Source organism: Streptomyces sp. NPDC001220, assembly GCF_053597895.1.
Genome location: NZ_JBSFJE010000020.1, coordinates 57,672 through 173,014, shown reverse-complemented (window position 1 = coordinate 173,014; position 115,343 = coordinate 57,672). Strand labels below are relative to the sequence as shown.

Annotated in this window: 90 protein-coding genes and 6 pseudogenes (2 of these 96 cut by a window edge); 67 read left to right on the top strand and 29 right to left on the bottom strand. The window is 67.9% G+C overall.

Annotated features, from left to right (window positions below; all coding sequences use genetic code 11):
* Positions 1–485: the start of a KamA family radical SAM protein gene (locus ACWDGI_RS37425; protein WP_450766926.1), read on the bottom strand. 958 nt of this gene lie to the left of the window's left edge; only the first 485 of its 1,443 coding nucleotides appear in the window; the start codon lies at positions 483–485; its stop codon lies off the left edge, out of view.
* Positions 486–904: 419 nt separating this feature from the next.
* On the opposite strand from ACWDGI_RS37425, the gene ACWDGI_RS37420 reads away from it, so the two are divergent.
* From ACWDGI_RS37420 to ACWDGI_RS37405, 4 genes and pseudogenes are all read left to right on the top strand, one after another.
* Positions 905–2,350 (top strand): aldehyde dehydrogenase family protein, encoded by a 1,446-nt coding sequence (locus ACWDGI_RS37420; protein ID WP_450766924.1) that lies wholly within the window; start codon positions 905–907, stop codon positions 2,348–2,350.
* Positions 2,347–3,732 (top strand): acetyl ornithine aminotransferase family protein, encoded by a 1,386-nt coding sequence (locus ACWDGI_RS37415; RefSeq protein ID WP_450766922.1) that lies wholly within the window; start codon positions 2,347–2,349, stop codon positions 3,730–3,732. Before ACWDGI_RS37420 ends, ACWDGI_RS37415 begins: the two co-directional genes overlap by 4 nt.
* A gap of 52 nt (positions 3,733–3,784) precedes the next feature.
* Positions 3,785–4,165 (top strand): annotated as a pseudogene (locus tag ACWDGI_RS37410) (transposase); the annotation flags it as partial.
* Between the two features lie 109 nt (positions 4,166–4,274).
* Positions 4,275–4,997 carry an SMI1/KNR4 family protein gene (locus tag ACWDGI_RS37405; protein ID WP_450766920.1) on the top strand — a complete coding sequence of 241 codons (723 nt, stop codon included), beginning with the start codon at positions 4,275–4,277 and terminating at the stop codon, positions 4,995–4,997.
* A gap of 53 nt (positions 4,998–5,050) precedes the next feature.
* Here the strand turns inward: ACWDGI_RS37405 and ACWDGI_RS37400 are convergent, their stop codons facing one another.
* A complete protein-coding gene (locus ACWDGI_RS37400; RefSeq protein WP_450766918.1) occupies positions 5,051–6,286 on the bottom strand; it encodes an IS110 family transposase in 1,236 nt (411 codons plus the stop codon).
* 406 nt (positions 6,287–6,692) lie between these two features.
* On the opposite strand from ACWDGI_RS37400, the pseudogene ACWDGI_RS37395 reads away from it, so the two are divergent.
* Positions 6,693–7,598, top strand: a pseudogene (locus ACWDGI_RS37395) (IS256 family transposase); the annotation flags it as partial.
* A 322-nt stretch (positions 7,599–7,920) separates the two neighbouring features.
* On the opposite strand, the gene ACWDGI_RS37390 reads toward ACWDGI_RS37395, so the two are convergent.
* The gene (locus ACWDGI_RS37390) at positions 7,921–9,192 is read right to left on the bottom strand and encodes an MFS transporter (RefSeq protein ID WP_450766916.1); all 1,272 of its coding nucleotides are present in this window, start codon (positions 9,190–9,192) and stop codon (positions 7,921–7,923) included.
* 951 nt (positions 9,193–10,143) lie between these two features.
* Between ACWDGI_RS37390 and ACWDGI_RS37385 the strand changes: the two genes are divergently transcribed.
* The 12 genes from ACWDGI_RS37385 (at position 10,144) to ACWDGI_RS37330 (ending at position 27,101) form a co-directional block, all read left to right on the top strand.
* A complete protein-coding gene (locus ACWDGI_RS37385) occupies positions 10,144–10,959 on the top strand; it encodes an aspartate 1-decarboxylase (RefSeq protein WP_450766914.1) in 816 nt (271 codons plus the stop codon).
* Between the two features lie 41 nt (positions 10,960–11,000).
* Positions 11,001–11,693, top strand: coding sequence for a methyltransferase (locus tag ACWDGI_RS37380; RefSeq protein ID WP_450766912.1), 693 nt, complete (start codon positions 11,001–11,003; stop codon positions 11,691–11,693).
* Between the two features lie 120 nt (positions 11,694–11,813).
* Entirely contained in the window at positions 11,814–13,091 is a 1,278-nt protein-coding gene (locus tag ACWDGI_RS37375) for an ATP-grasp domain-containing protein (protein ID WP_450766910.1), read from the top strand.
* Positions 13,091–14,434: a preATP grasp domain-containing protein gene (locus tag ACWDGI_RS37370; protein ID WP_450766908.1), complete on the top strand. Its 1,344-nt coding sequence runs from the start codon at positions 13,091–13,093 to the stop codon at positions 14,432–14,434. Before ACWDGI_RS37375 ends, ACWDGI_RS37370 begins: the two co-directional genes overlap by 1 nt.
* A 474-nt stretch (positions 14,435–14,908) precedes the next feature.
* Positions 14,909–16,219: an ATP-grasp domain-containing protein gene (locus ACWDGI_RS37365; RefSeq protein ID WP_450766906.1), complete on the top strand. Its 1,311-nt coding sequence runs from the start codon at positions 14,909–14,911 to the stop codon at positions 16,217–16,219.
* Positions 16,220–16,439: 220 nt separating this feature from the next.
* A complete protein-coding gene (locus ACWDGI_RS37360; protein WP_450766904.1) occupies positions 16,440–18,377 on the top strand; it encodes a condensation domain-containing protein in 1,938 nt (645 codons plus the stop codon).
* The gene (locus ACWDGI_RS37355) at positions 18,374–20,092 is read left to right on the top strand and encodes an amino acid adenylation domain-containing protein (RefSeq protein WP_450766902.1); all 1,719 of its coding nucleotides are present in this window, start codon (positions 18,374–18,376) and stop codon (positions 20,090–20,092) included. The genes ACWDGI_RS37360 and ACWDGI_RS37355 overlap by 4 nt, the downstream gene beginning before the upstream one ends.
* Before the next feature lie 67 nt (positions 20,093–20,159).
* Entirely contained in the window at positions 20,160–21,743 is a 1,584-nt protein-coding gene (gene cmdF, locus ACWDGI_RS37350; protein ID WP_450766900.1) for a tyrosine 2,3-aminomutase, read from the top strand.
* A gap of 93 nt (positions 21,744–21,836) precedes the next feature.
* Positions 21,837–23,189: a serine hydrolase domain-containing protein gene (locus ACWDGI_RS37345; RefSeq protein ID WP_450766898.1), complete on the top strand. Its 1,353-nt coding sequence runs from the start codon at positions 21,837–21,839 to the stop codon at positions 23,187–23,189.
* A 177-nt stretch (positions 23,190–23,366) separates the two neighbouring features.
* The gene (locus tag ACWDGI_RS37340) at positions 23,367–24,671 is read left to right on the top strand and encodes a trans-sulfuration enzyme family protein (RefSeq protein WP_450766896.1); all 1,305 of its coding nucleotides are present in this window, start codon (positions 23,367–23,369) and stop codon (positions 24,669–24,671) included.
* Entirely contained in the window at positions 24,668–25,756 is a 1,089-nt protein-coding gene (locus tag ACWDGI_RS37335; protein ID WP_450766894.1) for an OsmC family protein, read from the top strand. Before ACWDGI_RS37340 ends, ACWDGI_RS37335 begins: the two co-directional genes overlap by 4 nt.
* Entirely contained in the window at positions 25,713–27,101 is a 1,389-nt protein-coding gene (locus tag ACWDGI_RS37330; RefSeq protein WP_450766893.1) for a lysine N(6)-hydroxylase/L-ornithine N(5)-oxygenase family protein, read from the top strand. The genes ACWDGI_RS37335 and ACWDGI_RS37330 overlap by 44 nt, the downstream gene beginning before the upstream one ends.
* A gap of 44 nt (positions 27,102–27,145) precedes the next feature.
* Here ACWDGI_RS37330 and ACWDGI_RS37325 read toward each other — a convergent pair whose 3' ends face one another.
* The 5 genes from ACWDGI_RS37325 to ACWDGI_RS37305 all read right to left on the bottom strand — a co-directional run bounded on the left by ACWDGI_RS37325 (position 27,146) and on the right by ACWDGI_RS37305 (position 33,972).
* Positions 27,146–27,991, bottom strand: coding sequence for an IS5 family transposase (locus ACWDGI_RS37325; protein ID WP_450766891.1), 846 nt, complete (start codon positions 27,989–27,991; stop codon positions 27,146–27,148).
* 170 nt (positions 27,992–28,161) lie between these two features.
* On the bottom strand, positions 28,162–28,581 hold the full coding sequence (locus ACWDGI_RS37320; RefSeq protein WP_450766889.1) for a hypothetical protein: 420 nt from the start codon (positions 28,579–28,581) through the stop codon (positions 28,162–28,164).
* On the bottom strand, positions 28,578–30,716 hold the full coding sequence (locus ACWDGI_RS37315) for an integrase (RefSeq protein WP_450766888.1): 2,139 nt from the start codon (positions 30,714–30,716) through the stop codon (positions 28,578–28,580). The genes ACWDGI_RS37320 and ACWDGI_RS37315 overlap by 4 nt, the downstream gene beginning before the upstream one ends.
* Positions 30,713–32,365, bottom strand: a complete 1,653-nt coding sequence (locus ACWDGI_RS37310; RefSeq protein WP_450766886.1) for a hypothetical protein — start codon at positions 32,363–32,365, stop codon at positions 30,713–30,715. Before ACWDGI_RS37310 ends, ACWDGI_RS37315 begins: the two co-directional genes overlap by 4 nt.
* 77 nt (positions 32,366–32,442) lie before the next feature.
* The gene (locus tag ACWDGI_RS37305) at positions 32,443–33,972 is read right to left on the bottom strand and encodes an integrase (RefSeq protein WP_450766884.1); all 1,530 of its coding nucleotides are present in this window, start codon (positions 33,970–33,972) and stop codon (positions 32,443–32,445) included.
* A 28-nt stretch (positions 33,973–34,000) separates the two neighbouring features.
* On the opposite strand from ACWDGI_RS37305, the pseudogene ACWDGI_RS37300 reads away from it, so the two are divergent.
* From ACWDGI_RS37300 to ACWDGI_RS37250, 11 genes and pseudogenes are all read left to right on the top strand, one after another.
* A pseudogene (locus tag ACWDGI_RS37300) lies at positions 34,001–35,014 on the top strand (ATP-binding protein); the annotation flags it as partial.
* Positions 35,015–35,213: 199 nt separating this feature from the next.
* On the top strand, positions 35,214–36,554 hold the full coding sequence (locus tag ACWDGI_RS37295; protein WP_450766882.1) for a tyrosine-type recombinase/integrase: 1,341 nt from the start codon (positions 35,214–35,216) through the stop codon (positions 36,552–36,554).
* Positions 36,555–36,658: 104 nt separating this feature from the next.
* Positions 36,659–38,479, top strand: coding sequence for a hypothetical protein (locus ACWDGI_RS37290; RefSeq protein ID WP_450766880.1), 1,821 nt, complete (start codon positions 36,659–36,661; stop codon positions 38,477–38,479).
* Positions 38,476–40,560, top strand: coding sequence for a hypothetical protein (locus tag ACWDGI_RS37285; RefSeq protein ID WP_450766878.1), 2,085 nt, complete (start codon positions 38,476–38,478; stop codon positions 40,558–40,560). The genes ACWDGI_RS37290 and ACWDGI_RS37285 overlap by 4 nt, the downstream gene beginning before the upstream one ends.
* A complete protein-coding gene (locus ACWDGI_RS37280; protein WP_450766876.1) occupies positions 40,557–40,958 on the top strand; it encodes a hypothetical protein in 402 nt (133 codons plus the stop codon). The genes ACWDGI_RS37285 and ACWDGI_RS37280 overlap by 4 nt, the downstream gene beginning before the upstream one ends.
* A gap of 110 nt (positions 40,959–41,068) precedes the next feature.
* Positions 41,069–42,397, top strand: coding sequence for a HEPN/Toprim-associated domain-containing protein (locus ACWDGI_RS37275; RefSeq protein WP_450766874.1), 1,329 nt, complete (start codon positions 41,069–41,071; stop codon positions 42,395–42,397).
* 190 nt (positions 42,398–42,587) lie between these two features.
* Positions 42,588–43,409, top strand: a complete 822-nt coding sequence (locus ACWDGI_RS37270; protein WP_450766872.1) for a hypothetical protein — start codon at positions 42,588–42,590, stop codon at positions 43,407–43,409.
* A gap of 131 nt (positions 43,410–43,540) precedes the next feature.
* Positions 43,541–44,056: pseudogene (locus tag ACWDGI_RS37265) on the top strand (magnesium chelatase subunit ChlI family protein); the annotation flags it as partial.
* On the top strand, positions 44,053–45,201 hold the full coding sequence (dprA, locus tag ACWDGI_RS37260; RefSeq protein ID WP_450766870.1) for a DNA-processing protein DprA: 1,149 nt from the start codon (positions 44,053–44,055) through the stop codon (positions 45,199–45,201). The pseudogene ACWDGI_RS37265 and the gene dprA, both read left to right, overlap by 4 nt.
* A gap of 321 nt (positions 45,202–45,522) precedes the next feature.
* Positions 45,523–46,365, top strand: coding sequence for an RNA polymerase sigma factor WhiG (gene whiG / locus ACWDGI_RS37255; protein WP_089098491.1), 843 nt, complete (start codon positions 45,523–45,525; stop codon positions 46,363–46,365).
* A gap of 137 nt (positions 46,366–46,502) precedes the next feature.
* Positions 46,503–47,060, top strand: a complete 558-nt coding sequence (locus ACWDGI_RS37250) for a TetR/AcrR family transcriptional regulator (protein ID WP_450766938.1) — start codon at positions 46,503–46,505, stop codon at positions 47,058–47,060.
* A 162-nt stretch (positions 47,061–47,222) separates the two neighbouring features.
* On the opposite strand, the gene ACWDGI_RS37245 is transcribed toward ACWDGI_RS37250, so the two are convergent.
* Positions 47,223–47,825 (bottom strand): murein hydrolase activator EnvC family protein, encoded by a 603-nt coding sequence (locus ACWDGI_RS37245; RefSeq protein ID WP_450766868.1) that lies wholly within the window; start codon positions 47,823–47,825, stop codon positions 47,223–47,225.
* Between the two features lie 281 nt (positions 47,826–48,106).
* On the opposite strand from ACWDGI_RS37245, the gene rpsB reads away from it, so the two are divergent.
* From rpsB to frr, 4 genes are all read left to right on the top strand, one after another.
* On the top strand, positions 48,107–49,024 hold the full coding sequence (gene rpsB / locus ACWDGI_RS37240; protein ID WP_450766866.1) for a 30S ribosomal protein S2: 918 nt from the start codon (positions 48,107–48,109) through the stop codon (positions 49,022–49,024).
* A gap of 133 nt (positions 49,025–49,157) precedes the next feature.
* Positions 49,158–49,994 carry a translation elongation factor Ts gene (gene tsf / locus ACWDGI_RS37235; protein WP_450766864.1) on the top strand — a complete coding sequence of 279 codons (837 nt, stop codon included), beginning with the start codon at positions 49,158–49,160 and terminating at the stop codon, positions 49,992–49,994.
* A 208-nt stretch (positions 49,995–50,202) separates the two neighbouring features.
* A complete protein-coding gene (pyrH, locus tag ACWDGI_RS37230; protein WP_450766862.1) occupies positions 50,203–50,961 on the top strand; it encodes a UMP kinase in 759 nt (252 codons plus the stop codon).
* Positions 50,962–51,106: 145 nt separating this feature from the next.
* Positions 51,107–51,664, top strand: a complete 558-nt coding sequence (frr, locus tag ACWDGI_RS37225; protein ID WP_450766860.1) for a ribosome recycling factor — start codon at positions 51,107–51,109, stop codon at positions 51,662–51,664.
* 50 nt (positions 51,665–51,714) lie between these two features.
* Here the strand turns inward: frr and ACWDGI_RS37220 are convergent, their stop codons facing one another.
* A complete protein-coding gene (locus ACWDGI_RS37220; protein ID WP_450766858.1) occupies positions 51,715–51,990 on the bottom strand; it encodes a hypothetical protein in 276 nt (91 codons plus the stop codon).
* A gap of 21 nt (positions 51,991–52,011) precedes the next feature.
* On the opposite strand from ACWDGI_RS37220, the gene ACWDGI_RS37215 reads away from it, so the two are divergent.
* The 6 genes from ACWDGI_RS37215 (at position 52,012) to ACWDGI_RS37190 (ending at position 59,850) form a co-directional block, all read left to right on the top strand.
* Entirely contained in the window at positions 52,012–53,061 is a 1,050-nt protein-coding gene (locus ACWDGI_RS37215) for a phosphatidate cytidylyltransferase (protein WP_450766856.1), read from the top strand.
* 154 nt (positions 53,062–53,215) lie between these two features.
* Positions 53,216–54,457, top strand: coding sequence for a cytochrome P450 (locus ACWDGI_RS37210; protein WP_450766854.1), 1,242 nt, complete (start codon positions 53,216–53,218; stop codon positions 54,455–54,457).
* Between the two features lie 163 nt (positions 54,458–54,620).
* Positions 54,621–55,727 carry a 23S rRNA (adenine(2503)-C(2))-methyltransferase RlmN gene (gene rlmN / locus ACWDGI_RS37205; RefSeq protein ID WP_450766852.1) on the top strand — a complete coding sequence of 369 codons (1,107 nt, stop codon included), beginning with the start codon at positions 54,621–54,623 and terminating at the stop codon, positions 55,725–55,727.
* A 384-nt stretch (positions 55,728–56,111) separates the two neighbouring features.
* Positions 56,112–57,179 carry a thiamine ABC transporter substrate-binding protein gene (locus ACWDGI_RS37200; protein ID WP_450766850.1) on the top strand — a complete coding sequence of 356 codons (1,068 nt, stop codon included), beginning with the start codon at positions 56,112–56,114 and terminating at the stop codon, positions 57,177–57,179.
* A 50-nt stretch (positions 57,180–57,229) separates the two neighbouring features.
* Positions 57,230–58,828, top strand: coding sequence for an ABC transporter permease (locus tag ACWDGI_RS37195; protein ID WP_450766936.1), 1,599 nt, complete (start codon positions 57,230–57,232; stop codon positions 58,826–58,828).
* A complete protein-coding gene (locus tag ACWDGI_RS37190) occupies positions 58,828–59,850 on the top strand; it encodes an ABC transporter ATP-binding protein (RefSeq protein WP_450766848.1) in 1,023 nt (340 codons plus the stop codon). Before ACWDGI_RS37195 ends, ACWDGI_RS37190 begins: the two co-directional genes overlap by 1 nt.
* A 179-nt stretch (positions 59,851–60,029) precedes the next feature.
* Here the strand turns inward: ACWDGI_RS37190 and ACWDGI_RS37185 are convergent, their stop codons facing one another.
* The 7 genes from ACWDGI_RS37185 to ACWDGI_RS37155 all read right to left on the bottom strand — a co-directional run bounded on the left by ACWDGI_RS37185 (position 60,030) and on the right by ACWDGI_RS37155 (position 66,894).
* Positions 60,030–60,761, bottom strand: coding sequence for an LAETG motif-containing sortase-dependent surface protein (locus ACWDGI_RS37185; RefSeq protein ID WP_450766846.1), 732 nt, complete (start codon positions 60,759–60,761; stop codon positions 60,030–60,032).
* Positions 60,762–60,899: 138 nt separating this feature from the next.
* Positions 60,900–62,030, bottom strand: a complete 1,131-nt coding sequence (locus tag ACWDGI_RS37180) for an LOG family protein (RefSeq protein ID WP_450766844.1) — start codon at positions 62,028–62,030, stop codon at positions 60,900–60,902.
* A gap of 105 nt (positions 62,031–62,135) precedes the next feature.
* The gene (locus ACWDGI_RS37175) at positions 62,136–62,543 is read right to left on the bottom strand and encodes a VOC family protein (RefSeq protein ID WP_450766842.1); all 408 of its coding nucleotides are present in this window, start codon (positions 62,541–62,543) and stop codon (positions 62,136–62,138) included.
* A gap of 107 nt (positions 62,544–62,650) precedes the next feature.
* Positions 62,651–64,096, bottom strand: a complete 1,446-nt coding sequence (locus ACWDGI_RS37170; RefSeq protein ID WP_450766840.1) for a hypothetical protein — start codon at positions 64,094–64,096, stop codon at positions 62,651–62,653.
* Positions 64,078–64,818 carry an ABC transporter ATP-binding protein gene (locus ACWDGI_RS37165; protein WP_450766838.1) on the bottom strand — a complete coding sequence of 247 codons (741 nt, stop codon included), beginning with the start codon at positions 64,816–64,818 and terminating at the stop codon, positions 64,078–64,080. Before ACWDGI_RS37165 ends, ACWDGI_RS37170 begins: the two co-directional genes overlap by 19 nt.
* 190 nt (positions 64,819–65,008) lie before the next feature.
* Complete coding sequence (locus tag ACWDGI_RS37160; protein WP_360484969.1) at positions 65,009–66,391, bottom strand: aspartate aminotransferase family protein; 1,383 nt, start codon at positions 66,389–66,391, stop codon at positions 65,009–65,011.
* Positions 66,376–66,894, bottom strand: coding sequence for an Lrp/AsnC family transcriptional regulator (locus tag ACWDGI_RS37155; protein WP_351712472.1), 519 nt, complete (start codon positions 66,892–66,894; stop codon positions 66,376–66,378). Before ACWDGI_RS37155 ends, ACWDGI_RS37160 begins: the two co-directional genes overlap by 16 nt.
* 165 nt (positions 66,895–67,059) lie before the next feature.
* Here ACWDGI_RS37155 and ACWDGI_RS37150 point away from each other — a divergent pair, with 165 nt between their 5' ends.
* From ACWDGI_RS37150 to ACWDGI_RS37120, 7 genes are all read left to right on the top strand, one after another.
* Positions 67,060–68,499 (top strand): gamma-aminobutyraldehyde dehydrogenase, encoded by a 1,440-nt coding sequence (locus ACWDGI_RS37150; RefSeq protein WP_450766835.1) that lies wholly within the window; start codon positions 67,060–67,062, stop codon positions 68,497–68,499.
* A gap of 312 nt (positions 68,500–68,811) precedes the next feature.
* Positions 68,812–70,005, top strand: coding sequence for an ABC transporter substrate-binding protein (locus ACWDGI_RS37145; RefSeq protein ID WP_450766833.1), 1,194 nt, complete (start codon positions 68,812–68,814; stop codon positions 70,003–70,005).
* A gap of 426 nt (positions 70,006–70,431) precedes the next feature.
* Entirely contained in the window at positions 70,432–71,349 is a 918-nt protein-coding gene (locus ACWDGI_RS37140; RefSeq protein ID WP_450766831.1) for an endo-beta-N-acetylglucosaminidase H, read from the top strand.
* 420 nt (positions 71,350–71,769) lie between these two features.
* Entirely contained in the window at positions 71,770–72,492 is a 723-nt protein-coding gene (locus ACWDGI_RS37135; RefSeq protein ID WP_450766829.1) for a dienelactone hydrolase family protein, read from the top strand.
* A 302-nt stretch (positions 72,493–72,794) separates the two neighbouring features.
* Positions 72,795–72,974, top strand: a complete 180-nt coding sequence (locus ACWDGI_RS37130) for a hypothetical protein (RefSeq protein WP_450766827.1) — start codon at positions 72,795–72,797, stop codon at positions 72,972–72,974.
* A complete protein-coding gene (locus ACWDGI_RS37125) occupies positions 72,971–73,858 on the top strand; it encodes a sugar phosphate isomerase/epimerase family protein (RefSeq protein ID WP_450766825.1) in 888 nt (295 codons plus the stop codon). Before ACWDGI_RS37130 ends, ACWDGI_RS37125 begins: the two co-directional genes overlap by 4 nt.
* A 156-nt stretch (positions 73,859–74,014) precedes the next feature.
* A complete protein-coding gene (locus ACWDGI_RS37120; protein WP_450766823.1) occupies positions 74,015–74,863 on the top strand; it encodes a sugar phosphate isomerase/epimerase family protein in 849 nt (282 codons plus the stop codon).
* Between the two features lie 123 nt (positions 74,864–74,986).
* Here ACWDGI_RS37120 and ACWDGI_RS37115 read toward each other — a convergent pair.
* Positions 74,987–75,256 (bottom strand): annotated as a pseudogene (locus tag ACWDGI_RS37115) (Gfo/Idh/MocA family protein); the annotation flags it as partial.
* A 39-nt stretch (positions 75,257–75,295) separates the two neighbouring features.
* A complete protein-coding gene (locus tag ACWDGI_RS37110; RefSeq protein WP_450766821.1) occupies positions 75,296–76,471 on the bottom strand; it encodes a phytanoyl-CoA dioxygenase family protein in 1,176 nt (391 codons plus the stop codon).
* Positions 76,472–76,579: 108 nt separating this feature from the next.
* Between ACWDGI_RS37110 and ACWDGI_RS37105 the strand changes: the two genes are divergently transcribed.
* Positions 76,580–77,626: a LacI family DNA-binding transcriptional regulator gene (locus ACWDGI_RS37105; RefSeq protein WP_450766819.1), complete on the top strand. Its 1,047-nt coding sequence runs from the start codon at positions 76,580–76,582 to the stop codon at positions 77,624–77,626.
* 152 nt (positions 77,627–77,778) lie between these two features.
* Here ACWDGI_RS37105 and ACWDGI_RS37100 read toward each other — a convergent pair whose 3' ends face one another.
* The 4 genes from ACWDGI_RS37100 to ACWDGI_RS37085 all read right to left on the bottom strand — a co-directional run bounded on the left by ACWDGI_RS37100 (position 77,779) and on the right by ACWDGI_RS37085 (position 82,220).
* Positions 77,779–78,654, bottom strand: a complete 876-nt coding sequence (locus tag ACWDGI_RS37100; protein WP_450766817.1) for an SDR family NAD(P)-dependent oxidoreductase — start codon at positions 78,652–78,654, stop codon at positions 77,779–77,781.
* A gap of 110 nt (positions 78,655–78,764) precedes the next feature.
* Positions 78,765–79,688 carry a LysR family transcriptional regulator gene (locus ACWDGI_RS37095; protein WP_450766815.1) on the bottom strand — a complete coding sequence of 308 codons (924 nt, stop codon included), beginning with the start codon at positions 79,686–79,688 and terminating at the stop codon, positions 78,765–78,767.
* Between the two features lie 92 nt (positions 79,689–79,780).
* Positions 79,781–81,484 carry an NAD-dependent malic enzyme gene (locus tag ACWDGI_RS37090; protein WP_450766814.1) on the bottom strand — a complete coding sequence of 568 codons (1,704 nt, stop codon included), beginning with the start codon at positions 81,482–81,484 and terminating at the stop codon, positions 79,781–79,783.
* 259 nt (positions 81,485–81,743) lie between these two features.
* Entirely contained in the window at positions 81,744–82,220 is a 477-nt protein-coding gene (locus ACWDGI_RS37085) for a MarR family winged helix-turn-helix transcriptional regulator (RefSeq protein ID WP_450766812.1), read from the bottom strand.
* A gap of 269 nt (positions 82,221–82,489) precedes the next feature.
* Here ACWDGI_RS37085 and ACWDGI_RS37080 point away from each other — a divergent pair, with 269 nt between their 5' ends.
* The 3 genes from ACWDGI_RS37080 to ACWDGI_RS37070 all read left to right on the top strand — a co-directional run bounded on the left by ACWDGI_RS37080 (position 82,490) and on the right by ACWDGI_RS37070 (position 84,940).
* Positions 82,490–83,590 carry an MBL fold metallo-hydrolase gene (locus tag ACWDGI_RS37080; protein ID WP_450766810.1) on the top strand — a complete coding sequence of 367 codons (1,101 nt, stop codon included), beginning with the start codon at positions 82,490–82,492 and terminating at the stop codon, positions 83,588–83,590.
* A 119-nt stretch (positions 83,591–83,709) separates the two neighbouring features.
* On the top strand, positions 83,710–84,411 hold the full coding sequence (locus ACWDGI_RS37075; RefSeq protein WP_450766808.1) for an SDR family NAD(P)-dependent oxidoreductase: 702 nt from the start codon (positions 83,710–83,712) through the stop codon (positions 84,409–84,411).
* Positions 84,412–84,523: 112 nt separating this feature from the next.
* Positions 84,524–84,940: a nuclear transport factor 2 family protein gene (locus ACWDGI_RS37070; protein WP_450766806.1), complete on the top strand. Its 417-nt coding sequence runs from the start codon at positions 84,524–84,526 to the stop codon at positions 84,938–84,940.
* Here ACWDGI_RS37070 and ACWDGI_RS37065 read toward each other — a convergent pair.
* Positions 84,937–85,644, bottom strand: coding sequence for a LuxR C-terminal-related transcriptional regulator (locus tag ACWDGI_RS37065; protein ID WP_450766934.1), 708 nt, complete (start codon positions 85,642–85,644; stop codon positions 84,937–84,939). The genes ACWDGI_RS37070 and ACWDGI_RS37065 overlap by 4 nt on opposite strands.
* A 237-nt stretch (positions 85,645–85,881) precedes the next feature.
* Between ACWDGI_RS37065 and ACWDGI_RS37060 the strand changes: the two genes are divergently transcribed.
* Positions 85,882–87,570: an RNA polymerase sigma factor gene (locus tag ACWDGI_RS37060; protein WP_450766804.1), complete on the top strand. Its 1,689-nt coding sequence runs from the start codon at positions 85,882–85,884 to the stop codon at positions 87,568–87,570.
* Here ACWDGI_RS37060 and ACWDGI_RS37055 read toward each other — a convergent pair.
* On the bottom strand, positions 87,552–88,247 hold the full coding sequence (locus tag ACWDGI_RS37055) for a glycerophosphodiester phosphodiesterase (protein ID WP_450766802.1): 696 nt from the start codon (positions 88,245–88,247) through the stop codon (positions 87,552–87,554). The genes ACWDGI_RS37060 and ACWDGI_RS37055 overlap by 19 nt on opposite strands.
* 33 nt (positions 88,248–88,280) lie before the next feature.
* Positions 88,281–89,454: pseudogene (locus ACWDGI_RS37050) on the bottom strand (adenosine deaminase); the annotation flags it as partial.
* Positions 89,455–89,516: 62 nt separating this feature from the next.
* Here ACWDGI_RS37050 and ACWDGI_RS37045 point away from each other — a divergent pair.
* A complete protein-coding gene (locus ACWDGI_RS37045; RefSeq protein WP_450766800.1) occupies positions 89,517–90,266 on the top strand; it encodes a DUF4190 domain-containing protein in 750 nt (249 codons plus the stop codon).
* A gap of 176 nt (positions 90,267–90,442) precedes the next feature.
* On the opposite strand, the gene ACWDGI_RS37040 is transcribed toward ACWDGI_RS37045, so the two are convergent.
* Positions 90,443–91,006, bottom strand: a complete 564-nt coding sequence (locus ACWDGI_RS37040) for an NADAR family protein (RefSeq protein ID WP_450766799.1) — start codon at positions 91,004–91,006, stop codon at positions 90,443–90,445.
* Positions 91,007–91,215: 209 nt separating this feature from the next.
* Between ACWDGI_RS37040 and ACWDGI_RS37035 the strand changes: the two genes are divergently transcribed.
* From ACWDGI_RS37035 to ACWDGI_RS37000, 8 genes are all read left to right on the top strand, one after another.
* A complete protein-coding gene (locus ACWDGI_RS37035) occupies positions 91,216–92,751 on the top strand; it encodes a gamma-aminobutyraldehyde dehydrogenase (protein WP_450766797.1) in 1,536 nt (511 codons plus the stop codon).
* Positions 92,752–92,803: 52 nt separating this feature from the next.
* On the top strand, positions 92,804–94,039 hold the full coding sequence (locus ACWDGI_RS37030; protein ID WP_450766795.1) for an ABC transporter substrate-binding protein: 1,236 nt from the start codon (positions 92,804–92,806) through the stop codon (positions 94,037–94,039).
* 7 nt (positions 94,040–94,046) lie between these two features.
* Positions 94,047–95,192 (top strand): ABC transporter ATP-binding protein, encoded by a 1,146-nt coding sequence (locus ACWDGI_RS37025; protein WP_450766793.1) that lies wholly within the window; start codon positions 94,047–94,049, stop codon positions 95,190–95,192.
* On the top strand, positions 95,192–96,121 hold the full coding sequence (locus ACWDGI_RS37020; RefSeq protein ID WP_450766791.1) for an ABC transporter permease: 930 nt from the start codon (positions 95,192–95,194) through the stop codon (positions 96,119–96,121). The genes ACWDGI_RS37025 and ACWDGI_RS37020 overlap by 1 nt, the downstream gene beginning before the upstream one ends.
* Positions 96,122–96,922, top strand: a complete 801-nt coding sequence (locus ACWDGI_RS37015) for an ABC transporter permease (protein WP_450766789.1) — start codon at positions 96,122–96,124, stop codon at positions 96,920–96,922.
* Positions 96,923–96,954: 32 nt separating this feature from the next.
* Positions 96,955–98,382 carry an NAD(P)/FAD-dependent oxidoreductase gene (locus tag ACWDGI_RS37010; protein WP_450766787.1) on the top strand — a complete coding sequence of 476 codons (1,428 nt, stop codon included), beginning with the start codon at positions 96,955–96,957 and terminating at the stop codon, positions 98,380–98,382.
* Between the two features lie 127 nt (positions 98,383–98,509).
* Positions 98,510–98,953 carry a hypothetical protein gene (locus tag ACWDGI_RS37005; RefSeq protein ID WP_450766785.1) on the top strand — a complete coding sequence of 148 codons (444 nt, stop codon included), beginning with the start codon at positions 98,510–98,512 and terminating at the stop codon, positions 98,951–98,953.
* A gap of 195 nt (positions 98,954–99,148) precedes the next feature.
* On the top strand, positions 99,149–100,924 hold the full coding sequence (locus ACWDGI_RS37000) for a chitinase (protein ID WP_450766783.1): 1,776 nt from the start codon (positions 99,149–99,151) through the stop codon (positions 100,922–100,924).
* Here the strand turns inward: ACWDGI_RS37000 and ACWDGI_RS36995 are convergent.
* Complete coding sequence (locus ACWDGI_RS36995; protein WP_450766781.1) at positions 100,863–101,750, bottom strand: phosphatase PAP2 family protein; 888 nt, start codon at positions 101,748–101,750, stop codon at positions 100,863–100,865. The two genes, ACWDGI_RS37000 and ACWDGI_RS36995, sit on opposite strands and share 62 nt — an antisense overlap.
* Positions 101,751–101,942: 192 nt before the next feature.
* Positions 101,943–103,277, bottom strand: coding sequence for a 4-aminobutyrate--2-oxoglutarate transaminase (gabT, locus tag ACWDGI_RS36990; RefSeq protein ID WP_450766779.1), 1,335 nt, complete (start codon positions 103,275–103,277; stop codon positions 101,943–101,945).
* A 307-nt stretch (positions 103,278–103,584) separates the two neighbouring features.
* On the opposite strand from gabT, the gene ACWDGI_RS36985 reads away from it, so the two are divergent.
* From ACWDGI_RS36985 to ACWDGI_RS36950, 8 genes are all read left to right on the top strand, one after another.
* Complete coding sequence (locus tag ACWDGI_RS36985; protein WP_450766777.1) at positions 103,585–105,774, top strand: ATP-binding protein; 2,190 nt, start codon at positions 103,585–103,587, stop codon at positions 105,772–105,774.
* Positions 105,775–105,905: 131 nt separating this feature from the next.
* Positions 105,906–107,465, top strand: a complete 1,560-nt coding sequence (locus tag ACWDGI_RS36980) for a PucR family transcriptional regulator (RefSeq protein ID WP_450766775.1) — start codon at positions 105,906–105,908, stop codon at positions 107,463–107,465.
* Positions 107,466–107,671: 206 nt separating this feature from the next.
* Positions 107,672–109,120, top strand: a complete 1,449-nt coding sequence (locus tag ACWDGI_RS36975) for an aldehyde dehydrogenase family protein (RefSeq protein ID WP_450766773.1) — start codon at positions 107,672–107,674, stop codon at positions 109,118–109,120.
* 158 nt (positions 109,121–109,278) lie between these two features.
* Positions 109,279–110,529, top strand: coding sequence for a tyrosine-type recombinase/integrase (locus ACWDGI_RS36970; protein WP_450766771.1), 1,251 nt, complete (start codon positions 109,279–109,281; stop codon positions 110,527–110,529).
* Positions 110,483–110,773 (top strand): hypothetical protein, encoded by a 291-nt coding sequence (locus ACWDGI_RS36965; RefSeq protein WP_450766769.1) that lies wholly within the window; start codon positions 110,483–110,485, stop codon positions 110,771–110,773. The genes ACWDGI_RS36970 and ACWDGI_RS36965 overlap by 47 nt, the downstream gene beginning before the upstream one ends.
* A complete protein-coding gene (locus tag ACWDGI_RS36960; RefSeq protein ID WP_450766767.1) occupies positions 110,770–111,147 on the top strand; it encodes a hypothetical protein in 378 nt (125 codons plus the stop codon). Before ACWDGI_RS36965 ends, ACWDGI_RS36960 begins: the two co-directional genes overlap by 4 nt.
* A 415-nt stretch (positions 111,148–111,562) precedes the next feature.
* Positions 111,563–115,189, top strand: coding sequence for a LamG-like jellyroll fold domain-containing protein (locus tag ACWDGI_RS36955; RefSeq protein WP_450766765.1), 3,627 nt, complete (start codon positions 111,563–111,565; stop codon positions 115,187–115,189).
* Positions 115,190–115,258: 69 nt separating this feature from the next.
* Positions 115,259–115,343: the start of a polymorphic toxin-type HINT domain-containing protein gene (locus ACWDGI_RS36950; protein WP_450766763.1), read on the top strand. 6,797 nt of this gene lie beyond the right edge of the window; 85 of the gene's 6,882 nt are visible here — the first part of the coding sequence; the start codon lies at positions 115,259–115,261; its stop codon lies beyond the right edge, outside the window.

The following is a 115,343-nucleotide window of genomic DNA, read 5'->3' as shown; positions in this document are numbered from 1 at the left end:
TGCAGTGAGTCTCGACTCGCCAGGGGGTGAGAAGGCCAGCGCGGATGCCGGTCAGAGGCCACGGGCAACATGTACCGGCGTATGGGGTCGGCGTAGAACGTGTCCGTGTCCGGGGCCTTGTCGGGCACCATCGTGTTGAGCATTTGAGGCGTCACCAGCAGTGACATGGTTGCATTTTGTGTTTGATCGCGCTCAAGGTCTGCGTAGAAACGATCGTCTACCAAGTCGCCCAGGACATCCATCAGTTGACGGGCGTTCTTGACGCAGTGGGCGCGTTGCCACTGTGCCGACTCCCACTCGGCACGCGTGATGTGCCGCCAGCCCGGAAGGCGGGTCCAGTCGGGTTCGCTGAGTTCTTGACGGCGGTATACGTAGGGTTGCGGGCTAGTGCGGTACATCAGTCCCTCCCTCGCGTAGACCTGAAGCTCTTGCTGCCAGGTGATCCTACTCTCGGCTCGCAGCGCGCTTTCGATCAAGGGCTGCAAGTCGTGACCATGCACGGGAAACTTGTCGCGAGTCGGTACGGGTTGCACCGAATCACCCATCAGTCGAGACGCGTTCGTGCGGTGAGATTCGTCATACGTCCCCCACCCCCTCCGTCTGGGCGATCCGGTCATATGTGGCGTTGTCGCGTAACTAACGCTACGCGGTAGCAAATGGCTGGGTTATTGACGGGAGGTCGCGCGGGGGTGTCCCCTTGGTGGGTCGAGATGCGGCATGAGTAGCCGACAGTCAACAAGCCGTCGCAGTAGCTGAGTTGCTGAACGCTGACGATTGATGAGGAGTGAGGTCGGTGGCGGAGAGATTTCGCGTTACATACGCGACGCTATCTGCGGACAATGAACAGCTGCACACAGAATACGAGGCAGGGCTAGAGGTCGCTCGGGCGTGGTGCGGCGCGACCGTGCCTGCTTATGTGAATGGCGAAGCCCGGACGACGGGCGCGACGTTCGACGTGACGAGCCCTGTGGACTCAACCCTGAAGGTGTGTGTCGTGCATTCGGCGACCCCTGCGGACATTGGAGACGCCCTCGCGCATGCAAGAGCCGCCGCTGCGCCGTGGCGGAGCACACCGTGGCAAGAGCGAATCGCCCTTCTTCGGCTGGCGGCGGACCTGATCAGCGAACGCGCCTCCCAACTGGCTGCGTTGGTCACGCTGGAAGTCGGAAAGAATCGCCTGGAAGCGCTCGGCGATGTGGAGGAAGCCGCAGATCTGATCCGCTACTACTGCACGCAGATGGAGAACAACGATGGGTTCGTGAGGGCCATGGACTCGTTCTCTGACAAAGAATGCACCACCAGCGTCCTGCGACCGTACGGAATCTGGGGAGTTGTCAGCCCCTTCAACTTTCCCATGGCGCTGGCCGCCGGCCCCGTGGGTGCCGCGCTGGCGGCAGGAAACACAGTCGTGCTCAAGCCCAGCCCGCAGGCCTCGTACAGCGCCGTCAAGCTCCATGAGTGTCTGCGCGACGCCGGGATACCCTCGGGCGCCTTTCACGTGCTTCCCGGTGGCGACGAGGTGGGTGCCGCAATCGTGAACCACCCTGACGTCGATGGCTTGACCTTCACCGGTTCGCACGCGGTCGGGATGGAGATTCATCGCGCGTTCTCTCCGGCGTATCCAAAGCCAGTGATATGCGAAATGGGAGGCAAGAATCCGGCGATCGTGTCGGAGCGAGCTGACCTGGACACTGCTGCCGACGGCATCGCCCGCTCCGCATTCGGCTTCACCGGACAGAAATGCTCGTCCTGTTCGCGGGTCTACGTCCAGCGCCAAGTCTACGACATCTTCCTGGAGAAGCTGGCTGAGCGGGCCCGCAATGTAGTTGTCGGCGATCCCACCGATCGCTCCGTCTTCATGGGCCCAGTGATCGACGCCCAGGCCCTCGAGCGTTTCACGGAATCCGCCTCCGCTGCCCGCGACAGGGGCAGGATTGTGGCAGGCGGCGGACTGCACCGTACCGCAACACCTGGTCACTATGTGCAACCGACAGTGGTTGCGGACCTGCCCGTAGGTGACCCATTGCTGCGTGACGAACTGTTTCTTCCGTTCGTCGCTATCACGCCGGTGGATACCCTCGACGAGGCCCTCGCTCTGGCCAACAAAAGCGACTTCGGGCTCAGCGCGGGCTTCTTCTCCACCGATGAAGCGGAGGTGAGCCACTTCCTGGAGAACATCGAGGCCGGGGTGGTCTATGTAAACCGTGCCGCAGGAGCAACCACCGGTGCCTGGCCGGGCGTACAGCCATTTGGGGGCTGGAAGGGGTCGGGTAGTTCTGGTAAGGCCGGTGGCGGTCTCGAGTACGTACAGCTCTTCATGCGGGAACAATCTAGAACGGTGGTTTCATGACTACGACGGCGCAGAGCCCGACTCCCGATTGGCTGGCAGACCGAACGGTTCCGGACATCCGCACCCAGCTGCCCGGCCCGGTGGCCAGCAAGATCTGTGAGGAAGACCTGGCAGTAACCAGCAAATCGCTGCCCCGTGCTTACCCTTTCGTACCGCAGCGCGGGTACGGATCGGTACTCGAGGACGCGGACGGCAACTTGTTTCTCGACTTCAACGCAGGCATCGCCGTCAACTCCACCGGCCACGCACACCCCACTGTGGTGGCTGCGGTCCAGCGCCAGGCTGAGAAGCTTCTGCACTATTCCGCCAGTGATTTCTACCTGCCTATTTACTCCGAGATGTGCAAAGCGCTGGCCGAGAGCGCACCGATCGATGGTCCAGTCCGAGTATTCCTTGCCAACTCAGGCACGGAAGCGGTAGAGGGCGCTCTGAAGGTGGCGCGCAATGCCACAGGACGCCCCTACGTGATCAGCTTCTTCGGCTCGTTCCACGGACGCAGCTATGGCGCGGTGAGCCTGACCGCGTCTAAGGCGAAGTATCACGCCGGGTTCGGTCCGCTACTTCCTGGTGTTCTGCACGCGCCCTACGCGCAACGAGAACGTCACCCGGTTACCAGAGAACTGGACTACGACGCCGACCACACATTCGATTACCTGGAACACACCCTGTTCCGATACGTAACCCCTCCGTCCGAGGTCGCCGCCGTCTTCGTCGAACCCATCCAGGGGGAGGGGGGGTACATCGTCCCCCCTAAAGATTGGATGGTACGGCTGCGGGAACTGTGCGACCGGCACGGCATCCTGTTGGTCGCCGACGAGGTGCAATCCGGCGCGGGGCGGACGGGAAAGCTGTGGGCGATAGAGCACACCGGCGTGCGTCCCGACATTCTAATCAGTGCCAAGGGCCTTGCTTCCGGGCTTCCTCTCGGCGCGATTGTGGCACGCGCAGAGCTTATGGAGCGCTGGCCCGCCGGTGCTCACGGGTCGACCTATGGAGGCAGTCCGGTGCCATGCGCGGCAGGGCTGGCCACGCTTGAGGTCATCCGCAGTGAAGGGCTTCTCGACAACGCCACCAAACAGGGCAAGTTGATCCTCGCCGGTCTGCGAGACCTGCAACGGCAGTTCAGCTCGCTGTTGGTCGATGTGCGAGGCGTCGGCCTCATGATCGGCACGGAATACGCAACTCCCGCAATCGCAGCCGCAGTACAGCGTGAGACATTTGAACGAGGCCTGCTCGTGCTGGACTGCGGAGACCAGTCAATTCGCATCTCGCCACCACTCGTCATCACCGAGGAGCATGTGAAGATCGGACTCAGGCTGCTCGGCCAAGCGCTGGAGGCGGTCGCAAGCGACCCGGCACTCAATGAGACCCGTGCATCGTGAAACCGGGTCTGTACGGTGAGTGGTGTAACTCCCGAGCTGGAAGCGACAGTTGATGACTGACGTGACGAGTGATACCGAGGCCGGGAAGGCCGCTGCGAGCGGGACAGGCGCCGTGGATGACGGGCTGGTCGCCGAGTTGGTTGCCCGGGCTCAGGCCGGTGGCGTGAAGCTCACCGGGGAGGGCGGCCTCCTGCAGCAGCTGACCAAGCGGGTGCTGGAGTCCGCGCTGGAGGGTGAGCTCACTGATTATCTGGGGCACGAGCCCGGTGAGCGGGCCGAGGGCGGTCGGGAGAACTACCGTAACGGGCACCGGTCCAAGACGGTGATCACCGAGTCGGGGCCGGTCGAGATCGCGGTGCCGCGGGACAGGGCCGGATCGTTCGAACCGCAGCTGGTCAGGAAGCGGCAGCGGCGTCTGGGCGGCGTGGACGAGACATCTCATGTCGTTGGCGGGTCAAGTCGATCCGTGAACGAGCACGAGGCTGGGCGGCTCGTACCTCCCGCGCGGTCGGGAGGTCGAGAGAGGCGGTAACGTCCCCGGCATGCTGGATGGCCTTGACGTGTCGGTGGTGCTGCGAGGCGGGGTGCAAACTCGCTCGCAAGCGTGGGACTTCGTGCGCTGGTACGCCGATGCATGGATGGGTTGCCCCCTGCGGTTGGAAGACGGGTGCGCCGAGCAGGAGTTGGCGGCTGCGGAGGCTGATCTGGGCTTCGAGCTTCCTGCTGCCCTGCGTGAGGGGTTTGAGCTCTTCGGCCGACGGGACGACCTGACCCGACAGCAGGACCCTCTGGTCCGGCCGACTGAGCTCTACGTCGATGACGCCTTGAACGGTGTTCTGATCTTCCGGCGCGAGAACCAGGACTGCGCGTACTGGGGGATTCCGCTGGACGCGATCGAGCAGGAGGATCCGCCGGTGGTGGTGGAAGCACGCGAGGGCTGGATTCCCTTCCTCGATCGGATGTCCTTGGCCTGGGTGGAACTCGTGCTGAGCGAGTCGCTCTTCGGGGCGGACAGCCACTCCGACGCCTGCGAGCTCCCGGACGCGCTGGTGCCGAGCCTCCACGCTCGCTATGCGCGGGTGGACCTGCCTGACCATCCCATGTGGGCGAGCAAGGACGACTCGCCGGTGCGCTGGTACGCGGCTCCGGGTCGGCTGATGCGCCGGGACGGCATCGAGGACCAGTCGTGGATTCACGTGCGTGGTCGCACGCCTGCCGATCTCGAAACCATTCGTGCTGAGCTTCCTGGGCCGTGGGTCTGCTGACCGCGCGCTCGTCAACGACGCGGGCAGGTGCGTCGTGCAGGTCGAACGGGTCGCTATGCGGCCAGCGCGAGGGAGCGTCCGAAAGCGCGCTCGGGGTCGTAGAGCGTGCGCGCCTGCAAGCAGTGGTAGAGGCAGCCCAGGAGCTTGTTGAACAGGTTCCGGAGGGCTGCGGTGTGTCGCTCACCGGTGTCCCGGCGGCGGTCGTAGTGGGTACGTGGCTCTGCCGATCGCAGGGCAGCGAAGGCCCACATGTAGCCGACGGCGGCCAGACGCCGGTTCTTGACGGTGCGAGCGACCACGACGCGGCTACGACCTGAAGCACGCGTCACCGGTGCGGCGCCGGCGTAGGCCTTGAGGGCCTTGGCATCGGTGAAGCGCGTGCGGTCGTCGCCGATCTCGGCCAGCACCCGCGCACCGGACATGACCGACAGGCCAGGCAGGCTAGTGATGATCTGAGCGTCCGGGTGGGACAGGAAGGCTGCCTCGGTGGCGTCGGCGAGGTCGTCGCCGCTCCTGCAGGCGGCATTGAGCTGCTGCAGGAGGGCCGTGGTTTGGTGGCCCATGGCCTGCTCTACCAGCGGCAGCTGCCGCATCTGCTCCGAACGGAAGACCTCCCGCAGGCGTTCGACCTCCTCGTCGAGCGAGCGGCGTAGGCGGCCGGCCCGGTTCAGCAGCGCGCGGAACTGGCTTCGGGTGAGCTTGGCAGCGTCGGCCGGGGTTGGTGCCGCGGCCAGCACAGCGCGGGCATGAGCGGAGTCCAGGCCAAGCTTGCCGCTGCCGTGGAAGGCCATGAGCGCGGCCGGGTAGTACTCGCGCAGGTGGGAGCGGAGCCGGTTGACCAGCTGTCCCTTGTCCCAGATCGCGTCCTGGTGGGCGCGGGCGAGCACGGCGATGGCCTGGCCGAGCTCGCTGTCGGCGGGCAGCGGGCGGTGAGTCCTGATGTCGGTACGCAGGATGTTGGCCAGGACGCGGGCGTCGGCGGCGTCAGACTTCGCGCGGGAGACGCTGCCGCGGTCCCGGTAGCGGGCCGCGGCCAGCGGGTTGATCGCATAGACCTTGCGGCCGGTGGCGCGCAGGCAGGCGACCAGCAGGCCCCGGGGCGTCTCGATTGCCACGGGGATTGGATCCTCGGGGCAGTCGCCGTGGCGAGCCAGCAGTTCCAGCAGGGCGTGGAAGCCTGCACTGTCGTCGCTGATCCGCAGTTTGGCCACCTGGTCGCCGGCCTCGTCGACCAGCGCTATGTCGTGGTGGCTCTCCGCCCAGTCGATGCCGCAGAACATCCTGGTCATCGTTCCCTCTCTCCTCGCTCGTCGGCGCATGTGCGCGAGTCCGTGCGGAGCACGCGGCGCTCTAATAGAAGTGCTCGTGGCACGCCATCTCATGAGCCGTTCGTGTCTCCAGCGACCGGCAGGGACCTCGGTCTACTGGAGAGCTCTCGGCTCGCGAACGTCTGAGAGGTCGGCCCCTGTCGGCGGGCTGAGGACATGAAACCGCCGCAGCAAGCGGCGCCGGGCAGGGTCTGTCTCGTCTCGGGGATCACGTCCCGAATGGTCCTCAGGCCTCCGCCAGGCGACGCCGCCGTGGATGTGGCCGGTCTAGCCCTGGGGATCTTCGTCCCGGAACGGCGGTAGGCCTGCATCGCACGGGTCGGGAGCCCTTGCACTCTCACGCACGGGCCCACCGACGAGCTATTAGATGGTCCTGTCTCTGTCGGCGAAAGGGCTCACGCACGGGGAGATCTCCGCGCATCTCGCGGAGGTGTACGGCGCGGAAGTTTCCAAGTCCATGATCTCCACGATCACCGACAGCGTGATGGCCGGCATGACGGAATGGCAGAACCGTCCGCTGGACAGCGTCTATCCGGTCGTCTTCATCGACTGTGTGAACGTGAAGGTCAGGGACGGGCAGGTCGCCAACCGGCCCGTCTACATGGCGGTCGCGGTCACCGCCGAGGGACACCGGGACACCCTGGGCCTGTGGATCGGTGACGGCGGGGAGGGCGCGAAGTACTGGTAGCAGGTCCTGACCGAGATCAAGAACCGCGGCGCGGCCGATGTCCTGATGCTGGTCTGCGACGGCCTGACCGGCCTCCCGGACGCCGTGAATACCGTCTGGCCTGCGACGATCGTCCAGACCTGTGTCGTTCACCTGCTGAGGAACAGCTTCCGTTACGCGGCCCGGCAGGACTGGGAGAAGATCGCGAAGGCGCTCAGGCCCGTCTACACCGCGCCGACCGAGGAGGCCGCGCTGGAGCGGTTCGTGGAGTTCACCGATGCCTGGGGCGGGAAGTATCCGGCGATCGTCCGGCTCTGGGAGGCGGCCTGGGCGGAGTTCGTGCCCTTCCTCCGGTTCGACGTGGAGATCCGCAAGATCGTCTGCACTACCAACGCGATTGAGAGCATCAACGCACGGATCCGCAAGGCCGTCCGGGCCCGGGGGCACTTCCCCACTGACCAGGCCGCCCTCAAGTGCGTCTACCTGGCCGTCGTGAGCCTGGACCCGACCGGCACCGGACGCAAACGCTGGACCATGCGCTGGAAGGCCGCACTCCAAGCCTTCGACATCACCTTCGACGGCCGGCTCACCGCCGGACGCCGCTGAACAAAACCGACCGAGTTCCACCGTTCGCTACACAGACCCGACTCCCGGCACCAGTCCCTCAGTGCATCAACAATGGCGCACTCTCATCCGTACGAGGTGGTGCACGTCCACCCCAGCCCATCGAGCCGGTCACGCACCCATATCGCCGTCGTGCCGCCCGAGTTGCTCGCCCGGGCAATCTGCCAGTCAGAGACGGGACCTGCTCACCCGAACGGTGGCGAAGGGACAACGGGCCTCGCAAGCTGCATAGATCGGCGGAACTACCCGAGCATGCCCGTTGATCTTGCTGCCGCACTGGCAAACTCTCCCTGGCGGAGCCAAGCTAAGACTCAGCCTGCGTTGAGCCTGCCTTCGGCTCTGCCGGCAATCGGGACGCGAAGACGCACGCAAACCGCACAACCACGACGGTGATCGCGATCAGGGTGAACGTCTCTCTTCCACCCAGCCCTTCGAGGAGCGCAACTGCAAACAAGTAGCCGAAGGGGCGCAACGCGATGGAGCCCAACCAGTCGTAGGACGAGACTCGCGCCACGACCGTCGGCTTGAGATGAGTTTGCAATGTAGTGTGCCAGAGCGAATCGGGGAACGAAACGGCGATACCAAAGGGGATAGCCGCGACCACAATTACAGGCGTCGGTGCGCTGATTGCCATGGCGATGGGCAGGCCGGCCTGCAACATCTCGACAAACTTTGAGACGACGAGCGGCTTGTGGACCGTGGTGCGTACCGCCAGAAGGTCACCGATGATCATGCCGATGCTGATGGCCGAGACGACCGCCCCCCATGCTGCTGGGCCTCGTCCCTCCGCCAACGTCGTGACCGGGCCCAACACGAGGAGGAGTGCAACCGTCAGGTTACCGATCATGAACGAAGTGATCCCCGACCAAATCCATGAGCGGCCGACAACCTCGCCGAATCCCTCACGCAGTTCGCGGACGAAGCCCTTCCGGCCTTTGCCGACGGCAACAGGTGGAAGATCACGCAGCCTCGTCAGCAGGACAGCGCTGACGATGAATGTCAGTGCATCGAAGACAAGCGCGACCCCCGCCAGGCCGCCGATCACGAGCAGACTGGCCAGCATCGGCCCGATGCTGAGCGAGACGCTCCTACTCAACGACAGCAGAGCGTTGGCTTGTTGCCGCTGCTCGGCCGGCACGGTCTGCGCAGTCAGCCCGTTGACGCTTGGAAAGTAGAAGGCCAGCGCCGTACCCGTGGCGAACTGGGAGCAGGCAGCGATCGCCAGGTTGAAGAAACCCGTGATCAACATGGTTCCGACGACGAGCTGCGCCACTGCACATACGAGGTTGCTCAGCAGCATGACGCGGTGACGAGGAAGGCGGTCAGCGACAACGCCTCCGACAAGAAGGAAGAGCACGGTTGGGATGCTTCGGGCCGCTAGCAGGGTGCCCACGTCGCCACTGGAACCGGTGAGTTCAAGCACGCCAACCGACAGGGCGACCGGGCTCAGCGCGCTACCGAACTCAGAGCTTGCTTGCGCAGTGAGCTGGGAGCGAAATTGGCTGATTCGCAGCACCGCCAGATTCTTGCGTAGCCCGGCTGAACGCCGTCGCCCCTGATGCTCTGCGGTGGTCACCGAGTCCCCTCCCAGATCGCTCTACTAGTTACCCTGCTCCGCGCCCCGTTCCGCAACACGCCCGGCGATGATCACAGCAGGACGCCGCTCCAGATCGTTTCCGACCGAGCCGATGCGTTAGGGACTGCGCACAGCACTCGGCCGCGACGACTCGGCCGTTAGGAGGAGCGATTTCGACGTGCTGAACCCCAACGCGGTTGGCTCGCTGAGCCAGGTCGGCAACCCAACGCGAGAGCAGGCGCAATGCCCGCTGCCAGACACGGTGCAGCAGCGAGAGTCGATCATGCGGACTCGCGCACGCTACCCATGGCTCCGAATTGACGTCAAGGAACGCGAAGCCGGATTTGACTAGTTAAGAACCTTGCGATGAAGGGCGGTTGACACCAACTCGAATGTCCCGATTGCGCGCTATAAACCGTATGGAATCAGGCGAAGTAGGCATACTGCCTCAACTGCTGGGGGCTTTTCGGATGGGAAAGTTGCAGGTACCTTGAGGGCGGCTCGGTGCTTGTCGCCCATCGCCAACTACGGCTCTCAACAGGGGAGTTGCACGCTCATGCTGTCGGGGCACCTCTTTGTTTCGGATGGTTTAGACGCCCAGCCCTGCAGAAATAATGAGATGGACGACTCCTGCCTCGGTTGGTCAGTGTGAAGAACAACGGAAGGACTGCCGATCGCCCCCTAGGCCCAACCGGCAGGAGTGTGCTTTGCTCACGCCTTTTGGGTTTTCGCGCGGTGACCTGGCCATGTTGGATGAGCGCTCACCGAGCGACGCGCGATGCCGCGATCAGCGGGTTCATTGTCGACCTACCACCCATCACGTCGATTGGTTCGGCATGGGCCACCCGCTGGAGCCTCAACGGACATAACGCCCTGAATCATGTGAGATCGAGCATGTGAATTCCCCGCCATGTTTACATTTCCCGGCGACTCAAATGGAGGAGTCCTATCATGGAAACCATCACGCCTTGCAAGCGCAGCGCTATTCACAACCTTCGGATCGACATCGGCGGCTCCAACCCCGACCGTAAGGCGGAGAACGGCATAAACGAGGGTTTGGCGCTTCCGGAGGCGCTTCGGATCGCCAGTGATATCGCAATCGGCGAGGCCGTCATCGTCGCTCGCATCCAGGGCGATAACCTGCAGAACCGGGTTCGCACTTTTGTCGTACCCGCCACGAGTGAAGCGGTCGAGGCCCGTGGAAGCCTTGGGCATTTCCTCGCCGAAGGTGATCTTGTATGCGTTATCTCCGAGACACGACTCGATGAAGCCGGTCAGCGGCTGCACCAGTCCGGCGACCTGCACATTGTCGACTACGGCATCGTTCCGGGCGACGACTTCCATGGCGGAACTCTCAAACACGAGCGCCTGGGCCGGCCGGATGAAGAGGAGAAAATCTCCAACGAGGACTCCGCGCTGCGTGAATCTCTGATGCCCCGGATCATGCTGCGCAACCTGATCACCAATCTAGTCGTCAATGACACGAATGAGAACTGTCTCCTGGGAAGCGCCGAAATTCCCGGAGGCCTCATGGACCAGGTTGGCATGTCTCGCCACACCATGGTGACCGTGTTCAACGCATCGTCCGGAGGTTGTACGGAGACGTACGCCGTGCCCATGCCACCCGGTGTTGTCATGACGACCGGCGCGATGGCCGGCTTCGCGCCTATCGGCACCCGTGTTCACGTCGCGTCGTACGCGCTGGGCGACCGCACGTTGAGCTCATCGGTCCTGGACACAGACGGCAACGAAGCCGTCTCTTCCTGACCGCCCTCACTCGGCCTGCCACCCACGCGGAAGAGGTAGCTATGCCAACTGACACTCCCAAAGGCCCGGATGACCGACTCGGCGTCAACTCATGGGAGGTGCGGGAGGAGCAGGAAGTTCCTTTCCTTGGCAGAACATGGAAACTGCTCCCAAGCGTCTACCCGATGCAGCGGGTCAGGTCGAGTGAGTTCTTCTGGGAACAGCTCGCTGCGATGGGACCTGTGAACCGATTCCTCGACATGGGATGCGGATCTGGCGCCTTCTCGGTCCTTGCGCTTCAAACAAAGGTCTGCCGTGCAGCAACGGCTGTCGACATCAATCCGGCAGCAGTCGAGAATACCCAGATCAATGCACGGCGTCATGGCGTCCAGGATGGACTGACGGCCCTTCGAGGGGATCTTTACGATCCACTCGAAAAAGACGACCGCTTTGATCTTATTTTCTGGAACTCTCCGGGAGTGTACATCGAAGAGGACGCTTCACTGTCTGCGCATGAGCGTTCGATTTTCGATCCTGGGTATGCGACCCATATTCGCTACATCGCGGAGGGGTCGAACCGATTGACTGACTCTGGCCGCTTGACGCTGGGCTTCTGCGGGAAGGGGAATCTTCCCCTGCTCGAGGGAAAGGCGTCTGCGGCCGGTTTTGCAAGCGTGATCGTCGCGAAGGACAATCAGGGCAACCATCCTCACTGGTTGCTGGAGTTCAAGGCGCAGGAGCACCGCCCCGGCTAGTCGCAAGGTGTGAGACGCCGAGGGCCCGTCGTATTCCTGAATCATCTCGGCGTCTCACACTCGCAACGAATCAGAAGTTCCACCGCTCGCGCTTGATCGACAAGAATGGAGACTTATCAGTTGAAGAACCTTCTGCTCGTTCATTTCAAGAACGAGAACAGGCGGCGGCATCTACAAGCCCTTGCCGGTTTTTGCATTGCAAAAGACTGGAATCTCATAATTCTGATGCGTGGCGCAACTTGGGAGCATGAACTTGCACATCAAGTAATCGATGCCGACACCTCCAGTGAGGACTTGACCGTAGCTGCGCTGCATTCTTGGTGTTCCACCTCGAGTGAAATTATCGACGGAGTGTTCACCTTTGTCGAGTACGCGGTTCCGCTTGCATCGCGCATTGCTTCCGAGTGGAAGTTACCTCACATCTCGCATGCGGCATCTCGTCGATGCCGTGACAAGTTCGCGATGCGCAAGGCCCTTGCGGCCGGCGGGGTTCGACAGCCGCGTTTTGCTCTGGCCGCAGACTGCGATGAGGCCATCACCATTGCAGATGACATCGGTTTTCCGGTGGTTGTGAAGCCTGTTATCGGCGCCGCCAGCATGTGGGTGCGCCGTTTTGACTCAGCCGAGGAGCTTCGCAAAGACTTCGCGTCGCTCCAGCGGTATGGCTGGGAAGACCTGAAGAACGATCCACTGTGTCATAGGTTGCGAGAAGAGTACGGCGATGCAGTGCTCGTCGAGGAGTACATCGACGGCTACGAGCTGAGTTATGAAGCACTCGTCGTGGATGGCGAGGTCCATCCAGTGGCAATACATCGCAAGCCTCTTCCGATGACTGGGCCCTATTTCCTCGAGTACTACTACCGCACTCCTGCTGGGCTCTCCCCCGAGCTGGAACGACAGGTCCATGATCAGGTGGGGCGTGCCATTGGCTCCCTTGGGGTATCGCTTGGGGCCACACACACTGAAGTACGCATTAGCGGCCACACGGTCTTCTTGGTCGAAGTGGGCGCTCGCGTGGGCGGCATGGGCGTTTATCAATCCGTGTACGAGGCGACGGGAATCGACATGATCACTTCCGCCGCCTCGCTCGCAATGGGTGAAAAACCTGATGTTGAACTCAGGCATGCAGGCAAGCACGTCGGCTTTTGCTATTTCTTTCCGAAGCGATCGGGATACGTGAAAGAAGTCAAGGGGGAAGACCTTGCACGCGAGCTGAACGGCGTGGTCATGATGGATATGTACTGCAACAAAGGTGACTTCGTCACAGCGCCACCGCTAGCGAAGCAAGGAGTGGGTCTGGCTCTCTTCACTGCAGCGTCAACAGATGAGCTGGACAGAACATACCATGCGCTCCAAGCAGCCATAGACATCACAGTCGAGTTGGAGGTAAATGACTGATGGGCATCAAACTTCTTCTTCTCAACATTCGCGTTGACTTGCCCAAGGACTTGTCTCTGGGAGATTCCTTTCCCATCGCGAAATCCACAGCGCGGTCACTTTGGCACATGACGGAGGACTGCATAATTGTCTGCCCGTACCAGGTTGAAGTCGATTACATCAACCAGGTCACGGGCACATTGGGCATTGATCCAGAGTCGATCCGAATCATATTCGCCGAGTCGCTCCTGTGGGACGATGTGCTGATGAGTGAGCGAATATGGACCGATATCGAGGCCGCCCGCAAGGAGCTGGGCGGAGAAATCGTCAACGTCGAGTCATGTTTTCACACTCGCGGCGTAATCGAGCTCAAGAGAAAAATATTCGGCGGTGACCTGAGCGCGTCGGATGCCTTCCTCGCCGAGGGCGGCAATGAGCTTTTCAATCGAAAAGTGGTCTTCCGGAAGCTCGCTGCAGGACAAGGCATTCCTCTTCCGGAAGGCAGGGTCGTGCAGGGGGCAGCGGCGCTGCATGAGGCGGTTCTCGAGTTGATGCCCATCACAGGCACGGTGATCATCAAGCGAGACAACGCTTATGCAGGCCTGGGGAATGTGGCCATCTCCAGTGAGGCTCCACGTCCGCTTCAGGGAGTCAACAAGGGGTACACCGAGAAGAACCCCACTCGTGAATTCATTGAGTCTATCTACTCGGACATGCTGATGCTCGGGTCCGAGGTCCTCATCGTGGAGGCCTACTACGACTTCACGAGCGCGTTCTTCTTCGAGTACTTTATCGAGGAGGATGGGAAGGCTCGACTTCTACAGTCATATGACATGAAGCACCGACCCGCCGGCGGGCCGGATGAATGGTGGCGCATGGACTGGATGGGTCTTCAGATGCCGGCCAACCTGCCCCTCGACAAGCAGGAGATCGTGCGCAAGCATTCCGAGAAGATGTTCCGCCTGGCAGCAGACATGGGGTATCGCGGCTACATCCACCTCGACGGCATCCAGCTCCACGATGGGCGCATTCTGTTCAATGAAACGAATGCGCGCTGGAGCGGTGGGACGGTGCTGCATAAGATCGGTTCTCGCCTTCTCGGCGCAAACTACGAGAACAGCCACCTCGCGTCTTATCGGCTTTTGCCGACGGCATCGGCGTCGGTTTTGTACCCCTGCTTTACGGAGAGTGAACTGCAGTTCTCACACGAAACGGAGTCCGGCAACGTGCTTGTTGTGTGCGACCCCGAGGTATCCAGCGAGACCGAGGCGCTGGTGATTGGTCAGTCCCGAAAGACTGTGCTCAGTGGCGAGCGACGGCTCGTGGACTACATCCTGGAAGCCAACGCGAGCGCCACCAACTGAGCCTTCTCAGCCGCGGAGCGGGTGGTACCGGTGGTGTACGCAACGCAAGACTCGCGTCCCGGTGGTGGAGATCTTCGGAGTCTCAACCCACGGGCAGAAAAGCCGCGTTGGTTTCGCATTCTGCCGTATTGATCTGCTCCGGGTGGGAATCCCCCGTCATGGGCTCAGGGCCCGGAGAGGATCCTGGATCTGGTCGGCGATAGGGGAACTGCGGCCTGCAAGAAGCGCCCGCTGACTGGGTGTCAGCACTGGGTGGCTTAGACGAACCGATGCAATGCCCCCTTTCGGGAGCAGTGGCCTCATGGCTAAGCTGCCAGTGATCTTCAGGGGTGGGATTCGCGCCTGTGCGTAAGTGCGAACTGTCCATGAGACCGGTCAAGTACTGGCAAAGCAGGCGTGATTGCCAAGTGGGGGCCCCTGGCGGCACGCGCACTGGTCCCCATACTCATGAGTCAGCGACGCCACACACCATAAGTGCAGATTCCGGGCGATGAGGAATGGGGCAGAATGGGCTTTTCGGGTGCTGAGAGGTCTGGCAAACCCTTACTGGCACTGATTTACGATCTTGGAGCCGCAGACCCGGTCCGCATCTATGCCTCGGCCAAGCCTCTCTGCGACCTACTCTTCGTTTGTGACCGCAGCAGACCGCACGTGGCGGAGGCAATCAGCAGGATCGAGTCACTAGCACGTATTGTCGACATCACAGGCATGAACTCGGCAGAAGCTTGCGACGCAGTCGCCGCTCACGCCCCCTCCGGTGTACTCACGCTGAGCGAGCATCAGATCGTTCTCGCCGCAGCCATCGCAGAACACTGCGGCCTTACCTTCCACGATCCTGAGACCAGCCGGATCCTCACGGACAAGCTGCTGCAGCGTGAGGCGATGGCTGCGGCCGGAGTCCAAGCCACGCGCTGCGTTGGTGTGCGCACACCGCAAGAGGCCGCCGCGGCCGCGCTTCAGGTAGGTCTGCCTGCGGTGGTCAAACCGAGGAGCGGCGCGGGTAGTGTCAACACTTGCCGAGTTGATACGGCAGACCAATGCGCAAAGATCGTGACGGAGTTCCTCGCCTCGTCGCGCAACTCCGATGACTGCGAGTTCGTGGTCGAGGAGCTTCTGCTCGGCGACCCCTCTGCCGCTGGCGAGGGCTGGGGCGACTACGTCTCGGTTGAGTCCGTGACACAAAACGGGCATACGCAACTTGTCTGCATCACAGGGAAACTTCCCTTGGTGGAGCCCTTCCGGGAGGCGGGCTGCGTTCTGCCGGCCACCGTGTCCGGCGCTTTGGCTGAACAGATAGAAGAGATTGAGAGGGCCGCACTGCGCGCGATCGGCGTCCGGGACGGGGTGACTCACACGGAGATCAAACTAACCCCCCAAGGTCCGCGGGTCATCGAGGTCAACGGCCGACACGGTGGATACGTCGGCGACCTGCTGCAGCGCGGTGCAGGGTATGACCTGGTCCGAGCAGCCATCATGCTCGCGTTGAACAGAACTGTGCGCGTGCCCCGGATTCGCTGCCGGCAGGTGGTGTACCAGTACTTCATCGAGCCGCCGGTTGACGCTCAACGGCTTGTTTCGATCCAGGGCATGGACGAACTGGAGCAAGTCCCCGGCGTTGCCTACATGGAAGTGCTCGCAGAACCCGGCAGGAACGTGCACTGGAGCGAGGGCACAAGGGCTTATGTCGGGATCGTCTACGGCAGCGCCAGCGATCACGACGGAGTGAAGGACGCCGTCAAGGCAATCGATGACCGCTTGAAGATCAAGTACACGTACGCAGAATGATCGACAGAGTTGGTTCCCACACCGGGGACGGGCCACCGCCGCAACCACATACTCGGCCCGGCCGTTGGAGAGTCGCCGGCTACACGTCATGAACGCCTTGCGTACTGGGCTCCGGTCGTCGGGAGCCGCGTTCAACGGGGATGAGGCACACCCTTGAGCCTCATCGCTGGAAGAAGCCCGCTCCCCTGCCACAGGGGAGCGAAACCTAGGTGGAGGGGCCGTGGCAGAAGCGCGAGAAGCGGGTGATCCGGAGACAGCCGGTCTCCTGGCGGTTGAGCAGTTCGTGGAGCAACAGCCGGGCATCGACAAAGCTGTGGCAGTCCTCCATCTCGACAGTGACGACGAAGAGCGGCTTTGGATCTACGTAACCCTGAACGATCAGGAGGCGGCGCATACCACCGCGGAAGACCTCCAGGGGTCACTGGCGATTGGACTCTCCGAGTTCGCCGTGCCCGATTCGGTCGTTTTCCTTGAGGAGTTTCCGCGAGCCGACAACGGAGACATCGACAAAGCCCTGTTACCGATACCGCGCAGGAGCACGTTTGATCCCTCGGGTTCGGCGCGCGCCGAGTTGATCTTTCAGCTCGCCGCGTCAGTGTTCGGCGTCCCGTCGATCGAATCGGCCGACAACTTCTTCGATCTCGGGGGTACATCCCTCCTTGCCAGCAGGCTGGCGACATTGTTGCGTTCCCTACTCGACATCGAAGTGAGCGTCCGGGACATCATTGACGCCGAGAGCCTCGGATCGTTAGTCGAGGGCATCGAAACGAGGGGTGCAAAACCAAACAAAGCCGAGGCTCACACGCCCACTGCCCATAGCCTCGAGAACAAATCGCTACCCGGTCAGCAAAGCAGTGCCCGACGTCTGCTCGGACCGCTGGCGACGCACGCCCTATCCCAAGCGGTGACAGATCTGTTTCGCCGGCACGCGGCACTGCGCATGCTCCACCACGACGACGGCACCCTGCGTCAGGTGACAGTCGAAGGTCTCGGGCACCATGCAACGCTGACAACGATTCCTACCAGTACAGCGGAGTTCGCGAACCTACTGAAGAACGAGGTATCACGCCCTTTCGACCGACGCCTCGAACCGCCATTGCGTGCAGTGCTGTTCCAATTCGGCCCTGCGAATCACGTCCTCCTGCTCACGAACGATAAAACGGCATGCGACAAGGACTCCGCCCTCATCCTGTGGCGCGATCTGGGTCAGGCATACACGGCCCGTGCGGCAGGTCGTGCACCCGCCTGGGAACGGCTGCCGCTGCAGTACACCGACTACCTCAGTTGGCAGTCGCAGCACTCGGCATCGCTCCCACCCGCCCTTCAGAGACCGCAGCGCCCGATGGACTACTGGCGAACTGTCCTCAAGGACATGCCGCGCGAATTGGCCCTTCCCTATCGGAGTAAGAGTTCGACCCAGGCGCGACGCACCGCGCGTTCGATCGCACTGACGCTGCCTGATGACCTGCACGTAGGGCTGCGAACCATGGCGAGACGGAGCCAAGCAACGCCTCGCATGGTGCTCCAGACCGCACTGGCCGCGTTCCTTACGGGTCTGGGAGCCGGCTGCGATCTGCCTCTGGGAGCACGCAGCAACGGAAGGACACAATCTGCCTGGAACGGGATCGTGGGATCCCTCAGCAACGACCTGGTCCTCCGCGTCGACACATCAGGTGATCCGACCTTCACGGACCTGGTATCAAGGGTGAGAGATGTCGCACTGGCCGCAGACGCACATCGAGACGTGCCCTTCGCTCGGCTTGCCGCGGAGGTTCACCAAAGCGTGGGAGAGACGGGGCATGCGCTCTTCCAGGTAGCGCTCGACTTCAACCGAGATCACGGGGAAGAGATTGTGTTCCCCGGCATCGCGGTGACGGACCTTCAAGTCGACACGGACTTCGATCTCGACCTCCAATTCGACTTCATAGAGCACTATGCGCCGAACGGAGAGCCGAGTGGACTATCCGGAACACTCCGCTACGCGGCACAACTGTTCAGTGCCGAAACCGCCAGGCTCCTCGCGCAAGGGCTCATCCGCGCGCTGCAGTCAGCCATAGCCGGCCCGGAGCACCGAATAAGCGAACTGTCGATCGACGTTTCCGCAACCGGCGGTGACGCCCAGGGGAAAGCCAATGCCGACACTGAAGGGCAGCGATGACCGGACGACAGAACCTCATCGGCCCCTCACGCAGCACTGAAACACCGGCTGGGACAGAGACGTTGCCGCTATTGCACGAGCTTTTCCAGCAACGAGCCTGCGCTCAACCGGATGCACCCGCGCTAGACGGACTTTCGTATCGAGAACTCGATGCCTGGGCCGCACGCATTGCGCACGCTCTGAAAGAGACCGGAATCGAATACGGAAAGCCAATAGCGGTATGCCTTCCACCTGGCGGACCGCACGTCGCGGCGTTGTTGGGAATCCTCAAAGCCGGATGCTACTTCGTGCCAGTCAGCACAAGCGACTCTTTGGAACGGTGCGTGGAAATCCTGCGAGAAGTCCAGCCAGCCGGACTCTTGGGCGCAGCTGACTTACCCCGGGATGACTTAAATTCTTGGTTCCGTGGTACCGGATCCGGTGCCGTGGTAGCGGTATCACCTTGGGGTGAGGTCACGGTCAGTCCAGCTGAACCCGAAACCACCGATCACCACAAAGTCCCAGTTGATCCGGATGCGCCGGCTTACGTGGTCTACACCTCCGGAAGCACTGGCAAGCCGAAAGGGGTTGTGCAGTCACACAGCGCTCTGGCCCAACTGGTCTGCTGGATGGGCGCGGAATTCCGCATGGGTCCCGGACGTAGGATCGCTCAATGGGCGGCCACCAACTACGACGCCAGTATTTGTGAGGTCTTCGCCACACTCATCGCGGGCGGAACGCTGTGTCCGGTGCCCGATCACATACGTTTCGATGCCGGGCAGACGGCCGCGTGGCTCGCTGAACAACGGGTCAACCTGTTCCAGTCGGTGCCGAGCTTTGGTCGCGAGATTCTGCACGCTCTCAACTCCACGACTGCAGCTCCAGATTTGAGCGCAGTGGACCACATGCTGTTCGCGGGGGAGACCTTTCCCGGTGTCCTCGGTCAGGAGATGTCGAAGGCCGTTTCCGGTGTACGACTGATTAATCTGTACGGCCCGACCGAGACCATTCTGGCGACGTGGGCGGATGTCACGGATCACCTGGGCGATAATCCCGTGCCGGTAGGGAAAGCCATCCCCGGACGGGAGGTTCTGGTCCTAGATTCCACGGACACGCTGTGCCCACCCGGCACCACCGGCGAGATCGTGGTCTGCAGCGAGGTACTTCCCTCGCGCTACGTGGGTGTGGCCCCCTCAACGGGGCCTCGCTATGACACGATCAGGCGCCCGGCCGGCCACGCGGATGCCCCCGAGGTCCGCTGCTACCGCACCGGCGACCAGGGATGCTGGCGCGACGACGGTCTTCTCGAGTTTAGAGGACGACGCGACCGCCAGGTCAAGCTTCGAGGGATTCGCGTTGAACTCACCGCCATCGAGGACGCTTTGATCAGTCACCCGTCTGTTGTGGATTGCGTTGTGATTCCACAGGACGGACAGGACGAGCTGGTGGAGCAGCTCGTCGCCTACGTGGTCCCTGCGCAAGAAATACACTCCATCCGAACGTGGCGAGCCCATCTGAAAGAGCGACTCGGCGAGCAGTTCATTCCGTCGTCATTCGTGACGATGGCGGCGCTTCCCCGAAACGCCGGAGGGAAAATCGACACAAGCGCTCTCCCCGGCCTGGGAGAGTCGACCGGTGCTCGGAGAGCACCGAGAAGCGGCTCACGGGCAGCACGCTTCCGTGCCTGGTCCGGAGAGATTGCAACACCCTCAGAATCTGAAGGACGCCAGTCATAGACGCCCCGACCGTAGAGATCATCTGGACGAGCTATATCGCTACGTCCAATACACTTAAGGAGACGTTTTGCTTATCCGCGGCGAGAACCTCACCATCGACGATCTCTACGCAGTGGCCGTGGCTCGAGAAGAAGTTGAGCTCGACGTCGCACAGTTGAAGGTGGTTAGCGAGACGTGCGACCGACTCCAGCGCTGGGGAGCCGAGGGCCACCCTATCTACGGCGTGACCACAGGGTTCGGTGAGATGGTCTTCATGCGGATCCCTGCTCGCTTTGAGAAGCCCCTGCAGGAAAACCTGTTGCGCACTCATGCAGCGGGCGGCGGTCCCCTCTTTGCCGACGAGCTCGTTCGTGCTATCCAGGTGTCCCGCCTCAACTGTCTGATCAAGGGCTACTCAGGTATTGGCCCGGACACCCTGCGTCTCATGGGTGAATTCCTCAACCGCGGAATTCACCCAGTGGTACCCGAGCAGGGTTCGCTCGGAGCCAGTGGCGATCTGGCGCCGCTGTCCCATCTGGCGCTGCCGCTCATCGCGGCCGGCAAGGTTCGCTTCCGCGGCGAGACTCGTCCATCGGACGAAGTCCTGCGCGAAGAAGGTCTGGAACCGGTGAGCCTGGGTTACAAGGACGGCCTCGCCTTGATCAATGGCACCTCCGGCATGACCGGTGTGGCGGCTGTGTCCCTGGTCAGGGCACGGCGACTGCTGCGTCTTGCACTGTGGGCTTCGGCCGCATTCGTCCAGGTCATGCAAGGATCCACCCGAGCCTTCGACGAGCGCGGACATTCACTCAAGAACCACCGCGGACAGAGTAAGATCGCTCAAGTCATCACTGACCTGCTGGTAGGCAGCGAACTGACTCGTGAACACGAGCACGTCATGCGACTGATCAGCGAGGAGAGTGGCGGCAGCGGCGAAGTCACCCGGGGGAAAGAATATCTCCAGAACGCGTACACACTGCGCTGCATACCTCAAATCCTCGGCCCAGTCCTCGACTCCATGTCCTACTGTCGTCGTCTGGTGGAGGAGGAACTCAACTCCGCCAACGACAACCCGCTGATCTTTGAGTCCCCGGAGACGATCTTCCACGGCGGCCACTTCCACGGCCAGTACGTCGCCATGGCCAGTGACTATCTGAACATTGCCATTACGGAAATCGGTGTTCTGGCGGAGCGGCAGCTCAACCGCATTCTCGACCCGCACTTGAACAAGGCATACCCCGCCTTCCTAGCTCTGGGAGACGAAGGCCTCTTCTCAGGACTGCAGGGATCGCAGTACCTGGCCACGAGCATTGCCTCCGAGAACCTCGACCTGGCGGCCCCTGCCTCCATCAAGACGATCCCGTCAAACGGGCAGAACCAAGACGTGGTCAGCATGGGCCTCATCGCGGCCCGCAAGTCAGTGCGTCTCCTTGAAAACGTCAACACCATCGTCTCCGTTCTGGTCGCGGCCTGCTATCAGGCGGCCACGATCACCGGGATCAACAAGTTCAGCCCCTCCGTTCGGGGGCTGCTCGACCTCCTCGCAACCAAAGCTCCTGGATATCGAGACGACGAAGGCGTCGCCTCGGACTTCCTGGCTGTCATCCGCGAGACCGTACTCGACGAGCAGGTCGACGCACTGCTGCCCTCACTCGACATCCCCAGCGAATAGCCTCGTCAACGGACAACCGCCCGAGTTCTGAGTATCCCAGGAGACTGAACAGCGATGGTGAGTCAAGCGGTAGGAGAGAGTCCCCACGGCCCGATGCTCTCAAAGGAGGCAGAGCACCGTCTCACCGCTGCCGGGGAGGCGCTCGTATCCTCGGCGAAGGCCGAGAAGGTGCCCGGCGCATCTTGCGCCGCACTGGTCGAAGGGCACTGGCAAATCTCCCACTACGGCGTCGACGATCGCCAGACCGCACGGCCCCGCGACGAGACCTCGCGGCAACACGGCACCTGCCTCAACAAGGTTCTGATCGCCTACGTTGCCTTGATGCTCGTCGATCGAGGCCTCGTCACGCTGGATGAACCGCTGAACACCCTCCTTCCCGAAGCAGTCAGGCGCAGGGGAGACAAACATGTGGACATCACCCTGCGACAGTTGCTGTCACACTCCAGCGGGATAGACGAATCCTTCGAAGAGTGGGCTCCCGAACGCGCAATGGACGAAGCGCGCCGCGCACGACGCTTCGAGCAGTACTCGCAGATCGCTGAGCCTGGTGAAGTGTTCGTCTACTCCGACGCCGGCACCGCGATCGCGGCCTTGCTCATAGAGCGCCTTCTCGACGTGCCGTGGCGAGATGCTGTCAACACCATGCTGCTGCATCCGCTGGGTATCAAGGACATTCCCGACGGATCCAACCCCGCGTACTACAACGGCGCGGTGGCAACCGGTCACACGTGGGACGAGGCATCACAGACTTTCGAGCCTGCGCCCTCAAACTTGGGGCCGGCCATGGCCGACACGCTCGCCGAGCGGTCAACTTGCTTCACCATCGAGGAGATCGCAGTCCTGGCCGAGTTCGCGCTTGCGGACGGCGTCACGCGTCAGGGCGAGCGGCTGTTGTCTCTGGAACTGGCACGGGAGATGCACACGCCACAGATCGATGTGCCCGGACATCACCTGATCCACGCCTGGGGCCTGGGCTGGATGTTCTTCGACGAGGAGACCTTCGGTTTTGAGTCGGCAGGGGAGGGTCACGAGAACTTCGTACAGATCTTTCCTAAGCAACGTCAGGCGTTGGTAGTGATGGCGAATGCCTACCCAGCGCTGGTGCTGTACTACGACGTTGTTCGTGCACTTCAGGACGCCTCATGGAAGGATCGCGAGATCCAACGGGTGGAACCGAAGCTGTGCATCGGAACCTATGTATCCGACGGATACAAGCTAGTCGTAGCCCAAGGAACCAAGAATCTTCGCTACGAGTTCTTCGAGCGGGGGGCTGACGATAATTGGCAACACGCCGAAACTGGCGATCTCATACCATCCGGCACCGGGGGATTTGCCGCACGAATGGGCAAGCGCATGCGTCGGGGATCCGTGACACCCATCTGGACCGGGACCGAGCCCGAGCCAAAGTTCTTCCGGTTCGGACAGCGAGTGGTCCGGCGTGTTTGAACACCGACAACCCGTAGCGGTGCCGGCGGCCGGGTCTTCACAACAGGTGAGGTGCGGGGTTCAACGGCCGTCGGCCCGCCGTGCGGCCCGACAAAGACGGCGAGGGTGGCCCCTAGAGCTGGCATAACGAGCTCATAAGTCCGAGTTATTGCAGAAATAGTATACAATGGAGGTTGAATGTCCGAGCAGCGATCGGCACTTGGTTTTGAGCAAGGCCTCGCGCCAGAAGCGACATGGTTCAATGAATTGACGCGCAAACGCAGTTCTGGGCCGGTTTCGCCACACCACCGTGTACTGCCTCGAGGAACTTCCCCCGAAACGACAGCTGTTCATGCAGGCACCTACGAGGATCCGATAACAGGCAGCGTAGGCACCCCTATCTTTCAGTCGAGTACCTTTGTCCTCGACGACGCTAGCTACACGGCTTTTGAAGATGGCACCCTGCGAGATGTTCCGATCTACAGTCGTTACGGGAATCCTTCTCAATGGTCGGTACAGGAGAAGGTCGCTGCCCTGGAAGGCGCTGAGAGCGGACTGGTGACGGCGTCGGGAATGAGCGCCATCGCCAACACCATCTATGCCTTGACGAACGCAGGAAGCCACCTTATTTCGGCCTATGACGTCTATGGCGGGTCGTACAACCTCCTCCGAGAAGATCTGCCATCGGCCGGGCGCACCGTATCTTTCGTCGACCCCATGGACATCGCGGCCATCGAGGCGGCCATCAAGCCGGAAACCCAGCTCCTGTTCTTTGAGAGTCTCACCAACCCCATGCTGAAGGCCCCCAATATTCGGGAGCTCGTGAGAGTTGCGAAAGAAGCAGGAGCACTCCTGGTCATCGACAATACCTTCCTCACCCCGATCAACATGCAACCTCTTTCGCTCGGGGCTGACATTGTCTTGCACAGTGCGACAAAATACCTGGGAGGTCATAGCGATCTGACTGCAGGAGCAGTGGCAGGCCGTCGAAAGTATCTTGACCGAATATGGGCGCAGACGCTGCGATTCGGTGGAACTCTCGATCCATTCTGCTGCTTCCTCCTCGAACGCGGCATAAAGACTCTCCCTTTGCGGATAAAGGCGCAAAACGACAACGCCACCGAAATCGCGCGACGGCTCTCCGCGCATCCGCGTGTCCGTCGGGTTTACCATCCGTCGGTTGCCGGCTCACAGTACTCGGCACTTGATGCCAAGGCGTACGGCGGATTCGGCGGAATGGTGAGCTTCGAGATTGAAGGCGGGGACGACGCCGCGGAACGTTTTATGCGGAGACTTAAAATCCCCTATGTCGCCACCAGCCTGGGGGGCGTCGAATCTCTGGTCAGCATGCCGGCCAACACGTCACACAGCTCACTCACAGAGAAGCAGCGCTCCGCCATCGGAATCAATCCCGGCCTGGTGCGCTTTTCCGTTGGTATTGAAAATGTACACGACTTGCTCCAGGATTTGTACACCGCACTTGACGAGGGGGACGCCCGATGAGGAATAACTTCAATACCAGTGCTTTCAGTGAACTGGCATTCGAAATTCGCGATGATCCTGCAGAAGGCTGGTTCAGTTACGTGGGAAAGGCCAGCTTCTCCCCAGGGCGTGGCCTGTCCGCCCGTATCGGACCCGCCATGTTCGGGACCCTGAAGTCCGCACGCAAGTACTCCTTCGCAGTACACGACTACCTGGTCGGCCACGACTTCTGCGACGGCGAGGGGGGCTGCGAACTCTCGCCGGTTGAACTGGCTCTCACCGGGCTTGGTTCCTGCTCAATGAAAACCTTGATTGGTGGCGGCAGCGCCCGGGGAGTCACCTTCGAGTCGGTAGAAATGCTTGCCGCCCTAAACGAGCGAGGAACCATCGAGGCACCCACTCACAACGAAACCCGATATCGAGTCGACTGTCTGTTCCAAGTCGGTACCTCCTCTGAGCAATCACTCCTAATGGAGATGCTGGAGCAGGTACAGGAGTACAGCCCGAATCACCGCACCCTGACCGACCAAATTCCCCTCGCAGTGAACTATCAGGGAGACGACCTGCGGCAGGATGTTGAGAAGACAGATGCGACGAGTGCGACCCCTCTGATGTCTCCGGCCGTCGAGAGGCGTCTCGCCTGGATCACTGGACCACAGTTCGATTCGTGGACTCCTGGACGCACGTCGACTTCGCATTCCTTCATCGACTCACCCAAGCAGCTGACCGGAGCCGATTGGGGGCCCAATGCACAAGAATATCTACTCATGGGTCTCTCTGCGGATATCGCTGCGTATCTCAATTACTTCACCGTGAAGGAATTGGGAGGCAGCCAGGCCTGGGACATCACATCCACGGCACGTGTCGACGCAGCCGGAATGCTCGACACCGGTGAGTCGCTCGTCGGCCTGCAGGACACTGCATGCCACATCTCGTATCGGGGTAACGAATCTGCTCGCCCAGAGACCCTCCGCACGATCGTGGCCAAGGCCGTCAAAAGTTCCATCGTCCGCAGCCTCATATCCAATCCCACTCCGGTCGACGTCTCTTTGAAGAGCGGATATGACGACGCACCGGCACGCAGCATCGGGAGACGCGCTTCGTGAGCGGACAGGAACAACGCCAGGGGATGAGGGAAACTGGAGATGCAATGAAACAACGATTCCAGCGGAAGGCGTGTTTGCCGAAATGAGCCGGAGGCACTATGCACAAGTTCTAGGGATCGGTGCAGGCCCGGCAAACTTGAGCCTCGCGGCTTTGGCTGAACCGCTCGATGACCTTTCTGTCACGCTACTCGAATCCCGAGATTCCGTTTCCTGGCATCCCGGACTCCTGTGGAGCAGCTCGCGGCTTCAAATCGATGGTGCTAAAGATCTGGTTTCGCTTGTCGACCCGCGCAGTGAGTTCAGCTTCATGAACTTCCTGCACGAGGAAGGCAGGCTCTATCGCCACCTGATCGCAGCAAAAGAGTATGTTAGTCGAGCGGAATTCGACCAATATTTTGCATGGGCGGCCGCTCGGCTGGATGTGCGACTTGATACCGGCGTCATCTCAGTGAATCACGACGGTAAGTGTTTCGTCGTGGAAACCAGCGACGGAATCTGGGAAGCGGAAGATATCGTCGTTGGGGTCGGTCAAGTCCCATACGTGCCCGCCTGCGCGCGCGAAGCAATAGGAGAAGGCGCCTGGCATGCCGTTGACCATTTGCGATACGGCCTGCCGGTCGAAGGGAAACACGTTCTTCTCGTCGGAGGGGGACAGAGCAGCGCAGAAGTAGCTCTTGACCTGCTGTCCGGGAGGACCGGGCTACCTCGTGCATTGACGTGGGCAACAGGGCGAAAAGGACTTTCGCCCTTGGATGATTCCCCATTTTCGAACGAGTGGTTTAACCCTGCCTACGTTGACTACTTCTTCAAACTCGGTGAGGACCAGCGGAAATCACTTCTCGCATCGCAAAAAGGTGCCTATTTTGGAATCAGTAGAGATCTCCTTGATCGGCTGTATCGGCGTTTTTATGAACTTGACTATCTGGTTCAGGTCTCCTTTGTGCATCGCATCTTGACCGGCTTTGAAATGAAGAACCTGTCGGGTCGAGCCGGTGACTTCGATGCGGTTTTGCGAGACTATGTTTCGGGTGAAGAAGAGAGCGTCTTATGTGATCTCGTTGTCCTGGGAACCGGATTGGCGCGCAAGGTGCCTAGTTTTTTCGAGCCGCTCATTGGCGCCATATCATGCAACGGCAGCTCATATGAAGTAAGTGCTGACTTTCGAGTGGAACGGCGGGGGGGTGGAAGGGGTAGGATTTATGTCCAGAATGCTGCGCTCGAGACCCATGGGGTGGCTGACGCGAATATCAGTCTTGCCGCCTGGCGTAGCGCAAAGATAATAAACAGCATTCTTGGGAAAACGCACTATCGCGTGGACGGGGACGACATAGCCCACTGTTTGTGACTACTTTTTGGGCACTGATTCCTAGAGGGCGTCTGAAAAGCCGGTCAGCGGGCTGGTTTTGCCAGGCGGCGCGCGAGGAGCATGGCCATGGTGAAGTAGATGGCGTTCTCCGAGCAGACGCGCAGGTACTCGTAGTTCTTCGACAGGCGGCGGCACCGTCCCAGCCAGGCGAACGTCCGCTCTACGACCCACCGGCGCGGGACCACCGCAAATAGGGGTACTTCCGGAGGCGGTGTTCCTACCTTCGCCCAGGTCGAGCGGCCCCCTCCGTCGCGGCGCTGCACGACCTGCACGGTGATGCCGGTGGTTTCGCGTGCCCAGGCATGGAAGTCGGCGCCACGATAGCCCTGGTCCGCCCACACGTGCCGAAGGCGCGGGAGGGCATCGGCAGCCCGCGCGAACAGGACTGCAGCTCCGTCGCGATCGCCGACGTTCGCCGGGCTCACGCAGGCCGCCAGGACGGTGCCGCGGGTGTCGACGAGCAGGTGGCGCTTGATGCCGCTGACCTTCTTGCCGCCGTCGTACCCGTGCAGGCCGCCGCGCTCACTGGCCCTCACGCTCTGACTGTCCACGATGGCCGCGCTGGGAGTGGGTTCCCGGCCGAGTTGCACCCGCTCGCGTTCGCGGAGCGCCGTCAACATGCGCTCCCACACGCCTTCGTGCTGCCACTGTCGCCAGTAGTGGTAGACGGTCTGCCACGGCGGCAGGTCATGCGGCAGCAGCCTCCAGGCGCAGCCGGCCCGCAGCCAGTACGCCAACGCGTTGATGATCTCCCGTCGCGTGTGTTTCGCCGGTCGCCCACCGGGCTTGACCGCCGGAACCAGCGGACGGAGGATCTCCCACTCCAGATCGTAAAGATCCGTCGGGTAACGGGTACGCAGCGCGCACACCCCAGCCCCCGCACGTGCGTCACTGCCCCGCTGTCAGGTGACTTGCCCGCTGACCGGCTTTTCAGACGCCCTCTAACTACAGGACACCCCCGGCGAGCGCGACGTAGTCGTGCACCGCGGGGGAGGTCTCTGAGCTGGGTTGGCGTGCCGATGTCGATCCCCGGACCGCGTCAGGAGTCGAGTGGGCGGAAGGGGATGACGTTGTCCGCAGCCAGGAGGTCCGGCGACGAGGGCAGTGGTGTGTGTTGTTGGTGGGTGAGGACGGCGTTGGCCAGCGTCAGATTGGTCACCAGCTGACGGAGTTCTTTGAGTTCCTTCTCCTTGTTGTTGAGCGTCTTCTTGAGCTTGGCGACCGTCTCCCGCAGCCGCTGTTCTGGCTCCGGCACCTGCTGGGTCTCGACGCGGACACGCTGGTAGAACTCATTCTTCAGGTCGACGTGGCGCTTGAGCAGGGCCATGCGGTGGACGCCCGCCTCTACTGCGAGCGCAGTGGCGGTGAGGCCGCCGTTGGAAAGGGCGGCCTGTCCGGCAAGGAGCCGGTTCATTGCCTCGCGAATGCGGGTGCGCTCGTCGTGGTGCTGTGGGTTCATGTGAAGTCCTCGGCGCTCTGGGCGGTGGCGTCGTGGGCGTCGGCGGCGACGCGCAGGTTGTCGGCGTTGCGTCGAAGGCGCCTGGCGATCTTCTCCGGTCCAGTGGCGGCCAACTGGTCGATTTCATCGGCTCGTTCCCGCATGTCACGGGCGTGGCCATCGGTGCGGACGGTGTTTCCGCAGCCTGTCTGACAGGCGTACTGCCTCGGTGCAGTGGCGTCCGGTTCGGGCTCGCAAAGCGCGTTGTCATGCTTGAATGCGCAGATCAGGAAAGCGTCCGGGTTGTCGTAGAGCACGACACCGTCACGGGCCAGGAACTTGGCCGCTTTCTTCGCGAACGTGCGGGGCACGATCCGCCCTTCGAACCGGGGGGTCGACGCAGCAGCGGTGATGGCCCGGCGGGCGGCAGGGCCAGAGATCTTCTCCCCGTCGGCGAGACGGTCGCGCAGGTGAGCGGCGGTGTCTGCGGCAGCCAGCGCAGTTTCGACGTCGAGGACGCTGTGGATGCCGCCCCGGCTACGGGAACCGTAGGCACTGGACGTGCGGGCGTTCAGCACGGTGCGCATATGCCCGTACTGAATCGCCAGCGCGATCAACCCGCCCGGGCGGCGGGCGATGTGCCAGGCCAGAGTCCTTCTGAACCGCGCCATACCGATGGCTCCCTGCGGATCTTCGGGGATGACCTGGTCGGGCAGGTGATGGACGTGCGCCTCGTGGTTCGCCCATGCCACGAAGTCTTCAATCCGGTCCCTCAATGACGAACCTTTCAGCACTCCGGGAAGGCTGCGCCGGTAGATGTAGTCGTGGTGGGAGGAGCTCAGCAGCATTTCCCCCGGAGGCACCATGCGTTCGAGGACACGGATGGAGTGCACGACGGGCGTGATGGCAACCCATGGAACTTCCCGTTCCTCGCCTGCTGAGATGTGGTTGCCGTCCTCGTCGGTGACGTTCTTGTAATGACGGCTGCGGATCAGGTGACGACCGGGCGTGCCGTCGGCGGCAGGCTCCGGGTCAGGGCAGCAGCCAGACCGCAGACCCTGCACTTCCTGCGGACGCATACCTGTCAGGTAGAGGCAGATGATCACCGCTGCGGTGCCGAGGTGCCGCATGAGCTCGCCAGCCTCGTCGAAGTCCATGTGCTCGCGCCAGGGTTTCCCGTTGATCTGCCCGGTGACCGGCACCGGCAAAGGACAGGGACCCGGCCGTGCGTTGGCCAACTCCGAGAGGCGATGCCGCTCGTTGAACCGGTCGACCTGGCTCAGGCTCGCACCGGTGAGGGCGGCCACGTATGTTCGCGCCAGACTGCGCCGGCCGTGCATCTGCACGGAGGGGAGCGGCTCGCCTGACCGCGCCGCAGGAAGCAGAAGCTGGGCGAGAGCTGCCAAGCCCTCTGGGCCGGCCTCGTTGTTCGCGGCCGTGGCGAGCAGGCGCTCACGCGCCTGCCAGGACGCGAGGATGTCGTCGGCGAAGTCGTCAACAAACCGGATCGCCCAGACCAACAGGGGACCGAGGACCTTCGGGTCGAGCGGTTCCATGCTGTTCTCTGCGCGCGAGCCATCAGCCGAGGGGAGATAGTCGTCAACCCCCTCCTCCTCCCAGGGAGGCCGGATGATGCCCGCAGGGCTGGCACTGAGCTGATCGAATGCCCACAGATCCGTCAAGCGCGCGCAGATCTTTTCCGCGCTGCCACGGATCACGCCGTCGGTCAAGCGCTCGGATATATAGGCGCGCCACACATCCTCGGTGCAGGCGTCGAGGCTCGTGATGCGGCGTACGTGCAGCCAGCGCGCCAGCCTCAGCCACTCGTAGCAGGTGTCCCGCATATCAGCGGCGGATGTCCTGGCTCGGGCACGGGTCCCTCGGTCCTGGAGGTAGGTCGGCCGGAGCCGGCCGTTGATCATCGTCCAGGTGGCAAGTTTGACCTGATCGAGGAAGGGGGCCGGGCAGCCCCTCCAGTAGATCGTGAACAGACTGGTGCCGGGATTGTCGATGAGCGGAGCCAGAGGCCAGATGGCTGCGCCGTAGCGGGCATTAGCGTGCACATTGCCGGGCTTGATCCACTGCGGCAGGATCGCTGGGCTGTCCGGTCCGGGTAGAGACAGGACGTAGGGGTCGGCTTCGGCAAGGCTGGTCATGGCGCGAGTCCTTCCTTCAGCAGAAGCCGGACAATCGTGCGGTCGTTGTCGCTGACCCGGCCCGGGTCCGCCGTCCAGGCGGTCAGACCGATCTTGTCGCGGAGGTTCTCAAGCCGCAGCACGTGATCGCCCCAGCGCTCACGGAACCTGCGATCGTCCGTAACGGACCGCAGACTCAGGATCTGCTCGTACAGGTACGCGAGCCGCGGGTGATGGCCAGGGTGGACATGGGCGTTGGGACAGGCCAGACAGAGCAGAAAGTCTGCCCCGCAACCGCCCTCGGGAGCTGGCCAAGGACTGGAGTCCTCGTCCTCGCAGTCCGCTGTTGCCGTCTCTTGATGGCTCGGGTCCGGCGAGTCCGCGATCTTCCCGCCGAAGACGGTGGAGCGGGCTTGAGCCAGAGCCTCCAGAGCACCAGCTTCGAAGACACCACGAGAGGCCTTTTGAACCTGCGGGTCGGGCAGAACGTAGATGCTCTCGTGGGTGCCTTGCGTGTGCTGCAACGGACGGCCCACATGAGTCACCGTGGTCCGGCGAGCCCGCTGGAACGGCGACCCGCCCAGCCCCTGGCCGCGCGCCCACCACGACGCCAGATCGTCCGGGATCCCGAAATCCAGAGGGCCCAGCGAGGCGGGCCGGTCCAAGTCCCCGTGCTCCTTCTCGGGTCGGTGGCTGCGAGCGACCATCAGCAGGTCAGTACCCGGCACCAGCGTGTTGGCGAGCGCACGGCCGTGAGCCGTGGCCGCCAGAGCCTGGGTAACCAGCCTCCCGGGGGAATCGGCCCCTGAATCGGTCACGTTCTCGGTGGAGAACCACCGCCCCTTACCGGCGCGGTGCTTTTCGACCTGAATCTGGTAGGTCACCGAGGTCGTCTCACCGGCCGACGGCGCCGCAGTCGGCACTGGCATGCGGTCGTACTGGGACAGATTCCATCCGAACTGGTCGGTCAGCAGCACTGCTAGCGCCGTGAGCTCCGAGCGGTCGAGGAACAACCGGCCCCAGGTCTTCTCCGAACGGTTGCCCCCCAGCAGCTTGCGATGCGTCACGTGGACCTGCCCGCCCGGATAGGTCGTGCGCGGCACGTCTCCCATGCGGGCGGTGTGATCGAGAATTTTCCCGATCTTCCACTCGCGGCTGCCCGCAACAAGATGACCCGCCCGCCACTCTTCCAGCAGTCGAGTGTTCTCACTGATCCGGAGAAAGGCCGCGCGGAACTGGCGCCGAGCGGCAAGCACCACCCGCTCCCGCTCGGCCTGCTCATAGGACTGCTTACTCGGTGCTGGCGATGGAATCCGGCGGGCCAGTTCTTCCGCTACCGGCCCGACAGCCAGCCGCGGATCCTGCCGCAGCAAGGTACGCACCATGCTGAGCAGGCCTCTACCGCTATTCGTGCCAACGTGCTTATCCCGCCAACTCTGAAGCGCGGCGACCGTCAGACCGTCAAGGTCATCAGGCGGGCACTCCAACGAGCCGACGAACTGGGCGAACAGCCCGATCTTGCTCCAGCAGGTGTTTGCCGTTCGGTGACTGGTCCAGTTGCGCGACTGGGCGGCAAACGCTGCGGCCAGCGACCGCTGCATCGGTCCAGCCACCTCAAGGCCGCCGAAGTCGTACTCAGCCCTGCGGCCGGCCTTGTTGGTGACCGTCACGACGACAGACCCTGGGACCAGCGCCGGCTCGACACGATGGTCGGGAGGCGGTGGCTGGGCCCTGTGTCCCCGCCTGCTCACGACACTGCCCCGAGGAGCAGGTCGATGTCCTGGATACCCGCCGTCTCCCGGGCCAGCCGGGCGAACACGCCATCTAGATCCTCGACATCCTCGCCCTCATCGGTGGTCTCTGCAGCAGCGAGGATCGACTCGAGTTGCAGATGCGCGACCGGCGCGAGGTAGTGCCGCTTCGTCGTCTCCACGTCCGCATGCCCCAGCAACGTCTTGACCAGCCACCACGGGTCGCCGAACAGCAGGGCGAAGTCCCGCCGGTCCTTCTTGGTGAGCCCGTAGCGCTTTTCGAACAGCTCGTTCAGCAAGATCAGCATGTAGAGCGCCATCGAGTGCCGGCAGGAGTGGGGCGTCATGTACGGGGTCTTGCCCTGTACCTCTGCCAGCCTGAACTGCCGCCGGATCTTCCGCTCTTCCTCTGTCAGGAGGGTCATCTCGCAGCGCAGATTGGCTATCCGGAATACACCGTTCCATCGGTCAGGGGCCATCGGCAAACCCTGTTCCGTCAGCCACAACCACGCTGGCTCCGGCCCCTCCGGTCCCTCGACGAACAACCACTGCCGCTCACGCCAGCCCAGACGGCTGAGCTCCTTGCCGCCGACAACACCGTCCGAATCCACCCACTCGACCTTCGGTCTCAGACCATGCGTCACCCGTGTGACCAGCCGCATCATCGGCAGACGCTGATAGCGGCCTGCCTCTTGGGCGCGTTGCACTGCCCACGCCCGCTCCGATTCGACGTACGCCTCGGCCTGGCCGACGGAATCCACTGACGCGTAGAACGTCCGACTGTTCTTGGACCTGGTCACCGCGCCAGCGATGCGGCCATGCATGTAGCGGCCATGGCGCAGGCGCTGAGTCGGCAGCTCGAAAAGGAGCAGCGAACCGCCTTCTTGTCGCCGCAGGCCCGAGCTCAGCAGGAGCTGCACGAAGCTCGTGTTCCGCAGCTCAGTCCGTGATTCCCACATCGGCGCTGCGAGACCGGCGCGGGTGTGACCGCGCAACCCGATGTCTGACCACAAGCCCCAGGTCCGCGGGGTCCCCCACGACACTCGCGAGCTGACGGAGTCCGCCGCTCGGTCTTCGCTTCGCGAGACATCCACCGGCAAGGGGTAGACCTTGCCCCACTTGAACAGTTTCGTGAACGCCGCAGCCTCGCGGTCCCACTTTGTGCCGCTGATCAGGGTGGGATTCTCTGGGGCATCGCACCGCCAGTCCCGGTAATCCTCCAAAACCCGCGGCGTCGCTTCCCTCCATGACAGCCCGCGCGAGGACAGATAATTCAGCAGTAGCCGGTAGTCCGTCCCATAGTTTCTCTTCGTCTCCCGTTCCAGGTTTCGGAAAACCGTGGATCGTACGAGATCCAAGAAATCCCGGTCCACCATGCCGTCCGGCCTGACGTACACGGGATCGCCGGGCTTTAGACCGATACGGGCCACCGCCCCCGGCAGGTCATGCACCCCGAAGCTGCCGTCCGTGGGCGGCGTTCCCCACTGCCCCGAGTCTGGAACCCACACCACGTGCCACTCTCTCAACCCGAGCCCCTCCTTGCGCGCTTGAACAGATCACATCATCAGGGAAGTGGTGAACTCGGGGGCGGCCTGGCCCTCGAAGAAGCTCACGGTGGGGCTGAGCCCGGCGTCGGTGCCGAAGAGCGGCAGCGGCTTCGATCTGGCGGTCGCCGCGGCGGTGCTCGGCGCGGCCGAACGTATCGATCCCCGGGTGCTCGCCGAGATCGTGATGATCGGCGAGCTGGGCCTGGACGGGCGGGTGCGGCCGGTCCGGGGCATCCTGCCGGCCGTACTGGCCGCCGCCGACGCCGGATACGAGCAGGTGGTCGTACCCGAGAGCGCGGCGCCGGAGGCCTCGCTGGTGCCGGGCGTGTCGGTGCTCGGCGTACGGAGCCTGCGCCAGCTGATCGCGGTCCTCACCGACGAACCGGTGCCGGACGAGGAGCCCGTTCCCGGCGAGATCCGCTCCGACCCCTTCCTCGCGGGGCTGGCCCTCCCCGGCATGGGGCTCGGCACCGGCATGGCGACCGGCGAACACGCACCCGACCTGGCCGACGTCGCCGGGCAGCCGGTGGCCCGGGCCGCCCTGGAGGTGGCGGCGGCCGGACGCCATCACGTCTTCTTCAAGGGCCCGCCCGGAGCCGGCAAGACCATGCTGGCCGAGCGGCTGCCGGGGCTGCTGCCCGAGCTGAGCCGCCAGGAGTCCCTGGAGGTCACCGCCGTCCACTCGGTCGCCGGGATACTGCCGCCGGGCCATCCACTCGTCGACCGGGCGCCCTACTGCGCTCCGCACCACTCGGCCACCATGGCCTCGCTGGTCGGCGGCGGAACCGGCCTGCCACGCCCCGGAGCGGTGTCCCTGGCCCACCACGGCGTGCTCTTCCTGGACGAGGCCGCCGAGTTCCACAGCAGCGTCCTGGACGCCCTGCGCCAGCCTCTGGAGTCCGGTCACGTCGTGGTCGCCCGGGCCGCCGGGATGCTGCGGATGCCGGCGAAGTTCCTCATGGTGCTCGCTTGTGCACATTCGGTCAGTGACCAAGTAGCTGTACGGTCCGCAGGTGTTGAGACAAGGTGCCTGGTCAGTCCACTACAGCTCGCGGGATCTGCCGCAGCCTGAGCCGCAGCCCTGGCACCTGCAGGTTTCCCCGGATGAGTGGGAGCTGTGGCTCGATGACCTGGGGATTCCTGACGGGACGCCGTACCTGTTGTCGCCGTGCTTCGTCTACGACACGGACCTGAATTCGTACTTCCATCAGGTGAATCTGATGGAAGGACCGCTGAACAGCCAACTCAACCGAGCGTCGGCCCTCTGCCGGAAGCTGAACTTCCTGCACCAGAGCCGAGGCGGGAAGGACTGGCGGGACGCGACTGAAGCTGATCACACGGCCTACTACTACTGGCGGCGCCGTGATCTTCGAGGGCCGCGAGTTGACGGCGACACGTGGAGCCAGGAGCTCTCCCACCTTCAGCAGTTCTACGTCTATGCGAAGAAGAAGCTGTGGGTGCCGGAGGTGCCGATCCCGCAGCGGCCACCGCGCGATGAGCACCAGGACCAGAAGAGGGGCAGGCAACAACGCCGAAAGTCGGGCGGCGCGGAGAAGACGGTGCCGGCGACCTACGCCCACGACGTGGGCGGTCAAGTTATGGAGTGGCTTCCTGCACCGTCCTATCGGCGCTGGCGGGATGTCGGTGTCCTCGGCTACGACCGGGAGGGCCTGCCCCGGGACAACTTTCGCGGCCGGTGGGCCTCACGCAACGGAACCTTCACCGACTCAACGGTGCGCACCGGCCTGCGGCTGGAGGAACAGGCCAGCCGTCTCATCACAGAAGTGCCGACCGGGCCGGGCCCTGCGGGCTACAGCAAGTCCTGGCTGCCCGCGGCGATCGCGAAGCGCAATTCGGCCCGCTGGGTCTATGAGCCGGCCTCGGTCCGCCGGGACCTGACGGCCTACGCGGCTGAGGACCGGCGGTGGGTCATCGAGGAGGCTCGGAACGCCGGCCGCTACGGCAAGATCCGGCGGCCGATCGTGATCTCCGATCCGCGGAGGCCTCACATGGCTCAGTACACGAGCGGCATCAACCGGGGCGAGACGGTCGACGTTCGGCTCCTCGGCCCGCGCGAGCGTCAGCGACTGTTGATCGACACCGAGGACGGCCTGGAGCCGGCGATGTTCTGGCTCGGTGAGGGCGGCATGCCGTTGTCTTTGTCGACCTGGAAGGACATGTTCACCGACGCCAACCGGCGGTGCCAGGAGCAGGGCCTGGACTTCTACGCCCACGCGCATCTCCTTCGGCACACGTTCGCGGTCATCACTCTCGAACAGCTGCAGCGCGGGCACATCGCAGCGCTCGGTGACATGAACCCGGCCCAGCGACTGCACTACCAGCGGATCTTCGGTGACCCCATGGACTGGGTCCGCCGAAGGCTCGGACACGCCTCGCAACTGTCGACCTTGATCTATCTGCACGCCTTGCAGGAACTGGAGATGGAGACCCGCATGGCCCTCGTCCCCGACACCTGGGAGGACCCCCGCGACACGCCGATCGGCACCCTCGGGGACGAGAAGCCACCAAGCGACCTCCCGGAGAGCGAGGTGATGGCGTGACCCGCAGGGGCCGCGGCAGCACCGGACCCGGCCGCCCGTCCAACCTGCCGCCGAACGGCTACGAGGCGCCTTCGCCGGTCCGGGAGAGTCGGGCGGGCGGACTGGTGGTCGACTTCCACGGCGATGACAACCGTCGCGCGAGCTTCGACCTCGGTGATCTCCCGATGCCGGGCTGGCACCCGCTGCTGGCCGAATCGTTGGCCCTGCGGATCGGCCCCAGCGGCCTGCGGACCTTGGAGGGCGCCCGCGGCAGTTGGGCGGCGGTCAGCAGATGGGCCCGCTTCCTCGCGAAGGCGTTCTCGGCGCCGACCGTTCCTGGCGAGCTCACCCGGGCCCACGTCGACGCCTTCTATGCCCGCCCCGACTCGTCACCGCGCACGCGGCACCGGGACATGATCGAGATGCGGCTCCAGTTCCGTGATCTGCGTCTGAAGGACCAGTTACCCACTGACGCCTGGGACGCCTTCAACCGGCGCTTGAGCGACATCGAACCCGAATCGGTCGGCGGCTACTCACACGGCGAGCTTGACCGCCTGACGGCCGCCGCGAGAGCAGACACCGCCCGCATCGCTCGCCGGATCCGCGCTGGCGAACAACTGGTCCGCCAGTTCCACGACGACCCCGGCAAGCTGTCCCCCCAGGAAAGGGAGCGGGCTGAGGTCCTGGCTGCAGTGGCTGCCACCGGAGAGGTCCCCTGGCCGGAGTCCGTCCATTGCATCGGCCAACAGACCTGGCGGATCGAACTCGCCTCTCAGCTGTTCCTGACCTGGCGGGATCTGGCTCCGCTGACGGTCTTGCTGGCACTGGTCACCGAGCGCAACGGCGAGACGATCAAGGAGCTTCCGGCCAAGCACCGAGTCCTGGAGGACCGCGCCGTCGAGCTCATCACGGTCAAGCGCCGACACGGCACCAAACGGTGGACCGAGACGGTGACCTGGGAGATCGGCCCGAAGGAGCGCGAACTGCACACCCCTGGCGGTCTCTACCTCCTGCTGCTGGAACTGACGGCCCGCAGTCGCGGATTCTGCGGCTCCTCCGCAGCCATCTGCTTCTGGCGCAACGGCCAGAAGAAAAAGATCACCGGCCGGGACGAGCACTGGGCCCCCTTCGAGATCAGCCTTCATAGCGCGGCCGCCATCGAGCTGTCCCAGTGGGCGGCCGACCGGCCGAAGCCCGTGCTCGCAGATTTGCCTCCTCCCCGGCAGGCGCAGAAGGACACGGCCGAGAAGCAGGACGAGGATCCGGCCCCCCGTCGGCCGCAGCCGCTCAAGGTGACCTTCAACAAGATCAAGACCAGTGTCGACGCGCGCCGCACCAAGCAGCTCGGCGGCCATCTGCCGTCCTCCGCGAAAAGCAATACCGCCCAGGTGCTCTTCAAGAACTACCTCAAGCCGGACGAGACCACCCGCGAGTGGGCCGAGGAAGTGATCACCGAGGCCCTTGAAGACGCCGAGCAAGCAGCCCGGGACGCACATGCCGCCGCCATCGGCCGCCGCGGCGCACCCACCGTGATTCCCGACGCCGAGTCATCGCAGCAGCTCGAAGACGCCGGCCTGGCATCGCAGACCGCACGGGCACTCGCCGACGGCGAGCTCGACACTGCTTGGACGGCCTGCGAGGACTACCAGCACCATCCGGAGACCGGAGCCCTTTGCGGCGACTCGTTCCTGGCGTGCTTCCACTGCGGAAACTGCCTGGTCACCCGCACTCACCTGCCGAGGCTCCTGGGCCTGCTGAACGGGCTGGGCGCCTTGCGCGAGCGCATGAGTGAGGACGACTGGTGGAGACGCTACGGCCCCGCCTGGTTCGCCATCCGGCACGACATCCTCACCAAGTTCACCCCGGCAGAAGTCGACAAAGTACGCCAGCAGCCTCTCCCCGACGCCCTCCTAGACCTGGTCGAAGCCCCCTGGGAACAACCATGAGTATCGCCACCTTCGCCGCCAACCCCACGGCCGTCACGCTCAAGGATCCGTACGTCCTGCACGGCCGCGAACTGAGGCCTGGCACTCGCCTGGAGGACACCTCCCGCTACAGCCACGACGTCTGGATCCTCACTCCGGCCCGGCTCCAGGCCCACGAGTGTTCGCTGATCCTGAATTTCCCCACCTTGCCGCTACGGTTCCGTCCCGCGGCCAAGCGGCTCTTCTATGCCCTGCTGTCCCTGGAACTGCCGGACGGCGAGGACGCCCCTGGCATCGCGACCATCCGCGGCAAGTTCACGGAGATCAAACGGTTCCTGAAGTGGCTCGACCGCAGGTGGCTCCCGGAGCGAACCGAACTCTCCGAGCTGTCGCCCGGCGACCTCGATGACTACCGGAAGTACCTCCTGGCCCGCTTCCCGAACAACCAGGCCCAACGCGAACGCTCCCGGGCGCCCCTGCGGCTGTTCTGGCGCTGGCGGCGGCACCTGGGCGAGGACGCCCTCCGTTTCGACCCTCTCCATCTCGACGGCTGGGGCGAGTCCCGGCCGGCCCGGCGTCAGGAGAACACCACCGACCGACTCCCCGAAGAAGTCCTAGGGCCCTTACTGGTCTGGGCCCTGCGGTTCATCGACGACTTCGCCTCCGACGTCCTCGAAGCCGACCGTCAGTGGCGCGAAGCCCAGAGCTCCAAGCCCGCCCCGAGCCGCGACCGCAGCCGCCCCAGAGACAGGCTGCAGAAGCTGCTCGATGATCATGTCGCTGAAGGACGTCCACTTCCGGGCTATCAAGGACAGCCCAACCACCTCTACCTCGCACGCGTTCTGGGCTGTCACCGATACTCCGTCAGCCTGCAGCGCCAAGCCATCGACGAGGTCGCAGCCATCGTCGGCGTCGCCGACAGCGCATTCGTCGACAACGTTCAGGGACGGCTGGACGGGGCGCCCTGGGTCGAGTCGATCACCACTAACCACAACGCGACCAACAGCCTCGCCGCCCTCGCCCGCCACCTGCAGTCCGCCTGCTACATCGTGATCGCCTTCCTCAGCGGCATGAGGGACTGCGAGGTCAAGCACATCAAACGCGGATCCCTGCACATCAAGTGCGACGCCGACGGCCGCCCCTATCGGCGGAAACTGAACAGTCTCGCGTTCAAGGGCGAGAACGACGTCGCCGGCGTCCCCGCGACCTGGGTCGTCCATGAAGCCGTCGCCCGCGCGATCAACGTCCTCGAGCAGCTCCAGCCGTCGCTTCAGGACTACCTCTTCGGCAAGCTGCCCCACAGCGGCGGCAGCCACAAGGGCACCAACCCGGCCCTGAGCAACAACAGCACCAACGACCAGCTCAACGAGTTCGTCGACTTCGTCAACCGCCTCTGCACCGAGCACGACCGCACCGACGCCATCGCGACCGGGCGCGGCCGCCAGCCCAGAGTCCAGACCCGGCAATTCAGACGAACCCTCGCCTGGTTCATCGCACGGCGCCCCGGCGGCGTCATCGCAGGCGCCATCCAATACCGCCACCACAGCATCCAGATGTTCGAGGGCTATGCCGGGACCAGCGACTCCGGCTTCCGGGCTGAGGTCGAAAGCGAGCAGGCCATCGCCCGCGGTGAGGGCTACATGGAGATGATCGAAGCCCACCAGCACCTCGACCTCGCCGGCCCCTCGGCCGAAGAAGCCGCCCGACGGCTTCAGGATTTCGGCGAGCGCGCGCAGTTCCAGGGCCAGGTCGCCCTGGACAAGCACCGCCTGAAAAGGATCATGAAACGCCACGATCCCGCGGTCTATCCCGGCGAATACATCACCTGCGTCAACGACCCGGTCAAAGCCCTCTGCGAGAAGGCCCGGCGCGGCAACAGCGAGGGACTTCCCTCGCACGGTGGCTGCCTGCCGCTGGCCTGCCGCAATGTCGCGCTGACCGCCGAGAACACCGCCGCCTGGCAACGAGAGATCGCCCGCATCGACAGACGGCTCGCTTCTCGACCGACCCTGGCTCCCCGCCTCCGGCAGCGACTCCAGCATCGGCGGGCCGAGGTCCTGGAGTTCCTGACGGCCAACGGACAGGAGACCGCCCCCGCATGACCCGCAGAGTCCCAGACCTCCCCGAGGGGCTGGTCCGCAAGCACCTCCAAGAGGTGCTCGAGAGCTGCCGTGAGACCAGCACCGCCCCCAGCGTCCTCATGCTGGCCCGCCGGCTCGGTCTGACGAACACCACCTTCCGCCGGCGCTACCCCGAGATCGCCCGAGAGATCGCCGACCACCGGGCAGCCCCCACCGCTTTGCGCAGCGGTCCGACCGAGCACGACAGACTCGTCGCCCGCAACGCGAAGCTCCGCCGACGCAACCGTGAGCTGAGCACCCAGCTTGCCCTCGCTGCAGCCCATATCCAGCACCTTGCCCTCCGCAACGAGAAGCTTCAGGAAGCCCTGAAGTCGGCAGCGAACGTCACGAGCCTCAACAGCCGACCACCACGTCGGTGAACCCGGGACGAGAAAGATCTTGCGCTTGGTCGCGGACGCCGTCAATGTCAAAGCGTGGAGCCAGGATGCCCACGAGCCGCGGGAGCAGCATTACGTGATCGGAGAAGTACGTGGGTAGTAGATGGCACCTGTTCCTGGAGGACCTCCAGATATTCGAAGGGAAGTGGGATGCGCCTGCCAGACTCATGACCGTCTTTCAAGAGGAAGACAAATACATGCACTGGGGCTGGGCGACGATGGTCGACAGAGGGAACGCTGGTCTGCCCGAACCTTTTGACTTCGATGACCCTGAGACCTTTCGTGACTACCCCGACCTCGACCCCGAGGACTACCAATTCGAATCCGTTGACGCAGATGAGCGTTTTGGTTACAAGACAACTGTTGCAACGGCCACCGCGCGACTCGATCTGATGGGATTTACCGCAGAGCGATGCCGCCGGGAGATGACGGAGTGCTTCAGAGACCTAACGGCATGGGACGGGCCGGACGATGTTCATGAGCATGTTGTTCCCGGTTCGGACCCTGCACGAAAGGTCACCGACGACGACATTGCGGAGATCGGCCTCCAGGCATACCTCAAGCGCGGCCCTGCATACATGGAGACGAAGCTAACCGAGTTGGAGAAGCTCTGCCTAGACAAGCTTGAGTTCTTCTTCGAGGGGGACCTTGACCACCGCTTGCTCATCGCAGGCCTCCTGCATGAGCAGAACCCTCAGGCGACCCTCCGCCTCGATCTCAGCGACCTACTGTCAGGCGGCGCCTTCAAGAGTACTGATCAGATCTCGACGCAGGCACTTCAGGACCTACGGGAGGAGACGGCCAGCACCGGCCCCATCATCGTGCTCACAGAGGGCAAGTTTGATTCCCGTGTCCTTCCCCGGGCGCTGAAACTGGTCAGACCGGATATCGCTGGGTACTTCAAATTTATGGACTTTGACACCGCAAGGGCGCAAGGGGGAACCGATAAAGTCGTTGCAAATCTCAAGAGCTTCGCCGCAGCCGGGGTGATGAACCGGGTGATCGGACTCCTCGACAACGACACCGCTGGACGGGAGGCGATCAAGCAGATCGCGGGCATCACGCTCCCGAATCACTATAGTGCATGTCTACTTCCCGATCTCGAATACGCGAAGTCCTATCCCACTCTCGGGCCGTCAGGAGAGGTCAACGACAACATCAACGGCCGGGCATGCTCCCTTGAGTTCTACTTCGGCCTGAATAGTTTGCAAGGTCCGAAAGGTGTCCCTGTTCCAGTTCAGTGGAAGGCATATAAAGAGTCGGTCCAGGATTACCAAGGGGAACTCACCAACAAGCAATACGTCCAAACCAGGATCGACGCTCTCCTGACTGCGGCCGAGACAGGCGATCCGCTCGACGAGTCTTGGGAACCGATACGACTGATCGCTCAGACCCTGATTGACAAGGCTCAGGCACGCTGAGCGGGACTGAGTAACGATCAGCCACTGCCGCCACCCCCGGCTGTCTCCGCAGTAGGGGGGCGGCGGCAGGTCCACGTCAGGCAGTCAATGGTCAACCAGAAACAGAGTTCACAACATGTCTAACAAGCCCGAGCGCTGATCTCGGAAACCACAGGACGGAACGGTGGTTGGCCACCGAAGATGTCTCACTGTGATGCAGACCCTCTCGAGCCCCACTCTGGCTGTCCTGATCAAGATCGCTGTCACGCGAACGGCGAAGGAGATCCACACCAGCTTGCTCGCCGCCAATCTGGACCGGTTCATCACAGAGACATCCTCCAAAGAGAGGCTCGTCCAGACGGTCTTGATGGACGCCCGGCGGGCGGCGCAGAAGGGCGACAAGGACGCCCACCGCGGCCTGCTCGCGTTCGCCAAGGAGCAGACGAGCGGCTTCCGACACCCCGACGAGTTGGGTCCAGAGACTCTGCTGTTCCAGCTCAAGGACGCCCTTCTTGCGGACGGCTACGACCTCCAGTGGGACGACCCGACCATCCGGACGGACACCGGCCCTGACAGCTGGATCGAGATCGACAGGGGGCCCGTCGTCTATCACATCCGCCCGACTGAAGCGCCGGGCGTCGAGATGGCGAAGGAGATCAGCGGCCTGGAGGCGCAACTCGGCGCCGCCGGCTTTCATATCGCCCTCAATCACTACAAGCAGGCTGTCGACAACCTCAACCATCACAACTACGAGGCAAGCAACGGCGCCCTCCGACCGATGCTCGAAGACGTGACCTTTCGAGTCGCGCAGAAGTACGGCTACACGGGCACCTCGGGTGGCAACGCCATCAACTTCATGGTCGACCAGAAGAAGGTCGTCCCGGAGAAGTGGGGCCGACTCATGCAGGGGGCCTGGGACATCTCGCACCCCGATGGGCCCCACCCTGGCCGATCCAACGCGGACGAGGCGCGCTTCAGAATGCTGATCATCACCAGCATCGTCCGAAGGCTGCTTCAGCACGCTGGATTCTGACCCAACCCTCGATCGTCGAAGCAGCCCTCGGTCAGATGCGCGGCCGGGGGCTGAGACGTGATAAATGGCCCGGACTTGCTGCAGGTTCGCCTGCTGGCGGTCAGTGGTCAGTTCTAAACAGCGTCTACAACCTGGCCGCCAACCCCTGTCCCTGCGGCCGGCACGGCACCCCCGGTGACGCCTGCGAGTGCCGGCCCTCCTCGATCAGGCGGTACCGGGCCCGGCTCTCCGGCCCCCTGCTGGACCGCGTGGACCTCAGGGTGACCGTCGAGCCGGTCGCCCGGGAGGAACTGCTGCGGCTCCACACCGGCGCCGAACCCTCCGCGGCCGTGGCCGACCGGGTGCGCACGGCCCGGGAGCGAGCCGCCCGCCGCTACCAGGGGCTGCCCTGGCACACCAACAGCGAGGTGCCCGGCCATGAGCTGCGCACCCGCTGGCACGTACAGCCCGGCGCGCTCGCCAAGGCCGAACTTGATCTCGACCAGGGCCTGCTCACCGCCCGTGGCCTGGACCGGGTGCTCCGCGTTGCCTGGACCCTTGCCGACCTCGCGGGCCACGACCGGCCGTCGGGGAACGACGTCAACCTGGCACTGGAGCTGCGCACCGGCGTCCGGCGCGGTGCGGTCCTGGAACGGACCGGGTCATGAGCGACGGCGGGCCGCTCGACCGGATCCTTCTCACCCGGGTCATCGAGCCCGGCGACGAGACCGGCGGGCGATGGCTGCGGGAGTACGGGGTCCAGGAGGTGGCCCGGCGGCTGCGCGCGAGCGGGGCGACGGCACTGCCCGGGGTGAGCGAGACGCGCTGGGAGGGCCTCCGCGCCAGGGCCGGGCACGCCGACCCGGCGCGGGACCTCGGCATGGCGCGGCAGGCCGGCGTGCGTTTCGTCGCCCCCGGCGACACCGAGTGGCCCACCCAGCTCGACGACCTCGGGGACGCCCGTCCCCTCGGGCTGTGGGTGCGGGGGCGGCCCAGTCTGCGGATGTGGGCGCTCCGGGCCGTCGCGGTCGTCGGGGCGCGGGCCTGCACCGAGTACGGGGCGCACATGGCGGCCACCCTCGCCGCGGGGCTCGCCGAGCGCGGCTGGGTGGTGGTGTCCGGCGGCGCCTACGGCGTGGACGGCGCCGCCCACCGCGGTGCGCTCGGCGCCGGTGGCGCCACCGTCGCGGTGCTGGCCTGCGGGGTCGACCGGCCCTACCCGCGCGGGCACACCGAGTTGATCGGCAGGATCGCGGAACAGGGCCTGGTGGTGGGGGAGTTGCCGCCCGGTGAGCATCCGACACAGAGCAGGTTCGTGCTCCGCAACCGGGTGATCGCGGCGCTGACCAGGGGGACCGTCGTCGTGGAGGCCGCCCACCGCAGCGGGTCGCTGGTCACCGCGCGGGCGGCACAGCGGCTCGGCCGGTTCACCATGGGCGTGCCCGGCCCCGCCACCAGCGGCCTCTCGGCGGGGGTGCACGAACTGCTGAGAGGGGAGGCCGCCCTCGTCACCGACGCCGCGGAAGTCGTCGAACTCGTGGGCGACATGGGTGAGCTGGCACCGGCCAGACGCGGTCCCGTCCTCCCGCGTGACCTGCTGGAACCCGGCGCCCGGCGGGTCCTGGCCGCGCTGCCGGGGAACCGGCCGGCGTCACCCGAAGAGGTGGCACGGGGCGCTCAGACGTCCGAGGACGAGGCCGTCGCGAGGCTGTACGAACTCCGAGCACTTGGTTACGTCGAACGACACGGCGACGGCTGGAAGTTGACACGCCAGGCGATGATCTCGGTCCGAGAGGGTCGGAGTCGGCGCTGACCGAGCGTGTTCGGCCGTCCGGGGGAACCCCCGACGCCCTTGGGAATTCCCGGAGTTGACACCTCCGTCCGATCACGCAGAGCGACACGTCGGGCGCGGCCGGACGTGCCGTGCAGGGGGTCCGCGCAGGGGTGGAGCCTCAAGGTTCGCGCACCGCGACTCCTCAGTCACGCTACGCTCACGAAAGCCCTGGCGCAGACCGCGCCAACCGGCACCAGACCGACACCCCGCCCAACCAGCACCCTTCACCCCTGCTCACCCCCTTCACGGCACATCACAGCACTTCCTGGCACTTCACGGCAGAACGGCACAAGGCGACGAATGCCCCAGCACACCTCCGGGTCCGACCGGGCGGCGATCCCCCCAGCCGCCCGCGACGGTGGCAGCGTGCGGCCGCCGGCTCCCTCGACGCTCGACGAGCTGTGGCGGTCGTACAAGGCGACGGGGGACGACCGGCTGCGGGAACAGCTGATCCTGCACTACTCACCGCTGGTGAAGTACGTGGCGGGGCGGGTGAGCGTCGGTCTGCCGCCCAATGTGGAGCAGGCCGACTTCGTCTCCTCCGGGGTGTTCGGGCTCATCGACGCGATCGAGAAGTTCGACGTCGACCGGGAGATCAAGTTCGAGACGTACGCGATCACCCGGATCCGGGGCGCGATGATCGACGAGCTGCGGGCGCTGGACTGGATCCCCCGGTCCGTACGGCAGAAGGCGCGCAACGTCGAGCGGGCGTACGCCACGCTGGAGGCCCGGCTGCGCAGGACGCCCTCGGAGGGCGAGGTGGCCGCCGAGCTGGGCATCGAGGTCGACGAACTCCATGCCGTCTTCAGCCAGTTGTCGCTGGCCAACGTGGTGGCGCTGGAGGAGCTGCTGCACGTCGGGGGTGAGGGTGGCGACGGGCTGAGCGTCATGGACACGCTGGAGGACACCGCCGCGGACAACCCCGTGGAGGTGGCCGAGGACCGGGAGCTGCGGCGGTTCCTGGCGCGCGCCATCAACACGCTGCCGGAACGGGAGAAGACCGTGGTGACCCTCTACTACTACGAGGGGCTCACGCTCGCCGAGATCGGCAACGTACTCGGGGTCACCGAGAGCCGGGTCAGCCAGATCCACACGAAGTCCGTGCTGCAGCTGCGCGCGAAGCTGGCGAGTTTCGGTCGCTGAGCGGCGACTCTCAGCCGCTGAGCTGGAGCTTCCAGGGCGTCTCGGCCGGGAGTGACCGGTGTCCCGGTGGTGCTGTCTCCCGTCCGGCGCGGCGCGTCCGTAGAGTGGTTGACGTGCCAAGGATTCGAGCGGCCTCCGTGGCCGAGCACCGGTCGATGCAGCGAGCCGCCCTGCTGGACGCGGCGCGGTCCCTCCTGTCGGAGGGCGGGACGGAGGCGCTGACGTTCCCGGCGCTCGCCGAGCGGACGGGACTCGCACGCTCGTCCGTGTACGAGTACTTCCGTTCCCGGGCCGCGGTGGTCGAGGAGCTGTGCGCGGTCGACTTCCCGGTGTGGGCGGCGGAGGTCGAGGCGGCGATGGAGCGGGCGGCTTCCGGCGAGGGCAAGGTCGAGGCCTATGTGCGGCAGCAGCTGGCTCTGGTCGGGGACCGGCGGCACCGGGCGGTGGTCGCGATCTCGGCGAGCGAGCTGGACGCCGGGGCGCGGGAGAAGATCCGGGCCGCGCACGGCGGGCTGGTCGCGATGATCGTGGAGGCGCTGGGGGAGCTGGGGCATGAGCAGCCCCGGCTGGCGGCGATGCTGGTGCAGGGCGTCGTGGACGCGGCGGTACGGCGCATCGAGCTGGGCGCGGCAGAGGATCCGACGGTCATCACGGACGCGGCCGTCGCCATGGCCCTGCGGGGTGTGCGGGGCTGAGACGGGGGCCTTCCGGGTGGTCGGCGCGAGTGGAGTCCCTCCTCAGGGGCGCGGGGAACCGTGTGACCAGCCCCGACGCCCTTTCCGGGGCGCGGGAGACCGCGTGACCAGCCCCCACCCACCCACCCACCCGCACGCACACAACCGTCCTCCGCCCCGGGATCACCCCTCCGGGAGCGGCACCCCCAGTACCGGCAGCAGTCTTGACGGACCGCCGTTCAGCAACCACGGCGGCAACAGTAGCAAGGGGTTCACGTACACGTCCCCCCGGAGCAGACCCCAGTGCACGCACGCACCTGCACCACAGTGCGCACCCGCCGGCTCCACCGTCCCCACCACCTGCCCCGCCGCCACCTCCTCCCCCTTCTCGACCTGCGCCGTCACCGGTTCGTACGTGGTGCGCAGGTCCGTCCCGGCGAGTCGCACCGACACCACGCCCCGCCCGGCCACCCGCCCCGCGAAAGAGACCCGGCCCGCCGCCACCGCCCGGACCTCCGCGCCGGGCGCGGCGCCCAGATCGACCCCGCGGTGCCCGGGGCCGTACACCGTCGCCGGCGGCTCCCAGCCCCGCAGGACCGGCGGTCGTACCCCCACCGGCCAGGCGCGGCCGATCGCCGGAACCGTCCCCGGAAGGGCCGGGGAGTCGTCCGCCCGGGCCAGAGCCCGGGCCCGGCCCCAGGCCCCGGTCGCCGTCAGGGTCCCGGTCACCGCCAGGAGCAGCGGCAGCACCGCCGCCGCGCCCACCCACCGCATCGTTCGTCGCATCGCCCACATGACCGGACCATCCCGTAAACCGCCGATCATGGCCGGTACCTGTGGATTACTCACCCGTTGTGGACAGCGGCGTCACCCGGTGCCTCGCGGGTCCCGTACACTTCCTTTGGCGATCCGGGTCACCGGGTCGACTTCGCACGCCCCGACATCAGGTCAGCACAACGATCTGAGTCAGCGCTTCTCGGTCCTTCGTGGCACAGCGCAAACGGGCGTCAGGCGCGGGAGCCGTCCGGTACCCGCGGCACAACCGAGAAATTCAAGGAGATACGGCCATGGCCGTCGTCACGATGCGGGAGCTGCTGGAGAGCGGCGTCCACTTCGGTCACCAGACCCGTCGTTGGAACCCGAAGATGAAGCGCTTCATCTTCACGGAGCGCAACGGCATCTACATCATCGACCTGCTCCAGTCGCTGTCGTACATCGACCGCGCCTACGAGTTCGTCAAGGAGACCGTCGCCCACGGCGGCACGGTCATGTTCGTCGGCACGAAGAAGCAGGCGCAGGAGGCCATCGCGGAGCAGGCCACCCGCGTCGGCATGCCCTACGTCAACCAGCGCTGGCTGGGCGGCATGCTCACCAACTTCTCGACCGTCTACAAGCGTCTGCAGCGCCTCAAGGAGCTCGAGCAGATCGACTTCGAGGACGTCGCCGCGTCCGGTCTGACCAAGAAGGAGCTTCTCGTGCTGTCGCGCGAGAAGGCCAAGCTGGAGAAGACCCTCGGCGGTATCCGCGAGATGCAGAAGGTGCCCAGCGCCGTCTGGATCGTGGACACCAAGAAGGAGCACATCGCGGTCGGTGAGGCCCGGAAGCTCAACATCCCGGTCGTCGCGATCCTCGACACCAACTGCGACCCCGACGAGGTCGACTACAAGATCCCGGGCAACGACGACGCGATCCGCTCCGTCACCCTGCTCACCCGCGTGATCGCCGACGCCGTGGCCGAGGGCCTCATCTCCCGCTCCGGTGTCGCCACCGAGGGCAAGGGCGACAAGGCCGCCGGCGAGCCGCTGGCCGCCTGGGAGCGCGACCTGCTCGAGGGCGAGAAGAAGGCCGACGAGCCCGAGGTCCAGACCTCCGCCGAGACCGAGAAGGTCGCCGACGCCGAGCAGGCCGAGGCTCCGGCTGCCGCCGAGGCCGCTGTCGAGGCCCCCGCGGCCGAGGCGCCCGCCGCGGACGCCGAGCAGGCCTGACCCGTCAGCGTTGACGGCGGGGGCGGCGACATCCCGAACGCCCCCGCCGTTCACCCATAGATTCACGCTCTACATCTACGTGTGGATCGTGGATCGGGCAGATCTCCCGACTTCGAGAAAGACTTAACGACTCATGGCGAACTACACCGCCGCTGACGTCAAGAAGCTCCGCGAGCTCACCGGCGCCGGCATGATGGACTGCAAGAAGGCCCTGGACGAGGCCGAGGGCGATGTCGACAAGGCTGTCGAGGCGCTCCGCATCAAGGGCCAGAAGGGCGTCGCCAAGCGCGAGGGCCGCTCCGCCGAGAACGGCGCCGTGGTCTCGATCATCGCCGACGACAACTCCTCCGGCGTCCTCGTCGAGCTGAAGTGCGAGACGGACTTCGTCGCCAAGGGCGAGAAGTTCCAGGCCGCCGCGAAGGCCATCGCCGAGCACGTCACCAAGTCCTCCTACGCGGACCTGGGCGCCCTGCTCGCCTCCGAGATCGAGCCGGGCAAGACCGTCCAGGCGTTCGTGGACGAGGCCAACGCCAACCTCGGCGAGAAGATCGTCCTGGAGCGCTTCGCGCAGTACGCCGACGGTTTCGTGCTCGCGTACATGCACCGCACGATGCCCGACCTGCCCCCGCAGATCGGTGTCCTCGTCGAGCTCGACAAGCCGAACGCCGAGATCGCCAAGGGCGTCGCCCAGCACATCGCCGCCTTCGCGCCGAAGTACCTCTCCAAGGAGGACGTGCCGGCCGACGTCGTCGAGTCCGAGCGTCGTATCGCCGAGGAGACCACCCGCGCCGAGGGCAAGCCCGAGGCCGCCCTGCCGAAGATCGTCGAGGGTCGCCTCAACGGCTTCTTCAAGGACGCCACGCTGCTCGGCCAGCCGTACGCGCTCGACAACAAGAAGTCGGTCCAGAAGGTTCTGGACGAGGCCGGTGTCACCCTGAAGCGCTTCACGCGCATCAAGGTCGGCATCTGAGTCCGTACCGCGATCGACGCGCGACCCGTGGGGAAATCCCGATAGGGTCGGTCGACAGCAGTCGTCCGGGTACCCGGCCAGACCCAGGGTCGTGACGGACGGCAGCAGATCTGACGAGGAGGCCATTGCCGCGCATGGGCAGCGAAAAGCGACCCCACCGGCAATGGCCTTCTTCGTATGTGCACCACGTGAAAGAGGCGGGATCTCCATGACCACCAAGGCTCAGAAGAGCGACGACGGCAAAGTACGCGGCCGGTTTCTGCTGAAGCTGTCCGGAGAGGCGTTCGCCGGTGGCGGCGGCCTGGGCGTGGACCCGGACGTGGTGCACAAGATCGCCCGTGAGATCGCGGCCGTCGTCCGCGACGGCGCCGAGGTCGCCGTCGTCATCGGCGGCGGCAACTTCTTCCGCGGCGCCGAGCTCCAGCAGCGCGGCATGGACCGGGCCCGCTCGGACTACATGGGCATGCTCGGCACGGTGATGAACTGCCTGGCCCTCCAGGACTTCCTGGAGAAGGAGGGCATCGACAGCCGGGTGCAGACCGCGATCACCATGGGCCAGGTCGCCGAGCCGTACATCCCGCTGCGCGCCGTGCGCCACCTGGAGAAGGGCCGCGTGGTCATCTTCGGCGCCGGTATGGGCATGCCGTACTTCTCCACCGACACCACCGCCGCCCAGCGCGCCCTGGAGATCGACGCCGAGGCACTGCTCATGGGCAAGAACGGCGTGGACGGGGTCTACGACTCCGACCCGAAGAAGAACCCGGACGCCGTCAAGTTCGACTCCCTCGGCTACGGCGAGGTCATCACCCGCGAGCTCAAGGTCGCCGACGCCACGGCGATCACGCTCTGCCGCGACAACAGGCTGCCGATCCTGGTGTTCGAGCTGCTCGTGGAGGGCAATATCGCGCGGGCCGTCAAGGGTGAGAAGATCGGCACGCTGGTGGGTGACCAGGGCGGCCGGGCCTGACCGGCACCGCCTGACGCACCCTGACCGGGGGATGGACAATGTCCTGCCGGTCGGGAACCGTGCAGGAAAGAAGACGCGACGCAGCCGGCCGCCGCCCGCACAGGAACCGCAGCCGGGCCTTACTCAAGACACGCAGGAGCAAGTGGTGATCGAAGAGACCCTCCTCGAGGCCGAGGAGAAGATGGAGAAGGCCGTCGTGGTCGCCAAGGAGGACTTCGCCGCGATCCGCACCGGCCGTGCGCACCCGGCGATGTTCAACAAGATCGTGGCCGACTACTACGGCGCGCCGACGCCGATCAACCAGCTGGCCTCGTTCTCCGTGCCGGAACCGCGCATGGCGGTCGTGACCCCGTTCGACAAGAGCGCGCTGCGCAACATCGAGCAGGCGATCCGCGACTCGGACCTGGGCGTCAACCCGAGCAACGACGGCAACATCATCCGGGTGGTGTTCCCGGAGCTCACCGAGGAGCGCCGCCGCGACTACATCAAGGTCGCCAAGAGCAAGGCGGAGGACTCCAAGGTCTCCATCCGTTCCGTGCGCCGCAAGGCCAAGGACGCCATCGACAAGCTGATCAAGGACGGCGAGGTCGGCGAGGACGAGGGCCGTCGCGCCGAGAAGGAGCTCGACGACACCACCGCGAAGTACGTCGCGCAGGTGGACGAGCTCCTCAAGCACAAGGAAGCGGAGCTTCTCGAAGTCTGATGAACGACTCATCCTGGGGAGCGCCGCCGCACGCCGGTCCGCAGGCCGGATCACCGGCCGGGTACTGGGGGCCGACCGATCAGGGCACCGGCCAGGGGTACGACCAGGGTCCTGCCGAGGGCCGGGGGTACGACGACCAGGGTCCCGTCCAAGGCCAGGGGTACGACCAGGGTCCTGTCCAGGGCCATGGTCACGCCAACGGTTCCGGCCACGGCCAGGGGTACCAGCAGGCTCCCGGCCAGGGGTACGACCAGGGCTACGCCCATGGCTATGGCCGGGGGCATGTCCAGGGAGCCGCCCCGGCGGGTCCCGCGTACGATGCGCATGACGCGCAGCAGACTCGCCCCATGCCGATCGTGCCCGACGACGTACCCGCGTACGGCGGAGACCAGGACGACGACCGGGGGGCCTCTCGGCTGAGCGGCCCCCTGTTCCGAGACGAGACGTTCCAGGACGGTATGTCTCGCGACGGGACGTACCGCAACGACACCCCGTCGGCGCAGCCCCTGCCGCATGCGGCGGCGCCGCAGAATCCGGAGCCCATGCCCGACGCCCCGCAGCCGGCGCCCGCGCCGCAGAAGAAGAGCGCGGGTCGGGACCTGGGTGCGGCGATAGGGGTCGGCGTCGGACTGGGTGTCGTGATCGTGGCATCCCTGTTCGTCGTCAAGGCCGTCTTCGTCGGCGTGGTGGCGGTCGCGGTCGTGGTGGGCCTGTGGGAGCTGACCAGCCGGCTCCAGGAGCGCAAGAACATCAAGGCGCCCCTGGTCCCGCTGGCACTGGGCGGCGCGGCGATGGTGGTCGCCGGCTACGCCCGCGGTGCCGAGGGTGCCTGGGTCGCCCTGGCGCTCACCGGGCTCGCGGTTCTGGTCTGGCGGATGACGGAACCGCCGGAGGGCTATCTCAGGGACGTCACGGCGGGTCTCTTCGCGGCGTTCTACGTGCCGTTCCTGGCGACCTTCGTCTCGATGATGCTCACCGCCGACGACGGCCCCCGCCGGGTGATCACCTTCCTCCTCCTCACGGTGGTCAGCGACACCGGGGCCTACGCGGTCGGCTGGCGGTTCGGCACCCACAAGCTCGCCCCGCGCATCAGTCCCGGCAAGACCCGCGAGGGCCTGGTCGGCGCGGTCCTGTTCGCCATGGCGGCGGGCGCGCTGTGCATGCAGTTCCTGATCGACGACGGCACCTGGTGGCAGGGCCTGCTGCTGGGCCTCGCGGTCGCGGCCAGCGCCACCCTCGGCGACCTCGGCGAGTCCATGATCAAGCGGGACCTGGGCATCAAGGACATGGGCACCCTGCTCCCGGGCCACGGCGGCATCATGGACCGACTGGACTCCCTGCTGCCCACGGCTCCGGTGGTGTGGTTGCTGATGGTGCTGTTCGTCGGCAGCGGGTGACGTACACCTGTCGTAGTCGAGCCCCCGCCCTTCGCAGGGCGGGGGCTCGACGGCTTGTCGGCCCCGGATGACGCAGCAGAAATCGCATGGTCAGTCCGGTGGGAGGCAGACTCCCTGTGAGGACGCTGTGTCTCCGACGCGCAGGAGTGTGCCCATGCCCCTCGACCCGGCCCCGGCCTCCGCCCCGCCCCAGACCCCGCCTCCTCCGGTGCGGGTCTGGCCCGTCGACGATCTGCCCGCCCTCGACCCCGACCCGTTCCTCGACGAGATGCTGCGGGACGAGCCGGTCACCCGGATCAAACTCGCGCACGGCGAGGGACACGCCTGGCTGATCACCCGGTACGAGGACTGCCGCTTCGTCACCTCCGACCCCCGTTTCTCCCGGGAACAGGTCGTCGGCCGCGACGTCACCAGCATGCGCCCGGAGCCCGTTGCCTCGCAGACGGCGGGCCTGCAGTACATCGACCCGCCCCGGCACAACCGGCTGCGCCGGGTCGTCGCCCGCGCGTTCACCGGGCGGGCCATGCAGCGGCTGCGGCCGGTGGCCGAGCGCCGGGCCGCCGAACTGCTCGACGCGATGGCGGCCGCCGGGCCGCCGGCCGACCTCATGGAGCATCTCCACGGTCCCTTCCCGATCGCCGTGATCCGTGACTTCCTCGGCGTCGACGAGAAGGACTGGCACCGCTGGGCGGCGACCGGTGAGGCCCTGCTGTCCGCCGGGCCCGACTCCGAGGAGCGCGCCAAGGAGGCCGCCCGGACCACCCGGGCCCGGATCGCCGAGCTGCTCCAGCACCGCCGCGAGGAGCCCCGCGAGGACCTCGCGGGAGTGCTGGCACTGGCCACCGAGTCCGGTGAGATCACCGACGACGAGGCGATTTCCCTGGCCACCGCCATCCAGGTCAGCGGCGGCCACGCGGTCCGCAACAACAGCGGCTCGATGATGTACGCGCTGCTCACCCACCCCCGCCACCTGGAGCGGCTGCGCCGCGAGCCGGAGCTGCTCCCGAAGGCCGTGGACGAACTCTTCCGCTACGTCCCGCACCGCAACGGCGTCGGCATCCCGCGGGTCGCCATCGAGGACGTCGAGGTCGGCGGCCAGCTGATCCGCGCCGGTGAGGTCATCTACAACGCGTACGTCGCCGCCAACCGCGACCCCGCGGTCTTCGCGGACCCCGACGAGCTGGACTTCGACCGCACCGACGGCCCCCACCTGGCCTTCGGCCACGGTCCGCACCACTGCATGGCCGCCATCATGGCCCGTCTGGAGGCCGAGATCATGATCGGCTCGGTCCTCACCCGCTTCCCCGGCATCCGCCTGGCCGTGCCCGCCGAGGAGGTCGAGTTCCAGCGCCAGGGCCTGATCCGCGGACCACGCACCCTGCCCGTGACGTGGTGACGAGAACAACGGCGACGCACCGCACCGAACCTGACGCGAGGACGCGGCCCGCCGGCCGGTCCGTCCGTGGGTGTCCACGGGTGATCGGTGACGACCTGCGACGACAGGTGCCGGAAGCGACAGCCGCAGGTCACCCAAGTGGATCTGCGACACTGGTACCACCATGCCCAAGCCCGGAGAACTTACTTTTGTCGCGCCGCGCGGAGCCAAGAAGCCGCCGCGGCATCTTGCCGATCTCACGCCTGCCGAGCGCAAGGACGCGGTGGCCGAGATCGGTGAGAAGCCGTTCCGTGCCAAGCAGCTCTCGCAGCACTACTTCGCGCGGTACGCGCACGACCCCGAGCAGTGGACGGACATCCCGTCCGGCTCCCGGGACCGGCTGCGGGACGCGCTGTTTCCCGAGCTGATGACCGTGGTCCGGCATCTGTCGACGGACGAGGGCACGACCCGCAAGACGCTGTGGCGGCTCTTCGACGGCACGCTCGTCGAGTCCGTGCTGATGCGCTACCCGGACCGGGTGACCATGTGCATCAGCTCACAGGCGGGGTGCGGGATGAACTGCCCGTTCTGCGCGACCGGGCAGGCGGGCCTGGACCGGAACCTCTCCACCGCGGAGATCGTCCACCAGATCGTGGACGGGATGCGGGCGCTCAGGGACGGCGAGGTGCCCGGCGGTCCCGCGCGGCTCTCCAACATCGTCTTCATGGGCATGGGCGAGCCCCTCGCCAACTACAAGAGGGTCGTCACCGCCATCCGCGCGCTGACCGACCCGGCCCCGGACGGGCTGGGCCTGTCGCAGCGCGGGATCACCGTGTCGACGGTCGGGCTCGTGCCGGCCATCCACCGGCTCGCCGACGAAGGCCTCAAGTGCCGGCTCGCGATCTCCCTGCACGCCCCCGACGACGAGCTGCGCGACACCCTCGTCCCCGTGAACACGCGGTGGAAGGTGCGCGAGGTCCTCGACGCCGGGTTCGAGTACGTGGAGAAGAGCGGGCGACGGTTGTCGATCGAGTACGCCCTCATCCGCGACATCAACGACCAGGCGTGGCGGGGCGACCGGCTGGGCCGCCTGCTCAAGGGCAAGCCCGTGCATGTCAACCTCATCCCGCTGAACCCGACGCCGGGCTCGAAGTGGACCGCCTCGCGGCCCGAGGACGAGAAGGCGTTCGTCGAGGCGATCGCCGCGCACGGTGTGCCCGTCACCGTCCGGGACACCCGCGGGCAGGAGATCGACGGAGCGTGCGGTCAGCTCGCGGCCACCGAGCGGTAATCTGAGGCCGTCCAGCCATATCGTCGTACGGCGGGATTGTCGCACGAGGGGCATCGTCCTACGTCGGCATCGTCCTATGTCGGCATCGTCTTACGGCGATACCTTCGTACGTCACTACCTTCGTACGTCACTACCTTCGTACGTCACTACCTTCGTACACTGACGTCTTCGTACACTGGCATCTTCATATCGACATCTTCATATTCCGACAGGGGAGCGCCACAGCGCTGAGAGTGCGGCAATCGGGCCGCAGACCCTCTGAACCTCGCCCAGGTCATTCTGGGTAGGAAGTTCGGTCATCACTCAAGCTGTTGTGCCCTGCCCGGGTGGTTCCACCGGGTGGGGCCGCGTCTCTTCCTGGTCCACCCCAGGAGGAAAACACCAGTGCACACCAAGACCTTCTTGGCCGCGGCCGTCGGGCTCGGTCTCGTCACGCTGTCCGCGTGTGGGTCGTCCGGCGGCTCGGCAGCGGACTCCAAGACCGTCACCCTGGTCAGCCACGACTCGTGGGCCGTCTCCAAGAGCGTGCTCCAGGACTTCGAGAAGCAGTCCGGCTACCAGGTGAAGGTCCTCAAGGACGGCGACGCCGGCCAGGCCGTCAACAAGGCGATCCTGACCAAGGACAACCCGCAGGGCGACGTCTTCTTCGGCGTCGACAACACCCTGCTCTCCCGGGCCCTCGACAACGGCCTCTTCCAGCCGTACCAGGCCAAGGGCCTCGACCAGGTCGGCACGGACTACCAGCTCGACGCCGGCAAGCACCGGGTCACGCCCATCGACTACGGCGACATCTGCGTCAACTACGACAAGGCCTACTTCAGCAAGCACAAGCTGACCCCGCCCACGTCCTACGCCGATCTCGTCAAGCCGCAGTACAAGAACCTCCTCGTCACCGAGAACGCGGCCACCTCCTCGCCGGGGCTGGGATTCCTGCTCGGGAGCGCCGCCCGGTACGACGGCGGCTGGCAGGACTACTGGAAGAAGCTCAAGGACAACGGCGTCAAGGTCGTCGACGGCTGGGAGCAGGCCTACAACGAGGAGTTCTCCGGCTCGGCCGGCGGCAAGAAGGCGAAGGGCGACCGGCCGCTCGTCGTGTCGTACGCCTCCTCCCCGCCCGCCGAGGTCATCTACGCCGACCCGAAGCCGAGCACCGCGCCCACCGGTGTCGCGACCGGCACCTGCTTCCGGCAGATCGAGTTCGCCGGGCTGCTGAGCAACGCCGGGAACACCAAGGGCGGCAAGGCGCTCATCGACTTCCTGGTCTCCAAGGAGTTCCAGGAGGACATGCCGTTGAGCATGTTCGTGTATCCGGTGGTCGAGGGAGCGAGCGTGCCCGCCGAGTTCACGAAGTACGGTCCCGCCGCGAAGGACCCCGAGACCATGGCGCCCGACAAGATCGCCGCCAACCGTGACCAGTGGGTCAAGACGTGGACCTCACTCGTACTCAAGTAGCCGGTACTCGAGCAGCCGGCAGGCGCGGGAGCGTGGCGCGGCTCGGCCTGATGGCCGTGCCCGTCGCGTTCTTCGCCGTCTTCTTCGCGTGGCCGGTCGCGGCGATCGTCACGCGCGGGCTGAAGGCCGACGGGGTGTGGCGGTTCGGGCGGATCGCCGACGTCGTCGGCCAGTCCGACATCCGGCACGTCCTGTGGTTCACCACCTGGCAGGCGCTCGCCTCCACCGCGCTCACCCTGCTGGCCGCGCTGCCGGCCGCCTACGTCTTCGCCCGCCTGGACTTCCCGGGCAAGCAGGTGCTGCGGGCCGTGGTGACGGTGCCCTTCGTGCTGCCGACGGTGGTGGTCGGTACGGCGTTCCTGGCGCTGGTCGGCCGCGGCGGACTGCTGGACGAGCTGTGGGGCGTACGGCTGGACACCACCGTCTGGGCCATCCTGCTCGCGCATGTCTTCTTCAACTACGCGGTCGTCGTACGGACCGTGGGCGGGCTGTGGGCCCAACTGGACCCGCGGCAGGAGGAGGCCGCGCGGATGCTCGGCGTCTCGCCGCTGGGCGCCTGGCGGAAGGTCACCCTGCCCGCGCTGGTGCCCGCCGTGGCCGCCGCGGCGCTGATGGTCTTCCTGTTCACCTTCACCTCCTTCGGAGTGGTGCAGATCCTCGGCGGGCCCACCTTCTCCACCCTCGAAGTGGAGATCTACCGGCAGACCTCCGAGATCTTCGACCTCTCCACGGCCGCCGTCCTCACGATCGTGCAGTTCGTCGCGGTCGGCGCGATCCTCGCCGTGCACGCGTGGACGGTACGGCGGCGGGAGAGCGCGCTGCGGCTGGTGGACCCGTCGGTGACGGCACGCCGGCCGCGCGGCACCGGGCAGTGGGCGCTGCTCGGCACGGTCCTGGCCACCATCGCCGTGCTCCTCGTGCTGCCGCTGGCCGTGCTGGTACGGCGGTCGCTCGACGGGGGGTTCGGCTACTACCGGGCGCTGGGTGACGCCGACGGGGGCACCTTCCTGGTCGCGCCGATTCAGTCGGTGGTCAATTCGCTCGAATACGCCGCCGCCGCGACCGCCATCGCCGTGGTGATCGGCGGGCTCGCCGCCGCCGCGCTGGCCCGGCGGGACGCGGGGCGGCTGGTACGGGGCTTCGACGCGCTGCTGATGCTGCCGCTCGGGGTGTCCGCGGTGACCGTCGGCTTCGGGTTCCTGATCGCGCTCGACAAGCCACCGCTGGATCTGCGGCAGTCCTGGATCCTGGTGCCGCTCGCGCAGGCGCTGGTCGGGGTGCCGTTCGTCGTGCGGACCATGCTGCCCGTGCTGCGTGCCGTGGACGAACGGCTGCGGGAGGCGGCGGCCGTGCTCGGGGCCTCGCCGTGGCGGGTGTGGCGGGAGGTCGATCTGCCGATGGTGCGACGGGCGTTGCTGGTCGCGGCGGGCTTCGCCTTCGCGGTGTCGCTCGGGGAGTTCGGGGCCACGGTCTTCATCGCCCGGCCGGACAATCCGACGCTGCCGGTGGCCGTGGCGCGGTTGCTGTCCCGCCCGGGTGATCTCAACTACGGCCAGGCGATGGCCCTTTCCACGATTCTGATGGTGGTGTGCGCGGTGGCGCTGCTGGTACTGGAGCGACTGCGGACCGACCGGACGGGGGAGTTCTGATGCCGCTTCTCGAACTGGAGCAGGCCACCGTGCGGTTCGGCGGCCGGCCCGTGCTGGACGCCGTGGACCTCCAGGTCGCCGAGCACGAGGTGGTGTGCGTGCTCGGGCCGAGCGGAAGCGGCAAGTCGACGCTGCTGCGGGTGGTGGCGGGGCTGCAACCGCCGGACGCGGGGCGGGTGTCGCTCGACGGACGGGACCAGGTTCGGGTGCCGGCCCATCAGCGCGGGGTCGGGCTGATGTTCCAGGATCATCAGCTTTTCCCGCAGCGGGACGTGGGCGGGAACGTGGCCTTCGGGCTCCGGATGCGTGGTGCGGGCAAGGGGCAACAGGCCGAACGGGTGACCGAGTTGCTGGAGCTGGTCGGGCTGCCGGGGGCCGCCCGGCGGGCGGTGGCCGGGCTCTCCGGGGGCGAGCAGCAGCGGGTCGCGCTCGCGCGGGCGCTGGCGCCCCGGCCCCGGCTGCTGATGCTCGACGAACCGCTGGGACAGCTCGACCGCTCGCTGCGGGAGCGGCTGGTGGTCGAACTGCGGGAGCTGTTCGGGCGGTTGGGTACGACCGTGCTCGCGGTCACCCACGACCAGGGCGAGGCCTTCGCGCTGGCCGACCGGGTCGTGGTGATGCGGGACGGACGGATCGCCCAGTCCGGCTCCCCCCTCGACGTCTGGCAGCGGCCGGCCGACGAGTTCGTGGCGCGCTTCCTCGGCTTCGGCAACGTGGTCCAGGCGACCGTCGAGGGCTCGGCCGCGGTGACGCCCTGGGGGAAGCTGCCGGTGCCCGAAGGATCGGGGCAGGGCGCGCGGACGCTGCTGGTGCGACCCGCGGGCGTACGAATCGTCGCCGCCGAAGCGGGGCTGCCCTGCACGGTGACCGCCCGCACCTTCCAGGGCACCCATGTCACCGTCCACCTCCAGCCCCAGGACGGCCCGCGGCTGGAGGCGGCCTGCGCGCTGCGGGAGGCGCCGGCGGCCGGGGACACGGTGGGCGTCGAGTTCGACGCGGCGGAGACCGTCGTACTGGACTGAGCGGCGGAGACCTCGTACTGGACTGAGCGGCGGAGACCTCGTACTGGACTGGGCGGCGGAGACCTCGTACTGGACTGGGCGGCGGAGCCGTCGTCCTGGACTGAACGCCGCAGGACATGGCCGAGGCCCGTCCCCCGGGGATACGGGGACGGGCCTCGACGGTGTACTGGGCGGGTGCGTCAGCTTCCGCTGTTCGCCCCACGACGGCGCATGCCGAACCACACGGCGCCGCCGCCGACCACGACCAGCGCGCCGGCGATGCCCGCGATCAGACCGGTGTTGGAGTTGGCACCGGTCTCGGCGAGGTTCGACTCACCGACCGCCGGGGACGGGGCGTTGCTCGACGTGGACGCCGGGGCGGTGCTGCTGCTCTCCGTGGCCGACGGGGTCGGGGAGTCCGACTCGGCCGGGGTGGACGCGGACTCCGACGGCGCCGGCGTGGCCGAATCCGACGGGGACGGGCTGGAGCTCTCCTCGCCCTTGCAGGCGGTGGACGAGGTCGTCAGGTTGGGCGTGATGTCCTTGTCGATCTGGATCCTGCCACTGTCGACCTTGACGTGGACGCGGTACACCGCGTTCGGCTGCCAGTCCTCGGAGAAGGTGACCGGCGTGCCGGCCTTGGAGCCCTTGACGGTCTGGGCGTCGCCGATCTGCTTCGCGTCGCTGCCGTTGCTCTCGAGGAAGACGGTGATCGTTGCCGGAGTACCGGAGGCGTCGGTGTCGGTGACCGTGATGACGCCATTGGCGCCGTCGCAGGTGGCTTCGGCGGAGAATTCAGAGATGTTGCATGCGAGGGCGGAACCGGAGACGCCGAGCGTCAGCGCGGCCGACGCAGCGGCAACTCCCAGGATGCGCACGGAACGACGTGCACTGCGGCGGGATATGGACACGTTTGTCCTTACTGGGTGCATAACTGCGGGGGGCTTGCGGGGGAGTTGACGCAACGCGAGGTGAGGCATCAGCAACCCCAAGAGGCTCACAGGTCTATAAGTGCGCCGTAAGTAGTGTCAATGCATATGCGGTCCACGGGCGTTGACTTTACCTGCTTGTTAACTGCCGAGACGTTTCAGCGCCGCGGAAGCCTGCTCGATCCGGTCAACCAGGGCGATACGGGACTCCATCGACCGCTCCCGGGCAAGCGAGGTCAGCAGCTGCCAAGCCGGCAGCCGCTCGCTCCAGTGCGCCTCGTTCACGAGCACCATCGGGGTCGGCTCGCCCCGCGACTCGTAGTAGTTGGGCGTCGCGTTGTCGAAGATCTCCTGTACGGTCCCGGCGGCGCCCGGCAGGAACACCACACCGGCGTTGGAGCGGGCCAGCAGGCCGTCCTCGCGGGTGGCGTTGGCGAAGTACTTGGCGATGTGCGCGGCGAAGGCGTTCGGCGGCTCGTGGCCGTAGAACCAGGTGGGGATGCCGACCGAGGGGCCGCCGTCCGGCCAGCGCTCGCGGACCTCGAAGGCGGCCCGCGCCCAGTCGGTGATCGACGGCCGGAACGACGGCGCCTTGGCCAGGAGCCCCAGCGCCTCCTCCAGCATCCCGTCGTCGAAGGGCGCCGCGTACGCGCCCAGGTTCGCCGCCTCCATCGCCCCCGGGCCGCCCCCGGTCGCCACCGTGAGGCCGGCGCGGGCCAGCTCCCGGCCGAGCCGGGCGGCGCCCGCGTACTCCCGCGTACCGCGGGCCATCGCGTGCCCGCCCATGACGCCCACCACCCGGGCGCCGGCGAGGAGTTCGTCGAGCGCGTCGGAGACCGCGTCGTCATGGATGGAGCGGAGCATCGAGGCGAATATGTCGCCGTCCGCCTTGGTCCGCTGGAACCAGGCGTACGAACGGGCGTCCGGGGTCGCCTCGTAGCCCTCGCCGAGCGCGTCGAACAGTTCGTCGGGCGTGTAGACGAAGGCGCGGTAGGGGTCGAAGGGGAGGTCGGGGACGGGCGGGAACACCAGGGCGCCCGAGGCGCGGACCCGGGCGGCGGCCTCGGCCGACATCGGGCAGCCGAGGAAGACGGCGCCGGTGGTGTCGGTGGTGAGCAGGGCGTCCGTACGGTCCGTCAGGTCGACGGCCTGGACGCGGTACTGGGCGAGCGAGCCGTGCGCGGCGACGACCTCGTCGAACTCGGCGAGGGACTCGATCTCGCGGTCGCGGGCGGCGCGGTTGGGCTGCGGCTGGGCGGGTGTCGGATGCACCCGCCCATGCTGGCACAGCTGTTCGTACGGATTGAGAGGGATTCGAAGGGATTCGAAGGGATTCGCAGGGGCGCGTGGAGGTGGAGCGGTCGGGGGCCGGGACGGTCAGCCCTGGACCACCGCCGGGTCCATCCACGTGACCTCCCAGCTGTGGCCGTCGAGGTCGTCGAAGGAACGGCCGTACATGAAGCCCTGGTCCTGGACGTCCTCGTTCGCCGTGCCGCCGGCCGCGACCGCCTTCTCCACCAGTTCGTCGACCTTCTCGCGGCTCTCCGCGCTCAGACAGATCAGCACCTCGCTGGTCTTCGTCGAGTCGGCGATCTCCTTCTTCGTGAAGTCGGCGTAGCGCTGCCTGCCGAGGAGCATCGCGATGATCGTGTCGCTGATCACGACACAGGTGCAGTCGTCGGTGCTGAACTGCGGGTTGATCGAGTAGCCGAGCTCCGTGAAGAACTTCCGCGACGCGGCGACGTCGTTGGTGGCCAGGTTCACGAAGATCATCTGCTGGTACATGGGGACCTCTCCCTCGGGTGTCGTGCCGTTCGGGGGGACAGACCGAAGGGAGGTGCGAAAGTCATCGGTGGGTTCGGATTCTTCTGCCGCGATGTCCCTGCGGCGTCTCAGCGGGCCAGCGGCAGCGCGGCCAGGTCGGCGACGAGCAGGGTGAGAGGGGTGAAGAGGACCAGCAGGGCGCCGCTGCGCAGGGCCGCGGCGCCGCGCAGCACGGTGGCCGGGGCGCCCATGCGGAGCAGGGCCTCGGTGGTGTCGGTACGGGACTGGCGGGCCTCCACGGCCGCGGTCAGGAGGGTGGCCAGCGCGCAGCCGGCGACCACGGCACCGCCGAGGGTGGTGAGCGGGCCGGGGACGAGGGCGTCGCCGTCGTCGTAGAGCGTGCGGGCCGCGAAGGCCGCGGACGCCACCGCGCAGACGACACCGAGGGGGCGGCCGATACGGGTGGCCTCGGCCATCAGGAAGCGGCCGGCCAGGAGGCGGAGGGCGCCGGGGCGGACGGTCTGGAGGAGGCGGCCGCAGAGATGGGTGAGGCCGGGGGCGGCCAGGATCAGGCCGAGAGCGGTGAGCGCCCACCCGGCGAGGACGCCGACGGGGCCCACGGCCAGGCCGCCGGGGAGGCTGGTCCGGGGGGTGGCTTCGGTGGCGCCGGCGTAGGACTCCACGGCGAGACCCGCCGCGAACACGGCGATGCCCCAGGGCAGGCCGGTGGGAGCGGTGCCGAAGGCCGGGAGGCCGGGGCCGTGGTCCGGGGCCGCCAGCGCGCCGTCCTCCGGGTTCGGGGTGGGCGGGGCGTCGCTTCCCGGCGCCTGCGGGGTGCCTCCCGCGGAGGAGGTGTCCTCAGTGGGCGGTCGCGCCGTCCCAGCGGCACGACCGCCCGCGGACGGAAGCGGTCGGGTGCCGGTCGTCGGCTGGGGGCCGCCCGCGGGCGCGCGGAAGAACCGGGCTCCGAAGCGGCCGTAGGTGCCGAAGGTCTCGCGCTTCGCCGATCTCCCGTAGGACCCGGAACGGCCGTACACCCGGGCCCGGCCCGCCGGCCCCGGCAGATCCCTCGGCCGGAGGGTCACCGCCACCGCCGTGGACGCGAGCACGGGGAGGACGGCCAGGAGGGTCAGGGCCGCCGGGACCGGCAGGGACCTGTTCGCCGCCAGGAAGTCCTTCGCCGCGCCGTCGAAGGGCATGCCCGTGAGGTCGCCGCGCAGGTGAAGGAAGACCAGCAGGGCCAGCAGCGAGCCCAGAGTGCAGGCCAGCGCCGTGTTCAGGGCGGCGATGGCCATCAGCCGGCCCGGGCCCAGGCCCAGCGCGGACAGGCCCGGGCGCGGCCTGGTGCCGGGGTCGGTGCGGGCCACCGCGATCGCCAGGTAGACCGTGGCGGCCAGCGGGATCGCGCACCACGACAGGCGCAGCAGCGCGGCCGTCGAGTGGGTCGGGTGGACCATCGCGTAGCCGAGGGCGGACAGCAGCAGGAAGCCCGTGCCGGCGGCCGCCGTGGCCACCAGGAGGCGACGCAGGTGGACGGCCGGGCGGGCGGCGCGGGTCAGACGGAGAGCGAGCACTCGGCCCGGCCCTCCGTCTCGGGGACCGGCGGCAGGTGGACCGTGTTCACCCGGCGCCCGTCCAGGAGCGAGACCGTGCGGTCGGCGACGGCCGCCGTCTCCGCGTCGTGTGTGGCGAGGACGACCGTGATCCCGTGCGAGCGGGCCGCCGTGGTGAGGGTGCGCAGCACATGGGCGCGGTCGGCGCGGTGCAGCGGTGCCGTCGGCTCGTCGGCGAACAGGACCGTGGGCGCGGGCGCGAGGGCGCGGGCGATGCAGACGCGCTGGCGTTCGGCCTGCCGGAGCTCCGCCGGGTGGCTGCGGGCCTTGTCGCCGACGTCGAGGCGCTCCAGCCATTCCAGGGCGGCCACCTTGGCCCGGCGGCGGCCGGTGCCGCGCAGCATCAGGGGCAGCGCGGTGTTCTCCCAGACGTTCAGCTCGGGGACCAGTGCCGGGGCCGGGTCGATCCAGCCGAAGCGGTCGCGGCGGAGCCGTTCGCGGGTGAGCGGGCCCATCCGGTGTACGGCCGTGCTGTTGAACCAGACCTCGCCGTGCTGCGCCGGGACCAGACCGGACAGGCACCTCAGCAGCGTGGTCTTGCCGCTGCCGCGCGGCCCGCTGACGGCGAGGATCTCGCCCTCCCGCACGCCGAGCGAGACACCGGTGACCCCGGGGGAGCCGTCCTGGTGGCAGAAGTGCAGAGAGCGTGCCCACAGCACGTCGTTGTCCGGCGGGGCCTCCATGGGCGTACACCTCGGTTCTGATCCGTTTTCCCGCGTCCGATCCCCCGTCCGGGGGAACGAAGGCTGGGCCGATCGGTCACGTGCACGCTAGGCAGGTCGGGGAGCCGAGCCCGGACAGCACACGGCCCCGGGCCGCCGTTCTCACTCGAACGGACGGCGCCGGGGCCGGATCATGCTGCTGATCGGATGATCAGAGCTTCGTCCACGCCTCCGTCAGCGTGGCGCGCAGGATCTGCTCGATCTCGTCGAAGGTCTCCTGGTTGGAGATCAGCGGCGGGGCCAGCTGGACGACCGGGTCGCCGCGGTCGTCGGCACGGCAGTACAGGCCGTTGTCGAACAGGGCCTTGGAGAGGAAGCCGTACAGGACGCGCTCGGTCTCCTCGTCGTTGAAGGACTCCTTCGTGGCCTTGTCCTTGACCAGCTCGATGCCGTAGAAGAAGCCGTTGCCGCGGACGTCGCCGACGATCGGCAGGTCGTGCAGCTTCTGCAGGGTGGACAGGAACGCGCCCTCGTTGTCGAGCACGTGCTGGTTGATGCCCTCGCGCTCGAACAGGTCGAGGTTGGCGAGGCCCACCGCCGCCGACACCGGGTGGCCGCCGAAGGTGTAGCCGTGCAGGAAGGTGTTGTCGCCCTTGTAGAACGGCTCGGCGAGCTTGTCGGAGATGATGCAGGCGCCGATCGGGGAGTAGCCCGAGGTCATGCCCTTGGCGCAGGTGATCATGTCCGGGACGTAGCCGAACTTGTCACAGGCGAACATCGTGCCGAGGCGGCCGAAGGCGCAGATGACCTCGTCGGAGACGAGCAGCACGTCGTACTGGTCGCAGATCTCACGGACCCGCTGGAAGTAGCCGGGCGGGGGCGGGAAGCAGCCACCCGCGTTCTGCACGGGCTCCAGGAAGACCGCGGCGACGGTGTCGGGGCCCTCGAAGAGGATCTGCTGCTCGATCTGGTCGGCGGCCCAGCGGCCGAAGGCCTCCGGGTCGTCGCCGAAGAGCGGGGCGCGGTAGATGTTGGTGTTCGGCACCTTGTGCGCGCCCGGGACGAGGGGCTCGAACGGCGCCTTGAGGGCCGGCAGACCGGTGATGGACAGGGCGCCCTGCGGGGTGCCGTGGTAGGCGACCGCGCGGGAGATGACCTTGTACTTGGTCGGCTTGCCCTTGAGCTTGAAGTACTGCTTGGCGAGCTTCCAGGCGGTCTCCACGGCCTCGCCGCCGCCGGTGGTGAAGAAGACCTTGTTCAGGTCGCCGGGGGCGTAGTCGGCCAGGCGCTCCGCGAGCTCGACGGCCTTCGGGTGGGCGTAGGACCACACCGGGAAGAACGCCAGCTCCTGGGCCTGCTTGAAGGCCGCCTCGGCGAGTTCGACGCGGCCGTGACCGGCCTGGACCACGAACAGCCCCGCGAGACCGTCGAGGTAGCGCTTGCCCTTGTCGTCGTAGATGTAGGTGCCCTCACCCCGGACGATGGTCGGGACGGGGGAGTTCTCGTACGAGGACATGCGGGTGAAGTGCATCCACAGGTGGTCGTACGCGGTCTTGCTGAGGTCCTTCTGGCTCACGGTTATCGGGTTCCCCACATGTAGGTCTGCTTCTTCAGCTTCAGGTAGACGAAGCTTTCGGTGGAGCGCACTCCGGGCAGTGACCGGATGCGTTTGTTGATGACGTCCAGCAGGTGGTCGTCGTCCTCGCAGACGATCTCCGCGAGGATGTCGAACGAGCCCGCGGTCATCACCACGTACTCGACTTCCGACATGGCGGTCAGCGCGTCCGCGATCGACTCGACATCGCCCTCGACGTTGACGCCGACCATCGCCTGCCGGCGGAAGCCCACGGTGAGCGGGTCCGTGACGGCGACGATCTGCATCACGCCCTGGTCCAGCAGCTTCTGGACGCGCTGGCGCACGGCCGCCTCCGACAGGCCGACGGCCTTGCCGATCGCGGCGTACGGCCGGCGGCCGTCCTCCTGGAGCTGCTGGATGATGGCGAGGGAAACGGCGTCCAACTGGGGGGTGCCGTTCCTGGACTCGCGGGACGAGTCCCTCTGGTCTGCGCTTCGACTGGCCACGACCTCACTGTGCACGACGTCTCCGCGGTTCCGCAAGGCCGCATCGATGAAATTCGTTGTTTGGGGTGCCCGGTATTGCGGATTTCGCAGACGCGGCGGCCGCGGGGGTGTTGAAAACGTGGGATCTCGGATTACTGTGGGTGTCTCAGTCAATGGACACCCGAACTTGGAGGGCCGGCAGTGAGCACCGAGCTGCGTCGTCTGCGCAATTACATCGACGGTGAGTTCCGGGACGCCGCCGACGGACGGACCACCGAGGTGGTCAACCCGGCGACGGGCGAGGCGTACGCGACGGCGCCACTGTCCGGGGCGGCGGACGTCGACGCGGCCATGGCGGCCGCCGCCGCGGCCTTCCCGGCGTGGCGGGACACCACGCCCGCCGAGCGCCAGAAGCACCTCCTGAAGATCGCCGACGCGTTCGAGGAGCGCGCCGAGGAACTCATCGCGGCCGAGGTGGAGAACACGGGCAAGCCCGTCGGGCTCACCCGCTCCGAGGAGATCCCGCCGATGGTCGACCAGATCCGCTTCTTCGCGGGCGCGGCGCGGATGCTGGAGGGCCGGTCGGCCGGCGAGTACATGGAGGGGATGACCTCCATCGTCCGCCGCGAGCCGGTCGGCGTCTGCGCGCAGGTCGCGCCGTGGAACTACCCGATGATGATGGCCGTGTGGAAGTTCGCCCCGGCGATCGCGGCGGGCAACACCGTCGTGCTCAAGCCGTCCGACACCACCCCGGCGTCGAGCGTCCTGATGGCCGAGATCATCGGCGGGATCCTCCCCAAGGGTGTCTTCAACGTCGTCACCGGCGACCGTGACACCGGCCGTCTGATGGTCGAGCACCCGACTCCGGCGATGGCCTCCATCACCGGCTCCGTACGCGCCGGCATGCAGGTCGCCGAGTCCGCGTCCAAGGACCTCAAGCGGGTCCACCTGGAGCTGGGCGGCAAGGCGCCGGTCGTCGTCTTCGAGGACACCGACATCGCCAAGGCCGTCGAGGACATCTCCGTCGCCGGCTTCTTCAACGCCGGCCAGGACTGTACGGCCGCCACCCGCGTCCTCGTCCAGGAGTCCATCCACGACGAGTTCGTCGCCGCGCTCGCGAAGGCCGCGGCCGAGACGAAGACGGGCCAGCCGGACGACGAGGACGTGCTGTACGGGCCGTTGAACAACCCGAACCAGCTGAAGCAGGTCTCCGGCTTCATCGAGCGGCTCCCCGCCCACGCCAAGGTCGAGGCCGGCGGGCAGCGGGTCGGCGACAAGGGCTACTTCTACGCCGCGACCGTCGTCTCCGGGCTCAAGCAGGACGACGAGATCATCCAGAACGAGGTCTTCGGACCGGTCATCACCGTCCAGTCCTTCACGGACGAGGACCAGGCCACCGAGTGGGCCAACGGCGTGGAGTACGCGCTGGCGTCTTCCGTGTGGACCAAGGACCACGGGCGGGCGATGCGGATGTCCAAGAAGCTGGACTTCGGCTGCGTGTGGATCAACACGCACATCCCGCTGGTCGCGGAGATGCCGCACGGCGGGTTCAAGAAGTCGGGCTACGGCAAGGACCTGTCGGGCTACGGGTTCGAGGACTACACGCGGATCAAGCACGTGATGACGTCGCTGGACGCGTAGGTCGTATCGCCGGTGCCGGTGCCGGTGCCGGTGCGGGTGCGGGTGCGGGTGCGGGTGCGGGTGCCGGTGCCGGTGCGTGGGGGCTGGTCGCGCCCACGCGGCGGAGCCGCACATCGACAGGGACGACGCGTACATGGCGCTGCCCGGGGGCGAGGAGCCCCCGGGCAGCGCTTTGCTGTCGGCCCCCGGTCACCGTCACCGGGTGCGTAACGCCGTGTTGACCTAGGTCATCGACAAGGTGTCCGGTCCGTGTCAGGGGGCTCGACGCAGCGTCGATTGCCCGGCCACGGGGAGGCGGGACATGCTTCAGGTGTGCCCCAGAATCCTTCGCGAACGCCCGAGCTGTCCCGTCGCTCCCTGCTGCGCGCGCTCGGCGGCACCGCCGCGTTCGGCGCCCTGGCCGGCTGCGGGGTGCCCGCCGCGTACGTCAAGGCCGGCGACCGCACGGTGACCGACCTGTCCGCCCAGGACCGCAAGCTGGTCTTCGCGAACTGGCCGCTGTACATCGACGTCGACGACGACAACCCGAACAAGCGGCCCACCCTCGACGCCTTCGAGAAGCGGACCGGGATCTCCGTCGACTACATCGAGGAGATCAACGACAACGACGAGTTCTTCGGCAAGATCAGCCCGGCGCTGATGAACCACCAGTCCACCGGCCGGGACCTGATCGTCATCAGCGACTGGATGTGCGCGCGGTTCGTCCGCCTGGGCTGGGTCCAGAAGATGGACCGCGCCCACCAGCCGAACGTGGCGAAGTACCTGGACCCGCTGCTGCGCTCGCCCGCCTTCGACCCGGGCCGCCTGTACACGGTGCCGTGGCAGTCGGGCATCACCGGCATCGCGTACAACCGCCGGAAGCTGGGCCGCGAGATCCGGCACGTCAAGGACCTGTGGGCGAGCGACCTCAAGGGCCGGGTGACCCTGCTCTCCGGCCTCGACGAGGCGTTCGCGCTGCTGATGCAGGGCAACGGCGTGGACATCACGAAGTGGACGGCCGACGACTTCTACGACGTCTGCGACGAGGTGGAGAAGCAGGTCGCCCGCGGCCAGATCCGCCGCTTCACCGGCAACGACTACACCAAGGACCTGGTCAGCGGCGACGTCCTGGCCTGCCAGGCGTACTCCGGCGACGTCATCCAGCTCCAGGCCGACAACCCCGACATCCGCTTCCTCGTCCCCGAGGAGGGCGCGGAGCTCTGGTCGGACTCCCTGATGATCCCGGACCGGGCCGACCACAAGACCAACGCGGAACGTCTCGTCGACTACTACTACGAGCCGGAGGTGGCCGCCGAACTGGCCGCCTGGGTCAACTACGTCTGCCCCGTCCCGGCGGCCCAGCAGGTCCTCGCCGCCTCCAAGGACAAGGACACCGCGGCCCTCGCCGAGAACCCCCTGATCTTCCCGAACACGACGATGCGCAGGCGCCTGGCCATCGCCCGTGACATCACCTCGACCGAACGCGTGGACTTCGCGAAGCGGTGGAACCAGATCGTGGGGTTGTAGCCGGCGGTGCACCGGTGCATGACGAGGATTTTGGTCGGCACAAGAGAGGGATGGCCGACACCGGTCGGACGTTCGCTCCGCGAGGAGCGAGCCCGAGGTTTGCCGGAGAGGCGCCGCCGACCGTTTGCTCCACTGCGGCGGACCCGCGGCGTGCATGCCTGGTTCGTCCGCGCCGGCGGTGATCGCGTCGATGCCGATCTCCATGGGTTCTGTGGGTCGCCGGCCTGGGCCGGCGCGGCAGCGCGGCGCTCTGGTAACTCCCTTGCCGGGGCCCAGGGTTACGGTGCGACGTGCGTGCGTGGGAGTCGTGAAGAGTTCCCGCATGGTTCTGGGGATGCGGTCACGGGAACGGAAGGATCCGGGGGGCTTTCCCGGCGCCCGCGAACAGGTCGGGCGCCGCTCCACGCGATGGGAGACCGATCAACGATGTTCACTCCGGTGCGGAGCAGAGTGCGGACGGCCGCGCTCGCGCTCTCGGCTGTTATGGCCCTCGCCTTAGGCGCGACCGCCACGACCGGCGCGGCAGCGGCCCCCGCTTCCGCCAAACAAGGACCAACCTCGGTGGCGTACGTCGAGGTGAACAACAACAGCATGCTGAACGTCGGCAAGTACACCCTCGCCAACGGCGGCGGCAACGTCTTCGACGTCGCCGTGATCTTCGCGGCGAACATCAACTACGACACGGGCGCGAAGGCGGCGACCCTGTATTTCAACGAGAACGTGCAACGCGTCCTCGACAACGCCGCAACGCAGATACGGCCGCTGCAGCAGAAGGGCATCAAGGTCGTCCTCTCGGTGCTCGGCAACCACCAGGGTGCGGGCTTCGCCAACTTCCCGTCCCAGCAGGCGGCTTCGGCCTTCGCGAAACAACTGTCGGACACCGTGGCCAAGTACGGCCTCGACGGCATCGACTTCGACGACGAGTACGCCGAGTACGGCAACAACGGCACCGGCCAGCCCAACGGCAGTTCGTTCGTGTACCTGGTGTCGGCACTGCGCGCCGACATGCCGGACAAGATCATCAGCCTCTACAACATCGGCCCGGCCGCGTCGCGCCTGTCCTACGGCGGCGTCGACGTCTCGTCCAAGTTCGACTACGCCTGGAACCCGTACTACGGCACCTGGCAGGTCCCCGGCATCGCACTGCCCAAGTCGAAGCTGTCGCCGGCGGCCGTCGAGATCGGCGGAACCTCGCAAAGCACGGCCGCCGACCTCGCCCGCCGCACGGTCAGCGAGGGGTACGGCGTCTACCTGACGTACAACCTCGACGGCGCCGATCGCAGCGCCGATGTCTCCGCGTTCACCAGGGAGCTGTACGGCAGTGACGCCCACTACACGCCGTAGACCGACCACACTCCCCGGCGTCCGGTGCCCCCTCGGGCCTTGCCGCATCCCGTAGGGCCGCGCCTCGGGCAGGCCGCGCTTCCGACAACGATGTCGGAAGCGCGGCCGCCATGGGTACCGTGACCTGCGCCGTACCAAAACGCCGACGAGCCCTTCCGGGACCGGCAGCGGATGCGGAGCCCATCGGGCCGGGGGGGGGGACAGGTGAGTGGTCCGATCGAGGCCGGCGCCTCCTCGGTGGTCGCGAAAACCTGTTGGCGGACCGCGGCGGCCGCTGCTAGTTTCCCGGAGGCCGTGCGAGAGAACGAGGAGGTGGTACCCGTGAACGCAGTATCGACATGGGTGCTCCCCTCCGGGGTCACGGTCGGGCGATAGGTCGTCCGGGAGCGCCGTTCAAGCGCACTCCCGAAAGGCACGATCGTGCAATTCACTTCCGAACAGCGCCTCGACGACGGCGTCCTCGAGCGCGAATTCACCCTCGGCGAGATCCCCGGCACCCTGTGGACGACTGGATCCGCACCGGCCCCGCTGGTCCTGATGGCCCACAACAACGGCCTGCCCAAGGCGGAACCCCGGCTGGTGGCCCGGGCCCGGTACACCGCGGCGCGCGGCTACGCGGTGGCCACCATCGACGCCGCCGGATGCGGTGACCGTCCCCGTTCCGCCGCCGACGAGCAGGCCCGTGCCGACCTCCGGCGGGCGATGCGGGCCGGCGAGCCGGTCGACGAGATCTTCGAGTCCTTCATCGGCCCGCTGGTCGAGAACGCCGTCCCGGAATGGCGGACCACTCTGGACGCCCTCCTCGAACTGCCCGAGATCGGCGGCCCGGTCGGGTACTCCGGGGGATGGACCGCCCTCGGCATCCGGCTGGCGGTGGCCGAGCCGCGTATCGCGGCCGCGGGCTTCTTCGCCGGGGGGTACGTGCCCCGGGCCCAGCGCGAGGAGGCCCGCCAGGTCACCATCCCGCTGCTGTACCTGCTGCAGTGGGACGACGAGGGCAACCCCCGGCAACGGGCCCTGGACCTGTTCGACGCCTTCGGCAGCAAGGAGAAGACGCTGCACGCCAATCTGGGAGGGCACACCGGCACCCCGTGGTTCGAACTGGAGGACGGGTGCCGGTTCCTGGACCGACACCTGATGTGAGGCCGGGCCGTCCGGCGGGCGGCGGACGGTAGGCGGGTCGGCCCGGATGCCGTCATCGAGGCCAGGTCGTCCCGGCCTCCCTCGATGGCGGTGTCCAGCAGGTGCGCGACCCCCGATCGGCTCGGGCCTTCTCCGCGATGATGGATAAATGACGGCCGCGATGATGGCGAATTGATTGGTTCGGGGGCTTCGCAACCTTCCCCCGGCGGACCTAGCGTTGCGGGCACGTAGACGGCCTGGCCGTGGGCTGAGCGACACCACCGGTTTCCGCGGAGGCGTCGGCTTCCTGAAGGGAGAGGGCAATGGCGCCCGTGGAACCGCTGAACGGCAGTCGCCGGCAGGCGGCCGGGGGAACCGCGCGGACTCCGGGGGGCACGTCGCCGTTCGACGGCTCGGCGGTCGGCACCGTGGCGCTCGCCAGGGCCGCGGTCGCCGACCCCGGCCCGGACTCCGACCACCACCACCGAAAGGCCACGGCATGACCACCTCACCGCTCGACCGGATCGCCGGCGCGCCCATCTCCTGGGGCGTGTGCGAAGTGCCCGGCTGGGGCTACCAGTTGACGCCCGAACGGGTGCTGAAGGAGATGCGCGAGGTCGGCCTGGCCGCCACCGAGATCGGCCCCGAGGGTTTCCTGCCCGCGGAGCCGGACGCCATGGCCCAGGTCCTCGCCCACCATGACCTGCACGCCGTCGGCGGCTTCACCCCGCTGCTGCTGCACGTCCCGGGCCACGACCCGCTGCCCGAGGCGGAACGGCTCCTGGAGAGCTACGCCGCCTCCCACGCGGAGGTCCTCGTCCTGTCGGCCATCACCGGCCAGGACGGCTACGACTCCCGGCCCGAACTCGACGCCGACGGCTGGAAGCTGCTGCTGTCCCACCTCGACCGGCTGACGGCGCTGGCCGCCGAGCGCGGGGTACGAGCCGTCCTGCACCCGCACGTCGGCACGATGATCGAGAACGGCGAGGAGGTCCGGCGCGTCCTGGAGCACTCGTCGATCTCCCTCTGCCTCGACACCGGGCACCTGCTCATCGGCGGCACCGACCCCGCCGAACTGACCCGGCAGGCACCCGAGCGCATCGCCCACACCCACATGAAGGACGTGGACGCCTCCCTCGCCGCCAAGGTCCGGTCCGGCCGTCTCACCTACACCGAGGCCGTTCGCGAAGGCATGTACCGCCCGCTCGGCGCCGGCGACGTCGATGTGCGGGCCATCGTCACCCGTCTCGCCGCCTGCGGATACGACGGCTGGTACGTCCTGGAACAGGACACCATTCTCACGGCGGAGCCCAAGGAAAAGGGACCCGTCGACCAGGTGTGGGAAAGCGCCGAGCATCTGCGTTCGGTGCTGCGCGTCACCGCGTAACGGTTTACAGCCCACGGTCTGTGCCACTGATTCCGGGTCGAAGTCACGCGGGTCCGGGCATTGGCCGCGCTCGTTCCGGCCGGCTCGGAATCCCTTTTTCCGGCCGTGCCGTCGCGGCTGGGTAGCACGGGCGTGCGAGGAAGGGAATGAGGAGAAATGACCGCTGAGGATCTGCTCGCCACCTGCTGGACCACCGCCGGCGACGCCGCGCCCGGCCGTGGTGACCAGCGCAGCCCGCTGAGCCTGCGGGAACGGGTGGAGGCCGCGGCCGCCGCGGGATTCAGGGGTTTCGGCCTGTTGTACGCGGATCTCGTGGCGGCCGAGGAGCAGTACGGGCTCGCGGGCGTCCGCGCCCTCTTCGCGGACAACGGACTCGACCACATCGAGCTGGAGCTGCTCACCGACTGGTGGGCCGACGGACCCCGGCGTACCGCCTCGGACGCGGTACGGCGAGACCTCCTCCGGGCCGCCGAGGCGCTCGGTGCGCACCACCTCAAGATCGGACCCGATGTCGAGGACGGGCCGTGGGACTTCGATGTCTGGGCCGAGGAGTTCGCCACGCTCGCGGCCCAGGCCGACGGTGCGGGCGCCCGGCTCGCCATCGAGTTCCTGCCCTGGTCCAACCTCAGGACCGTGCACGACGGCCTCCGGCTCGTCGAGGCGGCCGGGCACCCGGCCGGCGGCCTCATCGTCGACGTCTGGCACACCGAGCGCGCCCACACCCCGCCGGCCGAACTGGCGGAGGTCCCCGGCTCCCGCATCGTGGGCGTGGAACTCAACGACGCCGACGCCCTTGTCGTGGGCACCTTGTTCGAGGACACCGTCCGGCGGCGCCGGCTGTGCGGAGAGGGCTCCTTCGATCTGCGAGGGATCATCACCGCTCTCCGCGCGACCGGCTGGTCAGGGCCCTGGGGAGTGGAGATCCTGTCCGACGCGCATCGCGCGCTGCCGGTCCACGAGGCCGCCCAGGCGGCGTACCGGACGGCCGCCGCGGTGCTGGGGTAGAGCCGCGATGCTTGCCCCGAGGACAACGGCAAGCTCGTCCACTCCGGTGACCCCAGCGGCCCCAACCAGGCCAGCCTGGTGCAGAACACGATCGACCAGCTCGCGGCACCCTTTTTTCGTGTGTCACACCGTGGTCGGCGGCACCGTACGCGGCCGGACGGGGAATCCGGCCGCCTGGTAGCACTCGTCGATCAACCTCATGGTGGTCGGCGCGTCGTCGGCGTCGAGCGCCGGCGGCGCGCCGTGCCGCAGATGCGCGGCGAACGCCTCCAGTTGGTACGTGTACGACGACCGGCGGCCGAGCTCCTCCGTGCGCTCACCGCCCGCCACCCGCACCACCACCCCGTCGTCCAGGTGCGGTTGGACGAAGTTCATCGCCGTGGCCTCGCCGCGACCTCGGCCTCGAGAAGTCCCACGGGCGCGCTGTCCGGTTCAGTTCCCGCGGCGCGCGGCGGCCGAGTCCAGTTCCTCGCGCAGCCGCACGGGGGTCCAGCCCTCGGCCACGGCCTGCCAGAGGACGTCCGCCTGCGAGGGCGGAGCCAGACCGTCCACCGGCGGGTCGAGGTCCAGGTTCGTGGGGAAGGGGTAGCCCTCGGCGGTGGCGGCGACCAGGCGGCGCAGCCAGTCCTCCGGGGCGCCTTCGGCCCTGCGGCGCAGCAGCACCGGGAAGAGGGCGTTGGCCATCGCCGCGCGGTCCACCGTCTCCATCGCGCGGCCGAAGGCGGAGGAGATCTGCAGCAGGTTGGCCATCCGGCGGATGCCGGTGGACCGGTTGTGCCCGGCGGCGTGGAAGAGCGCGGGGTTGAAGAAGACGGCGTCGCCCTTGTCCAGGGGGAGTTGGACGTGCTGGGCGTCGAAGTACTCGACGAACCGGGGCAGTCGCCAGGCGAGGTAGCCCGGCTCGTACTTCTGCGAGTGCGGCAGGTACAGGGTCGGGCCGGACTCGACGGGCATGTCGCAGTGGGCCACCGCGCCCTGCAGGGTGAGGACGGGGGAGAGGCGGTGGACGTGCGCCGGGTACGCGGCGGCGCGCTCCTGGGAGAGGAAACCGAGGTGGTAGTCGCGGTGCACGCTCTGCGCGGCGCCGCCGGGATTGACGACGTTGACCTGGGAGGTCACCTGGTAGGCGGGGCCCAGCCAGGCCTCGGCGACCAGCGCCAGCAGGTCGTTGGCGTAGTAGTCGGCGAACACCTCCGGCGCCCGTACGGCGATCTTGTCCAGGGCGTTCCAGACCCGGTCGTTGGCGCCGGCCCGGGCGAAGTGGTCGCCGCGGGCCGTGCCTTCGCGGCGTTCCTCCTCGATGAGCGCGGCGAAGGCCTCCGACACCCGGTCCACGACCTGCGCCCGGGCGAACGCGCCCTTGAGGACCACGATGCCGGGTCCGTCGAGCAGCGCCCGGATCAGCTCCTCCTGTACGTCCCGACGCCCTTGGTCCGTGGCCGTGCGGCCCCGGAGCCGGGCGCCGTCGTAGAGCAACACGTTCTGCTCCACGCCCGCGGCCGACGGGTAGTCCCCGATGTCGGTCTTCTGCTCGACGAGTGAGCGGAGCGCGTCGAGATCGCAGTCGGCCTCGGTGAGCCATGTCCGCTTCGTTGCTGGGGAAGGCATCCGGGTCCTTTCGCAGTACCTGCTTTTCTGCCAGTCTTGAGAACCCGGACCCATCAATCAATGCTCAGCCGTGAATCAAAAATCCATCATCATTCCTTGGGATCAGCGATGCATCACCCCTATCCGATCAGGGAAATCGCCCGGCAGGCAGGGCTGAGCACCGCCACGGTCGACCGGGTCCTCAACCGCAGGGGCAACGTGCGGGAGAGCACCATCCGTGAGGTACAGGAAGCCATCAAGGACCTGGACCGTCAGCAGACCCAGGTCCGGATCGCGGGCCGGACCTTCATGATCGACATCGTCATGCAGACACCGGAGCGGTTCTCCACCGCCGTACGCGAGGCGCTGGAGGCCGAACTCCCCTCCCTGCATCCCGCCGTCGTGCGCTCACGCTTCCACTTCCGTGAGACCTGCTCGGCGGCGGAGCTGACCGGCACCCTCGACAAGGTCGCCAAGCGCGGTTCGCAGGGCGTGATCCTCAAGGCCCCCGACCTGCCGGAGATCGCCGCCGCCGTCGGCCGGCTGGTCGCGGCCGGCATCCCGGTCGTCACCCTGGTGACCGACCTGCCGCACAGCCCGCGCCGGGCGTACGTCGGCATCGACAACCGCGCGGCGGGCGCCACCGCCGCCTACCTCCTCCAGCAATGGCTCGGCGACCGGCCGGGCAACGTGCTCACCACGATCAGCCGCGGTTCCTTCCGGGGCGAGGAGGAGCGCGACATGGGCTTCCGCAGCGCCATGCGGCTCGCCGGCGCCAAGCGTGCCCTGGTCGAGGTCACCGACAGCGACGGCCTGGACGCCACCCAGCACGACCTCGTTCTCGACGCGCTCAAGCGTGACCAGGACATCGTGGCGGTCTACTCCATGGGCGGGGGCAACCTCGCCACGCTGGGCGCGTTCGACGACCTCGACAGGCCGTGTGCCGTCTTCATCGCACACGACCTCGACCACGACAACACACGGCTGCTGCGGGAACGCCGCCTCTCCGCCGTCCTCCACCACGACCTGCGCCAGGACGTGCGCCGCGCCTGCCAGACGGTCATGCGGGCCCACAAGGCACTGCCGGACGACGGCCCGACCCTCCCCTCGGCGATCCAGGTGGTCACACCCTTCAATCTGCCGCCCGACGTCTCTCCCGGGCCGTCCACGGGCTGAGGCCTGGACCCGCGCACGCACGGCCCGTACGGGCGCCTGCACCTTCGTCTCCTCCTGCTCCGCCGCCGACGCGGCCCGGGAGGTCCGGGCCGTGGCGCGGAAGCAGCGGAGGCCGGGGGAGCCGCGGCCGTCCTGTCCGGCCTGTTCGTGAACTAGCCCATCGGCGGGGCCTGGTCGGGGAGTTCGGCCGGGTAGTCCTGGCCGAAGTCGGCCGATCGGCTCACCTGCTCCCAGGCGGCGGCCTCCGCCAGCTGGCCGCGCGAGTAGCTCTGCGCCATCTGCACGGCGCCGACGCCGAGGAGCAGGTGGGTGGGCGGGTTCTTCGCCTTGACGACCCGGACCAGGATCTCGCCGGCGCGCCCGGGGTCGCCGGCGGCGGCGACGGAACCGCCGAGCAGGCGGGCCATCTCCCCGACCGTGGGGTCGTACTCCGGCGCGACCTCGGGGATCCGCATCGAGGGGCCGGCCCAGTCGGTGGCGAAGCCGCTGGGCTCCACGACCAGGCAGCGGATACCGAAGGGCGCGGTCTCGGCGGCGAGCACCCGGGTGAAGCCGTCGACGGCGAACTTGGCGGCCTGGTACGAGCCGAGGCCGGGTGTGCCGCCGACGCGACCGCCGATGGAGGAGAACTGCACGATGGTGCCGCCGCCCTGGGCCCTGAGGATCGGGAGCGCCGCGGTGGAGACGTGGTAGACGCCCCAGAAGTTGGTGTCGAACTGACGGCGGAAGTCGTCCTCGGGGGTCGTCTCCACGGCGTCGAGGTTGGCGTATCCGGCGTTGTTGACCACGACGTCGATCCGGCCGAAGCGGTCGACGGCCGCCCGGAGTGCGGCCACGGCGGCCGTCCGGTCGGTGACGTCGAGCGCGACGGGCAGCACGCGGTCACCGTACTTCTCGACCAGGTCGTCGAGCTGCTCGGGCCTGCGGGCGGTGGCCACGACGTGGTCGTCGGCCTCCAGGGCCGCGATCGCGAGGCTGCGGCCGAAGCCGCGGGACGAGCCGGTGATGAACCAGGTGTGGGTACTCATACCGACAGCACAACACGGTTTCGTTATTAGCGCAACCGCGTTGTGTTAAATGCCTCGGGTGCTCGGGTGCTCGGGTGCTCGGGTGCTCGGGTGCTCGGGTGCTCGGGTGCTCAGGGGAGTCGCGGCACCCCGTCCGTCCCGGCCGGCGTGTTCAGGGCGTGGTCGAGGAAGCGCCGGGTGGCCGGGGGCAGCGTGCGGGCGGCCAGACAGGCGACGCCGATGTCCCGGGCGGCCCGGACGTCGGTGACCGCGAGGTAGCGGATGGGGAGGTCGGGGTTGGTTTCCGGGGCCGCGGTGGCGTCCGGGGCGGCCGGGATCAGGGAGACGCCGAGTCCCGACGCGACCAGCCCGCGCAGCGTCTCCACCTCCTCGCCCTCGAAGCCGACCAGAGGGCTGAACCCGGCCTGGCGGCAGAGGGTCTCGGTGACACTGCGCAGGCCGTATCCGGGCTTGAGCACGATGAACTGTTCGTCGGCCACCTCGGCCAGCCGCACCCGCCGGCGCTGCGCGAGCCGGTGGCGGGCCGGCACGGCCAGCCAGAGCGGCTCGACCAGGAGCCGCCGCCAGGTGATCAGCGGATGGCCGGGGTCCTTGCCGGTGATGATCAGGTCCGCGGTGGCGTCCAGGAGGTGCTGGGTCAGGCCGTTCTCGTCCGCCTGGTGCAGTTCGAACCGGACGGCGGCGAAGCGCTGCCGGAAGCCGGTGACCAGTCTGGGTACGAGCCAGGTGCCCAGGGTGTGCAGGAAGGCCAGCGACACCACGCCCGTGTCGGGGTCGACGACCTCGGCCACCGCCCGCCGCCCCCGGTCGTAACCGTCCAGCACGGTGTCGACGTACTCCTTGAACACCCGCCCGGCCGGGGTGAGTTGCAGTACTCGTCCGACCCGCTGGAGGAGTTCCGCGCCGATCTCGCCCTCCAGCCGGTTCAGGGCCCGGGAGAGGGCGGGCTGGGTGATGTGCGCGGCGGCCGCGGCCTCGGTGACGGTCACGCCCTCGGCGACGGCCTGGAAGGAGCGCAGTACCTGGAGATCCATGCTCCTATTCTCCCGCCGCATCGGACGGGCCGGATGCAGGCCGTGAGGGCATGAGGAAGGCGCCCCGGTCGTCGCGTGGAGCCGCGTCTGCCTCAGACGGCCTTGATCGGCGGGTACACCGGCTGCCATATCGCGGCCCGCACCCGGTCCTCGACGGAGTCGTCCACCGTCGTGCGGGCCACCCCGTCGGCGGCCGCGGCGCGGGCCACCGCGACCGCCACGGCCACCGACGTCTCGCGCAGCTGGTCGGTGAGGGGCAGGATCGGCGCGCCGGGGCCGGTGGCGTCGGTCTGGCCGGCGACGGCGTGCGCGGCGGCGGCCAGCATGCCGTCGGTGACCCGGGTGGCCCGGGCGACGATCGCGCCGAGCCCGAGGCCCGGGAAGATCAGCGCGTTGTTGGCCTGCCCGATCGCGTACCTGACCCCGTCCTGCTCGACCGGGCGGAACGGGCTCCCGGTGGCGATCAGGGCGCGGCCGTCCGTCCAGGCCAGCAGGTCCGCCGGGACCGCCTCGGCCAGGTCCGTCGGGTTGGACATCGGCAGGATGATCGGACGCTCGGCGTGGGCGGCCATCGTACGGACGATGTCCTCGGTGAAGGAGCCGCCCTGGCCGGAGGTGCCGATCAGGACCGTCGGCCGTACCCGTTCGACGACCTCGGCCAGCGCGATGCCGCCCACCTTCTCGTCCCGGCGCCAGTCGGCGACCTCGGCGGCCGGGCGGGCGTAGCGGACCTGGAAGTCGCGCAGCCCCTCCTGGTCCTCGGTGAGCAGGCCGTAGCGGTCCACGCCGAAGATGCGGGCGGTGGCCTCCTCGACGGTCAGTCCGTCGGCGACCATGGCGTCGCGCAGCTGGTCGGCGATGCCGATGCCGGCGGTGCCCGCGCCGAAGATCACCGCGCGGTGGTCGCGCAGTCGGATCCCGCTGGCCTTCACCCCGGACAGCACGGCGGCGAGGTTGACGGCGCCGGTGCCCTGCACGTCGTCGTTGAAGGTGAACTCGGTCGGACGGTAACGCTCCAGGATGCGGCGGGCGTTGGCCGGACCGAAGTCCTCCCAGTGCAGCAGGGCGTCCGGGAAGAGCCGGCGGGCGGTGGTGACATAGGCGTCGATGAAGGCGTCGTACGTCTCCCGGTCCGCCCGCGGGTGCCGGTTGCCCAGGTAGAGCGGGTTCTCCAGGAGTTCCTGGCGGTTGGTGCCGACGTCCAGCATGACCGCCAGGGTGCGGTTCGGGTCGATGCCGGCGGCGGCGGTGTAGACGGCGAGCTTGCCCACCGAGATGTCGATACCGCCCACCCCCCAGTCGCCGATGCCGAGGATCGCCTCGCCGTCCGTGGCGACGATCAGGTCGAGGTCGTCCGGGCCCAGGCCGGTGGCGGTGAGCGCCCCCTCGATCTCCTCCGGCGCGTCCACCGACAGGTACACGCCGGCCGGGCGCCGGTACTCGTTGCTGTAGCGCTGGATCGCCCTGCCGACGGTCGGGGTGTAGACGATGGGCAGCATCTCGTCGAGGTGGTCGCCGAGCAGCCGGTAGAAGAGCACCTGGTTGCGGTCGTGCAGCGCGGTGAGGTTGACGTTCTTGGCCAGGTCGGTGGGCTGGGCCGCGTACTGCTGGTACGCCCGCTCGGCCTGCTGCTCCAGGGTCAGCACCGCGGGCGGCACCAGACCCACCAGACCCAGTGACTCCCGTTCCTCCCGGGTGAAGGCCGTGCCCCGGTTGAGACGGGGCTGGGAGAGCACGGCACGGCCACGGGCGGTCGTCTCGATGTGCCCCTCGTCGGCGTTCCACTGGGTCCCCATGATCGGCTCCTTCTCCGTTTTCCGCGTTGCTTCCAGGGTGCTTCCTGAGCGCGTCCGGGTCGCTTCGAGGCGTGTTCCGGTGCCTCGCGCCTCCGGGGGAACGCGCTCTCCGGAAGCCTCGCAGCCGGATATGCATGCGTCCAATGCCTGGAAAAGAAGCGAACCATGAGCACGGTGCATGTATGCCGAGTCACCTCGGCGTTCGGCGGGGCGTGGCGGTGCCCGGGGCGGGGCGGACCCGCGGTGACGGAGTGGTGGGTCAGCCGCGGCGCGCGGTGGCGTAGGCGCGCTCCAGCTCCGCGACCGTGCTGAGGAAGTCGGCGCCCTCCAGCCGGCGCAGGGTGTCGGTGGCGAGCCGGTCGAGGGTGGTCCAGAGGTCGGCGAGCGGCTCGCGGAGCGCCTCCCCGCCCTCGGCGAGCGAGACCACGAAGGCCCGGCGGTCGTGTTCGGCGCGGGCCCGGGCGACCAGGCCCGCGTCCTCCATACGGCGGATCGACCGCGAGACCGTGGAGTGGTCGAGTCCGACCGCCTGCTGCAACTCGGCCTGGGTCTGGCCGTCCCGGTCGAAGAGCCGCATCAGGATCAGTTCCTGGCCGGGGTGCAGGCCGAGCCTGAGGAGGAGTTCGGCGCCGTAACCGTGCAGTTCCCGGGAGAGGGCGAAGAGCCCGAAGCTGACCGGGGCGCGCTCGACGAGGCTGGGCCGAGGCATCACCGGATCGGGCTTCGCGGCTGGCATGGCGCTCCTCGTCTGGCGGGCGATAGGGGGCGGAGACTCGCTGTTCCGCCGCTTCCGGGGCTGCGAACACCTTAGTCGCGGCGGATGCCGGGAGCCGGGTCGTGGCCGGCTCCCGAGGGGCGGCATGCGTTCGGCTCCGCTGCGGAACAGGTGGATAATTACTTGCCTGCGCAAGCTAATTAAGGCTACGGTGAGCCCGTTGCGCCGGGCGGGAGTCGCAGGGGCGGATCGCCCCTGGCCCTCCCGGGACCGTTCCGAAGGGAATCGACATGTCAGCCAGCTCCGAATCCGGAACCGATCGCCGTTCGTTCCTCGCCAGAGTCGCCGCGGCCACCGCCGTACCGGCTGCCGCGGCCCTGGTCGCCGGGGGAGCCGCGACGCCGGCCTCGGCGGCCGCCTCCCGCACCTCGGCCGCCGGATCCGCCGGCGCGGGTCTGCCGGACTACGCTCCGGTGCCCGCGGGATCCCTCGGCCCGGCGGTCAACAGCCAGGGCTACTACGTCGGCCGCGTGAAGAACAACCTCTACTGGGTGACCGACGGCGACTACCAGGCCGCCTTCCTCACCACCCGGGAGGGTGTCGTCCTGTTCGACGCCCCGCCGACCATCGGCCACAACCTGCAGCGCGCCGTCGACGAGATGGCCGCCGCCAACGGCACCAGCAACAAGGTCACCCACATCGTCCACTCCCACCACCACTCCGACCACGTCGGCGCGTCCGGGCTCTTCGGCCGCGACGTGGTCCGGATCGGGCACGAGGAGAACCGCCGGCTGCTGCGGCGCGACAACGACCCGGACAAGCCCGCGCCCGAGGTCACCTTCGCCGACCGCTACACCCTGCACGTCGGCGGCGAGCGGGTCGAACTCGCGCACCACGGCAGTAACCACTCGCCGGACAACATCTACATCCGGTTCCCGCACCACGACGCGCTGATGCTGGTCGACATCACCATCCCGGGCTGGGCCCCGTTCGGCGCGCTCAACTACAGCGAGGACATCCAGGGTTACCTCGCGGCCCCGGCCAAGGCGCTGTCGTACCCCTGGAAGTACCACATCGCCGGTCACATGGGACGGCTCGGCAGGCGTGCCGACGTCACCGTGCACCAGCAGTACATCGACGACCTGACCGCCTCGCTCGAGCAGGCGCTCGGGACCGTGGACTACGGGGTCTACGCGGCGAAGTACGGGAACAACATCTGGGCCGTCGTGAAGACCTGGCTCGACGAGGTCTGCCGGCAGGCGGCCGCCCCGGTCGCGGCCAAGTACACCGGGACGCTCGCGGCCGCCGACGTCTTCACCGAGAGCAGCGCCTTCTCGCTCGTGGAGTCCCTGCGGCTGGACCTCGGTCTGGGCAGCGCCATCCACCCCTGACAGGTTCTTGCCTCACCATTTCATTGCTGGAACAAGCAAATATGACGGCCGGTGCGGTACGTGGGTGACGTCGGGAAGTCGTCGTCCTGCCGCACCGGCCCTACCAGTGGGAGCACCTGATGTCCGAGAAACCCATCGCACCCAGGGTCGCCGTCGTCGTGGGCGGGGCCGGGGCCATCGGCGGCGCCATCGTCCGCGAGCTGGCCGCACGCGGCCACACCGTACGGGTCCTGGACCGCGCCGGCGACATCGCCTGCGACCTGGCCGACGCCGGGGACGTACGGGCGGCGGCGCGCCGCGTGCTGACCGAGAACGGGCGGTGCGACGTGCTGGTGCACGCGGCCGCCGCCACCGACCTGATGGACGTGGAGACCGTGGACCTGGACGCCTGGCGCCGGGTCCAGGCGGTCAACGTCGAGTCCGCGGTGCTGCTCGCCCAGGCCTTCGTGCCCGGGATGCGGGAGCGCGGCTTCGGCCGGATCGTGCACATCCTCTCCGACACCTTCTGGCGGCCCCCGAGCCCGGACCTGCTGGCGTACGTGACCAGCAAGGGCGCGCTGGTGGCCGTCACCCGCGCGCTCGCGGCGTCGCTCGGGCGGCACGGGATCTCGGTGACCGGAGTGGCGCCGGGGCTGACCCGGACCGCGTCCACCGCCTACCAGCCGGACGCCGCCTTCGAAGCCTCGCAGGCCGGGCAGGCGCTGCCCCGTGCGCTGACGCCCGAGGACGTGTCGGCGACGGTCGGCTTCCTGGCGAGCGACGCCGCCGAGGCGCTGACCGGCCAGATCCTGACCGTGGACGGCGGTGGAGTCTTCACGTGAGCCGTCGGACCGCTTGACTTGTGTGGCTAGCCAAGTAATTATGTGGCTAGCCACATTAATGCGTGGGTCACTGCGCACGCGGCCCACTCCTCAGCATGATGGGAAACGAACCATGAGCGAGACCCTTACCGCCGCCGACCTGGTGCGGCGCAGCCTCGACACCTTCCTCGCCAAGGACATGAAGGCCTGGGCGGACCTGTGCGACGAGAACGTGGTCGTCGAGTTCCCCTTCGCCCCCGAGGGCAGCCCCGCCCGGCTGGAGGGCCGGACCGCCGTCTACGAGTACCTGCGCGGTTACCCCGACCTCATCGACGTGCAGCAGATCACGTCGGCGACCATCCGCGGCACCGACGACCCGGACACGGCCGTCGCCGACTGGAGCGTCACCGGCCGGGTCCTGGCCAACGGGAACCCGTACGACATGAGTTACGCGACGTTCGTGACGTTCAAGGACGGCAGGATCGTCAAGTACCGCGAGTACTGGAACCCGCTCGCGTTCATCAAGGCGCTGGGCGGCGAGAGCTTCTAGGCCGCGGGCCGGATCAGCCCCGACTCGTAGGCGAAGGCCACCGCCTGCACCCGGGCACGGGCGCCGATCTTCGCCAGGACGTTGCTGACGTGGGTCTTCACGGTGGTCGGGGCGATGGACAGCCACTGGGCGATCTCCGCGTTGGACCAGCCGGAGGCCACGGCGACCAGGACGTCGCGCTCGCGCTCGGTGAGGGCGCCGAGCCCCGTGGTCCGGGGGAGTGGGCGGACGGTGTGCTGCTGGCGGACGGCGTCGATGAGCGCGCGCGTCAGGCCGGGCGTGATGACGGCGTCCCCGGCGGCCACCACCCTGATGGCCGCGGTCAGTTCGGCCGGGTCGGCGTCGTCGAGCAGGAAGCCGCCGGCGCCCGCCCGCAGGGCGGCCCAGGCCTCCGCCTCCTGCTCGGCGGCGGTCAGCACCAGAACCCGGGGGGCGTAGGCGTCCTCGGCGGCGGCGGGGAATCCGGGGGTGCGGGTCGTCCGCAGGGCTGGGTGGGTGAGGTGCCGGATGGTCTCGGTGCCGGCCGCCCCGGACAGCCGACTGTCCATGAGGACGACGTCGGGGCGGAGCGCGGCGCTCGCACGGATCGCCCCGTCCCCGTCCGTCGCCTCCCCGGCGACCGTCAGGCCGGGCTCGGCGGCGAGGAGCATGCGCAGGGCGAGGCGTTGGAGGGATTGGTCGTTGACGACGAGTACGGAGACCATGCCTGTCTTCTCCATGCGAGGTCCGTTCCGTGAACGAAACAGTTTCGTTCACATGCTACGCCTGGATCGACGGCCGGGGGAGAGTGGGTCCGCTCACTCGTCTCGCGCACGGCCTCTGCTCACGAGCGAGGTCACCCCGAAACGGAAAAAGTGTTATCGCGGAGCCCCGTGCTCCGTCTCCGTCGCTGTGATCCCCGACATTGCCAAGCTCACCGCCCCGGCTGAGAAGGTGCGGTCATGAGGACGGACGTACACGTGTCGCGGCAGTGGCGCACCACCATCGCGGCGGCGCAGGCGGGCGACCGGCGAGCGCTGGACGAACTGGTCGAGGGCTGGCTGCCCTTGGTCTACAACGTGGTCGGCCGCGCCCTCAACGGCCATGCCGACGTCGACGACGTCGTCCAGGAGACCATGCTGCGTGCCGTCGACCACCTCGGCACCCTCCGCGACCCGGACAGCTTCCGGTCCTGGCTGGTGGCCATCGCCATGCGGCAGATACGGGACCGGGCGCGCCGCAGGCAGGAGCGGAAGCTGGACGAGAGGGTCCCGGACGGCGCTGCGGACTTCGCCGAACTCACCGTGCTGCGGCTCCAGTTGGAGGGCCAGCGGCGGGAGGTCGCGGAGGCGGTGCGCTGGCTGGACGCGGAGGACCGGCAGCTGGTGTCCCTGTGGTGGCTGGAGGTCTCGGGCGAACTCACCCGGCGTGAGCTGGCGGCGGCCGTCGGCATCAGCCGGCAGCACGCCGCCGTCCGCGTGCAGCGGATGAAGGAGCGGCTGGAGATCTCGCGGGGCATCGTGCGCGCGCTGGACGGTGCCTGCCCCGAGCTGCGCGAGCTGACCGCCCGCTGGGACGGGCATCCCGACTCCGTCTGGCGCAAGCGGCTGGCCCGGCACGTCCGGGGCTGCGGCTACTGCGGCGACACCCGCGACTCCGTCGTACCGGCGCAACGGCTGCTGGCCGGCATCGCCCTGGTGCCGGTCCCGGTCGGCTTCACGCTGTCGCTGGCGTTCGGCGGCAAGACGGCGGCCGCGGCGACCGCCGCCGGCTGGTCGGCGAAGGTGCTGGGCGCGCTGACCAAGCCCGCGGTGGCGGTCACGGCGGGCGCGACGATCGTGGCGGGCGGCGCGTACGTCGTCGTACAGACCCCGAACCGTCCGGCACCGCACACGGCCACCGCGCCCACGGCGTCGATCACCGGCGCGCCGGTGCCGGCACCGACCCCGGCGACCACTGCCCCGCCGTCCCCGCCGGCCTCGCCGTCCGCCTCGCCGTCACCTTCCCCGTCGGCGAGCACCGCCCGGTACGGCTCGGTCGTCGACGCGGTCGACAGGGCGCCGGACCCGGACACCAGGCCCGGCACGCTGCCGCACCGGCCGGAGACGGGGATCACCAGCACGGGCGGGGCGCACGCGGTGCTGAACCATCGCGGGGACACCGTGACACTGACCGGGCGGGGCTATGTCCTGGTCCGCTGGCAGATCGCCCCGCTGTCCCGGGCCGGCAGCCTCGTCATGCCGAGCTGGACCGGCCTGAAGGGCAGGCTCTTCCACGTGGCGTCGGGTGGCGGCCGCCGGATGGACGACCGCATCAGCAGCACGGACGCCACCGCCACCGGCATGGGCAGCTCGGCCACCGGCTATGCGGTCCTGCCGGCCGGCACCCAGCAGATGTGGCAGAACGAGTACTTCTACGTCGACGGCGGCGTGACGCTCACGGTGAACGAGCGGGGAGCGGACTACGGGGTGAGCGTCTTCCCCTCGACCTGGGACGCGGTGGAGAAGGACGTCCGGTACGGGCCGCCGGACGGAGCCATCCGCTACGGGCTCGTCCGGGACGACGGGAAGGACTCGGCGCCGGTTCCGCAGTACGTGACACGGGGGACGCCCGTCGATCCGGCGACGGTCGCTCAGCGCTCGGTGGTGTAGCGCCGGAGCTCGTCGAGCACGTCCACCCGGTTCGTGGTGATCGAGTCGACGCCCATGTCCAGCAGGCGGCGCATCGACCGGCGGGTGTCCGGGGTCCAGCAGGACACCAGGTGGCCGCCGCGGTGGACGTGCTCGGTCAGGGCGTGGTCGAGCAGGGTGAAGCGGTAGTTGAGGTAGCGGGGGCGGATCACGTCCAGGAGCGCCGGGCGCACGGGCGCCAGCGTCTTGCGGGTCAGGGCGATCTCCGCCGCCGCGTCCGCCGCCCGTACCGCCAGCATCGCCGCCGCGTCCCCCGTGTAGTAGACACGGTCGGCGGCACCGCACTCGCGGGCCACGGCCACGATCCTGGCCACCGCCCGCTCGCTCGGAGCGCCGGGCAGGTCGATCATCACCCGGCTGTCCTCCGCCGCCGCCAGCGCCTCCGCGAGCGTCGGTACCCCGTCGTCCGTGAGGCCGCGCACCTCGTCGGCGGAGAGCGCGCCCAGCGGGCGGTCGACTCCCCAGAGGCGCTTCAGGGTCTCGTCGTGCAGGAGGACGGGGACGCCGTCACGCGTCAGCCGTACGTCGATCTCCACCGCGTCCGCGCCCTGTTGGAGCGCGGAACGCAGGGAGGCGGACGTGTTCTCGCGGAAGCGGTAGGGGTCGCCGCGGTGGGCCACGGCGGTCACGGTCTGCATGGGCCCATGTTCTCAGGGCCGCGCAGGGGTTTTTCAGGGGGCGAGCCATGCCTTCGTGTACGCGTCGATCTCGGCCGAGATCCTCGCCTTGCCCGTCCGGTCCAGGAAGGACGCCTCCACCGCGTTCCTGGCGAGGTCGGCCACACCGCGCTCGTCGAGGCCGAGGAGCCGGGCGGCGACCGCGTACTCGTTGTTCAGGTCGGTGCCGAACATCGGCGGGTCGTCGGAGTTGACCGTGACCAGCACGCCCGCGTCCACGAACTCCTTGATCGGGTGCTCGTCCAGGGTGCGGACCGCGCGCGTGGCGATGTTGGAGGTCGGGCACACCTCCAGGGCGATGCGCCGCTCGGCGAGGTGCGCGAGGAGCTTCGGGTCCTGCGCGGAGCTGGTGCCGTGACCGATGCGCTCGGCATGCAGGTCGACCAGGGCGTCCCAGACCGTCTGGGGGCCCGTCGTCTCGCCGGCGTGCGGGACGGAGTGCAGGCCGGCCGCGACGGCCCGGTCGAAGTACGGCTTGAACTGCGGCCGGGGCACGCCGATCTCGGGGCCGCCGAGACCGAAGGAGACCAGGCCCTCCGGACGGAGCCGGTCGTCGGTCGCGAGCCGGACCGTCTCCTCGGCGGCCTCCAGGCCCGCCTCGCCGGGGATGTCGAAGCACCACCGCAGCACGGTCCCGAACTCGCTCTCCGCCGCCTTCCGCGCGTCCTCGATCGCGTCCATGAAGGCCCGTGCGTCGATCCCGCGCCGGGTGGAGGAGAAGGGGGTGATGGTCAGCTCGGCGTAGCGCACCTGCTGGCGGGCCAGCTCGCGGGCCACCTCGTAGGTGAGCAGCCGGACGTCCTCGGGCGTGCGGATCAGGTCGACGACCGACAGATAGACCTCGATGAAGTGGGCGAAGTCCGTGAACGTGAAGTAGTCGGCCAGGGCCTCGGGGTCGGTGGGCACCTTGGAGTCGGGGTGCCGTGCGGCCAGTTCCGACACGATCCGGGGGGAGGCGGAGCCGACGTGGTGGACATGCAGTTCGGCCTTGGGCAGCCCGGCGATGAAGGCGTGCACGTCGCGGAGGGCGGGTTCGGCGTGGCGGTCGGTCAAGGGTTCCTCCCCGGAACGGCGCGGGGCCGCCTTCGGCGGTGGTACGGCCGTGAGCTGGCCCCTTGCGCGGTGATCGGCTGATCGGTGATTCGGGGCCATCGTAGGCCGGACCGGCGTTCGAGGTGGACGGGCCTTAGCATGACGGCGGCACGCGTGCGGGAGAGGGGACATCGCGAGATGGCTGACGAGGCGCCGGAAGCTCCGAAGATACGGCTGGACAAGACGGCCGACGCGGGGGAGGGGGCGGGGGCCGGGGCAGCGGCGTCGCCCCCGATCCAGGATCAGGCGCCGCCGCCCCCGATCCACGACCAGCGGACGGTCGCGGCGATGCCGGGGGCGGAGGACGGGGCGCCGCCCCAGGGCTGGGCGAACCCCTATGCGGCGCCGTCGGACGCGGCTCCGGCCGCGCCCGCCAACCCGTTCGCCGCGCCGGGTGCGCCGGGTGCGCCGGGCGCGTACGCGGCGCCGGGTCCCTATGCCCCGCCCGCGCTTCCGCCGTATCCGCAGAGTGCGGCGGTGCCTCCGCCGCCGATGGCTCCGGACGGGCCCGGTCAGGTTCCCTACGGCTACCCGGCCGCACCGGCTCCCGGGCCGGGGTACGGCTACCCGGGGCAGCCCTTTCCGTCGTACCCCGGCGGCCCCGGCGGGTACGGCGGCTGGCCCGGTATGCAGCCGATGCCCAACAACGGGCTGGGCACGGCCGGTCTCGTCACCGGGATCATCAGTGTGGTCGGGTTCTGTGCGTGGCCGGTCGCGCTGGTGATGGGGGTGCTGGCCATCGTCTTCGGTTCGATCGGGCGGGCCCGGGTCCGGCGCGGGGAGGCCACGAACGCGGGGCAGGCGCTGGCGGGGATCATCTGCGGGTCGGCGGGGCTGCTGCTTGCCGTCGGGTTCATCGTGGTGATCGTGGTGGCGAGCACGCGGTAAGGGGGGCGCCGGGGGGCGGGTGCGGCCGGTGGCCGGGTGCGGGTGGACGTGGGCGGGTCGCGCAGTTCCCCGCGCCCCTTTGGGTGGGACCAGTTTCCGTCGGCCGGGAGTGCTCGGTCTTCCGCCCTGTAGGTGGGACCAGTTTCCGTCGGCCGGAAGCGCCCCCGCCTGTAGACCTACACCCCCGCCGCCCGCAGCCGCTCCCGCGCCTCCATCAGTGCGAACCCCAGCAGGTTCAGCCCCCTCCAACGGGACGGGTCCGCCGCTCTCTCGTCCGTGGCCGCCAGGCCGATGCCCCATACCCGGTCCACCGGGCTCGCCTCCACCAGTACCCGCTCGCCGGTGCCGAGCAGGTACGCGCGCAGGTGCGGGTCGGCCGCGAACTTGTGCACGCTGCCGCGCGCCACGATCTCGAAGCGCTCCCGCTCCCATGTCGCCTCGTCGAAGTTCCGGACCAGCCGGCCCGCCTTCTTCGCCTCGGCCGGATGCCCGGCCGCCACCACCCGGCGCTCCGCCTCCGCGTCCCCGAACAGCCGGGCCTTTCCTGCCATCATCCAGTGCTCGGCGGTCGCGTATTCCACACCGTCGACCACGAAGCGTGACGGCCACCACTGGCTCAGGCAGCTCGCCGAGAGCTGTCCGTCCGGCCTCGGCCGGTGTCCCCAGAAGTGCAGGTACTTGATCCCGGCCCCCGCCCGGACGGCCCTGATCAGGGCTTCCGCAGAATCGATCTTCGCCATGCACGCCAGTCTGGCAGGCACCACTGACACTCCGTCCTGCCTTTTCCTTCCTGACTCGACACCTGGTCGACAGATTCCGTCGCGTAACCAAAAGGCAACAACGGAATCACTTGTTGGACTCCCTCTGCTCTGTCAGGATCGGCAGTCAAATCGAGCTGGAGCTACGCCACCCGCCTCTCGGGGCGGGGTGACGGCGGAGGAGAAGCGACATGGACAACCCGGGCACCGCCACCCCGGAGACCTTCCCCGCGCAGGAGCGGCTCGCGGGCGGCGCGCAGTACATCGCGGGACGGTTCAGCAAGGGCACGTCAGGCCGTACGCACGCCGTCGTGGACCCGGCCACCGGCGCGGACGTGTACACCTACGAACTGGCCGGGACGGACGACGTCGACCGGGCCGTCGCCGCCGCGCGGGACGCCTTTCCCGGGTGGGCGGGGGCGACCCCCGGCGAGCGGTCGGACGCGCTGCACCGGTTCGCCGCCGTGCTCGCCGACCGCGCGGAGGAATTCGCCCGCGCCGAGTCCCTCCAGTGCGGCAAGCCGCTCAAGCTGACGCGTGAGTTCGACGTGCCGGGGACCATCGACAACACCGCGTTCTTCGCGGGGGCCGCCCGGCATCTGCAGGGACAGGCGGCCGGTGAGTACTCCGGCGACCACACGTCGTACGTCCGCCGCGAGCCCATCGGTGTCGTCGGGTCGATCGCGCCCTGGAACTACCCCCTCCAGATGGCCGCCTGGAAGATCCTCCCGGCGATCGCGGCCGGCAACACCATCGTGCTCAAGCCGGCCGAGCTGACCCCGCTGACCTCGCTGCTCTTCGCCGAGGCGGCCACCCACGCCGGTATCCCCGACGGTGTGATCAACATCGTCACCGGGACCGGGAAGGTGGCCGGTGAGCATCTCGTCGGGCACCCCGACGTCGCCATGACCTCCTTCACCGGCTCCACCGGTGTCGGGAAGCGGGTGGCGGAGGTCGCCACGGCGACCGTGAAGCGGCTGCATCTGGAACTCGGCGGCAAGGCGCCGTTCGTCGTCTTCGACGACGCCGACCTGGAGGCGGCCGTCAACGGGGCCGTCGCGGGGGCGCTCATCAACACCGGGCAGGACTGCACCGCCGCCACCCGCGCGTATGTGCAGCGGCCGCTCTACGAGGCCTTCGTCGAGCAGACGGCCGCCCTGATGGAGACCGTGCGGCTGGGCGACCCGTTCGCCCCCGGTACCGACCTCGGGCCGCTGATCTCGCACGCCCAGCGGGACCGGGTCGCCGGGTTCGTCGAGCGGGCGCGCGGCTACGCGCGCGTGGTGACCGGTGGCGAGCCGCCGCAGGACGAGCTGAAGAGCGGCGCGTACTACCGGCCCACGCTGATCGCCGACGCGCCGCAGGACAGCGAGATCGTCCAGGCCGAGATCTTCGGGCCGGTGCTGGTCGTTCTGCCGTTCGACAGTGATGATGAGGGGATCCGGCTGGCCAACGACACCCCGTACGGTCTGGCCGCCTCCGCGTGGAGCAGCAGCGTCTACCGGGCGAACCGCGCCACCCGCGAGATCAAGGCGGGGTGCGTGTGGGTCAACGACCACATTCCGATCATCAGCGAGATGCCGCACGGCGGCTACAAGGCGTCCGGCTTCGGCAAGGACATGTCGGTGTACTCGTTCGAGGAGTACACCCAGGTCAAGCACGTAATGTTCGACAATACGGCGGTTGCCCGGAAGGACTGGCACCGCACGATCTTCGGGGACCGATAGTCATACCTGCGGCCGCTCATCACGGCCCTCTTCCCGAAAGGGCATCAAGCGCATGAGGCAGTACGAGCCCGACCGCCCTTCGCCGGTCGAAGTGGCCGCCATCCGGCGCAGCCTCCGCACCGGCCGGGCCGCCCTGGCCCGCCGGTCGTTCCTGGGCGGTGCGCTCGCGGTGGGCGGCGTCGGGGCACTGAGCGCCTGCGGTATCCCCGCGGCCGGCAAGTCCCAGGGCGGCGTCTCCGCCGACGACCACTCGGCGAAGGAGAAGGTCGTCAACTTCTCCAACTGGCCCGAGTACATCGACGTGGACGACAGCGGGAAGCACCATCCGACGCTGGACGAGTTCCGCAAGCGGACCGGCATCACGGTGAAGTACACCGAGGACATCAACGACAACGACGAGTTCTTCGGCAAGATCCAGCCGCAGCTCGCCGCGGGCCAGGACACCGGCCGGGACCTGATCGTCCTCACCGACTGGCTGGCCGCCCGCATGATCCGGCTCGGCTACGTCCAGAAACTGGACCCGTCGAACCTGCCGCACGCCTTCGCCAACCTGTCGGACCAGTTCCGCAGCCCCGACTGGGATCCGGGCCGGGCCTACTCCTACCCCTGGCAGGGCATCTCGACCGTCGTCGCCTTCAACAAGAAGGCCCTCGACGGCGTCGAGGTGAAGTCGGTCTCCGACCTGCTCGACAACCCCGCGCTCAAGGGCCGGGTCGGTCTGCTGACCGAGATGCGCGACACGGTCGGCATGACCATGCTCGACATGGGCAAGGACCCGGCGAAGTTCACCGACGACGACTACGACGCGGTGATCGCCCGGCTGCAGAAGGCCGTCGACAACGGCCAGATCCGCCGCTTCACCGGCAACGACTACACCTCGGACCTCAGCAAGGGCGACCTGGCGGCCTGTGTCGCCTGGGCCGGTGACATCGTGCAGCTCCAGTCCGACAACCCGGACGTCGCCTACGTCATCCCTGACAGCGGGTACATGACGTCGACCGACAACATGCTGGTCCCCAACAAGGCGCGCCACAAGACGAACGCCGAGCGGCTCATCGACTTCTACTACGAGCCCGGCCCGGCCGCCGAACTCGCCGCCTACATCAACTACGTCAGCCCGGTCGGCGACGTGAAGCCCTACCTGGCCAAGATCGACAAGTCGGCGGCGGACAACCCGCTGATCGTTCCCGACAAGGCCATGCAGGCCAGGTCCCATGCCTTCCGCTCGCTGAGCTCGAAGGAAGAGACGGCATACCAGCAGAAGTTCGCGAAGCTCACAGGGGCGTGACGACACCATGACGACAGACAGCAGCGGCGACGTCCGCCTCACCGGCATCGGCAAGACCTACGACAACGGCTTCACCGCGGTGAAGCCGATGGACCTGACCGTGCCCCAGGGTTCCTTCTTCGCCCTGCTCGGTGCCTCCGGCTGCGGCAAGACGACCACCTTGCGCATGATCGCGGGCCTCGAGGAGCCGACCAGCGGCACCGTGCACCTCGGCGACCAGGACGTGACCCATCTGCCGCCGTACAAGCGGCCGGTGAACACGGTCTTCCAGTCCTACGCCCTCTTCCCGCACCTCGACATCTTCGAGAACGTCGCCTTCGGCCTGCGCCGGCGCGGCATCAAGAGCGTGAAGAAGCAGGTCGAGGACATGCTGGACCTGGTGCAGCTGGGCGAGCAGGCGCGCAAGAAGCCGCACCAGCTCTCCGGCGGCCAGCAGCAGCGGGTCGCGGTGGCCCGGGCGCTCATCAACCACCCCAAGGTACTGCTCCTCGACGAGCCGCTCGGTGCCCTCGACCTCAAGCTGCGCCGCCAGATGCAGCTGGAGCTCAAGCGGATCCAGACCGAGGTCGGCATCACCTTCGTCCACGTCACGCACGACCAGGAGGAGGCCATGACCATGGCCGACACGGTCGCCGTGATGAACGCGGGACGGGTGGAGCAGCTCGGCTCGCCGACCGACCTCTACGAGAACCCGAACACCACCTTCGTCGCCAACTTCCTCGGGACCTCGAACCTGATCGAGGCCGAGGTCGACACGAAGAGCGGGGACGACATCATCCTCAAGGCCGGCGGCGGCAAGCTCGTCCTGCCCGAGGCGCGGTGTTCGGCCCCGACCGCGACGGGCGGCAAGGTGCTCGTCGGCATCCGGCCCGAGAAGATCTCGCTCACCCACGCCGACGACGCCGGGTCCATCCCGGAGGGGCGCAACCGGATCACCGGCAAGATCGCCGACGCCAGCTTCATCGGCGTCTCCACGCAGTACGTCATCGACAGCGCGGTCTGCCCCGAGTTCGCGGTGTACGTGCAGAACGTCGACCGCGACGGCCGGCTCGTCCCGGGCGCCGACGTCGTCCTGCACTGGAGCCCGGCCCACACCTTCGGTCTCGACGCCGACCAGGACATCGACGCCGGCACCGAGGAGGAAGCCGCCTGATGGCCACGCTCTCCGAGGCGCCGCCGCCCCTGGCGCCCGCCGAACCCACGAAGAAGCCGCCGCGCAAGCGGGGCCGGTTCACGCCGTACTGGCTGCTGCTGCCCGGCCTGCTCTGGCTGGTGATCTTCTTCGCGCTGCCGATGATCTACCAGGCGTCCACGTCCGTCCAGACGGGTTCCCTGGAAGAGGGCTACAAGGTCACCTGGCACTTCGCGACCTACTGGAACGCGCTGAGCGAGTACTGGCCGCAGTTCCTGCGGTCCGTCTTCTACGCGGCCGCGGCGACCGTGCTCTGCCTGCTGCTCGGCTACCCGCTGGCGTACCTGATCGCCTTCCGGGCGGGCCGCTGGCGGAACCTGATCATGATCCTGGTGATCGCGCCGTTCTTCACCAGCTTCCTGATCCGCACCCTGGCCTGGAAGACGATCCTCGCCGACAACGGCCCGGTCGTGCACGTACTGAACTCGCTGCACGTCCTGAGCGTCACCGACTTCCTCGGCTGGACGGCCGGCGACCGCGTCCTGGCCACACCACTCGCCGTCGTCTGCGGTCTGACGTACAACTTCCTGCCGTTCATGATCCTGCCGCTCTACACCTCGCTGGAGCGCATCGACGGACGGCTGCACGAGGCGGCCGGCGACCTGTACGCCAAGCCGTGGACGACGTTCCGCAAGGTCACCTTCCCGCTGTCGATGCCGGGCGTGGTCTCCGGCACGCTGCTCACCTTCATCCCGGCGGCCGGTGACTACGTCAACGCCGAACTCCTCGGCTCGACCGACACCCGCATGATCGGAAACGTGATCCAGACGCAGTTCCTCAGGATTCTCGACTATCCGACGGCGGCCGCGCTCTCCTTCATCCTCATGGCCGCGATCCTGTTCATGGTCACGATCTACATTCGCCGGTCCGGGACGGAGGATCTGGTCTAAATGCCCTTCGTCAACTGGCTCAAGAAGCGTCTCGTCGTCATCGCGGGACTGCTCACCCTCGGATATCTGCTGCTTCCGAACGTCATCGTCACGGTGTTCTCCTTCAACAAACCGAAGGGGCGCTTCAACTACGAATGGCAGCAGTTCTCGCTCGACGCCTGGAAGCAGCCCTGCGGAGTCGCCGACATGTGCGGCTCGCTCTCCATCAGCCTCCAGATCGCCGTCTGGGCGACCCTCGGCGCCACGCTCCTCGGCACGATGATCGCCTTCGCCCTGGTCCGCTACCGGTTCCGCGCCCGCGGCGCCGTGAACTCGCTGATCTTCCTGCCGATGGCGATGCCCGAGGTCGTCATGGCGGCCTCGCTGCTCACCCTCTTCCTGAACATGGGTGCCCAGCTCGGCTTCTACACGATCCTGATCGCCCACATCATGTTCTGCCTCAGCTTCGTCGTCACCGCGGTCAAGGCGCGCGTGATGTCGATGGACCCGCGCCTGGAGGAGGCGGCCCGGGACCTCTATGCCGGACCGGTGCAGACGTTCGTCAGGGTCACCCTCCCCATCGCGGCCCCCGGAATCGCGGCGGGTGCGCTGCTGTCCTTCGCGCTCTCCTTCGACGATTTCATCATCACCAATTTCAACGCGGGCTCCACCGTCACCTTCCCCATGTTCGTCTGGGGTTCGGCACAGCGCGGCACGCCCGTCCAGATCAACGTCATCGGTACGGCCATGTTCCTGGTCGCGGTACTGCTCGTGCTGGTATCGATGCTCATCACCAACCGCCGCACCAGGCAAAAGGCATAACCCTTAATTGGCTCTGTAGGGAGTTGAAAATCATGGCCCCAAGCGCCATGAGCCGTCAGGCAGATTGGACCAGGTCTCTTTCTGAAGCACAGCCGGTTCCGTACTGGCTCGAAGACCCCGGCAAGCCCCACCCCGAGCCCGCGCTCACCGGCGCCGACAGCTGCGACCTGCTGGTCGTCGGCGGCGGGTACAGCGGACTGTGGACCGCGCTCAACGCCAAGGAGCGCGACCCCGGGCGCGAGGTGGTCCTGCTGGAAGGCCGCGAGGTGGGCTGGGCCGCCTCCGGCCGCAACGGCGGTTTCTGCGCCTCCTCCCTCACCCACGGGCTGCCCAACGGGCTCGCCCGCTGGCCCGGCGAGATCCACCGCCTGGAGGAGCTGGGCCGGCGCAACCTCGACGAGATCGAGGCCGCCGTCGCCCGGCACGGCATCGACTGCGAGTTCGAGCGCACCGGCGAGATCGACGTGGCCACCGAGCCCTACCAGGCCTGGGAACTGCGCGACTGGCACCGGGAGCTGGAGGGGAAGGGCCTCGCGGACGGCGTCGAGTTCCTCGACGCCGACGCGCTGCGTGAGCAGGTGAACTCACCCACCTTCGAGGCCGGCCTGTGGGACCGCCGGGGCGTGGCCATGGTCAACCCGGCCAAGCTCGCCTGGGGCCTCAAGCAGGCCTGTCTCGCCCTCGGCGTCCGGGTGTACGAACACACGCCCGCCCTCGAACTGAAGGCGTACGGCGCCGGCATGGCCGTACGCACCCCGTACGGCTCGGTCCGGGCCCGGCGGGTCGCGCTCGGCACCAACATCTTCCCCAACCTGGTCAAGCGGGTCCGGGCCTACACCGTCCCGGTCTACGACTACGCCCTGATGACCGAACCGCTCACCGCCGAGCAGCTCGGCGCGATCGGCTGGAAGAACCGGCAGGGCCTCGGCGACTCGGCCAACCAGTTCCACTACTTCCGGCTGTCGGCGGACAACCGGATCCTCTGGGGCGGCTACGACGCCATCCACCACTACGGCGGCCGGGTCCGCGCCGAGTACGACGACCGTCCGGAGACCTACGCCAAGCTCGCCGGACACTTCTTCACCTGCTTCCCGCAGCTGGAGGGCGTCCGCTTCACGCACGCGTGGGGCGGCGCGATCGACACCTGCTCCCGCTTCTCGGCGTTCTTCGGCACCGCCCATCAGGGCCGGGTGGCGTACGCGGCCGGGTACACCGGCCTCGGTGTCGGCGCGACCCGGTTCGGCGCCGACGTGATGCTGGACCTGCTGGCCGGCGAGGACACCGAGCGCACCCGGCTGGAGATGGTCCGCAAGAAGCCGCTGCCGTTCCCGCCGGAGCCGTTCGCCTGGACCGGCATCGCCCTCACCAAGTGGTCGCTGGCCCGCGCCGACGCCCATGGGGGCCGCCGCAACCTGTGGCTCAGGGCGATGGACCGGGTCGGGCTGGGCTTCGACAGCTGACCCTCCCGACATGTGATCCAGGTCACTCCAACGGGGTGACGAAACCCGCGTAATGCCCCTGGAGGACCTCCCTCTCTCCCCGTGACGCGCTGCCCGCGTCGACGAGGCGAGACTGGGAGGTCTTCTGATGACTGGGGCGAAGACGGCGGTCGAATGGCTGGCATCCGTCGCACCTGACCCCGAGGCGTGCCGCTGGGAATGGGAGCGCAATCCCCTGGGGATCGCGCTGCTGCCCGCCGGCCGGGCCTGGGACGTACTGATCCTGCCGGGCGAGCTCGGCTATCCCACCCTCGACGTGCTCACCCGCGTCCTCGATCAACCGGGGCCCGTCCTGGTCGACTTCGGGGACAACCGGGTGGGCTTCTTCGTGCCGCCCGGAACGGCCGCCCGGTGGCTCGGCACCGGGATCCGCACGGCGGGCGCCGGCACCTGGATCGTCGTGCCGTATCCCGGCCGGTCGACCCAGGGGGTGCGGTGGCTGGTGGCGCCGGACGGGTCGGGGACGCTGACGGATCCGGCGTTGCTGGAGCTGGCCATGCACGAGGCTGCCGCCGGCCTGGCCGATGACTAGACGCCGTTCGCGTGTGGGGTGTTGGTCGGCCGCGGGTCCGTCGTGGCTGGTCGCGCAGTTCCCCGCGCCCCTGCGGGGCGCTGTGTCGTAGGGCTTGACAAGTAGATTGGTCTGGACCAAATTGAGCGCGGCTCGACCCCTCCAATTCCCCCAAGCTCGGAGGCTGTTGTGGTTCGCGCGAGACCTGTTCTCACCATGCTCACGGCCGGGCTGCTGGCCGTGTCCGGTATCACCGCGCTCTCGTCGGCCGCCCGTGCGGCCGACGCGGACCTCGCCGTCAACGGTGGGTTCGAGTCCGGCCTCTCCGGCTGGACCTGCACGGCGGGCAGCGGTACGACGGTCGGCTCACCCGTGCACAGCGGAAGTTCCGCGCTCCAGGCGACCCCGGCCGGCAGCGACAACGCGCAGTGCGCGCAGACCGTGACCGTCAAGCCGAGCTCGCAGTACACGCTGTCCGGTTACGTCCGCGGCTCCTACGTCTACCTCGGTGCGAGCGGCACCGGCACCACCGACGTCTCCACCTGGACCCAGTCCGCCCCCGACTGGCAGAAACTCACGACCACCTTCACCACCGGCGCCGCGACGACCAAGGTCACCGTCTACACCCACGGCTGGTACGGCACCGGCGCCTACTACGCCGACGACATCTCCCTCGTCGGTCCCGGCGGCACCACGGGCCAGCCGCCCGCCGCGCCGACCGGACTGAAGGCCGGCACGGTCACCTCCTCCAGCGTGGGCCTGTCCTGGACGGCGGTCACCGGCGCCACGGGCTACGCGATCTACCGGGACGGGGCGAAGGTCCAGACGGCGACCGGGACCTCGGCCACGGCCACCGGCCTCGCGCCCTCCACCGCCTACAGCTTCCAGGTCACCGCCGTGAACGACGCCGGCGAGTCCGCGAAGTCGGCCGCGGTGACCGCCACCACCACCGCCGGCTCCTCCGGCGGCTCCACCGACCTGCCCACCCACGCCCTGGTCGGCTACCTGCACGCCTCCTTCGCCAACGGCTCCGGCTACACCCGGATCGCCGACGTCCCCGACAGCTGGGACGTCATCGACCTGGCCTTCGGTGAACCGACCTCGGCCACCTCCGGGGACATCCGCTTCAACCGCTGCCCGGTCACCGAGTGCCCGAACGTCGAGAGCGACGCCGACTTCAAGGCGGCGATCAAGGCCAAGCAGGCGGCCGGCAAGAAGGTGCTGATATCGATCGGCGGCGCCAACGGCCAGGTCCAGCTGACCACGACCGCCGCCCGGGACACCTTCGTCTCCTCCGTCTCGAACATCATCGACACCTACGGCCTGGACGGCCTCGACATCGACTTCGAGGGCCACTCGCTGTCCCTGAACGCGAACGACACCGACTTCAAGAACCCGACGACCCCGGTCATCGTCAATCTCATCTCCGCGCTGAAGACGCTGAAGGCCAGGTACGGGGCGAAGTTCGTGCTGTCCATGGCGCCCGAGACCTTCTTCGTGCAGATGGGCTACCAGTTCTACGGCACCGGCAAGTTCGGCGGCCAGGATCCGCGCTGCGGGGCCTACCTCCCCGTCATCTACGCCCTGCGAGACGACCTGACCCTGCTGCACGTCCAGGACTACAACTCGGGCCCGATCATGGGCCTCGACAACCAGTACCACTCCATGGGCGGCGCCGACTTCCACATCGCCATGACCGACATGCTGCTCACCGGCTTCCCGGTGGCGGGTGACGCGGGCAACGTCTTCCCGCCGCTGCGCCCGGACCAGATCGCGATCGGCATGCCGGCCTCGACCAACGCGGGCAACGGCTATGTCGCCCCGGCCGAGGTCACCAAGACCCTGGACTGCCTGACGAAGAAGACGAACTGCGGCTCGTACGCGACCCACGGCACCTGGCCGGCCATGCGCGGCCTGATGACCTGGTCGGTCAACTGGGACCGGTTCTCGAACTGGGAGTTCCAGAAGAACTTCGACGCGTACTTCGGCTGAGCAGCAGCCACAGCGCGGTCAGCAGGACCGTGCACAGGCACCAGCTGGCCGCCACGTCCAGCGGCCAGTGGTAGCCGCGCCGGACCAGGCCGTAGGAGACGGCGAGGACGAGGGCCGCGCAGCCGGTGACGACGGTGCGGCGGGCGGCGCGGTTACGGAGCCAGGGGAGGAGGAGCAGGGTCGCGGAGCCGTACGCGATCGCCGCCGTAGCCGTGTGGCCGGAGGGGAAGTAGCCGACCGCCGGGGGCACCACCGGGGTCCCCGGACGGGCGGTCCACTCCTTGACCGGCACGATGATCGCCGGGACCAGGGCCATCAGGACGGCGGCCGCCGCGGGCGGCAGCCACCAGCGGTCTGTACCAGTGGAACGGCCGCGCCGGACCACGTAGCCGATGACGATCACCAGGACCGGAACCGCGACCTGCGCGTTCCCGAGATCGGAGAGCAGTTCGGAGAACCGGTCCGGGTGGACGAGTGCGCTGCTCAGACGGCTGTCCAGGCGGAGCAGGGGGCCATGGGCCACGACCTGCCAGGTGATCAGCGCGAAGAGAAGGGCCGGAAGGCCCAGAAGCCCCAGGAGTCCCGCGAGGGGAAAGCGAAGGAAGGAGGTCGGCCGCCCCGGAACAGGGGGGGTGGTTCCGGGGCGGCCGTCCGGATCGGAACGCCGCGCGCCCCGGGGGGTTTGGGGCGAGCGACCGTCCGATCGGTGAGGAGATCCGGAGCCGGAGGCCCCGGTTGTGTGCGCGAGGGCACGACCAGGTCGAAGCTGGGGAGGCCCCGGCCTGAAGTCGCCCACAGTCCCCTGTGGGCGGGGTGTATCTCTCATCTGGTGAGAACCTACGGCAGAGTGCGGTGCGGCGACAGGCGGAATCGCGTCCCGTCATCCACCTCGCACACCTTCTTCACACGGCCTGCCGGTGGCCGCCCCAGCCCCCCGCATCACGCCAGGTGAGAGGGGAGGGGCGGGGGTGACACATGGGTTCGACACCCTGTGAGCCGGCTGCGTGAAGCCTGTGGCTCAGATCCGGGCGAAGGCCTGCTCGATGATGTCGAGGCCCTCGTTGAGCAGGTCCTCGCCGATGACCAGCGGCGGCAGGAAGCGCAGCACGTTGCCGTAGGTGCCACAGGTCAGGACCAGCAGGCCCTCCTGGTGGCAGGCCTTGGCGAGGGCGGCGGTCGCCTCCGGGTTCGGCTCCTTGGTCGTACGGTCCTTGACCAGCTCGATGGCGATCATCGCGCCGCGGCCCCGCACGTCGCCGATGACGTCGAACTTCTCGGCCATGGCGGACAGCCGCGGCTTCATGATCGCCTCGATGGCCTTCGCCTTGGCGTTGAGGTCGAGCTCCTTCATGGTCTCGATGGCACCGAGCGCGCCGGCACAGGCGACCGGGTTGCCGCCGTAGGTGCCGCCGAGGCCGCCGGAGTGCGCCGCGTCCATGATCTCGGCGCGGCCCGTGACGGCGGCCAGCGGCAGACCACCGGCGATGCCCTTGGCGGTGGTGATCAGGTCCGGGACGATCCCCTCGTCCTCGCACGCGAACCACTGACCCGTACGGCAGAACCCGGACTGGATCTCGTCGGCGACGAACACGATCCCGTTGTCCTTGGCGAACTGGCTGATCGCCGGCAGGAAGCCCCTGGCGGGCTCGATGAAGCCGCCCTCGCCGAGCACCGGCTCGATGATGATCGCGGCCACGTTGTCCGCGCCGATCTGCTTGTTGATCATGTCGATGGCCTGGGCGGAGGCCTCGGCACCGGCGTTCTGGGGGCCGGTGAGCCAGCGGTAGCCGTACGCCACGGGCACCCGGTAGACCTCGGGCGCGAACGGCCCGAAGCCGTGCTTGTACGGCATGTTCTTCGCGGTCAGCGCCATGGTGAGGTTGGTCCGCCCGTGGTAGCCGTGGTCGAACACCACGACGGCCTGCCGCTTGGTGTAGGCGCGGGCGATCTTCACGGCGTTCTCGACGGCCTCGGCGCCGGAGTTGAACAGCGCGGACTTCTTGGCGTGGTCACCCGGGGTGAGCTCGGCCAGCGCCTCGGCGACCGCCACATAGCCCTCGTACGGGGTGACCATGAAACAGGTGTGGGTGAAGTCGGCCAGCTGGGCGGCGGCCCGGCGGACGACGGCCTCGGCGGAGGCGCCCACGCTGGTGACCGCGATACCGGAACCGAAGTCGATCAGACGGTTGCCGTCGACGTCCTCGATGATGCCGCCGCCGGCGCGGGCGGTGAACACCGGCAGCACGGAACCGACGCCCTGCGCGACCGCGGCGGTACGGCGGGCCTGCAGCTCCTGCGACTTGGGGCCGGGGATGGCGGTGACGACGCGGCGCTCCTGCGGAAGTGCGGTCATGGGGGCTCCCTGATCAATCGTGCGTTCCGGGGCGCTGTGCGTGTCCGGCGGCCCCGGGGCGGCTCCGGCGGTGCGTATCCGGACGCTCTCCTTCTTTCTTCGCAGGCTAGGGCCGGGTATGGGAGGTGGGCATGCTCCATGTGGGTGTTGTCGGAAGGCGGCGTTGTCCGTGGTGGACATAGGGCGCCGGGCGACGCCGGAATCCGGCTGGCGGTTCCTCGGCCGTGTAAGCGGTGAACTCCCCTTCGGAGGGCGTTAGATTGACTCGCTGACGGTGGACGGAACGGCTGGTCAGGGGGAAAGGGCGATGGACAGCGACGGGACCCGGGACACGCGGGGCACGCACGCGCATCCTGTGCCGCGTCCGGCGGGGCCGCAGGACGCGGGCAGGACACCGGCCGAGGCCGCTGCCGTGCCGCCGCGCCCGAGCCTGCCGCCGGGGACGCCGAGCCTGCCGCCCGGGGCGCCTCCGAGGCCCGACGGCTCGGCCTTCGTGAGCTGGCTGCGGGCGCCGCGGCCGGAGGCCGCGCCCGGGGTGTGGCGGTTCCGGTACACACCCAGGCCCGCGGAGGAACCCGAGCGGATCCCGGCCCGGCAACTGCTGAGCGGCGCGCTGATCGCGTTCCTGGTCGGCTGGCTGCTCTGGTCGCTGCTGTGGAACGGCTATCTGGGTGGCTGGTGGGTGGTACCTCTGGAGCTGTTCACCCCGGACTCCTGGCGGCACAGCGACGACCGCGTCGGCAACGCCGTCCTCTGGTACGGCTACTACACGCTCATCGCCCTGGCGATCATGCTCGTCGTCGGCCGCCTCGGCCGCTGGGGCGAGGTCTGGCGCCGCTACGGCCCGCGAGCCTGGACCCAGGCCGCCCCCACCTCCGCCGACGAACGGCCCCCCGCCCCCGAGCAGGACCCCGCCCAGTGGCCCCACCTCCGGGCCGCCGGGGCGCACGATGCCGCCGACCGGCTGTCCGCCGAGGCGCGGGCCGGCCTGATGGGGGACGTGGACCAGGCCCGGATCGCCCGCGCCTGGCAGGGCGTGCGCAGCGGCCGGCACAGCATGGCGTCCTTCTCCGCCGCCGTGGTCAAGGACGGCGCCGCCGCCTGCCCGCACCCCTCGGGGGAACGCGACCTGCCCACCCGGCACGCCCGCCACGACCTGGTCACCGGCCAGGTGCGGCTCGGCACGACCGCCGACGACCCCCGCAACGCCTACCGCTACCGCGGGGCCGGTCTCGCCCTCGGCCCCGAGCTGCTCGGCACCTCCCTGCTCGCCGTCGGCCCGGCCGGCTCCGGCAAGACCGGCGCGCTCGTCCGCCCGCTCGCCGAGTCGCTCTGCCTGCACGCACTCGCCGGCCGCGCCTCCGTGGTCGTCGTCGGCGCGGCCGGCGCCGGACTCGGACCCGCCGACTCCTACGACGTCGTCGTCCGCATCGCGCACCCCGAGTCGGTCTACGACCTCGACCTGTACGGCGGCACCACCGACCCCGACGAGGCCGCCGCCATAATCGCCGAGGCCCTCGTCGGCGACCTCGCCGACCCGCACCCCGGCAGCGACAGCCGCCGCTCCACCACCGTCCTCGCCCAGCTGCTCGGCCCGTTCAAGGCGGTCCACGGCCGCTTCCCCTCCGTACCCGAACTCCGCCAGCTCCTGGACGGCGCCCCCGGCCCGATGGCCGCGCTCCGCGAGGCGCTGACAGCCACCGGACACGCGTCGCTGCTGCGCGAACTCGACGCCCGGGAACGGCAGATGGGCCATCCCGGAGACGTGGGCTCGGTCCTGGCCGACCGCCTCGCCCTGCTCGACCGCCCGGCCTTCGCCGGGTTCTTCGACACCTCCGGCCAGTGCCGCCCCTTCTCCCTCAAGGCCCTCGACCACCCGGTCCGGGTCCGTATCGACCTGCCGGAGCGCGGCCACGCGGACGCCTCCCGCATCCTGGCCCGCCTGGTGCTCGCCCAGTTCACGGCGAGCGTGACGGTGCGGGACGACCGTTCGCTCTTCGCCTGCCTGCTCCTGGACGACGCGACCGGCGTGGTGACGCCGGAGGCGGTACGCGCCGTCCAGCGTCTGCGGTCGGCCAACGCGGGCGTGGCCCTGACCCTGCGCACCCTGGACGACGTACCCCGTCCCCTGCGCGGCCCGCTGCTGGGTGCCACCGGCTGCCGTATGGCCTTCGCCGGACTGACCCCCTGGGACGGCCAGGACTTCGCGGAGGTCTGGGGCAAGGAGTGGACCGAGGCGCGGGACGTCACTGACCGCCAGATCATCGCCGAGACCCCGGCGGGCAAGGCGCTGCACGTCGTACGGCAGGTCATCACCGGCAAGGCGCCCACGGCCCGCGCGGTCACCGTCCGCCAGGTGGAGCGCGAGCGCTGGTCGGCCTCCGAGCTGGCCCACGGTGTGCCGGCGGGCCACGCGGTCCTCTCCCTGACGACCGTCAAGGGCGAGCACGCGCCGCCGCTGCTGGTGGACCTCAGAGGCGGCGCCGGCCGGGCTTGAACAGGGAGGTACACGCGACCGTACAGTGAGGCAGAATCGACAGAGGTCGTTCATACGAGACGGCCAAAGGCCCACTGCCCCCTGTGCACGTCTTCACGTGTTCCCGACCCAAGAGAAGATCTGACGGCCCGATGCCACCGACGCTCGCCTCGCTCGTCCACCATTCCGCGCTCAAACTGACCGTGCGCGCGGGCGAGGACCGCCTCGACGTGCCCGTGCGCTGGGCCCATGTCAGCGAACTCGCCGACCCGGTGCCGTACATGGAGGGCGGGGAACTGCTCCTGATCACCGCCCTGAAGCTGGACGCGGATGATCCGCAGGCGATGCGCCGGTATGTGAAACGGCTGGTGGAAGCGGGTGTGGTGGGTCTCGGCTTCGCCGTCGGGGTCAATTACGACGAGATCCCCAAGGCCCTGGTCGACGCGGCCGAGCAGGAGGACCTGCCACTCCTCGAGGTCCCGCGCCGCACCCCCTTCCTCGCCATCAGCAAGGCCGTCTCCGCGGCGATCGCGGCCGACCAGTACCGGGCGGTGACGGCGGGCTTCGCCGCCCAGCGCGAACTGACCAGGCAGGCTTTGAACGCCGGGCCGGAGGGCCTGCTCGCCGCACTCGCCGCGCAGGTCAACGGGTGGGCGGCGCTGTACGACGCCTCGGGCGCGGTCGTCGCCACGGCACCGGAGTGGGCGGGGCGCCGGGCGGCCCGGCTGACGGCCGAGGTGGAACGGCTGCGGGAGCGCCCGGCGCCGGCCTCCTCGGTGGTGGGCGGCCCGGACAACGAGGACCGGGTGGAGCTGCACTCGCTGGGCACCGGCCGCAGGTCCCGGGCGGCCCTGGCGGTCGGCACCGCGGCCGCCCTCGGCACCGCCGAGCGGTACGCCGTCCACTCGGCCATCGCCCTGCTCACGCTGACGACGGAACGCTCGCGGTCGCTGCACGCGGCCGAGCAGCGGGTGGGCTCGGCGGTGCTGCGCATGCTGCTCGCCGGGCAGCCGGACCACGCCCGGGGGGTCGCCGGGGACCTGTACGGCGGACTTCTCGACGCACCCTTCCGGATGATCGTCGCCGATGCGGGCGCCGAGCCGCTCGCCGGTCTCGCGGAGGCGGTCGAGTCGGCCGCGGCGCGTGCGGGGGAGGCGGTGCTGGTGGTGCCGGAGGGGGAGCGCCTGGTGGTGCTGGCCGCGGACGGGGGCGCGGCGGTGGGCGCGTGCGTCGAGCACGCGGCGGCGCGCGAGGCCGCGCGGGCGGAGCAGGACGCCGCCGAGGAGGACGACCTGGTCGTGGGCATGTCCGCCCCGTCCGGCCCGATCGGCGCGGCGGCCGCCTACAAACAGGCCGAACAGGCACTGTCGGTGGCCCGCCGGCGCGGCCGGGTGCTGGTCGAGCACGAGCAGCTGGCCGCCGGTTCGGTGCTCCCGCTGCTGGCCGACGACGCGGTGAAGGCGTTCGCGGACGGCCTGCTGCGGGCGCTGTACGAGCATGACGCCACGGGCCGCGGCGACCTGGTCGACTCGCTGCGGGCCTGGCTGTCCCGGCACGGCCAGTGGGACGCGGCCGCCGCCGACCTGGGCGTCCACCGGCATACGCTGAGGTACCGGATGCGCAGGGTCGAGGAGATCCTGGGCCGTTCCCTGGACGACCCGGACGCCAGGATGGAGCTGTGGCTGGCCCTGAAGGCGACCTCGGCGGACTGACCGCCGCCGGAGAACCGGGAGGACTCCGGAGCACTCAGGGGAGAGGGCCGATAGCACTCAGGGGAGAAGGCTGGTGCACCCCTGCCAAAGAGGCGCACCCCCGCTCGCCACCACTACACCCCGGACAAGCGCCGCTTCTCCCTCCCGCGCCTACGGTGGACCTTGGAAGCCAAGAAATCCCCTCACGCGGAAGGGCCGGGACTCTCATGACCGCCACCCACGCCTTCTGGCTCGCCGGCCGTCAGGTCACCGGCGAGGACACCTTCGACGTCACCAGCCCCTGGGACGGGCGCCTCGTCGGCAAGGTCAGCCTGCCGACCGACGCGCAGGTCGAGGAGGCCGTCGCCGCCGCGTACGCCGTACGGGACGAGTTCGCCGCCACCCCGGCCCACATACGCGCCGCCGCTCTCGACCACGTCAGCCGGCGCCTCGCCGAGCGCACCGAGGAGATAGCCCAGCTGATCTCCGCCGAGAACGGCAAGCCGATCAAGTGGGCGCGCGGCGAGGTCGGCCGTGCCGTCTCCGTGTTCCGGTTCGCCGCCGAGGAGGCCCGCCGCTTCAACGGCGGCGAGGCCCAGCGGCTCGACACCGACCCCGGCGGCCAGGGCCGGCTCGCGCTGACCCGCCGCTTCCCCAAGGGCGTCGTCCTCGGCATCGCACCCTTCAACTTCCCGCTCAACCTCTGCGCCCACAAGATCGCCCCGGCCATCGCCGCCGGCGCGCCGATCATCCTCAAGCCGGCGCCCGCCACCCCGCTGTCCGGCCTGATCATCGGCGACCTGCTCGCCGAGACCGAGGGCCTCCCGGCCGGCTCCTGGTCGATCCTCCCGGTCGCCAACGACAAGATGGCCGCCCTCGTCCAGGACGAGCGCCTCCCGGTCATCTCGTTCACCGGTTCCGAGAAGGTCGGCTACTCGATCATGGACTCGGTGCCCCGCAAGCACTGCACCCTGGAGCTGGGCGGCAACGGCGCGGCCGTCGTCCTCGGCGACTACGCGAGCGACGCCGACCTCGACTGGGCCGCCACCCGCATCGCCACCTTCTCCAACTACCAGGGCGGCCAGTCCTGCATCTCCGTGCAGCGGGTCATCGCCGACGTGTCCGTGTACGACCGGCTGCTCCCGCGCATCGTCGCCGCCGTGGAGGCCCAGGTCACCGGTGACCCCGCCGACGCCAAGACCGACGTCGGCCCGCTGGTCAGCGAGGCCGCCGCGGAGCGCGTCGAGGCATGGGTGAAGGAGGCCGTGGAGGCCGGCGCCACCCTGGTCACCGGCGGTGACCGCGACGGCGCCAGCTTCGCACCGACCGTCCTCACCGAGGTCCCGGCCGACACCACGATCTCCTGCGAGGAGGTCTTCGGACCCGTCCTCACCGTGCAGAAGGTGTACGGCGAGGCCGAGGCCCTGGCCGCCGCCAACGACTCCAAGTACGGCCTCCAGGCGGGCGTCTTCACCCACGACCTGCAGGCCGCCTTCCGCGCCCACCGCGCCCTTGAGGTCGGCGGTGTCGTCATCGGTGACGTCCCCTCCTACCGCGCCGACCAGATGCCGTACGGCGGCGCCAAGCAGTCCGGCGTGGGCCGCGAGGGCGTCAAGTTCGCGATGGACGACTACACCTACGAGCGGGTCCTGGTCCTCACCGGCCTCGCCCTCTGACCTGCCAGGAACAGCTCACCACGGCCGGAGCCCGCTGTGCGGGGGCTCCGGCCGTCGTGTGCTGCATAGGTGGTGACCTGGTCTGATGGTCGATTCTTGGCTGATATCCACAGGCACACGGGAACACGGTGGGAACACCACCGCTAATCTCCCCGGCCATGGCAAGCGTCGTACCGCGTAAGAACAAGGCCGGCGAGATCGTCACCTACCAGGTCAAGTGGAGGGCCGGCGGCAAGCGCACCGGCGAGTGGCAGCACGAGAGATTCGACGGGGACGAGGCAGGCAGCGAGGCGGCCGAACTCTTCGCCCGGGCTGTGGACGAGGCCGGGCAGCAGTGGCCGGCCGGATGGGTCAAGGGCGAGGGGTACATCGACGCCCAGGCCGAGAACACGGACGCACTGCGGTACCGGTTCGACAACTACGCCCGGCAGAGCATCGAGAACCGCACCGCCAGCAAGCGGTACAAGCGCGTGCGCTACCGGGCGATGGAGGTCTACATCTTCCCGACGTTCGGCAACTGCGACGTCCGCAGTACCGAACACTTCAGCAAGGCGACCATCGGTGCGTGGGTCAACAGGATGCGTACCACCAAGGTCAAGCGCGGTGCCGAGATCAAGAACATGTCGTCGGAGACGCTGCGCGGCCTGCACGGACTGCTCGCGTCGGTCCTGAAAGAGGCGGTCATCGCGGAACCCCCACTCAGGGACCGCAACCCGTGCGACCTCACCAGGCTGCCCAAGGACGACGAGCGGGGGGTGGGGGACGACGAGTCAACGGACGAGATGGAGTTCATGACCCCTGAGGAGGTCGCGGGCCTGGTGGACTGCTTCCCCCGGGCCAGTGACCGAATGCTCGTCCGCACCCTGTACGGCACTGGGCTGAGGTGGGGGGAAGTCACCGCCCTGGCGGCCAAGCACGTGCGCTCGCCAAAGACGGGCCGGTACGAGGTGCGTGTCACCCGAGCCTGGAAGCGGGACACAGGGCCACCGGATGTGTGGTGGCTCGGGCCGCCCAAGACGCGGGTTGGGCGCCGGACAGTTGAGATCACAGCGGGGCTGTGGCGGGAGATTCTCGACTTCGGTCTCGGCGACCTGAGTTCGAGCGACCTTGTCTTCACCAACGGCGACGGTGGACGGCGCGCCTACAGCACGTTCTATGACCGGTGGCTGGCGGCGATCAAGGAGGCGAAGAAGCGCGGGGTACTGCCGGAGTGGAAGCACCCGACCGTCCACGACCTACGCCACTCGCATGTTGCGGCCCTGCTGTCCGATGGTCACAGCCTTACCTACGTCCAGCGGCGGCTGGGACATGAGTCCATCAAGACGACGTCCGACCGGTACGGGCACCTGCTGGAGACGGCGCATGGAACTCGTGGTCACCGTGCTGCGCTGCGCCCCGTCCTTCGGTGAAGGCGCCTGTCCGCCGTCCTGCGATGCACTGGAGGAGGCGGCCCGCATCCTGCACATCGACATGGTGGTCGTGCGCAACGCCCTCGAGCGCTGCCTGCCGACGACGGGCGACCAGCGGCGCGGCCGGGTGGTGTTCGTCGGCGAGCAGCGCACCGTGGGCCCGCAGGGCGGTTGCGTAGGCCTGGAGCAGCGCGTCACGGTGGCCCTGCAGGGCTGCCTGTGCCCCTCGGATAGCACGCCGTGACCGTGGAGGTACGCCTGGACCAGGGTGCCCTGGCACGGCTGCTGCGGGCCCGTGGCGGGATCGCCCGGCGCAAGCTGAAGCAGCCCGAGGAGCGGGTGGCACGGATCGCCGCGCCGGAGGCTCCGGGCAGCATGGGCGAGTTCATCAGCACCGACATCCAGGAGGGGCCGCGCGGCCTCCAGGGCGTCATCATCTGTGATCACCCCAAGGAGCGCCCGGTCCTGGACGGCACCCGCCCGCACCTGATCCGTCCACGCCGCCGTAACTTCCTGCGGTTCGAGGTGGGCGGGGACGTCGTGTTCACCAAGCTAGTGCGTCACCCGGGCACTCGCCCCAACAACTTCCTAGCCGAGGCGCTCCGCCTGGGGCGGTAGCGACGACTGCACTGCTGAGGTGAGGTGTTGCCGGGTCGCCAACTAGGGCACCGGAGCCAAGGGTGCGTGGGCAGGCGCGATTTCTAGTTAGCTGCCCGCCGACACGCCTGTCACTTTACCTCTAATTCTCTTTCAATTTGTCATTTCCGGGGTTTGGCTTGAGTGTAGACCCTCTCCTCATGGGCGGAGATTTCCATTCGATGGCCAGTGGATCTCTGATTCTTTGGTTGAGTTTTCCCCTCCTTGCCTCAAGGTGGCGTGCGGTTCGGGCGTCGTGCGTGGATTCGGCGAAATCTGCTCGGTCTGCATGTGGTTGACAGGTGAAACCTGCTGGGTTTTGATCTTGCGGCTGTGGAAATCGTGTGACTGCGGAGTGGGGGACATGAGGTCAACTCCGATGCTTTGCCGTGCTGTTATGGGACGACGTGCCGAGCGGGCGCGAGGGCGCCGGGTCTGGCTGGCGGCATCCGTGCTCATCGTTCAGTTGGTCGGTACCGTCGGCGTGCAGGCGGTTGCCGCGCAGGCGACGCCCGGTGACGCGCCGTCGGCCGTCGACAGTGACCTGTCGCCCGAGGCGGCCGCGTCGCAGAAGGCGGCGCTGTCGAGTTCGCCCGTTTCGGTTGATGCCGAGACGACGCCCACGCAACTGGTCATGGCGCAGCCGGACGGCACATTCACCGTCGAGTTCGACCCCGAGGCGGTGCGCGTGCGGCAGGCGTCGGGCTGGGTGCCCGTCGACACCGATCTCGCGACGACCTCCTCCGGGGAGCTTGTGCCGAAGGCCGTCCCCGTGGACATCTCCTTCTCCGGGGGCGGCGCCCACGACCCCCTGGCACGCATCACGAAGGACGGCAAGACCTACAGCGTCGGCTCACCCTGGACGTTGCCACCGCCCACGCTCTCCGGTTCGACGGCCACGTATCCAGATGTCATGCCCGGTACAGACCTGGTGGTCAAGGCGACGGCGGACGGCTTCAGCGAGAACCTGGTCGTCAAGTCCCGCGCGGCAGCCTCCGATCCGGATCTGGCGAGCGTCCGCTTCCCCGTCTCGGTCGACGGCGTCTCCGCGTACGACACCCACTCCGGGGGCGCGGCCTTCGTCGACGCCGAGGGACAGCCAGTGTTCACCACAGGCAGCGCGCTGATGTACGACTCCTCGACGGCCGCCACCACCTCCGGGACCTCGGCGGCGGCCACGACGGCGTCGCGCACCTCGTACGCGGTTTCGACAGCCGCCCTGCGTACGGCCATCGCCGAAGCCGGCGCCCTCGACGGACCCGTCCCCGGCGCCCGCGCGACCGCCATGGACGTGACCGCCTCGGACGACGCGCTGACGTTCAAGCCGGACCAGGCCTTCCTCGACGACCCGGACACCACCTACCCCGTGGTGCTCGACCCCCAGACGACCAGTGCGTCGCTGTCGGGGTGGACGACGGTGTGGACGAGCTCGCCGGACACCTCGTTCTGGAAGACCTCGCACGCGCTGGGTGTCGGCTACGACGCGTGGGTGGACAACAAGAAGGCGCGTTCGCTGTACCAGTTCGACACGCACACCCTGGGCGGCAAGAAAATCCTCTCGGCGACCTTCACGGCGCTTGAGGTGTGGTCGGCGAACTGCACCGACAAGGCAGTGCAGCTGTGGCGTACGGGAACCATTTCCTCCAGCACCAAGTGGTCGGCGCAGCCGGCCTGGTCCGCCCAGGTGGACTCCGTCAGTACCGCCAAGGGCTACTCGTCCTCCTGCCCCGGTGGGAATGTCGACTTCGACGCCACAGACGCGGTGAGCTACACCGCTGGGCAGTCGTCCTCGACCACCACACTCGGGCTACGGGCCGCCGACGAGGGCGACGACATCGCCTGGAAGCAGTTCGCCTCCCCGTCAGACCACAAGCCCACCCTGTCGGTGACGTTCGTGTCCAAGCCGTCCGCACCGACGGGGGTGAAGCTGTCCAACCCGAACCTGGCGTGTGCGGCGACCCGCGCCACGGCCGCCGTAATCCGGGACACGACGCCCACGCTGGGTGCGGCGCCGAAGTCGGCGGACGGTTCGCAGTCGACGCTGCGGCCCAACTTCGAGGTCTACAAGTACGACGCCGACGCCACCGACCCGCTGGCTGGCTCGGGCAGCCCGTCGGCCTACACGACCTCCGGGACGACCGGCACCTGGACGAGCCCGGCGCTGACGAACGGGCAGACGTACTGGTTCCGCGCCCGCAGTCAGTACAAGTACTCCTTCGACGGCACCACCGGCTACATGTACTCGGGCTGGAACAGCGGCTGTTGGTTTCGCGTTGACTCCTTGGCCCCCGTACAGCCGGACGTCGACTCCACGACGTACCAGGAGTGCGCAAGCCCGGACAGCCCGGACGACTGCACGGCCTACGGCGGTGTGGGCGCGCCCGCGACATTCACGCTCAAGGCCAACGGGGCGTCGGACGTTGTGAAGTTCACGTACCAGCTGAACGACAACCCTGTGCGGACCAAGACGTTCACGAGCGCCACCACCAGTTACACGCTGCCCCTGGCGCCCGACGTACGCGGGCTGAACACCCTGACCCTCCAGACCTGGGACTCGGCGGGCAACGGGTCGCTCAGCTACACCTACTCCTTCAAGGTCGCGCCGGGCGCCGGCCCAGTCGATCAGTGGTCGATGGACGAGGGCACCGGCTCCACTGCGGCTGACTCCGTGAACGGCAAGAACGCAACCCTGAAAAGTGGAGCAACCTGGAGCGACAAGGCCCGGCTCGGCAAGGCCCTTCAGGGCGACGGCACGGCCGCATACGCAACGACGGACTCTTCTGCGCTGGACACGACGAAGAGTTTCACGGTGGCCGCCTGGGTCCGGCTGACCGGCAACGCCCACAATGCCGTGGCCGTCGCGCAGTCGGGAGTCAACGGGTCAGCGTTTGCGCTGTATTACTCGACCGCCTATCAGGCGTGGATCTTCAACCGGTATACCTCGGACGTTGCATCGCCGACCATCGTCCGCTCCATCTCGACGATGACCCCGGCAGTCGGCGTCTGGACGCATCTGATGGGTGTGTACGACGCGCAGGAGCAGACCATCCAGCTCTTTGTCAACGGCGTGCCACAAGGCGATCCGGTCGCTTTCACCACTCCCTGGCAGGCCACCGGCGGGCTGCAGATCGCCCGCGGCCAGGCAGGAGGCACCTTCACCGACTACTTCCCGGGACAGGTGGACGAGGTGACCGCCTGGAACCGGATCCTGTCCGAGGAGGAGATCGCCGACCTCCAGGCGATGACGAACGCGAGCACGGGCCACGCGCAGCCGGCTCTCGCCGCGGACTGGGGCATGGGGGAGACCTCGGGCACGGCGGCCTCGGACTCCTCGGGATACGGCCACACCGCCACCATCGCCTCCGGCGGAACCTGGACCACGGACACCGACGGCGGTAAAGGCAACGTGCTTTCCCTGAACGGCACTTCGACGGCCAACGTCACAGCCTCCGGCCCGATCGTGGACTCCCAGGGCGACTTCTCTGTGGCGGCCTGGGCCAACCTCGACACGGGTGCCCTGTCCGACACGAGCGTGGCCCATCACATGAGGATCGCCACTCAGTCCGGCGGCGTACGCGACTCCTGGGGCCTGTGGTACGACCAGGCGGCGGGCTCCACTCAGGGTATGTGGGTGTTCGGCCGCACCAGCGCCGACACCACCAGCGCCTCGGTCGTCAAGGTGCCCGCCGACATCGCATCCGCCCAACTCGTCGACCCGGGTTCCTGGACGCTCTTGACCGGCGTCTACGACGGTGCCCACCACCAGTTGTTCCTCTACGTCAACGGAGTCCGGCAGGGGGCTCAGGGCGACACCGACACCGAAAACAACACCGGGGACGGCGTTGTCTTCGACACGCCCTGGCAAGCCACCGGCACCTTCAACATCGGCCGCGGGCGGATCAGCACCGGCGCGTACAGCGACTACGCGCACAGTCTCGTGGACGACGTACGGGTGTGGACCGGCGTCATGTCCGACACCGACATCAACCAGATGTACAACACCGAAGCGCCCATCCCGCTGTAGCACCATCCCGCCGACACGGCGGGCGTGACCGAACCTCAGCGGACTTTCACACGAAACGGGAGAGCAGTCATGGATGGGCTACGGCGGACACGGCTGTGGGTCGTCGCTGTCACCACGAGCGCCCTGGTGGCCACGGGACTGGGCACCGCCCCGG

What these genes read in the sequence shown, in the direction of transcription:
- ACWDGI_RS37415 (WP_450766922.1), top strand. Translation starts at nt 2,347, where the DNA reads ATGACTACGACGGCGCAGAGCCCGACTCCCGATTGGCTGGCAGACCGA.
- ACWDGI_RS37405 (WP_450766920.1), top strand. Translation starts at nt 4,275, where the DNA reads ATGCTGGATGGCCTTGACGTGTCGGTGGTGCTGCGAGGCGGGGTGCAA.
- ACWDGI_RS37400 (WP_450766918.1), bottom strand. Translation starts at nt 6,286, where the DNA reads ATGACCAGGATGTTCTGCGGCATCGACTGGGCGGAGAGCCACCACGAC.
- ACWDGI_RS37385 (WP_450766914.1), top strand. Translation starts at nt 10,144, where the DNA reads ATGGAAACCATCACGCCTTGCAAGCGCAGCGCTATTCACAACCTTCGG.
- ACWDGI_RS37380 (WP_450766912.1), top strand. Translation starts at nt 11,001, where the DNA reads ATGCCAACTGACACTCCCAAAGGCCCGGATGACCGACTCGGCGTCAAC.
- ACWDGI_RS37370 (WP_450766908.1), top strand. Translation starts at nt 13,091, where the DNA reads ATGGGCATCAAACTTCTTCTTCTCAACATTCGCGTTGACTTGCCCAAG.
- ACWDGI_RS37355 (WP_450766902.1), top strand. Translation starts at nt 18,374, where the DNA reads ATGACCGGACGACAGAACCTCATCGGCCCCTCACGCAGCACTGAAACA.
- ACWDGI_RS37345 (WP_450766898.1), top strand. Translation starts at nt 21,837, where the DNA reads ATGCTCTCAAAGGAGGCAGAGCACCGTCTCACCGCTGCCGGGGAGGCG.
- ACWDGI_RS37340 (WP_450766896.1), top strand. Translation starts at nt 23,367, where the DNA reads ATGTCCGAGCAGCGATCGGCACTTGGTTTTGAGCAAGGCCTCGCGCCA.
- ACWDGI_RS37335 (WP_450766894.1), top strand. Translation starts at nt 24,668, where the DNA reads ATGAGGAATAACTTCAATACCAGTGCTTTCAGTGAACTGGCATTCGAA.
- ACWDGI_RS37330 (WP_450766893.1), top strand. Translation starts at nt 25,713, where the DNA reads ATGACGACGCACCGGCACGCAGCATCGGGAGACGCGCTTCGTGAGCGG.
- ACWDGI_RS37320 (WP_450766889.1), bottom strand. Translation starts at nt 28,581, where the DNA reads ATGAACCCACAGCACCACGACGAGCGCACCCGCATTCGCGAGGCAATG.
- ACWDGI_RS37315 (WP_450766888.1), bottom strand. Translation starts at nt 30,716, where the DNA reads ATGACCAGCCTTGCCGAAGCCGACCCCTACGTCCTGTCTCTACCCGGA.
- ACWDGI_RS37295 (WP_450766882.1), top strand. Translation starts at nt 35,214, where the DNA reads ATGGAAGGACCGCTGAACAGCCAACTCAACCGAGCGTCGGCCCTCTGC.
- ACWDGI_RS37285 (WP_450766878.1), top strand. Translation starts at nt 38,476, where the DNA reads ATGAGTATCGCCACCTTCGCCGCCAACCCCACGGCCGTCACGCTCAAG.
- ACWDGI_RS37280 (WP_450766876.1), top strand. Translation starts at nt 40,557, where the DNA reads ATGACCCGCAGAGTCCCAGACCTCCCCGAGGGGCTGGTCCGCAAGCAC.
- dprA (WP_450766870.1), top strand. Translation starts at nt 44,053, where the DNA reads ATGAGCGACGGCGGGCCGCTCGACCGGATCCTTCTCACCCGGGTCATC.
- whiG (WP_089098491.1), top strand. Translation starts at nt 45,523, where the DNA reads ATGCCCCAGCACACCTCCGGGTCCGACCGGGCGGCGATCCCCCCAGCC.
- ACWDGI_RS37245 (WP_450766868.1), bottom strand. Translation starts at nt 47,825, where the DNA reads ATGCGACGAACGATGCGGTGGGTGGGCGCGGCGGCGGTGCTGCCGCTG.
- rpsB (WP_450766866.1), top strand. Translation starts at nt 48,107, where the DNA reads ATGGCCGTCGTCACGATGCGGGAGCTGCTGGAGAGCGGCGTCCACTTC.
- tsf (WP_450766864.1), top strand. Translation starts at nt 49,158, where the DNA reads ATGGCGAACTACACCGCCGCTGACGTCAAGAAGCTCCGCGAGCTCACC.
- pyrH (WP_450766862.1), top strand. Translation starts at nt 50,203, where the DNA reads ATGACCACCAAGGCTCAGAAGAGCGACGACGGCAAAGTACGCGGCCGG.
- ACWDGI_RS37220 (WP_450766858.1), bottom strand. Translation starts at nt 51,990, where the DNA reads ATGCGCATCGTACGCGGGACCCGCCGGGGCGGCTCCCTGGACATGCCC.
- ACWDGI_RS37215 (WP_450766856.1), top strand. Translation starts at nt 52,012, where the DNA reads ATGCCGATCGTGCCCGACGACGTACCCGCGTACGGCGGAGACCAGGAC.
- ACWDGI_RS37210 (WP_450766854.1), top strand. Translation starts at nt 53,216, where the DNA reads ATGCCCCTCGACCCGGCCCCGGCCTCCGCCCCGCCCCAGACCCCGCCT.
- rlmN (WP_450766852.1), top strand. Translation starts at nt 54,621, where the DNA reads ATGCCCAAGCCCGGAGAACTTACTTTTGTCGCGCCGCGCGGAGCCAAG.
- ACWDGI_RS37195 (WP_450766936.1), top strand. Translation starts at nt 57,230, where the DNA reads ATGGCCGTGCCCGTCGCGTTCTTCGCCGTCTTCTTCGCGTGGCCGGTC.
- ACWDGI_RS37190 (WP_450766848.1), top strand. Translation starts at nt 58,828, where the DNA reads ATGCCGCTTCTCGAACTGGAGCAGGCCACCGTGCGGTTCGGCGGCCGG.
- ACWDGI_RS37185 (WP_450766846.1), bottom strand. Translation starts at nt 60,761, where the DNA reads ATGCACCCAGTAAGGACAAACGTGTCCATATCCCGCCGCAGTGCACGT.
- ACWDGI_RS37175 (WP_450766842.1), bottom strand. Translation starts at nt 62,543, where the DNA reads ATGTACCAGCAGATGATCTTCGTGAACCTGGCCACCAACGACGTCGCC.
- ACWDGI_RS37165 (WP_450766838.1), bottom strand. Translation starts at nt 64,818, where the DNA reads ATGGAGGCCCCGCCGGACAACGACGTGCTGTGGGCACGCTCTCTGCAC.
- ACWDGI_RS37140 (WP_450766831.1), top strand. Translation starts at nt 70,432, where the DNA reads ATGTTCACTCCGGTGCGGAGCAGAGTGCGGACGGCCGCGCTCGCGCTC.
- ACWDGI_RS37130 (WP_450766827.1), top strand. Translation starts at nt 72,795, where the DNA reads ATGGCGCCCGTGGAACCGCTGAACGGCAGTCGCCGGCAGGCGGCCGGG.
- ACWDGI_RS37125 (WP_450766825.1), top strand. Translation starts at nt 72,971, where the DNA reads ATGACCACCTCACCGCTCGACCGGATCGCCGGCGCGCCCATCTCCTGG.
- ACWDGI_RS37120 (WP_450766823.1), top strand. Translation starts at nt 74,015, where the DNA reads ATGACCGCTGAGGATCTGCTCGCCACCTGCTGGACCACCGCCGGCGAC.
- ACWDGI_RS37110 (WP_450766821.1), bottom strand. Translation starts at nt 76,471, where the DNA reads ATGCCTTCCCCAGCAACGAAGCGGACATGGCTCACCGAGGCCGACTGC.
- ACWDGI_RS37105 (WP_450766819.1), top strand. Translation starts at nt 76,580, where the DNA reads ATGCATCACCCCTATCCGATCAGGGAAATCGCCCGGCAGGCAGGGCTG.
- ACWDGI_RS37100 (WP_450766817.1), bottom strand. Translation starts at nt 78,654, where the DNA reads ATGAGTACCCACACCTGGTTCATCACCGGCTCGTCCCGCGGCTTCGGC.
- ACWDGI_RS37095 (WP_450766815.1), bottom strand. Translation starts at nt 79,688, where the DNA reads ATGGATCTCCAGGTACTGCGCTCCTTCCAGGCCGTCGCCGAGGGCGTG.
- ACWDGI_RS37090 (WP_450766814.1), bottom strand. Translation starts at nt 81,484, where the DNA reads ATGGGGACCCAGTGGAACGCCGACGAGGGGCACATCGAGACGACCGCC.
- ACWDGI_RS37085 (WP_450766812.1), bottom strand. Translation starts at nt 82,220, where the DNA reads ATGCCAGCCGCGAAGCCCGATCCGGTGATGCCTCGGCCCAGCCTCGTC.
- ACWDGI_RS37080 (WP_450766810.1), top strand. Translation starts at nt 82,490, where the DNA reads ATGTCAGCCAGCTCCGAATCCGGAACCGATCGCCGTTCGTTCCTCGCC.
- ACWDGI_RS37075 (WP_450766808.1), top strand. Translation starts at nt 83,710, where the DNA reads ATGTCCGAGAAACCCATCGCACCCAGGGTCGCCGTCGTCGTGGGCGGG.
- ACWDGI_RS37070 (WP_450766806.1), top strand. Translation starts at nt 84,524, where the DNA reads ATGAGCGAGACCCTTACCGCCGCCGACCTGGTGCGGCGCAGCCTCGAC.
- ACWDGI_RS37065 (WP_450766934.1), bottom strand. Translation starts at nt 85,644, where the DNA reads ATGGTCTCCGTACTCGTCGTCAACGACCAATCCCTCCAACGCCTCGCC.
- ACWDGI_RS37060 (WP_450766804.1), top strand. Translation starts at nt 85,882, where the DNA reads ATGAGGACGGACGTACACGTGTCGCGGCAGTGGCGCACCACCATCGCG.
- ACWDGI_RS37055 (WP_450766802.1), bottom strand. Translation starts at nt 88,247, where the DNA reads ATGCAGACCGTGACCGCCGTGGCCCACCGCGGCGACCCCTACCGCTTC.
- ACWDGI_RS37045 (WP_450766800.1), top strand. Translation starts at nt 89,517, where the DNA reads ATGGCTGACGAGGCGCCGGAAGCTCCGAAGATACGGCTGGACAAGACG.
- ACWDGI_RS37040 (WP_450766799.1), bottom strand. Translation starts at nt 91,006, where the DNA reads ATGGCGAAGATCGATTCTGCGGAAGCCCTGATCAGGGCCGTCCGGGCG.
- ACWDGI_RS37035 (WP_450766797.1), top strand. Translation starts at nt 91,216, where the DNA reads ATGGACAACCCGGGCACCGCCACCCCGGAGACCTTCCCCGCGCAGGAG.
- ACWDGI_RS37030 (WP_450766795.1), top strand. Translation starts at nt 92,804, where the DNA reads ATGAGGCAGTACGAGCCCGACCGCCCTTCGCCGGTCGAAGTGGCCGCC.
- ACWDGI_RS37025 (WP_450766793.1), top strand. Translation starts at nt 94,047, where the DNA reads ATGACGACAGACAGCAGCGGCGACGTCCGCCTCACCGGCATCGGCAAG.
- ACWDGI_RS37020 (WP_450766791.1), top strand. Translation starts at nt 95,192, where the DNA reads ATGGCCACGCTCTCCGAGGCGCCGCCGCCCCTGGCGCCCGCCGAACCC.
- ACWDGI_RS37015 (WP_450766789.1), top strand. Translation starts at nt 96,122, where the DNA reads ATGCCCTTCGTCAACTGGCTCAAGAAGCGTCTCGTCGTCATCGCGGGA.
- ACWDGI_RS37010 (WP_450766787.1), top strand. Translation starts at nt 96,955, where the DNA reads ATGGCCCCAAGCGCCATGAGCCGTCAGGCAGATTGGACCAGGTCTCTT.
- ACWDGI_RS37005 (WP_450766785.1), top strand. Translation starts at nt 98,510, where the DNA reads ATGACTGGGGCGAAGACGGCGGTCGAATGGCTGGCATCCGTCGCACCT.
- ACWDGI_RS37000 (WP_450766783.1), top strand. Translation starts at nt 99,149, where the DNA reads ATGCTCACGGCCGGGCTGCTGGCCGTGTCCGGTATCACCGCGCTCTCG.
- ACWDGI_RS36995 (WP_450766781.1), bottom strand. Translation starts at nt 101,750, where the DNA reads ATGAGAGATACACCCCGCCCACAGGGGACTGTGGGCGACTTCAGGCCG.
- gabT (WP_450766779.1), bottom strand. Translation starts at nt 103,277, where the DNA reads ATGACCGCACTTCCGCAGGAGCGCCGCGTCGTCACCGCCATCCCCGGC.
- ACWDGI_RS36985 (WP_450766777.1), top strand. Translation starts at nt 103,585, where the DNA reads ATGGACAGCGACGGGACCCGGGACACGCGGGGCACGCACGCGCATCCT.
- ACWDGI_RS36980 (WP_450766775.1), top strand. Translation starts at nt 105,906, where the DNA reads ATGCCACCGACGCTCGCCTCGCTCGTCCACCATTCCGCGCTCAAACTG.
- ACWDGI_RS36975 (WP_450766773.1), top strand. Translation starts at nt 107,672, where the DNA reads ATGACCGCCACCCACGCCTTCTGGCTCGCCGGCCGTCAGGTCACCGGC.
- ACWDGI_RS36970 (WP_450766771.1), top strand. Translation starts at nt 109,279, where the DNA reads ATGGCAAGCGTCGTACCGCGTAAGAACAAGGCCGGCGAGATCGTCACC.
- ACWDGI_RS36965 (WP_450766769.1), top strand. Translation starts at nt 110,483, where the DNA reads ATGGAACTCGTGGTCACCGTGCTGCGCTGCGCCCCGTCCTTCGGTGAA.
- ACWDGI_RS36955 (WP_450766765.1), top strand. Translation starts at nt 111,563, where the DNA reads ATGGGACGACGTGCCGAGCGGGCGCGAGGGCGCCGGGTCTGGCTGGCG.